The 115,343-nt window shown below is 36.4% G+C and carries 111 protein-coding genes, 1 tRNA gene and 1 pseudogene (2 of these 113 only partly in view); 69 read left to right on the top strand and 44 right to left on the bottom strand.

Annotated features, from left to right (window positions below):
- A protein-coding gene (locus tag RICGR_RS07015) for an ATP synthase subunit I (RefSeq protein ID WP_006035416.1) crosses the window boundary here: on the bottom strand, positions 1 to 289 show its 5' portion. The gene continues 119 nt to the left of window position 1, outside the view; the window shows 289 of its 408 coding nt (coding positions 1–289); it begins with the start codon at positions 287 to 289; its stop codon lies beyond the left edge, outside the window.
- A 229-nt stretch (positions 290 to 518) separates the two neighbouring features.
- On the opposite strand from RICGR_RS07015, the gene RICGR_RS07010 reads away from it, so the two are divergent.
- Both RICGR_RS07010 and RICGR_RS07005 read left to right on the top strand, forming a co-directional pair.
- Entirely contained in the window at positions 519 to 1,562 is a 1,044-nt protein-coding gene (locus RICGR_RS07010) for a class I fructose-bisphosphate aldolase (protein ID WP_006035869.1), read from the top strand.
- A 59-nt stretch (positions 1,563 to 1,621) separates the two neighbouring features.
- Entirely contained in the window at positions 1,622 to 2,053 is a 432-nt protein-coding gene (locus tag RICGR_RS07005) for a c-type cytochrome (protein ID WP_006035099.1), read from the top strand.
- Positions 2,054 to 2,180: 127 nt separating this feature from the next.
- On the opposite strand, the gene RICGR_RS07000 is transcribed toward RICGR_RS07005, so the two are convergent.
- From RICGR_RS07000 to hldE, 3 genes are all read right to left on the bottom strand, one after another.
- Positions 2,181 to 2,516, bottom strand: coding sequence for a ComEA family DNA-binding protein (locus RICGR_RS07000; protein ID WP_006035708.1), 336 nt, complete (start codon positions 2,514 to 2,516; stop codon positions 2,181 to 2,183).
- 73 nt (positions 2,517 to 2,589) lie between these two features.
- On the bottom strand, positions 2,590 to 3,543 hold the full coding sequence (gene rfaD / locus RICGR_RS06995; RefSeq protein ID WP_006035749.1) for an ADP-glyceromanno-heptose 6-epimerase: 954 nt from the start codon (positions 3,541 to 3,543) through the stop codon (positions 2,590 to 2,592).
- Positions 3,540 to 4,982, bottom strand: coding sequence for a bifunctional D-glycero-beta-D-manno-heptose-7-phosphate kinase/D-glycero-beta-D-manno-heptose 1-phosphate adenylyltransferase HldE (gene hldE, locus RICGR_RS06990; protein WP_006034982.1), 1,443 nt, complete (start codon positions 4,980 to 4,982; stop codon positions 3,540 to 3,542). Before hldE ends, rfaD begins: the two co-directional genes overlap by 4 nt.
- A 216-nt stretch (positions 4,983 to 5,198) precedes the next feature.
- Between hldE and recA the strand changes: the two genes are divergently transcribed.
- From recA to RICGR_RS06975, 3 genes are all read left to right on the top strand, one after another.
- Positions 5,199 to 6,254 carry a recombinase RecA gene (gene recA, locus RICGR_RS06985; protein WP_006035589.1) on the top strand — a complete coding sequence of 352 codons (1,056 nt, stop codon included), beginning with the start codon at positions 5,199 to 5,201 and terminating at the stop codon, positions 6,252 to 6,254.
- Positions 6,255 to 6,262: 8 nt separating this feature from the next.
- Positions 6,263 to 6,718, top strand: coding sequence for a regulatory protein RecX (locus RICGR_RS06980; protein WP_006034818.1), 456 nt, complete (start codon positions 6,263 to 6,265; stop codon positions 6,716 to 6,718).
- A gap of 62 nt (positions 6,719 to 6,780) precedes the next feature.
- The gene (locus RICGR_RS06975) at positions 6,781 to 8,796 is read left to right on the top strand and encodes a M3 family metallopeptidase (protein WP_006034748.1); all 2,016 of its coding nucleotides are present in this window, start codon (positions 6,781 to 6,783) and stop codon (positions 8,794 to 8,796) included.
- A gap of 1 nt (position 8,797) precedes the next feature.
- Here RICGR_RS06975 and RICGR_RS06970 read toward each other — a convergent pair whose 3' ends face one another.
- From RICGR_RS06970 to cfa, 4 genes are all read right to left on the bottom strand, one after another.
- On the bottom strand, positions 8,798 to 10,141 hold the full coding sequence (locus RICGR_RS06970) for an FAD-binding oxidoreductase (RefSeq protein WP_006035355.1): 1,344 nt from the start codon (positions 10,139 to 10,141) through the stop codon (positions 8,798 to 8,800).
- 5 nt (positions 10,142 to 10,146) lie between these two features.
- A complete protein-coding gene (ptsP, locus tag RICGR_RS06965) occupies positions 10,147 to 12,420 on the bottom strand; it encodes a phosphoenolpyruvate--protein phosphotransferase (RefSeq protein WP_006036000.1) in 2,274 nt (757 codons plus the stop codon).
- Positions 12,421 to 12,530: 110 nt separating this feature from the next.
- Positions 12,531 to 13,070 carry an RNA pyrophosphohydrolase gene (locus RICGR_RS06960; RefSeq protein WP_006035228.1) on the bottom strand — a complete coding sequence of 180 codons (540 nt, stop codon included), beginning with the start codon at positions 13,068 to 13,070 and terminating at the stop codon, positions 12,531 to 12,533.
- Between the two features lie 118 nt (positions 13,071 to 13,188).
- Entirely contained in the window at positions 13,189 to 14,334 is a 1,146-nt protein-coding gene (cfa, locus tag RICGR_RS06955; protein ID WP_006035106.1) for a cyclopropane fatty acyl phospholipid synthase, read from the bottom strand.
- 89 nt (positions 14,335 to 14,423) lie between these two features.
- On the opposite strand from cfa, the gene RICGR_RS06950 reads away from it, so the two are divergent.
- The 5 genes from RICGR_RS06950 (at position 14,424) to RICGR_RS06930 (ending at position 19,900) form a co-directional block, all read left to right on the top strand.
- On the top strand, positions 14,424 to 15,986 hold the full coding sequence (locus tag RICGR_RS06950) for a bifunctional aminoglycoside phosphotransferase/ATP-binding protein (RefSeq protein ID WP_006035542.1): 1,563 nt from the start codon (positions 14,424 to 14,426) through the stop codon (positions 15,984 to 15,986).
- Between the two features lie 60 nt (positions 15,987 to 16,046).
- Positions 16,047 to 16,316, top strand: a complete 270-nt coding sequence (locus RICGR_RS06945) for an accessory factor UbiK family protein (protein ID WP_006034727.1) — start codon at positions 16,047 to 16,049, stop codon at positions 16,314 to 16,316.
- Between the two features lie 52 nt (positions 16,317 to 16,368).
- Positions 16,369 to 17,865, top strand: coding sequence for a YifB family Mg chelatase-like AAA ATPase (locus RICGR_RS06940; RefSeq protein WP_006035481.1), 1,497 nt, complete (start codon positions 16,369 to 16,371; stop codon positions 17,863 to 17,865).
- 103 nt (positions 17,866 to 17,968) lie between these two features.
- Positions 17,969 to 18,847 carry a Kdo hydroxylase KdoO gene (locus tag RICGR_RS06935; RefSeq protein ID WP_006035148.1) on the top strand — a complete coding sequence of 293 codons (879 nt, stop codon included), beginning with the start codon at positions 17,969 to 17,971 and terminating at the stop codon, positions 18,845 to 18,847.
- 69 nt (positions 18,848 to 18,916) lie between these two features.
- Complete coding sequence (locus RICGR_RS06930; RefSeq protein ID WP_006034966.1) at positions 18,917 to 19,900, top strand: biotin--[acetyl-CoA-carboxylase] ligase; 984 nt, start codon at positions 18,917 to 18,919, stop codon at positions 19,898 to 19,900.
- Positions 19,901 to 20,054: 154 nt separating this feature from the next.
- On the opposite strand, the gene RICGR_RS06925 is transcribed toward RICGR_RS06930, so the two are convergent.
- Together RICGR_RS06925 and RICGR_RS06920 are read right to left on the bottom strand one after the other, a co-directional pair.
- Positions 20,055 to 20,354, bottom strand: a complete 300-nt coding sequence (locus tag RICGR_RS06925) for a HigA family addiction module antitoxin (RefSeq protein ID WP_006035418.1) — start codon at positions 20,352 to 20,354, stop codon at positions 20,055 to 20,057.
- Positions 20,355 to 20,365: 11 nt separating this feature from the next.
- Complete coding sequence (locus RICGR_RS06920; RefSeq protein ID WP_240992249.1) at positions 20,366 to 20,518, bottom strand: type II toxin-antitoxin system RelE/ParE family toxin; 153 nt, start codon at positions 20,516 to 20,518, stop codon at positions 20,366 to 20,368.
- Positions 20,519 to 20,780: 262 nt separating this feature from the next.
- Here RICGR_RS06920 and relB point away from each other — a divergent pair, with 262 nt between their 5' ends.
- The 3 genes from relB to trhO all read left to right on the top strand — a co-directional run bounded on the left by relB (position 20,781) and on the right by trhO (position 21,931).
- A complete protein-coding gene (gene relB, locus RICGR_RS06915; RefSeq protein ID WP_050764044.1) occupies positions 20,781 to 21,047 on the top strand; it encodes a type II toxin-antitoxin system RelB family antitoxin in 267 nt (88 codons plus the stop codon).
- Between the two features lie 35 nt (positions 21,048 to 21,082).
- Positions 21,083 to 21,158, top strand: a tRNA-Thr gene (locus RICGR_RS06910).
- Between the two features lie 41 nt (positions 21,159 to 21,199).
- The gene (gene trhO, locus RICGR_RS06905; protein ID WP_006034789.1) at positions 21,200 to 21,931 is read left to right on the top strand and encodes an oxygen-dependent tRNA uridine(34) hydroxylase TrhO; all 732 of its coding nucleotides are present in this window, start codon (positions 21,200 to 21,202) and stop codon (positions 21,929 to 21,931) included.
- 37 nt (positions 21,932 to 21,968) lie between these two features.
- Here the strand turns inward: trhO and RICGR_RS06900 are convergent, their stop codons facing one another.
- The 4 genes from RICGR_RS06900 to dnaA are packed head-to-tail and all read right to left on the bottom strand — an operon-like array spanning position 21,969 to position 25,917.
- On the bottom strand, positions 21,969 to 22,292 hold the full coding sequence (locus RICGR_RS06900) for a DMT family transporter (RefSeq protein ID WP_006035928.1): 324 nt from the start codon (positions 22,290 to 22,292) through the stop codon (positions 21,969 to 21,971).
- 12 nt (positions 22,293 to 22,304) lie between these two features.
- Entirely contained in the window at positions 22,305 to 23,396 is a 1,092-nt protein-coding gene (gene recF / locus RICGR_RS06895) for a DNA replication/repair protein RecF (RefSeq protein WP_006035324.1), read from the bottom strand.
- A 6-nt stretch (positions 23,397 to 23,402) separates the two neighbouring features.
- Positions 23,403 to 24,515 carry a DNA polymerase III subunit beta gene (gene dnaN / locus RICGR_RS06890; RefSeq protein ID WP_006035780.1) on the bottom strand — a complete coding sequence of 371 codons (1,113 nt, stop codon included), beginning with the start codon at positions 24,513 to 24,515 and terminating at the stop codon, positions 23,403 to 23,405.
- Positions 24,516 to 24,522: 7 nt separating this feature from the next.
- Positions 24,523 to 25,917 carry a chromosomal replication initiator protein DnaA gene (dnaA, locus tag RICGR_RS06885; RefSeq protein WP_006035164.1) on the bottom strand — a complete coding sequence of 465 codons (1,395 nt, stop codon included), beginning with the start codon at positions 25,915 to 25,917 and terminating at the stop codon, positions 24,523 to 24,525.
- A gap of 671 nt (positions 25,918 to 26,588) precedes the next feature.
- Between dnaA and rpmH the strand changes: the two genes are divergently transcribed.
- Genes rpmH through mnmE form a run of 5 tightly spaced genes read left to right on the top strand, consistent with a single transcriptional unit; the run spans position 26,589 to position 30,352 of the window.
- Positions 26,589 to 26,723: a 50S ribosomal protein L34 gene (rpmH, locus tag RICGR_RS06880; protein ID WP_006035043.1), complete on the top strand. Its 135-nt coding sequence runs from the start codon at positions 26,589 to 26,591 to the stop codon at positions 26,721 to 26,723.
- Positions 26,724 to 26,736: 13 nt separating this feature from the next.
- Positions 26,737 to 27,099, top strand: a complete 363-nt coding sequence (rnpA, locus tag RICGR_RS06875) for a ribonuclease P protein component (RefSeq protein ID WP_006035015.1) — start codon at positions 26,737 to 26,739, stop codon at positions 27,097 to 27,099.
- Positions 27,063 to 27,329 (top strand): membrane protein insertion efficiency factor YidD, encoded by a 267-nt coding sequence (yidD, locus tag RICGR_RS07745; RefSeq protein ID WP_071661312.1) that lies wholly within the window; start codon positions 27,063 to 27,065, stop codon positions 27,327 to 27,329. Before rnpA ends, yidD begins: the two co-directional genes overlap by 37 nt.
- Before the next feature lie 5 nt (positions 27,330 to 27,334).
- Entirely contained in the window at positions 27,335 to 28,951 is a 1,617-nt protein-coding gene (gene yidC, locus RICGR_RS06870; protein ID WP_006035841.1) for a membrane protein insertase YidC, read from the top strand.
- Between the two features lie 12 nt (positions 28,952 to 28,963).
- A complete protein-coding gene (gene mnmE / locus RICGR_RS06865; protein ID WP_006035175.1) occupies positions 28,964 to 30,352 on the top strand; it encodes a tRNA uridine-5-carboxymethylaminomethyl(34) synthesis GTPase MnmE in 1,389 nt (462 codons plus the stop codon).
- Between the two features lie 11 nt (positions 30,353 to 30,363).
- On the opposite strand, the gene waaF is transcribed toward mnmE, so the two are convergent.
- Both waaF and RICGR_RS06855 read right to left on the bottom strand, forming a co-directional pair.
- Positions 30,364 to 31,395: a lipopolysaccharide heptosyltransferase II gene (gene waaF / locus RICGR_RS06860; RefSeq protein ID WP_006035954.1), complete on the bottom strand. Its 1,032-nt coding sequence runs from the start codon at positions 31,393 to 31,395 to the stop codon at positions 30,364 to 30,366.
- Positions 31,396 to 31,459: 64 nt separating this feature from the next.
- The gene (locus RICGR_RS06855) at positions 31,460 to 31,654 is read right to left on the bottom strand and encodes a zinc-finger domain-containing protein (protein ID WP_006034707.1); all 195 of its coding nucleotides are present in this window, start codon (positions 31,652 to 31,654) and stop codon (positions 31,460 to 31,462) included.
- 232 nt (positions 31,655 to 31,886) lie between these two features.
- Here RICGR_RS06855 and RICGR_RS06850 point away from each other — a divergent pair, with 232 nt between their 5' ends.
- From RICGR_RS06850 to RICGR_RS06810, 10 genes are all read left to right on the top strand, one after another.
- Entirely contained in the window at positions 31,887 to 33,143 is a 1,257-nt protein-coding gene (locus tag RICGR_RS06850) for a conjugal transfer nickase/helicase domain-containing protein (RefSeq protein WP_240992248.1), read from the top strand.
- Between the two features lie 10 nt (positions 33,144 to 33,153).
- Positions 33,154 to 33,957, top strand: a complete 804-nt coding sequence (locus tag RICGR_RS06845; RefSeq protein WP_006034676.1) for a symmetrical bis(5'-nucleosyl)-tetraphosphatase — start codon at positions 33,154 to 33,156, stop codon at positions 33,955 to 33,957.
- A 320-nt stretch (positions 33,958 to 34,277) separates the two neighbouring features.
- A complete protein-coding gene (locus tag RICGR_RS06840; protein ID WP_006035471.1) occupies positions 34,278 to 35,465 on the top strand; it encodes a type III PLP-dependent enzyme in 1,188 nt (395 codons plus the stop codon).
- Between the two features lie 24 nt (positions 35,466 to 35,489).
- Positions 35,490 to 36,536 carry a 1,9-bis(guanidino)-5-aza-nonane synthase gene (locus tag RICGR_RS06835; protein WP_006034796.1) on the top strand — a complete coding sequence of 349 codons (1,047 nt, stop codon included), beginning with the start codon at positions 35,490 to 35,492 and terminating at the stop codon, positions 36,534 to 36,536.
- A 14-nt stretch (positions 36,537 to 36,550) separates the two neighbouring features.
- Positions 36,551 to 37,444 carry an agmatinase gene (speB, locus tag RICGR_RS06830; protein ID WP_006035377.1) on the top strand — a complete coding sequence of 298 codons (894 nt, stop codon included), beginning with the start codon at positions 36,551 to 36,553 and terminating at the stop codon, positions 37,442 to 37,444.
- A gap of 30 nt (positions 37,445 to 37,474) precedes the next feature.
- Positions 37,475 to 39,403 carry an inverse autotransporter beta-barrel domain-containing protein gene (locus RICGR_RS06825; RefSeq protein ID WP_006035333.1) on the top strand — a complete coding sequence of 643 codons (1,929 nt, stop codon included), beginning with the start codon at positions 37,475 to 37,477 and terminating at the stop codon, positions 39,401 to 39,403.
- 258 nt (positions 39,404 to 39,661) lie between these two features.
- Complete coding sequence (locus tag RICGR_RS07995) at positions 39,662 to 39,856, top strand: hypothetical protein (RefSeq protein WP_240992247.1); 195 nt, start codon at positions 39,662 to 39,664, stop codon at positions 39,854 to 39,856.
- Positions 39,857 to 39,926: 70 nt separating this feature from the next.
- Positions 39,927 to 40,070 carry a hypothetical protein gene (locus RICGR_RS07990; protein ID WP_006034717.1) on the top strand — a complete coding sequence of 48 codons (144 nt, stop codon included), beginning with the start codon at positions 39,927 to 39,929 and terminating at the stop codon, positions 40,068 to 40,070.
- A 5-nt stretch (positions 40,071 to 40,075) separates the two neighbouring features.
- Positions 40,076 to 40,489: a type II toxin-antitoxin system death-on-curing family toxin gene (locus tag RICGR_RS06815; RefSeq protein WP_240992246.1), complete on the top strand. Its 414-nt coding sequence runs from the start codon at positions 40,076 to 40,078 to the stop codon at positions 40,487 to 40,489.
- Positions 40,490 to 40,735: 246 nt separating this feature from the next.
- Entirely contained in the window at positions 40,736 to 42,556 is a 1,821-nt protein-coding gene (locus tag RICGR_RS06810) for an inverse autotransporter beta-barrel domain-containing protein (protein ID WP_006034877.1), read from the top strand.
- Between the two features lie 9 nt (positions 42,557 to 42,565).
- On the opposite strand, the gene RICGR_RS06805 is transcribed toward RICGR_RS06810, so the two are convergent.
- From RICGR_RS06805 to lipB, 3 genes are all read right to left on the bottom strand, one after another.
- Positions 42,566 to 44,563 (bottom strand): bifunctional DedA family/phosphatase PAP2 family protein, encoded by a 1,998-nt coding sequence (locus RICGR_RS06805; RefSeq protein WP_006035864.1) that lies wholly within the window; start codon positions 44,561 to 44,563, stop codon positions 42,566 to 42,568.
- Complete coding sequence (gene lipA / locus RICGR_RS06800; RefSeq protein WP_420806108.1) at positions 44,563 to 45,507, bottom strand: lipoyl synthase; 945 nt, start codon at positions 45,505 to 45,507, stop codon at positions 44,563 to 44,565. Before lipA ends, RICGR_RS06805 begins: the two co-directional genes overlap by 1 nt.
- 125 nt (positions 45,508 to 45,632) lie before the next feature.
- Positions 45,633 to 46,256 carry a lipoyl(octanoyl) transferase LipB gene (lipB, locus tag RICGR_RS06795; protein WP_006035980.1) on the bottom strand — a complete coding sequence of 208 codons (624 nt, stop codon included), beginning with the start codon at positions 46,254 to 46,256 and terminating at the stop codon, positions 45,633 to 45,635.
- A 143-nt stretch (positions 46,257 to 46,399) separates the two neighbouring features.
- Here lipB and RICGR_RS06790 point away from each other — a divergent pair, with 143 nt between their 5' ends.
- The 8 genes from RICGR_RS06790 to RICGR_RS06755 all read left to right on the top strand — a co-directional run bounded on the left by RICGR_RS06790 (position 46,400) and on the right by RICGR_RS06755 (position 51,586).
- Positions 46,400 to 46,711: a putative hemolysin gene (locus tag RICGR_RS06790; protein WP_006035362.1), complete on the top strand. Its 312-nt coding sequence runs from the start codon at positions 46,400 to 46,402 to the stop codon at positions 46,709 to 46,711.
- Positions 46,708 to 47,430 carry a uracil-DNA glycosylase gene (locus RICGR_RS06785; protein ID WP_006035371.1) on the top strand — a complete coding sequence of 241 codons (723 nt, stop codon included), beginning with the start codon at positions 46,708 to 46,710 and terminating at the stop codon, positions 47,428 to 47,430. Before RICGR_RS06790 ends, RICGR_RS06785 begins: the two co-directional genes overlap by 4 nt.
- The gene (locus RICGR_RS07570; RefSeq protein ID WP_006034781.1) at positions 47,382 to 47,969 is read left to right on the top strand and encodes a GspH/FimT family pseudopilin; all 588 of its coding nucleotides are present in this window, start codon (positions 47,382 to 47,384) and stop codon (positions 47,967 to 47,969) included. The genes RICGR_RS06785 and RICGR_RS07570 overlap by 49 nt, the downstream gene beginning before the upstream one ends.
- A gap of 134 nt (positions 47,970 to 48,103) precedes the next feature.
- The gene (locus tag RICGR_RS06775) at positions 48,104 to 48,424 is read left to right on the top strand and encodes a hypothetical protein (protein ID WP_006035939.1); all 321 of its coding nucleotides are present in this window, start codon (positions 48,104 to 48,106) and stop codon (positions 48,422 to 48,424) included.
- Between the two features lies 1 nt (position 48,425).
- The gene (gene surE / locus RICGR_RS06770; protein WP_006035016.1) at positions 48,426 to 49,190 is read left to right on the top strand and encodes a 5'/3'-nucleotidase SurE; all 765 of its coding nucleotides are present in this window, start codon (positions 48,426 to 48,428) and stop codon (positions 49,188 to 49,190) included.
- 52 nt (positions 49,191 to 49,242) lie between these two features.
- Complete coding sequence (locus RICGR_RS06765; RefSeq protein WP_040615687.1) at positions 49,243 to 49,827, top strand: YqaA family protein; 585 nt, start codon at positions 49,243 to 49,245, stop codon at positions 49,825 to 49,827.
- 218 nt (positions 49,828 to 50,045) lie between these two features.
- The gene (rpoS, locus tag RICGR_RS06760) at positions 50,046 to 51,038 is read left to right on the top strand and encodes an RNA polymerase sigma factor RpoS (protein WP_006035564.1); all 993 of its coding nucleotides are present in this window, start codon (positions 50,046 to 50,048) and stop codon (positions 51,036 to 51,038) included.
- A 20-nt stretch (positions 51,039 to 51,058) separates the two neighbouring features.
- The gene (locus RICGR_RS06755) at positions 51,059 to 51,586 is read left to right on the top strand and encodes a 7-cyano-7-deazaguanine/7-aminomethyl-7-deazaguanine transporter (RefSeq protein WP_006036005.1); all 528 of its coding nucleotides are present in this window, start codon (positions 51,059 to 51,061) and stop codon (positions 51,584 to 51,586) included.
- Here RICGR_RS06755 and bioA read toward each other — a convergent pair.
- Positions 51,583 to 52,929, bottom strand: a complete 1,347-nt coding sequence (gene bioA, locus RICGR_RS06750) for an adenosylmethionine--8-amino-7-oxononanoate transaminase (protein WP_006035075.1) — start codon at positions 52,927 to 52,929, stop codon at positions 51,583 to 51,585. The two genes, RICGR_RS06755 and bioA, sit on opposite strands and share 4 nt — an antisense overlap.
- Positions 52,930 to 53,125: 196 nt before the next feature.
- Here bioA and RICGR_RS06745 point away from each other — a divergent pair, with 196 nt between their 5' ends.
- From RICGR_RS06745 to RICGR_RS06680, 14 genes are all read left to right on the top strand, one after another.
- A complete protein-coding gene (locus tag RICGR_RS06745) occupies positions 53,126 to 54,049 on the top strand; it encodes a UbiA family prenyltransferase (RefSeq protein WP_006035214.1) in 924 nt (307 codons plus the stop codon).
- 73 nt (positions 54,050 to 54,122) lie between these two features.
- Positions 54,123 to 55,103, top strand: a complete 981-nt coding sequence (bioB, locus tag RICGR_RS06740; protein WP_006035379.1) for a biotin synthase BioB — start codon at positions 54,123 to 54,125, stop codon at positions 55,101 to 55,103.
- Positions 55,094 to 56,254 (top strand): aminotransferase class I/II-fold pyridoxal phosphate-dependent enzyme, encoded by a 1,161-nt coding sequence (locus RICGR_RS06735; RefSeq protein ID WP_006035018.1) that lies wholly within the window; start codon positions 55,094 to 55,096, stop codon positions 56,252 to 56,254. The genes bioB and RICGR_RS06735 overlap by 10 nt, the downstream gene beginning before the upstream one ends.
- Entirely contained in the window at positions 56,251 to 57,120 is an 870-nt protein-coding gene (bioC, locus tag RICGR_RS06730) for a malonyl-ACP O-methyltransferase BioC (RefSeq protein ID WP_006034883.1), read from the top strand. The genes RICGR_RS06735 and bioC overlap by 4 nt, the downstream gene beginning before the upstream one ends.
- Before the next feature lie 47 nt (positions 57,121 to 57,167).
- Positions 57,168 to 57,842: a dethiobiotin synthase gene (bioD, locus tag RICGR_RS06725; protein ID WP_006035676.1), complete on the top strand. Its 675-nt coding sequence runs from the start codon at positions 57,168 to 57,170 to the stop codon at positions 57,840 to 57,842.
- The gene (gene lolA / locus RICGR_RS06720) at positions 57,839 to 58,462 is read left to right on the top strand and encodes an outer membrane lipoprotein periplasmic chaperone LolA (protein WP_006035776.1); all 624 of its coding nucleotides are present in this window, start codon (positions 57,839 to 57,841) and stop codon (positions 58,460 to 58,462) included. Before bioD ends, lolA begins: the two co-directional genes overlap by 4 nt.
- Before the next feature lie 192 nt (positions 58,463 to 58,654).
- Positions 58,655 to 59,578, top strand: coding sequence for an Rpn family recombination-promoting nuclease/putative transposase (locus RICGR_RS06715; protein ID WP_006035685.1), 924 nt, complete (start codon positions 58,655 to 58,657; stop codon positions 59,576 to 59,578).
- A gap of 286 nt (positions 59,579 to 59,864) precedes the next feature.
- Positions 59,865 to 60,761 carry a cation diffusion facilitator family transporter gene (locus tag RICGR_RS06710; protein ID WP_006034841.1) on the top strand — a complete coding sequence of 299 codons (897 nt, stop codon included), beginning with the start codon at positions 59,865 to 59,867 and terminating at the stop codon, positions 60,759 to 60,761.
- A 40-nt stretch (positions 60,762 to 60,801) separates the two neighbouring features.
- Positions 60,802 to 61,590: a sulfite exporter TauE/SafE family protein gene (locus RICGR_RS06705; RefSeq protein WP_006035494.1), complete on the top strand. Its 789-nt coding sequence runs from the start codon at positions 60,802 to 60,804 to the stop codon at positions 61,588 to 61,590.
- Between the two features lie 9 nt (positions 61,591 to 61,599).
- Positions 61,600 to 62,415 (top strand): glutamate racemase, encoded by an 816-nt coding sequence (gene murI / locus RICGR_RS06700; RefSeq protein ID WP_006035463.1) that lies wholly within the window; start codon positions 61,600 to 61,602, stop codon positions 62,413 to 62,415.
- 79 nt (positions 62,416 to 62,494) lie between these two features.
- Complete coding sequence (locus RICGR_RS06695) at positions 62,495 to 63,169, top strand: Bax inhibitor-1/YccA family protein (protein WP_006034677.1); 675 nt, start codon at positions 62,495 to 62,497, stop codon at positions 63,167 to 63,169.
- A 235-nt stretch (positions 63,170 to 63,404) separates the two neighbouring features.
- On the top strand, positions 63,405 to 63,740 hold the full coding sequence (locus tag RICGR_RS06690) for a TusE/DsrC/DsvC family sulfur relay protein (protein ID WP_006035737.1): 336 nt from the start codon (positions 63,405 to 63,407) through the stop codon (positions 63,738 to 63,740).
- 54 nt (positions 63,741 to 63,794) lie between these two features.
- Positions 63,795 to 65,927: a hypothetical protein gene (locus RICGR_RS06685; protein WP_006035134.1), complete on the top strand. Its 2,133-nt coding sequence runs from the start codon at positions 63,795 to 63,797 to the stop codon at positions 65,925 to 65,927.
- A gap of 61 nt (positions 65,928 to 65,988) precedes the next feature.
- Positions 65,989 to 68,001, top strand: coding sequence for a hypothetical protein (locus tag RICGR_RS06680; protein WP_006035763.1), 2,013 nt, complete (start codon positions 65,989 to 65,991; stop codon positions 67,999 to 68,001).
- A gap of 85 nt (positions 68,002 to 68,086) precedes the next feature.
- Here RICGR_RS06680 and RICGR_RS06675 read toward each other — a convergent pair whose 3' ends face one another.
- Entirely contained in the window at positions 68,087 to 68,644 is a 558-nt protein-coding gene (locus RICGR_RS06675; protein WP_006035605.1) for a thioredoxin family protein, read from the bottom strand.
- A 63-nt stretch (positions 68,645 to 68,707) separates the two neighbouring features.
- On the opposite strand from RICGR_RS06675, the gene RICGR_RS06670 reads away from it, so the two are divergent.
- The 6 genes from RICGR_RS06670 (at position 68,708) to ahcY (ending at position 76,665) form a co-directional block, all read left to right on the top strand.
- Positions 68,708 to 69,292, top strand: a complete 585-nt coding sequence (locus tag RICGR_RS06670; RefSeq protein WP_006035445.1) for a thymidine kinase — start codon at positions 68,708 to 68,710, stop codon at positions 69,290 to 69,292.
- A gap of 141 nt (positions 69,293 to 69,433) precedes the next feature.
- A complete protein-coding gene (locus RICGR_RS06665; RefSeq protein ID WP_006035339.1) occupies positions 69,434 to 71,161 on the top strand; it encodes a hypothetical protein in 1,728 nt (575 codons plus the stop codon).
- A 154-nt stretch (positions 71,162 to 71,315) separates the two neighbouring features.
- Positions 71,316 to 72,629, top strand: coding sequence for an MFS transporter (locus RICGR_RS06660; RefSeq protein ID WP_006035942.1), 1,314 nt, complete (start codon positions 71,316 to 71,318; stop codon positions 72,627 to 72,629).
- Positions 72,623 to 73,906, top strand: a complete 1,284-nt coding sequence (locus RICGR_RS06655; RefSeq protein ID WP_006035211.1) for an MFS transporter — start codon at positions 72,623 to 72,625, stop codon at positions 73,904 to 73,906. The genes RICGR_RS06660 and RICGR_RS06655 overlap by 7 nt, the downstream gene beginning before the upstream one ends.
- A gap of 132 nt (positions 73,907 to 74,038) precedes the next feature.
- Positions 74,039 to 75,223: a methionine adenosyltransferase gene (metK, locus tag RICGR_RS06650; RefSeq protein ID WP_006034974.1), complete on the top strand. Its 1,185-nt coding sequence runs from the start codon at positions 74,039 to 74,041 to the stop codon at positions 75,221 to 75,223.
- A 125-nt stretch (positions 75,224 to 75,348) separates the two neighbouring features.
- Positions 75,349 to 76,665: an adenosylhomocysteinase gene (gene ahcY, locus RICGR_RS06645; RefSeq protein ID WP_006035585.1), complete on the top strand. Its 1,317-nt coding sequence runs from the start codon at positions 75,349 to 75,351 to the stop codon at positions 76,663 to 76,665.
- Here ahcY and rpiA read toward each other — a convergent pair whose 3' ends face one another.
- Together rpiA and RICGR_RS06635 are read right to left on the bottom strand one after the other, a co-directional pair.
- Entirely contained in the window at positions 76,666 to 77,334 is a 669-nt protein-coding gene (gene rpiA / locus RICGR_RS06640) for a ribose-5-phosphate isomerase RpiA (RefSeq protein ID WP_006035511.1), read from the bottom strand.
- Positions 77,335 to 77,435: 101 nt separating this feature from the next.
- Positions 77,436 to 77,645 (bottom strand): hypothetical protein, encoded by a 210-nt coding sequence (locus tag RICGR_RS06635; protein ID WP_006034710.1) that lies wholly within the window; start codon positions 77,643 to 77,645, stop codon positions 77,436 to 77,438.
- A 543-nt stretch (positions 77,646 to 78,188) separates the two neighbouring features.
- Here RICGR_RS06635 and RICGR_RS06630 point away from each other — a divergent pair.
- The 6 genes and pseudogenes from RICGR_RS06630 to RICGR_RS06605 all read left to right on the top strand — a co-directional run bounded on the left by RICGR_RS06630 (position 78,189) and on the right by RICGR_RS06605 (position 84,956).
- Complete coding sequence (locus RICGR_RS06630; protein ID WP_006035089.1) at positions 78,189 to 79,874, top strand: hypothetical protein; 1,686 nt, start codon at positions 78,189 to 78,191, stop codon at positions 79,872 to 79,874.
- A gap of 64 nt (positions 79,875 to 79,938) precedes the next feature.
- A complete protein-coding gene (locus RICGR_RS06625) occupies positions 79,939 to 81,129 on the top strand; it encodes a sensor histidine kinase (RefSeq protein ID WP_006035927.1) in 1,191 nt (396 codons plus the stop codon).
- A 57-nt stretch (positions 81,130 to 81,186) separates the two neighbouring features.
- Positions 81,187 to 82,407: an IS256 family transposase gene (locus RICGR_RS06620; protein WP_006034785.1), complete on the top strand. Its 1,221-nt coding sequence runs from the start codon at positions 81,187 to 81,189 to the stop codon at positions 82,405 to 82,407.
- A 69-nt stretch (positions 82,408 to 82,476) separates the two neighbouring features.
- Positions 82,477 to 83,265: a TauD/TfdA family dioxygenase gene (locus RICGR_RS06615; protein ID WP_006035107.1), complete on the top strand. Its 789-nt coding sequence runs from the start codon at positions 82,477 to 82,479 to the stop codon at positions 83,263 to 83,265.
- A 106-nt stretch (positions 83,266 to 83,371) separates the two neighbouring features.
- Positions 83,372 to 83,626: pseudogene (locus RICGR_RS07740) on the top strand (transposase); the annotation flags it as partial.
- Positions 83,627 to 83,702: 76 nt separating this feature from the next.
- The gene (locus RICGR_RS06605) at positions 83,703 to 84,956 is read left to right on the top strand and encodes a hypothetical protein (protein WP_040615672.1); all 1,254 of its coding nucleotides are present in this window, start codon (positions 83,703 to 83,705) and stop codon (positions 84,954 to 84,956) included.
- Between the two features lie 323 nt (positions 84,957 to 85,279).
- Here the strand turns inward: RICGR_RS06605 and RICGR_RS07565 are convergent, their stop codons facing one another.
- Together RICGR_RS07565 and RICGR_RS06595 are read right to left on the bottom strand one after the other, a co-directional pair.
- Positions 85,280 to 85,672: a type IV pilin protein gene (locus RICGR_RS07565; protein ID WP_006035672.1), complete on the bottom strand. Its 393-nt coding sequence runs from the start codon at positions 85,670 to 85,672 to the stop codon at positions 85,280 to 85,282.
- Positions 85,673 to 85,764: 92 nt separating this feature from the next.
- On the bottom strand, positions 85,765 to 86,724 hold the full coding sequence (locus RICGR_RS06595) for a S49 family peptidase (protein WP_006034901.1): 960 nt from the start codon (positions 86,722 to 86,724) through the stop codon (positions 85,765 to 85,767).
- A gap of 243 nt (positions 86,725 to 86,967) precedes the next feature.
- Here RICGR_RS06595 and clpB point away from each other — a divergent pair, with 243 nt between their 5' ends.
- Positions 86,968 to 89,574: an ATP-dependent chaperone ClpB gene (gene clpB / locus RICGR_RS06590; protein WP_006034805.1), complete on the top strand. Its 2,607-nt coding sequence runs from the start codon at positions 86,968 to 86,970 to the stop codon at positions 89,572 to 89,574.
- 19 nt (positions 89,575 to 89,593) lie between these two features.
- Here the strand turns inward: clpB and purB are convergent, their stop codons facing one another.
- From purB to yihA, 10 genes are all read right to left on the bottom strand, one after another.
- Positions 89,594 to 90,964 (bottom strand): adenylosuccinate lyase, encoded by a 1,371-nt coding sequence (gene purB, locus RICGR_RS06585; protein ID WP_006035407.1) that lies wholly within the window; start codon positions 90,962 to 90,964, stop codon positions 89,594 to 89,596.
- A 20-nt stretch (positions 90,965 to 90,984) separates the two neighbouring features.
- Complete coding sequence (hpf, locus tag RICGR_RS06580; RefSeq protein ID WP_006034658.1) at positions 90,985 to 91,320, bottom strand: ribosome hibernation-promoting factor, HPF/YfiA family; 336 nt, start codon at positions 91,318 to 91,320, stop codon at positions 90,985 to 90,987.
- A gap of 210 nt (positions 91,321 to 91,530) precedes the next feature.
- A complete protein-coding gene (lptB, locus tag RICGR_RS06575) occupies positions 91,531 to 92,256 on the bottom strand; it encodes an LPS export ABC transporter ATP-binding protein (RefSeq protein WP_006035684.1) in 726 nt (241 codons plus the stop codon).
- The gene (gene lptA, locus RICGR_RS06570; protein ID WP_006034684.1) at positions 92,249 to 92,770 is read right to left on the bottom strand and encodes a lipopolysaccharide transport periplasmic protein LptA; all 522 of its coding nucleotides are present in this window, start codon (positions 92,768 to 92,770) and stop codon (positions 92,249 to 92,251) included. The genes lptB and lptA overlap by 8 nt, the downstream gene beginning before the upstream one ends.
- A gap of 9 nt (positions 92,771 to 92,779) precedes the next feature.
- Positions 92,780 to 93,346, bottom strand: coding sequence for an LPS export ABC transporter periplasmic protein LptC (gene lptC / locus RICGR_RS06565; protein ID WP_006035415.1), 567 nt, complete (start codon positions 93,344 to 93,346; stop codon positions 92,780 to 92,782).
- Positions 93,347 to 93,479: 133 nt separating this feature from the next.
- Positions 93,480 to 94,451 carry a KpsF/GutQ family sugar-phosphate isomerase gene (locus tag RICGR_RS06560; protein WP_006034793.1) on the bottom strand — a complete coding sequence of 324 codons (972 nt, stop codon included), beginning with the start codon at positions 94,449 to 94,451 and terminating at the stop codon, positions 93,480 to 93,482.
- A 63-nt stretch (positions 94,452 to 94,514) separates the two neighbouring features.
- Positions 94,515 to 95,828, bottom strand: a complete 1,314-nt coding sequence (locus RICGR_RS06555; RefSeq protein ID WP_006035240.1) for an ABC transporter ATP-binding protein — start codon at positions 95,826 to 95,828, stop codon at positions 94,515 to 94,517.
- Positions 95,829 to 95,841: 13 nt separating this feature from the next.
- Positions 95,842 to 97,575: an ABC transporter permease gene (locus tag RICGR_RS06550; RefSeq protein WP_006036008.1), complete on the bottom strand. Its 1,734-nt coding sequence runs from the start codon at positions 97,573 to 97,575 to the stop codon at positions 95,842 to 95,844.
- A 222-nt stretch (positions 97,576 to 97,797) separates the two neighbouring features.
- Entirely contained in the window at positions 97,798 to 99,807 is a 2,010-nt protein-coding gene (locus RICGR_RS06545) for an OPT family oligopeptide transporter (RefSeq protein ID WP_006035081.1), read from the bottom strand.
- 108 nt (positions 99,808 to 99,915) lie between these two features.
- Entirely contained in the window at positions 99,916 to 100,515 is a 600-nt protein-coding gene (gene yihA / locus RICGR_RS06540) for a ribosome biogenesis GTP-binding protein YihA/YsxC (protein WP_006035543.1), read from the bottom strand.
- A 147-nt stretch (positions 100,516 to 100,662) separates the two neighbouring features.
- Here yihA and RICGR_RS06535 point away from each other — a divergent pair, with 147 nt between their 5' ends.
- Positions 100,663 to 101,286, top strand: a complete 624-nt coding sequence (locus RICGR_RS06535; RefSeq protein ID WP_006034735.1) for a c-type cytochrome — start codon at positions 100,663 to 100,665, stop codon at positions 101,284 to 101,286.
- A 43-nt stretch (positions 101,287 to 101,329) separates the two neighbouring features.
- On the opposite strand, the gene RICGR_RS06530 is transcribed toward RICGR_RS06535, so the two are convergent.
- The 9 genes from RICGR_RS06530 to RICGR_RS06490 all read right to left on the bottom strand — a co-directional run bounded on the left by RICGR_RS06530 (position 101,330) and on the right by RICGR_RS06490 (position 109,335).
- A complete protein-coding gene (locus RICGR_RS06530) occupies positions 101,330 to 103,075 on the bottom strand; it encodes a tetratricopeptide repeat protein (RefSeq protein WP_006035875.1) in 1,746 nt (581 codons plus the stop codon).
- Positions 103,068 to 103,559, bottom strand: a complete 492-nt coding sequence (locus RICGR_RS06525) for a SixA phosphatase family protein (protein WP_006035112.1) — start codon at positions 103,557 to 103,559, stop codon at positions 103,068 to 103,070. Before RICGR_RS06525 ends, RICGR_RS06530 begins: the two co-directional genes overlap by 8 nt.
- Before the next feature lie 41 nt (positions 103,560 to 103,600).
- On the bottom strand, positions 103,601 to 103,918 hold the full coding sequence (gene hspQ / locus RICGR_RS06520) for a heat shock protein HspQ (protein WP_006035534.1): 318 nt from the start codon (positions 103,916 to 103,918) through the stop codon (positions 103,601 to 103,603).
- Positions 103,919 to 103,928: 10 nt separating this feature from the next.
- Entirely contained in the window at positions 103,929 to 104,714 is a 786-nt protein-coding gene (gene xth, locus RICGR_RS06515) for an exodeoxyribonuclease III (RefSeq protein WP_006035255.1), read from the bottom strand.
- Positions 104,711 to 105,835, bottom strand: coding sequence for a cation diffusion facilitator family transporter (locus RICGR_RS06510; RefSeq protein ID WP_006034811.1), 1,125 nt, complete (start codon positions 105,833 to 105,835; stop codon positions 104,711 to 104,713). Before RICGR_RS06510 ends, xth begins: the two co-directional genes overlap by 4 nt.
- Before the next feature lie 207 nt (positions 105,836 to 106,042).
- Entirely contained in the window at positions 106,043 to 106,327 is a 285-nt protein-coding gene (locus RICGR_RS06505; protein WP_006035619.1) for a hypothetical protein, read from the bottom strand.
- Positions 106,328 to 106,392: 65 nt separating this feature from the next.
- Complete coding sequence (locus tag RICGR_RS06500; protein ID WP_006034860.1) at positions 106,393 to 107,547, bottom strand: trans-sulfuration enzyme family protein; 1,155 nt, start codon at positions 107,545 to 107,547, stop codon at positions 106,393 to 106,395.
- Entirely contained in the window at positions 107,544 to 108,737 is a 1,194-nt protein-coding gene (locus RICGR_RS06495) for an aspartate aminotransferase family protein (protein WP_006035830.1), read from the bottom strand. The genes RICGR_RS06500 and RICGR_RS06495 overlap by 4 nt, the downstream gene beginning before the upstream one ends.
- Before the next feature lie 10 nt (positions 108,738 to 108,747).
- Entirely contained in the window at positions 108,748 to 109,335 is a 588-nt protein-coding gene (locus tag RICGR_RS06490; protein ID WP_006034904.1) for a superoxide dismutase, read from the bottom strand.
- Between the two features lie 125 nt (positions 109,336 to 109,460).
- Here RICGR_RS06490 and grxD point away from each other — a divergent pair, with 125 nt between their 5' ends.
- From grxD to RICGR_RS06465, 5 genes are all read left to right on the top strand, one after another.
- The gene (gene grxD / locus RICGR_RS06485; protein ID WP_081441711.1) at positions 109,461 to 109,787 is read left to right on the top strand and encodes a Grx4 family monothiol glutaredoxin; all 327 of its coding nucleotides are present in this window, start codon (positions 109,461 to 109,463) and stop codon (positions 109,785 to 109,787) included.
- 592 nt (positions 109,788 to 110,379) lie between these two features.
- Positions 110,380 to 111,807, top strand: a complete 1,428-nt coding sequence (locus tag RICGR_RS06480) for an LbtU family siderophore porin (protein WP_240992244.1) — start codon at positions 110,380 to 110,382, stop codon at positions 111,805 to 111,807.
- 253 nt (positions 111,808 to 112,060) lie between these two features.
- Positions 112,061 to 113,482: an LbtU family siderophore porin gene (locus RICGR_RS06475; RefSeq protein ID WP_006034694.1), complete on the top strand. Its 1,422-nt coding sequence runs from the start codon at positions 112,061 to 112,063 to the stop codon at positions 113,480 to 113,482.
- A gap of 173 nt (positions 113,483 to 113,655) precedes the next feature.
- Positions 113,656 to 114,375: a TerC family protein gene (locus RICGR_RS06470; RefSeq protein ID WP_006034858.1), complete on the top strand. Its 720-nt coding sequence runs from the start codon at positions 113,656 to 113,658 to the stop codon at positions 114,373 to 114,375.
- A 121-nt stretch (positions 114,376 to 114,496) separates the two neighbouring features.
- Positions 114,497 to 115,343 carry the 5' portion of an LbtU family siderophore porin gene (locus RICGR_RS06465; RefSeq protein WP_006035924.1) on the top strand. Its footprint extends 665 nt past the window's final position, so 847 of the gene's 1,512 nt are visible here — the first part of the coding sequence; it begins with the start codon at positions 114,497 to 114,499; the stop codon falls past the right edge of the window.

The following is a 115,343-nucleotide window of genomic DNA, read 5'->3' as shown; positions in this document are numbered from 1 at the left end:
AAACTCCACTGAATAACAATTTCGTTAATTCTTCTCGATAAAAAATACTGAGAAGTCTTTTCCCTGAGACCTGCCCTATATGGCGCATTATTTTAACCAAAAAATAAACGTTAGGAAATAACCATAAGACAATACCCAACGCAAGCGACTTAATAATACCAATCTGTCCGTTTTGAAATACTCCCGATAAACCCACTGCGAGCCCCAATAATCCACAAAATGTTATGAGGCCCGCCTGACACATTTTTTGAATGTATTTAGGCAATAAGACAACCCTGCTTAATGTCATCTTAAGTCACCCACTTTATTTGAAATGTCGGACAGTATAATAATCACAACCCGTTTATGCAATGCTCATGCGATGAATTTTATTTCTTCGTTCTATCCTCTCATTTTTCAATTTATCGATGGAAAACTTTACTAGAAATTATTTTAATTGTTCTATATAGTATTAAGTTTTACAAAATTATAGTGATTCAAACTTGGCTTCACCTCAAAATATAAGGAGCAACTCATTTATGGCCACTCATGAGCTTGAAGGAACAATTCAACGATTAACGATACACGGGAAAGGAATTCTAGCAGCAGATGAAAGTCAAGCGACTATTGCCAAACGGTTTTCCCCTTTACATATAGAATCAACTGCAGAAAACCGTCGTCATTATCGTGAACTCCTTTTTACGACACCTGGCATTGAAGCCTTTATCAGCGGTGTTATTCTTCACGAAGAAACGTTAGGGCAAAAAACGAAGGATGGGTTATTATTCTCGGATTATTTAGACAATGAAGGGATTGTTCCTGGAATAAAAGTAGATAAAGGGCTTATTTCTTTAAATACTGAAGAAAAAATGACTCAAGGTCTCGATGGTCTCGCTGAACGTCTTCTCACTTATAAAAATCTCGGTGCTTGTTTTGCCAAATGGAGAGCTGTTTTTTCCATATCAAATACTTTGCCTTCCTCTTTAGCCATCACTGCGAATACCCAAGCCCTCGCGCGCTATGCATCGATTTGTCAACACAATGGCGTTGTACCCATTGTAGAACCCGAATTATTAATAGAGGGTGATCACAGTTTATCTCGATGTGCTGAAGCAACAGAAACTGTTCTTTATTCTGTCTTTGAAGAACTTCATAAACACCATATCTTGCTGGAATGTATGTTATTAAAGCCCAGTATGGTCATCGCTGGAAATCAATATACGCCCCAGCCCCATATTGCTGAAGTTGCAGCAGCTACTTTAAAGATATTACGTCGAACAGTTCCTGCAGCCGTACCAAGCATTAATTTTCTTTCGGGAGGGCAGTCACCTGAAGCAGCAACCGCTCATTTAAATACGATGAATAAACTACAACCCTCACGTCATCCTTGGCGCTTAAGTTTTTCTTACGCCCGCGCTTTACAAGAACCCGCATTAAAAATTTGGAATGGCAAAGCACATAATATCAAAGCGGCCCAGCGTGCTTTTTACAAACGTGCAAAACTTAATGCTGCAGCTTGCAAAGGTCACTATCAGTCAAGTATGGAAAAAGAAGAAAAAGAAGTAGAAACAAATTTTGTTTAACGCTTTGTAAATTATTTATAAGAGAGATCACGATAATGTTTATGTAAATTAAAAAGAACGTGTTTATTTTAAAAATTAAAAAAGTTTCAACTATCGTTTTTTTTATTTTATTTTTTGGTTTTATGCGGTCTGGTTACGCCGATTCATTTGATAGTTCCTTAATAGCACTTGAAGATCGCATTGCGCCTATTGGAAAATTAAAAATAGCGCCTTCAAAAGTCAACCAATCCACTTTAAAAGTTATTAATAATAACCGTTCGGGTAAAATTATATTTGAAAATAAATGCATCTTATGCCATAAAAATGGAATAGGGGGTGCACCTCGTTTGGGCAATCATTTAGATTGGGCACCACGGATTAAAAAAAAATTTTCACTTTTGTTAAAACATGCAATGATAGGCTATCGAGCGATGCCGCCTAAAGGAGCCTGTTTAGAGTGCTCCATAACCGATTTAGAAAAAGCTATCCATTACATGTTAGATCAGTTATAAAGAATTATAAATTCATTGTACCTGAAAAAATTTTTTATTTTTTCAAGTACAATGAATAGCGTTTAAATAATTAAGTAATAATCTTTCTATTTGTTATTTATATTTTTATAGTTCATCTGAAAGCGCATTAAACAGTTATTTTTTCACGATTTAAATCGACTATCCGTTTGCTTATTTCTTTGATTTTAATTAAATCATCAATGGATTTAAAAGGCCCGTGTACGTCACGATAAGCAATAATTGCTTTCGCTCGTTTAATCCCAATTCCCTTTAATTCGTCAACTAAAGTGGCTTCATCAACGGTATTAATATTAATGCGCGCTGAGACTGACTCAGCCGTTTTGGTTGGGGAAGAAGCTAACGTTGTATTATTATGCGAAATAAACGGATGAGTAACGGCTAATGTTTGAGTCGCTACCATCAAGAACAGAAAAATAGTAGCGAATAAAGAAGAAGTACTCATAAACAAAACTCCTTTTTAAAATTTTTTTATCGGAATTTATATTGTATGGATAAAAAATAAATGTTTCAATGAATTAATTGGTAATATTTTTATGGATAATTGAAAGATAATCTTTCACTCCGCACGTAATATTACGAAAAACACCTTGGTAACCTGCATTACGCAACTTTGAAAGGTCCGCCTGTGTAAAATTTTGATAACTGCTTTTTAAATGTTCTGGGAATGGAATATAATGGATCTTTCCGTAACCATAAAAATCAATAACTGACTGAGCCAGTGTATTAAAACTTTCACTATTTCCAGTTCCCACATTATAAATTCCGCTTTTTTTAGATTTTAAAAACCAAAGATTAATCGCGACAACGTCATCAACATAGATAAAATCTCTCCGTTGTTCACCATTCGCATATCCATCTGTTCCTTCGAATAATTTTATAATGCCCGTATTTTTAAGTTGCTTATCTGCATGTAATACCATACTCGCCATGGCGCCTTTATGGTTTTCATTAGGGCCATAAACATTAAAATAGCGTAAACCGACCACTTGGCTTTTTATCTCACTTAAACTATTTCTTACATAGTGATCAAATAAATACTTAGAATACGCATAAACATTAATCGGTTTTTCATAAACTAATTCTTCTTTAAAAATACTCCCTAAACCATACACCGATGCACTTGAAGCATAAATGAATGGAATTTTCCACCTTAAACAATAATGCAATAAATGTTTAGAATAGTCGTAGTTATTATTCATCATATAACGCCCATTCCATTCAGTAGTCACTGAACAAGCACCTTGATGGAAAATAGCTTTTAATTTAGGAAAAAGCGTATTCTGTTTAATTTTATCTAAAAATTCACTCTGATCTAAATAATCGGTAATCGAACAATTTGCAATATTTCTAAATTTCGTACCCTCTGTTAGATCGTCAACGACGATAATCGGCATATCAGGATAATTAATATTAACCTGTTTCACTAAATTGCTTCCAATAAAACCTGCTCCGCCTGTAATAATAATCATAAAGATTCTCTTTCTTGTTCTTGAATTCTAGAAATCATAGCACTTGTGGAACATCCTTTAACAAAATCAATTAACTTAATTTGACCTCCGTACGCGTGTACTGTTTTCGCTTCAGGAAGATCATTCACTTGATAGTCATTTCCCTTAACCCAAATATCCGGTAATATTCGCTGAATAAGCCGCTCAGGGGTTATGTCACTCAATGCCACTACCCAATCGACTGCGCTTAATCCTGCTAATACAGCCATTCGATGCGCTAATTTATTGATGGGTCTCCCCGAACCTTTTAAGCTCGTTATGGAATTATCATCATTAACCGCAACGATTAACCGATCACCTAAACCTTTTGCCTGCTCTAAATAGGCAACATGACCTGCATGTAAAATATCGAAACAACCCCCTGTCATCACTATTTTTTCATTATTCGCTTTTGCATCTGCAACATTTATTTTAAGCGCCTCTTCAGTCACAATACCGCGACGGAATGCGCTTTGTTGAGTTTGCATGGCTCGTCTGAGCTCAGCTCGACTCACCGTAGCAGCGCCAAGCTTCCCCACAACAATACTCGCTGCAATATTAGCAAGCTGCGCTGAACAAACTAAATCCCTTTGTACAGCAAAAGTGAGCGCTAAACAGGCTATTGCTGTATCACCTGCCCCCGTAACATCGTAGACTTGCTTCGCAAAAGCTTGTAAAGAAAGCTCAGGTTGATTTTCTTGTATTAATATCATACCCGCTTCACCACGAGTCACGAGTAACCCTTTGAAATTATATTTTTTTAAAAGCTGTTTACCTTTCGTTAATAAGGCATGCTCGTTTTCACATTTTCCAGCAACGGACTCAAATTCTCGCAGATTGGGTGTTAATACCGTAGCACCGTAATAAGCCATAAAATCCTTACGTTTAGGATCAACAAATACGGGCTTATTGGCTTTTTGTGCGCATTGAATAAAATGCTGAATCTCTGTCAAACAGCCTTTTGCATAATCAGAAATGATAACAACATCACAATGAGTTATTCTTTGCTCAAATAATTGCTTTAAATAATCATCATCAACGGGATATAATGCCTCTTCAAAATCGAGCCGTATCAATTGCTGATGTAAACTGAGTATACGCAGTTTAGTTACCGTACGTGACTTTGGCAGCTTGCACAAATAACAATTGACACCTGCTTGACTTAATTTTTTCTCGAGTAGAATACCTTCCTCGTCATCACCACAAAAACTAAGTAAATCAACCTTTGCACCTAATGCAGCTATATTAAGCGCGACATTTCCTGCGCCGCCTGGACGTTCATCACAATTTTTTACATGCACAATAGGTACCGGCGCCTCTGGGGAAATTCGAGACGTATCACCAGACCAATAACGATCCAACATGACATCGCCGATGACTAAAACGCGGATTAATTCAAATGAAGGGATTTGTAGTTTCATTAAACCTCTTACAATATCTTCTTTTCACATTCAAGCCGCTATAATCCTTTTAATAAAGCGTCGTCAAATAGAGTATTTGACATTAATTGTCAAAATTTTAAACAAAATTTGTTTCTTTTCAATAAATCGCTATAAAGCATATAGAGACGACCGCTTATTTTATGCGATAATGTTTACTCGAGTCTATTTTTACATGCTAAAAAGGTATCCTGCGCTATGAGTGATGCAACTAATTCACGAGAAAAAGCCCTTAAAATGGCATTAAGTCAGATTAAAAAGCAGCATGGTGAAGGTGCTGTTATGCGCTTGGGTGATTCAAGTCGGGTTTCTGTCGATGTAATCTCCACCGGATCTTTAGGACTCGATATTGCTTTAGGAATAGGAGGGCTACCACGCGGGCGTATCGTTGAAATCTATGGTCCTGAATCTTCGGGGAAAACAACACTGACCTTACAAACCATTGCGGAATGCCAAAAAATGGGGGGGGTCGCCGCATTCGTTGATGCTGAACATGCACTTGATGCGAATTATGCCGAAAAATTAGGCGTAAAAAAAGATGATCTTCTTGTTTCTCAGCCGGATACCGGAGAACAGGCATTAGAAATTGTTGATATGTTAGTTCGTTCTAATGCAATTGACATTATTGTCGTTGACTCGGTTGCCGCACTTACTCCGCGGGCTGAAATTGAAGGAGAGATGGGCGATTCGCACATGGGTTTGCAAGCGCGTTTAATGTCACAAGCGTTACGTAAACTTGCAGGAAATATTAAACGCTCCAATACGCTCGTTATTTTTATTAATCAAATTCGTATGAAAATTGGCGTTATGTTTGGTAACCCTGAAACAACAACAGGTGGAAATGCATTAAAATTTTATGCGTCAGTACGTCTTGATATACGTCGTACGGGTTCAATCAAAAAAAGTGACGAAGTCATCGGGAATGAAACACGAGTCAAAGTCGTTAAAAATAAAGTGGCTCCCCCCTTCAAACAAGCTGAATTTGAAATTCTTTATAATCAAGGTATCTGTCACAGAGGAGAAATCGTTGATCTGGGTGTCGCGCAAGGGTTAATTGATAAAGCCGGCGCATGGTATAGCTATCAAGGGGAACGGATTGGTCAAGGTAAGGACAATGTAAAGCAGTTTTTACGCGATCGCATTGAACTTTGTCAACAAATAGAAACAGAAATCCGAAAAAATTTATTGGGTAACTCCACTAAAGAGAGTCGACGTGAAACGCCAGAATTGGAAACTGAAATCATTGAACCTTAAACTTAAATATGTTAAGTGAAAAGAATGCTTCAGAAATTGACAAAAACATTTACCACATTGCCTTGCGTTATCTCGCGCAAAAAGAACATTCTCGTTGTACACTTCGAAAAAAACTGATACAAAAGGGGTTTTTGCAACAATCAATAAATGTTGTTTTGGATAATTTAAGTCAACAAAAACTTTTAGATGACGTTCGTTTTTGTGAAAGTTTTATTCAAAAGCGCATAAGGCAAGGGTATGGGCCTCTACGCATCATTGCTGAATGTCATCAATATGGTATAGCTGATACTATTATTTTAGATCAACTTCCTCAGGATGAAACGTTTTGGGTTGCGATTATACAAAAAATTCTGAAAAAAAAATCTAAATCTAATGATTTTCTTAAATCGCCGTTACGTCAAATACGTTATCTTCAACATCGCGGTTTTAAGCTGGATCAGATAAAAGTTTCACAAAAAATTTAGCTATTGTAACTTGCTTCCTTTGTAATTTTTCTTAAAAATAACTGCAAAACCTAGGATATTACATGATAAATACATTGCCTCAATTTAATGAAATTAATCCGAAAACGATTGTCAGAGAACTGGATGCGCTACTTGCAAAAAACAAATCAGAATTAACCCAATTATTAGCTGAAATCATTCCTCTGGATTGGAGTTTTATTCAGAAATTAGATGATTTGGATGATCGAATCCAACATTTTTGGTCTCCCATTAATCATTTACACGCCGTTAGACAAACACCCGAATTAAGAGTTGCTTATAATGAGTGCCTTCCAAAATTAAGTGTCTATCATTCAGAACTAAGTCAAAATCAGGCGATTTATCAGGCGATTAAAACGTTAGCCAATAGTGATTATCAATTCAATTATGCACAAGAAAAATGTCTACATAATGCGTTACGCGATTTTCATCTCGGTGGCGTTGATTTACCCGAAGACAAACAAAAAAGATATGAAGACATTGAAACGCAATTATTGCAACTCTCAAATCAATTTGAAGAAAATTTACTGGACGCTACGGCTGAATGGTCAACCTGTATTAAAAATAAATCGGAACTAAAAGGAGTCCCTGCTTATGTGATCACCAACGCAGAAAAAGCAGCAAAAGATAAAAATCTCATAGGTTATCTCATTACACTGGATTCTCCTTCTTATTTTCCATTACTCACGTACGCGGATAATCGTAGTTTACGAGAATTAATCTATAAGGCACATATTACCCGCGCATCAGAGCTGGGTAATCCCACCCTCGATAATAGTAAAATAATTTTCAATATCCTTAAATTACGCCATGAATTAAGCCAATTATTAGGCTTCAAAAATTATGCTCAAAAAAGTTTAGCCGCGAATAAAATGGCAAAAAATCCTGAAGAAGTTCTCGAGTTTCTAGAAAATCTACTGGCTTATTCACAACCCAAAGCGAAAAAAGAATGGGAAGCACTTTCTACTTTTGCCAAATACCGCGATCAAATTGATAACTTAGAAGCATGGGATATTTTGTATTATCGCGAAAAATTACAAGAAAAAAAATTTGGTATTTGCGACGATACCCTACGCTGTTATTTTCCTATAGATAAAGTACTTTCCGGTCTTTTTAACCTCATTGAACGTTTATGGGGCATGCAAATCAAAGAAGTGAAAGATATTGAGGTGTGGGATCCCAGTGTTCGTTTTTTTACGATTACTGATAAGCAACATCAATTACGAGGCCAATTTTATTTAGATCTCTATGCAAGGCCGGGGAAACGTGAAGGCGCATGGATGGATGACTATCAATCACGACGTTATTTAAGTAATGGTTCTATTCAGACTCCTATTGCTTTTCTAACCTGTAATTTTTCTGCCTCTACCGATTCTACCGCGTCCTTATTAACCCACGAAGAAGTATTAACCTTATTTCATGAATTTGGTCATGGTCTACAGCATCTTTTAACGTTAATTGATTACCCCGCTGTTTCAGGCATTAATGGAGTTGCTTGGGATGCCGTCGAATTGCCCAGTCAATTTTTAGAATATTTCGCTTGGGAAAAATCAATTTTAAATTTAATAAGTCGTCATTATAAAACAAATAGACGCTTACCCAGCACATTAATTAAAAAAATGCGCGCAGCTAAAAATTTTCAATCGGGTTTGCAATTATTAAGACAGATTGAATTATCCTTATTTGATTTTCGATTGCATGTAGAATTTGATCCCGAAAAAGGTTATGAACAAATTCAAGAATTATTGGATTCGATACGTCAACGTATTGATATTATACCCATCGCTCCATTTAATCGATTTCAACATGGCTTTTCACATATTTTTTCGGGCGGCTATGCGGCTGGGTATTATAGTTATCTTTGGTCAGAAGTTTTAGCGTGTGATGTTTTTTCTAAATTTCAAAAAGATGGAATTTTTAATGCGGAAACTGGAAACGCTTTTCTACAGAGTATTTTAGAACAAGGTGGTGCCATGGATGCAATCGAGTTATTTAAAAAATTTCGTGGCCGCGCGCCAAAAATACATGCTTTCTTAAAAAGTTTAGATTTAATGGATTAGTCTAGAAACCCAAATTTAAACGCCTTGATAAACTTGAACTCATTTTATCCTGTGGATCCCAATGCCGTTTAACCGTTAACCATTCGGGATATCTTTTATACATCGCTCGAAAGGCTTCGGGGTTTAAACGTGCATCTTTTGCTAAATAAATCCTCCCACCAGTCTGAATAACTATTTCGTCCAATTTATTTAAGCATTCAAATAATTGATCTCCCCTTATAGGAATATCAAGCGCTAAAGTAAATCCTGGTAATGGGAATGACAATGGCGCTAAATTTTCCTGGCCAAAATATTTTAATACGGCAAGATAAATAGGTTGCTTATTCCTCTGCAAAATTTCCAAAATTTCATGAATTGCAACGTAAGAAAATTTTGTGGGTATTACACATTGATATTGAATAAACCCTCTTTTACCATATAGACGGGGCCAGTTTTTTAAACGATCCAATGGAAAAAAATAATCGTGATAGGCTTGTAAAAAAAATTGGTTTTTTTTAGCTAAATGGTAATACGCCTTATTAAACCATTGAACGAATCGAGGATGTAAAACAGAATACGAAAATAAAGACGGACAATTCAATCGGGCATACTTTGAAGTTAAAAAAGGTTTTTTTTGCTGCGCATCAGAAAGTTCTGATAACGTTGCATGCTTCGCTTTTATGAGAAGACCATGAAAAAATGGTTTGTTTAACATGTCTAACCAAGCGACGTTATAATCAAATTCGTTTTCCCCCTGTCCTAACTTCTCTATTATTTGCTTTAAACGAGAGATGGCTTGAACCTGTACCTTCATATAAGCGGTTTCAATTCGTTTTAATTGTAACGTCGCTTCGCCAATAATTCCTGTTAAACCCATACCACCAATCGTCGCCCAAAATAATTCAGGCATTACTTGAGGAGAGCAATTTATCTTTTTTCCACTCGCAGTAATCAGTTGTAAATGAAGGATATGCTGGCCTAAAGAACCTGCATCCTTATGATTTTTTCCATGTATATCCGTTGCAATACATCCCCCTAAAGTCACTTCTGCTGTTCCGGGTATGACCGGTAAAAACCAACCCTGCTTAACACTCCATTTTAATATTTTTTCTAACGTTATTCCCGCCTCAACAGAAAGTATTCCCTGATGCGTATCAAATTTCAGAAGACGATCCAGACGATGGGTTAAAATGATCTCTCCGTGTGCATTTAAAGCAGCATCGCCATAACTCGCACCTAAACCACGCGCTATTGACGTTAATTGGCCCGGTTTCAATTCGGCATAACGCTCAGGACGTGATACTTTCCCCGGCCGCTCTATAGGATATCCATTAAAACTCGATTGATATTTTTTACACCAACTCATGAAGGCTATCCAGTAACAGGCATTAAACAATCTACATTAAACTGTGGTACGGCTTCACTTAAATATTTTCTTATATCCGCCGCATTATCCATCGCTAAAATGTGTATTAATGTATTCTTCGCTTGACTTAAACTCGTTTGTCGAATCACTGATTTTATTCGAGGAATAGAAAAAGAATTCATACTCAACGCATCAAACCCCATTGCTAAAAGTAAAGGTACGGCTAAAGGGTCACTGGCCATTTCGCCACAAATACTAATAGGCTTTTTTGCAAGATGCGCAGCTTCTACAATGTGTACTAACGCCTTTAAAACAGCCGGTTGAAATGGATCATATAAATTAGCGACGCGCGGATTGTTCCTATCCACTGCTAACATATATTGCGTTAGATCATTACTCCCTACGGATAAAAATTCAACGCGTTCTGCTAATCCTCTGACTTGATAAATTGCTGACGGTACTTCTATCATAATTCCAATAGGCGGTTTGCACGCTTGTGAATCTTCACTCACCACTTTTTCGTACGCTTGATCAATTAAACGCAAAGCATGATCGGCTTCTGCAATGCAACTCACCATGGGTAACATGATACGCAAATTATTAAATTCTAAATTAGCACGTAGCATGGCACGAATTTGTATTAAAAATATTTCCGGATGATCCAATGTCACACGAATACCACGCCATCCTAAAAATGGATTATCTTCCTTAATAGGGAAATAAGGTAAAGCTTTATCCCCGCCGATATCGAGTGTTCGCATAACCACAGGACGAGGCGAAAATGCAGCTAATAATTGACGATACAAACCGTATTGTTCATCCTCAGCAGGAAAACAATCACGAATAAGAAAAGGCACCTCTGTGCGATAAAGTCCTATACCTTCTGCGCCGGCTGTTAAGGAAAGGCTTGCATCAGCCATTAAACCCGTATTAACCCAAAGTGCTATATTATAACCATCCAATGTTTGAGCAGGTAACTCGCGTAATGCCTCTAAACTATTCGTAATTTCACTTTGCTGTCGCATCAAGGTTGTAAAGCTTTTTTTAACGCGTTCTGAAGGTGCAATAATAATGCGTCCTTGAGAACCATCTACAATCAATGTTTGCGCTTCAAGTTGATTTACCGGTAAATTTTCCACGCCAGTGACTGCAGGAATACCTAATGAACGTGCTAAAATGGAGAAATGAGAATGGCTTGATCCTTTTACAGAAACAATACCTATTAATCGACCCTCTGGCACTTCTGCTAAAGCAGAAGGGCTTACTTCTTCACCAATCAAAATTGTATTTTCAGGGTAACGCGGTGGTCTAAACGGATTATTCTGCAAATGCATTAATATTCGACGACCTAAATCCCTTAAATCCGAAGCCCTTTCGCGTAAATAATCATCATCAACTTTCTCAAATTGCTGCACATGTTTGTTAATCACTAATTGTAAAGCAGCCTGTGCCCACTGATGGGTCGTTTTAATAGTCGTTATGACCTCTTTTTCTAAACTCGCTTTATTTAAAATCGCTAAATAAACATCAAATAATGCTTGTTCCTCTTCGGGTAAAACAACCATCATATGTTTTTTTAAACGATGAATATCATCTCGCGCAGCTTTAAACGCCTTCTTTAATTGGATTATTTCTGCAGACAGGTTATCTACTTTTTTACAAGGAACCGCTTCTAAATCAGCAAACGGAAAAACAACAACAGCTTCACCGATAGCAATACCAGGGGCGCTTGCAATTCCTTGAAAAAAAATATCCTGTTGTAATTTTTTTTTATTTTCTTTAAATAACGAAAGTATTTCTCCTGTTGCTTCAGCGTGTGCTAATACCCCTCCTAACTGAGCCGCCATAGTCACCAAAAAAGCTTCTTCGGTTTCATCGAAACAACGCTGCTCCTCTTGCTGGGCGACCAATACACCCAATAAAGCACGATTATGAATAATCGGTACACCTAGAAAAGCCTTATAACGTTCTTCACCGACATCCGTAATATATAAAAAATCAGGATGTTCAGGTGCATTTTCAATGTTAATGAGTTCCCTCGTTTGCCCAACTAAACCGACTAAACCCTGATTAAAATTAAAACGTATTTTTCTTATACAATGAGGGTTTAAACCTTCTGTTGCGAGTAAAACATAATTTTTTTCATCATCAAGAATAAAAACAGTGCACGATTGGATATTCAGCGCTTCACGAATACGTCTTACTAATATTCGTAATGCTTTTTCAAAACCCTGGACTGAGCTTATTTCTTGAACAATACGACGAAGCATTTTCAACATAGCAAACACCTAACTCATTCGTATTTGGCATCTATCATTACGGTTTTAAATAAAAGATCTAACCATTCTCAAGTCCGTAAGCATGCTCAAATAAGTTTATATTTATTTGACTATTCGACTTTTTCTACCAACGTTAAGTTGCTACACAATTTACTAACTCGTCTTGATTGTATAGCTTCAGAGGGAAGTAATATCGCTAATTCTTCTAGCGCGCGCCGGTAAACATGTCTCTTAAATGTAATGACTTGTTTAATAGGATACCAATAATGCGTCCAACGCCAACGATCAAACTCGGGTGAACTGGTCTTATCAAAACAAATTTTTTCTGGATTACCTCTCAAACAAAGTAAAAACCACTTTTGCTTTTGTCCAATACATAATGGCTGTATATGTGAACGTCTCAAATGAGAAGGTAACCAATAATATAACCAATTCCTAGTTTCCCCGAGTAGTTCAACATCTGAATCCTCTAATCCTAATTCTTCATAAAGTTCTCTAAATAATGCCTGTTCAGGTGTTTCATTCAGTTGAAGCCCCCCCTGCGGAAATTGCCAGGCATGTTGACCAATGCGTCTCGCCCAAAGAACTTTTCCTTCCCTATTCGCCACAATAATACCAACGCCTATTCGAAAACCTTCCTCATCAATCACACGATTCTCCACATAATTTAGGCTTACATTGTTTCATAAAACAATTAGAGGGTAAACCATTATAACTTCATTTTTTAAATTAATTCAGAGAAAAATTCAGCTTAAAAACAGTTAAAATTCAGCGAATAGATTGATAACCGTTGACGAGACCCCCTTTAGAAAAAATAATTTGCCATAGCTGAAGATCGCGGGCTCTAAAAGCACCGGCGCACGCTAATAAGTAATATTTCCACATTCGATAGAAAGACGCGTCATCGTAATCTTTTTTCAAGAAAAACCAAGCCTTATCAAAATTTTCAAACCAAGCCATCAGCGTTTTATCGTAATCAGCGCCAAAATTATGCCAATCTTCCATAATAAACAAACCCTCACTTGCTTTCCCTATTTGACGAATAGAAGGCAAAATTCCATTAGGAAAGATATATTTATGTATCCATGGATTAGGATAATATTTAGAGGTATTACTTCCGATAGTATGTAATAAAAATAATCCCGAGTCTTTTAAACAACGATGAACTATTTTCATATAGGTTTTATGATTTTTTGGTCCTACATGCTCAAACATCCCTATAGAACAAATGCGATCAAATAGGCCTGTAATATCTCGATAGTCTTTAAAAAAAATTTTAATAGGCCAGCCTTGACAACACTTTTTTGCGTAATGATATTGTTCTTTGGATACCGTTAATCCGAGAACTGAACACCCATAATTTTCTGCTACATAGCGTGCAAAACCTCCCCATCCACATCCTATATCCAATATTTTCATCCCTGGTTTTAGTTTTAGCTTTTCACAAACCAATGCCAATTTTGCACGTTGAGCGTCATCTAAATTATTACTTTTTTTCCAATAGGCGCAGCTATAAATTAAATCTTTATCCAACATCGCTTGGTATAGTGAATTCCCTTTATCGTAATGATGTTCACCGACTTCAAACGCACGTGACTTGGCTTGCAAGTTAAAACAAGATAAAAAAATGGTTCGAATTTTCTCTTTTAAAAAATAATAAATAAAATATTTATTTTTTTTTATATTTTCCGGTAATTTTGTATGTAATAAATAAAAAAAGAACTCATCCAGCTTTTCACAATCCCACCATCCCTCTACATACGATTCTCCCAACGCTAAAATAGGATTTTTTAAGAGTCGTTTATAAAATTTTTCGTTATGAATTTGGATATCTCTTGGATTTTTTCCATTCATCTTAATTTTTGCTTCCGCTAATAATTGCTGGACTAATTTTTTAGCATCAAGTAATCTCATAGAATATCCCTTTTCCTTCTTTACTTATTACCACTTACAACTCAGAATAGGTTACGCTATAGTGTAACGGGTTAATATTGTTTTTAGTTATGTTTAATTCTTCTTCAATTAAAAAACTTCTCTCTCATCGAGCCTTTAATCACCCAACTCCGCAACTTGGACTTATTGAAACCCATGTTTCTTGGATTATATTGACAGGAAAATATGCCTATAAAATAAAAAAATCGGTCGATTTTGGTTTTTTAGATTTTTCAACGTTAGAAAAACGTAAATATTTTTGCGAAGAAGAATTGCGGTTAGGTCAATTGTTTGCACCTGAAATTTACCTCGCTGTCGTCCCTATTACTGGAACCATGAAACAGCCTCAAATGAATGGAAGTACAGGACCCATTTTAGAATATGCTATCAAGATGTGCGAATTTCCTCAAAAAAGTTTACTCAGCGCGCTTCTTAAAAAAGGGAAATTAAATACCACACTGATTGATCAATTAGGCCAATTAATCGCAGATTTTCATAAAAAAACACCGATTGCACCTAAAAAATCTCGCTTTGGTCTTCCCAATGAAGTCCATGCTCCAACACAGCAAAATTTTGAACAAATTCTCCCTTTGCTTAAAAAATCGAATGATATAGAACAAATAAAAAGGATACAAAAATGGGCTAATAAGCAATTTAAGATACATCAAAAAATGTTTGAAATGCGTAAAAAACAAGGCTTTATTCGTGATTGTCATGGTGACTTACATCTTGCTAATATCATTCTTTATCATGGAAAACTTATTCTTTTTGATCGCTTAGAGTTTAATAAAGATTTGAGATGGACAGACGTGATTGCTGATCTTGCCTTTTTAGTAATGGATTTATCAGGAAAAAAAAAAACAAAACATGCGAATCAACTCATCAATACCTATCTCCAATTCACGGGAGATTATGAAGGACTTTGTATATTGGCTTATTATCTTTCTTATCGTGCAGTCGTTCGTGCCAAAATTGCTTTATTTCGATTAAATCAGAAAAATTTAACGAGTAATGAGAAACGTGATATTCTTTGTGATTATTACAATTTCATAAATTTAGCAGAATCCTATACCCAGCCTCACAAACCCTGTTTAATTATTATGCATGGGCTTGTGGGTTCAGGAAAGTCAACTCTCGCAAAAAAAATAGCGATGAACTATGGTGGCATACAAATAAGTTCTGACATTATCCGAAAAGAATTATTTAATCTATCACTTTACGAAAATTCCTTCTCTCCCCCTTTTAAAGGGATTTACACTTCAGAAGCCACCGAAAAAACTTACGCTAAACTTCTTGATTTGGCTGAAATAGTGATTAATGCTGGATTTATTACATTAATTGATGCTACCTTTCTTCTCCATCGTCAACGTGACTTATTCTATAAATTAGCTAAACGATTAAGCGTGCCATTTTATATTTTTCATTGCCAAATAGCCGATTCCAAAATAAATCAACAACTTAAAAATCGTAGTCGGCAAAAAAATTCTATTTCGGAAGCAAATTTGTCTATTTTAACGTTACAAAAAGAGATCATCGAACCTTTGTCAACATCAGAACAAAAACACACATTGATGATCGATAAAAAATTAAGCGGATTTAAAATGAACGTAGATAAAATTTTTTCTTCACATTAAGGTTGCCATGCACTTTTGGAGTATTTCGGTTAAAATAAGCATTTGATGAGGAATGTTGATATGTTTGATACAAAATTTATTGAAGATACTGTAAAGCGATTAACAGAAAGTTTACCTCCCGGGTTAAACAAATTTAAAAAAGAGTTAGAAAAAAATTTTCGTGCCATTTTGCAAAGTGTATTTTCAAAACTTGAATTAGTGACTCGTGAAGAATTTGATGTACAAAAAAAAGTTTTACTAAAAACACGTCATAAAATAAATGCATTAGAAAAACAAATAATTTATTTAGAAAATCATTTAATTAAGCCTAAAAATAAAAAAATAAAATAAATCCATACTGGGTTTTAAATAACGAATAATAAAAAATTAGAAGGAGCTAATCATGACATTTGCGAGTGTACAAACGCGAGCAAACATTGGAATTCAAGCAGTTCCTGTGAGTGTCGAAACGCATATATCCAACGGTCTATCCAGTTTATCGATTGTTGGACTTCCTGAAACGACCGTTAAAGGTTCTCGTGGTCGTGTACGAAGCGCTATCATTAACGCGCAATTTGAATTCCCTGCACGACGCATAACGATCAATCTGGCTCCTGCTGATCTCCCAAAACAAGGGGGTCGTTTCGATTTACCCATCGCGTTAAGTATTTTAGCGGCATCTCAACAAATACCCATTCATTCACTTGAATCGTATGAATTTATCGGCGAATTGGGGTTATCCGGTGAACTTCGGCCTGTTTCAGGGATACTCCCTTTTGCTTTAGCTGCACAAAAAGCAAATCATTCGATTATCATTCCCTCAGAAAACGCACAAGAAGCAAGCCTTAATAAAAAGGCTAACATTTTACCGGCTAAAAATATTTTACAAATTTGCGCACATTTACATGGACAAGCCACTTTATCAAATTACCATGGAACGTATCTTCAAGATGAATCTCGAAATTTACCTGACCTATCGGAGGTACATGGGCAAGTGCATGCAAAACGTGCTTTAGAAATTTGCGCAGCCGGAAGACACAGTCTATTAATGATAGGCCCTCCGGGTAGTGGGAAAACAATGCTTGCTTCCCGATTGATAAGCTTACTTCCTTTGTTAAGTGACGAAGCAGCACTAGAACGTGCGGCAATATATTCTATTTGTGGGCAATCTATAGCGTTAAACGCCTGGAAATTTCCCCCTTTTCGCAAACCACATCACACGGCTTCAAGCATCGCGTTAGTCGGTGGTGGAAATCCACCTCGCCCGGGGGAGATATCACTCGCCCATCATGGCATTTTATTTTTAGATGAATTACCTGAATTTAATCGACAAGCATTAGAAGCGCTTCGCGAACCGTTAGAGTCAGGAAATATAACGATTTCGCGAGCAGCACGACAAACAGAATTTCCAGCAAATTTTCAGTTAATTGCAGCAATGAATCCCTGCCCCTGTGGTTATTTTGGTAGTTTAACCCAAACGTGTGTATGTACAACACAACAAGTCCAACAATATCGCAAAAAATTATCGGGCCCATTTTTAGATCGCATTGATATGTGTATTGAAGTGAATCCTTTATCAAAAAGTTATTTGTATCAATTAAACCAAGAAGAAAATAGCCTTACTATTCGAAAAAGAGTTAAACAAGCGCAAATTAAACAACTCAAAAATTTTGGAAAACTTAACCATAATTTAAATGGAAATAATTTAAAAATTGCTTGCAAATTGTCAAAAAAAGAACATAAAATATTAGAACATGCGTTAGAAAAATTCCAACTTTCAACACGTGCTTATTATCGAATTCTACGTATTGCACGAACTATTGCTGATTTAACAGAATCTCAACAAATTAAAATATCGCATTTAATGGAAGCTTTGAATTATCGGATTATAAAAAAATAAAGCGGTTTAAAATTCGCGATCTAATCATTTTAACACTAAACTGATCCAAGAAAAAAACTGAAACGCTATAGAATAAAATATTTTTTAGACGGATTTATCAAAAATGGATACATTCTCTATTTGCACTGTTTATGATTGGAATAAAAAATTTAAAAAACAAGAGCAAGAAACCGCAATTTCTGATCTTGAATCTGGTAAAATTATTGTTTGTCCACAACTTTCATTTAACATCCACGCTTATGAAAAAACACTTTTTATTCCTTATTTGATAAACAAAAAAACGAAAAACATCGGCTTTCATTCAAAAAATAATTGCTTAAAAGGAATAAAAACCAATCGGCGTCATCGTCTCCAATTAAAAGCGTTGCTCGCTCATTTTTCTAAACGGGCTCACTATTTCATGAATGCATTATTTTCACGATATGCACATTCACTGACTTTAGGCCATACTCATTTCCATCCGATACAAATAAAAAATCGGACGATTTCCGTTCGCCGCGATGATAGGCTATTCCATATCGACGCTTTTGCTTCAAATCCCAATCAAGGATGCCGCATTATTCGCCTATTTTGTAATATAAATCCGTATGGTGAACGACACATTTGGCGTATCGGTGAAAACTTTGAAGCAATTGCTCAACGTTTTTTACCAAAAATTAGGAAACCCTTTCCAGGTAGTGCTCAATTTCTACATTGGTTAGGTATTACAAAAAGTATCCGCACTGATTACGATCATATTATGTTAAAAATTCATGATACGATGAAGCTCGATACCATTTATCAAAAAAAAGTCAATTATAAAGAACTCCGTTTTCCACCCGACACGACTTGGATTGCTTCAACCGATCAAGTATCACACGCGGTTATTTCAGGACAATATTTATTAGAACAAACTTTTTATTTACCTATAAAGGCTATGGCAAATCCGCAGAGAGCGCCGCTTCACATTTTAGAGAAACTAGTCGGACGTCATTTAATTTAATAATTTTATAAAAAATGATAAATTAGCCCAGATTATTGAAAAATCTAATAATGCATAAGAGAATTTAAAATGTCTTTTTTAAAGTCGATATTAACTTTGTTGGCAGACGGTAACTTTCATTCTGATAAGGAAATCAGCCAATGTTTAGGTATTTCTTGTAAACGAGTCCCTCAGGTATTAAAAAATAGTCTAGACCCTTCCATAAATTTAGACCGTTTAAATGATAAATTTTTTCGAATTATAGGTGGATTAGAACTACTGAATACGTCCTCTATCACGAATGAATTAGGTACGCTGAATCAATTACTTTCTCACGTAAAAATACTGATGTCTATTGATTCTACGAATAATTATTTACTCAACAAACGAATCATCACGAAAGGGAATTATGCTGTATTTGCCGAACAACAAACCGCCGCTCGTGGACAATTTCAACGTCCGTGGTATTCCGTTTTTGGGAAAAATATTGCTTTATCACTTCTATGGTCCTTTTCAAATTTACAGAAGCAATTAGAAGGACTCACTTTAATTGTCGGAATTGCTGTAGTTAACGCGCTGGAAGAATATGGATTAAAAAAAATACAACTCAAATGGCCGAATGACATTATTTATGAGGGAAAAAAATTAGCAGGCATTTTAATTGAGTCGCGATTAATAAATACGAAACGACAGAAAGTGGTTATTGGTATTGGCTTAAATCTTTACAACCCATCCACTTTTTTTCCTATTAATGAACAACTCGTTACCAGTATCTTTTCAATCAGTAGATTACCGCCAAAACGTAACGTACTGGCTATGCTCATTTTAAAAAATTTGCTTCAAACACTTAAACTTTATGAAGTGAAAGGTTTAAATTATTTTATGAGCGAATGGCAACGACTTGACGGTTTTATGGACAAATTACTTTTGATACAAAATAAAAATGATCGTGTTGAAGGTATCGGAAAAGGAATAAATAGCCGTGGTCAACTCTGCGTACAAGTTAAAAATACATTACATTATTTTAATAACGGAGAAATTAGCGTAAAATTAAGCAACCTTCTAAATTGCTAATTTAACTTAAACCGTTTACAATTCTGAACTTTAATAGTTCTCACGTCTTGTTATCCTTATTGTGATTGAGTAGGAAGTTTATCTCACACGTCTAAAACGGTAATAATTAATCGATATTTTGAATAAGTGTATTATTTTTTATATATTTTACTAATCAAGCAGCTCTACGAGTTAAATTTAATGGTTTAACTTTACGATGTTTTTTTAGGCTATGCCATAAGTCCCAACTTGATTGTAAATTTAACCAAAACTCCGGTTCAGTTTGAAAAGCTTCTGCAAGTGTTAAGGCTGAATCAGCAGTAATTCCTCTGTGCTTATTAATAATTTCATTGAGACGCGTGTAAGTCCATCCTATATGGTCGCTAAAGGATTTTTGGCTCAACCCTAAAGGTTCTAAAAATTCCTTTAAAAGCATTTCGCCTGGGTGAGTGGGCTCTCTGTTTGTAGGTAACATAAAAAATTCTCCTAGTGGTAATCTATAATGTCTACTTCTTCTGCATTACCATTATTCCATTTAAATATAATTCTCCATTGTTTATTGATTCTTATGCTCCAAAATTCTTCCAGATTTCCACGTAATTTTTCTAAATGATTACTTGGAGGTATGGCTAGGGCCACATAATGCCCTATTAAATAGTGAGAAGAAAAAAATAACTACTCTTCTAGAATCAGTAAATCCTGATCGGATAGACCCGTTATTTCTTTGATAAGTGGAGGATTAATTCGTTTAGCCAGCATCTTCTTAGCAATCTTTAACTTCTTCTCTTCGGCCCTGTTCTAGGCCTTTTTTTAAGCCTTTTTGTTCTAATTGCTGTGCTAGAGTCATAATTTTCGCTTAATATGTTATACTTGTATTACAATATAAATATTTAGGTGCTTTATGACAATAGCAGTTCGTTTACCAAAAGAATTAGAAATTAAGCTAGATCAAATGGCCACTATAACTCATCGCTCCAAAAGCTATTATATCAGAAAAGCTTTAGAGAATTTTTTTGAAGATAGAGAAGACTATTTGATAGCAGCCGCTCGACTAGAAGAAAAAAATGATCGAATACCTTACAAAAAGATGAGAAAAGACCTTGGCTTGGACGGGTACAAAATTGGTACATCCGGCATGAATAGTTCAAAGACTAAATTGCTAATTTAACTTAAACCGTTTACAATTTGGCACTTCTATTCATCGCTGGAATAGCTCAGCTGGTAGAGCAACTGATTTGTAATCAGTAGGTCCCGGGTTCGACTCCTGGTTCCAGCACCAGAGATGGCCTATTTACTATCAAAAATATCTAAAATGATACTATGTTATCTATTATCAATATCGCTGCTTATCGTTTTGTGAGATTACCTAAACATCTATTAACTCAACTGCAGACTTCTTTTAAATTAAAAGTAACGGAATTGGATTTAAAAGGAACCCTATTATTAAGTGAAGAAGGAATTAATTTATTTATCTCCGGTAAACAGGACGCTATTACCTCTTTTCAAAACTTTCTAAATACGTACCCCTATTTTATCAATTTAGAGATCAAAAAAAGTTTTTCTAATTTTCAACCGTTTAAAAAAATGTTAGTTAAGTTAAAAAAAGAAATCATATCGTTTGGTATTGATCGTATTCAACCTGATTTATTGACTGCTCCTTACGTTACACCTGAAAAACTTAACCTTTGGTTAGAAAAAAAATCAGATTTAGTCCTTCTGGATACACGAAATTCTTTTGAAGTTAAAATGGGTAGTTTTAAAAACGCTTTAGACTTGAACCTTAAAAAGTTTAGAGATTTTCCTAATGCAATTAAAAAATTACCTAAAAAACTAAAAAAATTACCCATTGTTACTTTTTGTACCGGAGGGATTCGTTGTGAAAAAGCTGCAGCGTATCTTTTAGAAGAAGCCTTTACTGAAGTCTACCAGTTAAAAGGAGGGATATTAAATTATTTTGAAAAATGCGGAAAAAATCACTTTGAAGGATCTTGCTTTGTGTTCGACGACCGAGAAAGCTTAACTTCAAGTCTAGAAGTTTCTAATCCAACGTAAATTTAGTTTAGAAGTTCCACGTGAAACCTACATTCCATTATCGACTTGAAACCAGCTTTAACCCAAATATTGAACTAACCAATAAAATCAAGAAAAATAATCTTAAACAGGTTAATGGATCTTTAAAATAAAATATCCCTACTAACGCTGTTCCGAAAGCACCCACTCCTGTCCATACTGCATAGGCTGTCCCTAATGGTATTTGCTCAATCGCTTTATTTAAGCAAAACAAGCTTAAGGTTGCAAATAATAAAAAACCCAGCGTATATTTGAGCTGTGTAAATCCTTCAGATAGCTTCATACAGGTTGTAAAACCGACCTCAAATAAACCAGCTATTATTAAAATCAACCAAGGATTCATATGACTTACTCATTATATTAAATTCTTTTCTATAACCTGACCATCATCCACGTGAAATATTTTACCTAGCCTATGGGTTTCTACGCTTTTTATCAACGTTTTTTCTATTGTCGTAATAAAAACTTGCGCTTCCAACGTATTAAGTAGCTGCATAAGTGCATTTTGCTTTGTAGGATCAAGTTCTGAAAATAAATCATCAAATAGGTAAATACACGATTTTTGCGCTATTTTTTTTAATAATAGGCCTTGTGCCAACTGTAATGCACAGATCAATAATTTTTGCTCGCCGCGTGATAAGATTTCATGAACAGAAATTCCATTTAAGCTCAGTAATAAATCTGCTCTATGCGGTCCAAACTGTGTATATAATAATTTGTAATCTCTCTCCAGTGAACCGCTTAAAATTGAAGCTAAATTTAATTTTTTATCCCACCCCTGGTAAAAAACAAGATTTAAGCCTTGTAAATTAACTAATTTATTGATTAACTCTATGATTAAAGGAACTAATTGATGTAAATAGTTTTCTCGAAATGACGTTATTTCATCGGCAGCCTCTATTAATGCTAAATCCCATATTTTTATTTGATTCCACGGCACTTGTCGTTGCAGCGCAGCATTACGCTGTTTTAATATGTGCTGATATCGCTGCCATATCTGAAAAAATTGCGGTTCCACGTGAAACACACCCCAATCAATAAATCCTCTGCGCGCACGAGGACCTCCGCTTAATAAAAGATAACTATTGGGGTTTATAAACTGTAATGGCAATAATTTGGCCAATTCGCTCACTGGATTTGTATTATTATCAATCTTTATTTTGGTTTTACCTTGTCGTATTTTTTCTAAACCGATTGTTTTCATCGTTGTGGAACTGGTCCCTAAGAGAACTGAAAATAAATTGAAACGCTCAGCGTCATATTGAATCGCGCGACTAGCCAATCGACTTCGAAATGATCGACCTAGGCTTAAAAAATAAATGGCCTCAAGTAGACTCGATTTGCCACTACCATTTTTCCCATAAATAAAATTAAAATGCGGAGAAAACTCAAGATCTAATTCGGCAAGATTTCGGAAATAATTTGTTTTTAACCGAAATAAATGCATAAAACATTATATACGCATAGGCATAATAACGTAGAGACCAGCATCTTTTTCTTTAGATTCAAGCCTTACACTGGCTTCCGCAGATGTTAATGTAATCTTAACAGGCCCAGCCGGTAAACTGTTTAATACATCGATAAGATAATTAATATTAAAAGCGATGCTGATGTCTTTTCCATGATAAGCGATGTCTAAATAATCTTCGGCATCTTCTTGTTCAAGGTTGTTGGCAAAAATACGTAAAAGATTTCTTCTTAACTCGAGGCAAACGCTTTTATGCTTATCATTTGATAAAACGCTTACGCGTAACAAAGAGGCTTTGAATAAGTCACGATCGATTTCAAAAATTTTATCTCCACTTTTCGGAATAACGCGATCATAATCAGGGAACGTGCCATCAATCAGTTTAGAAGTAAATGTATAATCCTGCATCGCTACCTTTAACTGATTTTTAGTTAAAAATATGGTTAAACTATCATTTTCTTCATCGCTTAATAAGCGTGAAAGTTCATAAATAGCCTTCCTAGGAACTATAATTTGGTTATTATCAACCGTTATATTGGCTTCTTTTACATTTAGTGCTAAACGATGACCGTCCGTTGCAACCGCCCGCAAACTTCCTCGATCTAATTCCCATAGCATTCCGTTTAAAAAATAACGTACATCTTGATGTGCCATTGCAAAATTGGTAGATTCTATCAAAGAACGTAACCCTTTGGGTGATAAAACAAATTTTGCCTGCTCTGGATGATTATCTAACGCTTCACTTATTGGAAAATCTGTCGCAGGCAACGTCGATAAATTAAATCGACAACGGCCGGATTGCAGATATAACTTATCACCTTTTTGCTGGAATTTTAATTCACTCTCTTCAGGTAAACTTCGACAAATATCCATTAGCTTTCTCGCAGGAGCAGTCGTTGTTCCTGATTGACCTGGTTTTTCTAACGTGATACGACCCGCTAACTCCACTTCCATATCGGTTCCTAACAACGACAAATTTCTATCATTCAACCGTATTAATAGATTAGAAAGTATAGGTAACGTTTGGCGGCGCTCGATCACGGCGGTTACTAATTGTAAAGGTTTCAATAAAATTTCACGATTAATTGTAAATTGCATTTTTTCCTCAACTCGATAAAGTACGCAACAAATTTATAAAATCTTCCGCAACCCCAGTATTTGTTTTTTTTAATTCTTGTATTTTTCGAAAAGCATGTAACACAGTTGTATGGTCGCGTCCACCAAAAGCGCGGCCTAATTCCGGTAAACTATGATTAGTCAATTCTTTTGCCAATGCCATTGCAATTTGGCGCGCACGTGCTAAAGAAGATGTACGTCGTTTAGAAAGTAAATCAGAAACCTTAATTTTATAATATTCAGCAACCGTTTTAATAATATTATCTACCGTAACTAATTTATCTTGTAAAGCAAGCACATCTTTTATTGCCTCGCGCACTAATTCGAGTGTGATTTGTAGTCCTGTAAATTGCGCATAGGCAACAACCCTTTTTAATACGCCTTCAAGCTCTCTCACATTGGAATGAATTCGTTTAGCAATAAAAAAAGCGACTTCCTGAGGTAAACTTATTTTGGTTTGCTCAGCTTTACTAATTAAAATAGCAACCCGAGTTTCCAGATCCGGGGGTTCAATGGCAATAGTCAATCCCCAACCGAGACGTGATTTTAATCGCTCCTCTACACCCGACATTTCTTTTGGATATCGATCACAGGTTAATACGATTTGTTGTTGACTTTCCAATAATGTATTAAAGGTATGAAAAAACTCCTCTTGAGAACGATCTTTCCCTGCAAAAAATTGAATATCGTCAATTAATAGTGCGTCTAATGAACGATAATACGTTTTAAAATCATTAATTGTATTGGTTTGCAACGCTTTTATCATATCCGCAACAAAACGTTCCGAATGGAGATATAACACCTTTGCATGTGGATTCTTAAGTAAAATAGCGTTACCAATGGCGTGCATTAAATGTGTTTTTCCTAATCCAACTCCTCCGTAAAGTAATAACGGGTTATAGGCTTCCCCTGGATTTTCTGCCACTTGAACGGATGCTGCTCGCGCTAATTGATTCGATTTACCTTCAACAAAATTAATAAATGTAAAATTTGAATTGATATGCGTTGACGAAGTTTTTACTACTCTCGATTTTCCTTTTATACCTTGAGCATTTCTAAGTATGGGTGATATTTGAGAGGTTTGATTATCACGACTACCCACTCGAAGTATAACCTCAGGAGGTGCTTCATCTAATTGAGTCAAAATTTGATTAATATGAACTAAAAATCTCTCATTAACACAATGCAACACAAATTGATTAGGCGCCCATAAAACAAGTTGATCTTCTTTTTGTTCTGCCTGCAACGGTCGTATCCACGTATTAAAATCTTGGAGTGAGATATAATCTTGAAGTCGATCCAAACATTTTTGCCAAACAAACGTTGCTAAAGCAGTTGTCACAATAATTCCTCTATTATCTAAAATAAACCGACCTAAGTTCATATCACAATTTTTATAGCTTATCTAGCCTAAGGACATTTAAAAAAAACTGGATATTTTGTAAATCATATGAAACAAATTTTTGTAAGCAACAAAATATGAGAACAGTTTATAAATAATTATCTATAAAAAATGATTCATTAGGTAACAAGCGGGTCAATTATATACCCAATCTCATCTAAAATCTGTTAATAATAACGAATAAACGTGTGCATATAACTGTTAAAAAAAAATATAAATGAGCTTGCCCTTAAAACAAGGTTGCTTCGTGCACATCTAATCCCAACTTATCCCCAATTAACCTTTTTGTTAATCGCATGAAAAATATAATAAAAATTGTGTTTAGAACAGAAATAGCCGTACGTTATCATCACTCCTATTTATCTAAAATAAATTATAATTATGATAGAAGCATAGTGATCTAATGAGACCTAAAGAATCTAAAATGAGCATTCGTAGACATAATCGAATTGAAAGAGGAATAATCGTACTTTTTCTATAAACAGTAAAAAAAAACAATAAAACACGCATCAATACAATCTAATCTATTTAAATCGCATGATTTTAAAGGCCAGAGAAGCGTTTTTCTGGAATTATAATTGACAATTTAAATAGGCTACCCTAAGATACGTCCTTCTTTAATGAGATAACAGGCTCTTAGAGGCATTGTAACTATGAAAAGAACATATCAACCCAGTAATCTAAAACGAAAAAGAACCCACGGATTTAGGGCACGCATGGCCACAAAAAAGGGTCGTTTAATCATTAAACGACGACGTGCGAAAGGTCGTTTTCGCTTAACAGCTTAAATTTTTATCTCATTTGATAAAAATTAGTCAAAAATTCATTAAATCATCCCGTATTCAACGGGCAGAGGATTTCCGAAAGACATTTCAACAAGGAGAAAAACAAAAACGGGGTGGATTAGTTGTTTATGTGAAACCTAATGATTTGGGCTTCGCAAGGGTGGGGTTAGTCATTTCAAAAAAGATAGTTCCAAACGCTATTAATAGAAATCGACTCAAACGTCTTATACGTGAGAGTTTTAGACTTAATCAGCAACGGCTGCCTGATGTGGATATTATCGTCGTCGTTACGCGTCGATCTTTATATAATAATCAAGTTTTTTTGTGTGATTTAGATAAACAATGGTCAAGCTTAGCAATTTCTTACAACAGAGCCTGATCTTTTTAGTACAGGTTTACAGTTATTTTATCAGCCCTGTAATTGGTAGCTGTTGTCGATTTCATCCAACTTGTTCAAAATATACGCAGATTGCGATTGTTCGTTATGGTGTTTGTAAAGGCATGTATCTCAGTATATGCCGGTTATTATGTTGCCATCCTTGGCATCCCGGTGGGTATGATCCTGTCCCACCATTTTCAGTTTCTAAACTACCCAAAAAAATGAGTTAATTGATATGGAACTAGCCCGCGTTTTTTTATTAGGTGCTTTGTTTTTAGTAGCATTTATGTTATGGAATGCATGGCAAAATGAATATCCGTCTCATCATCAAGAAATAGGTTCTGCGAATGTTATAACAGAACAGCCGGATAACAAAATAAACTTACCGGCCATGAAAACAATTCCCGTTGAAAATAGAAACAAAAATCGTTTTATTCATGTTAAAACGGATGTGCTTGATGTTTGGATAGATACTGTAGGGGGAAATATTGTCAAAGCAAATCTTTTACACTATCCACAGTATCCCAATCAACCCCGTTCAACCCCGTTTCAATTATTAAATAATGATAACGCTCATTATTACGTCGCGCAAAATGGATTGATTTCAACGGAGAAAAAGCAGGTATTCCACTATCAGAGTAATAAAAACAACTATACATTGAATCCAGAGGAATCCGTATTAAAAGTTTCTTTAGTTTGTAATACGTGCGGAAAAATAAAAGTTCAAAAACAATTTACCTTTAAAAGAAATGATTATTTAATCCCTGTGCGTTATCAGATATCGAATGTCGCGCCTTCTATTTTTGAAGGTCGTTTTTATGTTCAATTTCAACAACGGAAAATTGATAAAGCCCATAGCTTATTTAATATTAGTTCATATACAGGTGGAGCAATTTCGACACAAAATAAACCTTACCAAAAAATTAGCTTCGATAAAATGAAACAGGGAACTCTGTCGTTGGCCACTCAAGACGGTTGGGTAGCCATGTTGCAACATTATTTTTTAAGTGCTTGGATACCTCCAGCAGGTCAGGAATTTCACTTTTATAGCTACGCAAAGGACGATATTTATACGCTGGGTATGTTAGGAGCGCCTTTTCAAATTCAGCCCGGAATGGAATTTGTCAGTGAAAGTAAGCTTTATCTAGGTCCTGAAAGTATGGATCGCTTAAAAGCAGTAGCGCCTCATTTAGATTTGACAGTGGATTATGGCATTTTATGGTTCATCTCCATGGCCCTTTTTTCGCTACTAAAATTTATTCACCATTATGTCGGGAATTGGGGATGGTCAATCGTTATTGTAACGGTATTAATAAAATTAGCTTTTTATCATTTATCGGCTAAAAGTTATCGATCAATGGCGAGTATGCGTAGCTTACAACCTCGCCTACAGGCTTTAAGGGAGCGTTATGGTGATGATAAACAAAAATTAACACAAGCCACCATGGCGCTATATAAGACCGAGAAAGTGAATCCTTTGGGAGGGTGTTTGCCCATATTAGTACAAATTCCAGTATTTATTGCACTTTATTGGATGTTATTAGAAAGTGTGGAATTAAGACAGGCGCCCTTCATCCTTTGGATTCATGATCTGTCCGCTAAAGATCCGTACTATATCTTACCTGTTTTAATGGGGATTACGATGTTTGTCCAACAACGTCTGAACCCACCACCACCAGACCCTACACAAGCCAAGGTAATGCAGTTTTTACCTATTTTTTTTACAGCATTATTTTTGAACTTTCCTTCTGGTTTAGTCCTCTATTGGATTGTAAATAATACGCTTTCCATTTTACAACAGTGGTTTATTATGCGACGATTAAGCGTCGAGTTATCTAAAAAAAAACAGTGATCGTATGTAGACGTGAATGATATTGAAGTAACCACTAAAGCCAATGAAACGATTGTAGCGCTGGCTACCCCACAAGGTAGAGGCGGAATTGCTGTAATTCGTATTTCAGGCTCAACGATTAAACGTATTGCTAATCAATTATTGCGACGGGCACCTAGAAAAAGATATGCAGAATATTGTTCCTTTTTAGCAAAAGATGGATCGCTTATCGACCAAGGTCTCGCTTTATATTTCCCCGCTCCACATTCTTTTACCGGTGAAGATGTTCTTGAGTTGCAATGTCATGGAGGACCTATTGTTGTCGATTGTTTGCTAAAACGCGTCCTACAGTTGGGAGCTCGATTGGCTAGACCCGGAGAATTTACAGAACGTGCGTTTTTAAATGCGAAACTTGATCTGGTACAAGCTGAAGCGATTGCTGATTTAATTAATGCTGAATCAGAGCAAGCCGCACGTGCTGCAATGCGCTCATTGCAAGGTGATTTTTCATTACGGATTAACCAGATCCGAGATTCTATAATCGAATTGAGGATGTGGTTAGAAGCATCAATAGACTTTTCAGACGAAAACATCGATTGTTTAAAAGATGGAGACGTTTTAACACGGTTAAATTCAATTTTAACGGATATACAAAATATTAAAAATTTAGCCAAACAAGGTACTCTATTGCAAGAAGGAATCAATTTAGCGATCGTGGGTCCTCCCAACGCAGGAAAATCAAGTTTATTAAATAGATTGAGTTTAAAAGAAGCTTCAATAGTCACTTCTTTTGCCGGCACGACGCGTGACGTCATTCGGGAAAAAATTCAAATTGAAGGCTTATTAATTCATATTGTTGATACTGCAGGATTAAGAATAACGATAGATGAAATCGAAAAAGAAGGGATAAAAAGAACATTGGCTGAAATAGCGAAAGCAAACTTAATTCTATGGGTGGTTGATCACAACACAACACGTCATGAGGATTTAATATTCTGGAAAGAACAAGAATTGTTTCTTAAAAATATTTTTCTTGATAACCGTATCCTTATCATCAGAAATAAAATTGATCTGAGTCAAGAAAATGCACGTATAGAAAAAGAATTAAATTTTAACGTTATTAAATTGTCTGCAAAAACAGGAGAAGGTTTTTCGTTGCTTTATAACTATTTAAAAAACTATGCGGGCTATACGAATTCCTCTGAAAGTAATTTTAGCGCAAGGCGTCGACATTTAGACGCTTTATCGCATACACAAATGACTTTAAATAAAGCATTAAAAAAAATAAAAGAAAACACTTTTTCTGAATTAATTGCTGAGGATTTAGCGATGGCACAAAATTTTTTAGGTGAAATTACTGGCCATTTTACAACACATGATTTATTAGGGAAAATTTTTTCAAATTTTTGTATTGGTAAATAAAGATAAATAATTCAATTTTTTGTTAAATCATCAATGGTCTTTAAAACCATTTGTGGTGTTAATTGTTTTAAACAGTTTAAATGGGTGAAGGGACATTTTCTTTTGAAGCACGGACTGCAATGAAGATTTAAATAAACTATTTTAGCCTTTTCTGATAAAGGGGGTGTGAATTTTGGGTTCGTTGAACCATAGATTGCAATTAAGGGTCTATCTAAAGCTGCAGCAATATGCATCAGTCCAGAATCGTTACTAATCACCAAAGTCGCAAACGATAAAAGAGCGATTGCTTCCATTAAAGACGTTTTTCCAATGAGATTGATGCAGGCATTTTTAGTTAACTTTTGTATTTCGATCCCTATCGGGGTATCAGCAGCAGCACCCAGTAATACAATGGATCCGTCGTTGGATTTTTTACTGTTTATAATATCTGCAAAATAGTTTGTAGGCCAACGTTTTGCTGGCCCATACGCCGCACCAGGACAAACGATCAGATAAGGCTTGTTTGTCATCGAAGATAATTTTTTGTCTTTTAAATGTTTATGTTCAGAAGGAATGGTTAGATGTGGCTTAAAATTGAACCAATCAACCTTATTTTTAATGAAGGATTGAGCATCCCCTAATGCTACAAAACGTTGAACCATCATCGGATACATTTTTTTATTTAAAACGCGCCAATCATTGAGTAATTTAACGCGCATTTCACCGAGCCAACCTGTTCTTACAGGAATATGAGCGGCGAGAGGAATAATGGCAGATTTCCAAGAATTGGGAAGAATAATGGCTTGATCGTATTTTTTTTCTCGCAGTTCCTTCCCGAGTTGCCAACGTTTTATGAATTGAAATTGAGCATGCCCTAAAGGCATGACAAAGAAGTGATTCATTTCTGGCATGCAAGAATAAAGTTCTTGGCTCCAATCGGGCGCTAATACATCGATTATTGTCTTTGAGTTGCGATATTTTAGATATTTAAAGAGAGACTGGGCGAGGATAATATCGCCTATCCATGCGGGACTAATAATTAGAATTTTTTTAGAGCGGTTCATAAAAAGTTCTCAGTAATTTTAATCCCCTGTCGCTAAAAAAATCGATGAATTCCGGAAAAACGAGTTAGTCTTCATCTTTTAAAAGATATTCAGTTCCGCAATAAGGACACGTTATAGAGCCCGTTTTTCCAAGTGGTAAATAAACCCGAGGATGGGAATCCCACAACGTGCTTCTTTTTAATGGGCATGAGAGAGGGAGGTTTTGACGCTTGATTTCATAGTAATTTTTCGTTTGACTGCGTTTTAAGGGTAATGTCATAAAAAACCTCTACGTTTACGTTCATTTTGTCAGCTTCATGATAAACTGCATATAAATTTTTCTAAATAGAAAATAGGGAATGGCTGAGTTTATAAAACATTCATTCAAATTAGGTATTTTTAACTACGCTATAATTTAGTTTATTCATAATTTTATATCAACTGATCGTTCAGTTCTATGATTAAATCGTCTTTATTATGCGATACAAAACGATGGGTATTGAAAAATGGTTATGTTCAAAGGGTTAAATTCCGCATTTAAAAAAGTCAATCACGCTAAAAAAATAAAAACCGATCTAAATCGTATTCAATCAGCGGATGATTTATTAAATAAAAAAAATACCTTAGAAAGGGTAGAAACAATAAAATCATTCATTCCGTCTTCGAATCAATTTAAAAATTTATATTTACCGGTGATAAAAAAATTTTCCGAATTTGTCCAGGAGATTCCTTTAATGCAACCTGGATTTTTTAATCATAAAATTAATTTTTTAGAAAGAGGTTTGGAACGAAGTGCGCGATCACTTTCGTTATGCTTAAATTATTTTTTTTCGGAAAAAAATAATTTAATGGGACTATCTTGTCGTGATGATTTATCACTTTATGCGACATTTACTGCCGCATTATTTTTAGATGTCGGTCAATTAGTGGTTGAATATAATACGGTGCTTTGTAATAAAAAATCCTACCCACTAAAAAACTGGAGTCCTTTTACTGGATCCATGCTTGGGCTGGGCTATTATTATAAAACCGATTTTATAAAAGAAAATTATAACAATCTCCAGCCATTGATCACACCCATTTTAGCACGACAGATTTTGGAGTGTGCCTATCCTCGTTCGTTAGAAACAGAAGGTTTTCATTGGATTGCAAGCGATTTAAAAATATTAGAAATGTGGTTACATTTATTATCAGGAAACGAAGAGCGAATTCCGATGACATCGTTTATGTCGATGGTTCCACGCGCAGAAATAGAACTCATTGAACATTCGAGATTAAGCGCGCAAATTGAGACAACGGAGCCAAGCGGTGAAGCTTTTTTACAATGGCTGCGTAAAGAAATTGCAGATGAAAAAATTTTAATTAATGAAAAAGAAGCTAAAATAAACATAGTGGATGGAAAAATATTGATATCTACGGAGCTTTTTCAGGAGTTTGCGACGATAAATCCAAATTACAAACATCCAGAAATGATAGAAAAACAATTTATCGATGTCGCTAAACTTTATCAAATTTCTATTAGCGAACTCGATCAACGCTATAGAGCATTGGGTGGTTTGTCAGGAATGGGCGATTTAAGTAAACGATACCGAACGGTGGGTGGAATATCGACTGCAATTGAAAATCAAAAAAAACCTTTCCCGCGCGTTTTACAAGGCGATATTCGTTTAATTTCTCTTATTACATCCTGTCATTCACTACAGAAAATGATCAATATCAATTCCTTTCAGGATATTACAAAAAAATTTACTTCACCTCATTTAACGTGACAATTACATTATGCCAACTTACGCGATTGGAGATATTCAAGGTTGTTTTGATTCTTTACTACGATTGTTAGATAAAATTAATTTTGACGCGTATCAGGATACGTTATGGTTTACAGGTGATCTCGTCAATCGGGGACCTCAATCATTAGAAGTGCTCCGGTTCGTAAAAAAATTAAAAAATACGCATATTGTATTAGGTAATCATGATTTACACCTTTTATCGATAGTCTATCGCGGTTTACAGCGCGATCCTGAAAACAGCTTACAGGCCGTTTTAAATGCACCCGATAAAGATGAATTATGCACGTGGTTACGGAACCAACCACTTTTATACCATGATGCTCACTCCGGTTATACGTTGGTTCATGCAGGATTGCCCCCTCAATGGGATCTTCAGAAGGCAATGGCTTGCGCGCATGAAGTTGAGGCTGTATTACGGGGAGAGAATTATACGGAGTTTTTTAAAAATATGCGGGGTAATGCGCCTTGCCAATGGCGGGATAATCTGACCGGTTGGGGGCGATTAAGGTACATTACAAATTGTTTGACCCGTTTAAGATTTTGTGATATTAAGGGAAATTTAGAGCTGACGGCTAAAGGAGTTCATGCTATTTCGAGCGATTATTTTCCTTGGTTTAAGGTACCTCATCGACGTAGCCAATCATTAGCTATTTTGTTTGGGCATTGGGCAGCCTTGCAGGGTCAAACGGATGAACCCAACGTATACGCGTTAGATACCGGTTGTGTATGGGGTCACTGCTTAACTGCAATGCGCCTAGAAGATAAGGTCCGAATGAGTGTTGATTGTGCGTAGCGTTGTAGGCACTGAATTGAGTCTGAGTAATGTCAATTGCGAATGGTTCTTACTTCTTATAAATAGAGTAGTTTAAAATTAAATATCCCTTATTTAATTCATAAGGTAAAGTATCATGCCGTTAGATAACAATAGTATTGTTAAAATAACCTATAAATAAAAGGTTGGTTTTAGATGAAATTTTTCCTTATGACGATTACTCAACTATCTGTTTTCATCCGGGTGTCGGATTATAAAAACAATACCTCTTTGAAATTTTTTAAAGCACTTATTTGCTTTTAACTGAAAAGTATTTTTGAAGATAAAGAGGTATGTGAAAAATGAATTTACAAACCATTGCGTCCGTTGTGGATAGCCAACCACCGCAGCCCGTTTTCGTTTTTAGACCAAACATCATGGAATGTGCGATTAATTATTTTCGCACGCGATTTCAGGGTCGAATTTTATATGCGGTTAAAACGAATCCCGAAAGACAAGTCATTCATCTTTTACATCATCAAGGTATTCATGATTTTGACGTCGCTTCATACGAAGAAATTCGTATGATTAAATCAATCTTGCCGGATGCGGGACTCTATTTTATGCATCCAGTGAAATCTTCTTTTGCCATTCAAGAGGCTTATTTTAATTATGGCGTGAGACATTTTGCATTAGATAGTTTGGATGAACTTAAAAAAATTGTTCGTTATACGAATAATGCAAAGGATTTATGTTTGCATTTACGTTTAGCAATTCCCAATACATTTGCTGAGTTTAATTTATCTGCAAAATTTGGTATTCATTTAGATGAAGCACCTGAATTATTAAAAAAAGTCAGAAAAGTTGCTTACAAGCTGGGTATTACCTTTCATGTCGGATCACAATGTATGCATCCTGATGCGTATCGAATTGCAATACGATTAGCCAATAAATTGATTGGCCAGTCAAAAATTGCAATAGAATATTTTGATGTGGGGGGAGGATTTCCGTCGATATATCCTGGAATGACGCCCCCACCACTGGAGATTTATTTTAATGTGATTCACGAAGAATTTAAAGAAATTAGTAAAAAATTTCCTACTATAGAATTACTGTGTGAGCCGGGTCGTTGTTTAGTCGCAGAAAGTACGTCCGTTATCGTACGCGTAGAATCAAGAAAAAAGAACCAGTTGTATATTAATGATGGAACCTACGGTAGTCTTTTCGATGCGGGAATTCCTCATTTTATTTTTCCGGTGCGTTTAATAAAAAAATCATATCGAAAAAATAAAGACCTCATCCCCTATAGTTTTTACGGCCCAACGTGTGATTGTTTGGATTATATGCAAGGACCTTTTTATTTACCGAGTGATATTAAAGAAGGAAACTATATTGAAATTGGTCAAGTAGGCGCTTATGGTAGAACGCTTTCAACAGGATTTAATGGTTTTAAGCATGAAGAAGGCGTTATTGCTGTTTCAGATAAGCCTATCATGAGCATGTTTTCTGCACTTAATTTGGAAAAAAAACAAGAATTGGCAACAAAATAATACTTTATTGATGAGGAAAAACTCATGGAAACACCTGTTTGTAAAAATTCATTGAAAGAAAAATTATTGAATAAATGTGTTGAGCATATTGATATTACACAATTTGATGCACGTCCGATTATTGATTCAATGGCGGCGATGTCATTCACTTCACGTGATTTGGCACGGGCAACACGCATTTTTAATGCCATGCTTCAAGATGATCAGTGTAGCATTATTTTGTCCATTGCAGGCTCCACTTCAGCAGGCGGCTGCATGAAATTATATGCTGATTTAATTCACTATAATATGGTTGATGCGATAGTAGCTACAGGCGCAAGCATTGTTGATATGGATTTTTTTGAAGCCTTAGGTTTTCGGCATTATCAAGGAAGTTCATCGATTGATGATGGAAAATTACGCGATTTACAGATCGATCGTATTTATGACACGTATATTGACGAAGAACAACTACAACAGTGTGATCACGTTATTTTCGAAATAGCCAATACGCTTGAACCGAAAGCCTATAGTTCGCGAGAATTTATTCAGGCGATGGGGAGTTATTTATCGCGCGGACAGGCTAAAAAACAAGATTCTTTAGTGCAGTTAGCTTATGAACATCATGTTCCTATTTTTTGTCCTGCGTTTACAGACTCTTCTGCGGGCTTCGGTTTAGTGCTACACCAGGTAAAAAATCCAAATCAACATATAACCATCGATGCGATACGTGATTTTCGTGAACTCACGGACATCAAAATTAAAGCGGGTACTACGGGTTTGCTGATGATAGGTGGCGGCGTGCCAAAAAATTTTGTTCAGGATACCGTCGTGTGTGCTGAAATTCTTGGAAAACCAGTAGATATGCATAAATATGCAATTCAAGTGACGGTCGCAGATGTACGAGATGGAGCGTGTTCAAGCTCTACGTTAAAGGAAGCGTGTTCCTGGGGTAAAGTGGACAGAGCCTATGAACAAATGGTATATGCGGAAGCGAGTTCAGTTTTGCCACTTTTAGCAAGTGATGCATATCATCGCGGTTATTGGAAAAGGCGTAGTCGACGAAATTTTTCTAAATTATTGAATCAATAAAAAGGTTTATCCATATGCATTGCATAGAACCCAAAAAAGCCTTTTTAGGCTTAGCGCAAGAAGATGCCGTTGATTATGAAAAGGCGAAAGCCGTGATCATCCCGTTTGGTCTAGAAAATTCGGTTACGTATGGTAAAGGGACGGCTAAAGGACCGGCTGCCATTATTCGCGCCTCTTATGAAGTTGAATTGTTTGATGAACAATTATGGTGTGAACCTTTTCGTCAAATTGGCATTGTTACATTAAACGAACCTAAAATTGATGCTGAAATGCCGAAGGCTTTACAACAATTAGAAACGATTGTTGAAAAAGTATTAAAGGATAAAAAATTTCCATTTGTTTTGGGCGGAGAACACGCAATTACGATAGGTGCCATTCGTCCTTATTTAAAAAAATATAATGATCTGATCTTACTGCATTTTGATGCCCATGCTGATTTACGCGATGGTTACCAAGGACAACATTATTCCCATGCTTCCGCGATAAGACGTTGTTTAGATCATGACTCATTGAATGTTGTTTCCGTGGGAATTCGTAATGTTTCAAGAGAAGAAATTCCTTTCATTGAAGAAAACCGTGATAGAATTCATCTATATTGGGGAAAAGATAAAAAAAAATGGGATATCAACACGATCGTCTCCCATTTAAAAAACCGGCCTATTTATTTAACATTTGATGTTGACGCATTTGATTCCAGTGTGATGCCAGCTACAGGAACTCCTGAACCCGGTGGTTTATTTTGGGAAGACGCACTCGAAATTATTACGGCAGCAAGTCAAGTAGGACGGATAGTTGGAGCAGATATCAATGAGCTCGCGCCGATTCCTCAATTACCTAGTTGTGATTTTTTAGTTGCAAAGCTAGTCTATAAAATTCTTTCTTTATTCGCTCTCGACGAGCGGTTATAATCTTAATGTCGTTAACGCAAAGGAGTTGCAATGAGCCGAAAAAGACAAGGATGGTTATTCAGTAGCCTTTTAGTTGCTGGGCTCAGTGGGTTGATGAACCCGGCTTATGGGGCTTTTCCATTACCCCCTCGTCTATCTGGTCTCGTGCTTGCCAGTGATTATACGGTCGGACAAGCAGACGCGATGTTCCCCTTATCGGGTGATATGAGTCGTAATCTTTATGTGGATCCAGCGTTGTCTTATGGCACCGATAATCAAAACCAATTCGATGTAGGTTTAGGTTATCGTTGGATCACGAATCAAGCAGCGATTGTGGGCGGTTATTTTTTTGGTGGTTACAGTCGTGTTGATAATAATGCCCGCTTGTGGATTGCCAACCCAGGAATCGAAGCCTTCGGCTCCCGTTGGGACGCCCATCTCAATGCTTATATCCCGATGGGTGATCGGCATTATACAGCGGGCACAGAAATAGTTCATTTTTTTACCGGTCACTCTGAATTTGGTCGTGTATTTTTAATGCATCAATATGCAGGTAGTGGTGCGGACATCAAGGCCGGTTATCAATTGTTTCCACATTCTTCGTTGAAGGGATATCTCGGCAGCTATTATTTTTCCCCTGCAGAAACCAACAATGTGTGGGGAGGCGCGGCCGGTTTAGAATATTGGTTAACGCAAGGCGTAAAACTGATAGGCAGTTATTCGTATGATAACCTCCATCACAGTACCTATGCCTTTGGTATTGGTTTGGAATGGGGAGGGTTGAGAGCCCATCGTGCCGACCCAGAACTTGAAGAACGGCTCACCGACCCGGTTGAGCGCCATGTAGCGGAATTGGGCCGTGGTTCGACCATTCCGACGCGCTTAAAAGCAAAACCGTTGATAACAGGAGATCAACCGACTGGAGTTATTATTCTCTTAGGAAATAATATTGCATTTTTTAGTGAAGCTGGTGGGCCTAACAATGGTGGAGTGGGTTTAAGTTTGGCTAATTGCACATTTGAGAACCCGTGTGGACCCACCGACTTTTCACAAGCCAGTGTTAATACTTTAGGGGAGTTGCTACCTCTACCTAATACGCGATTCTATTTCAATGGCGGTAATTATACCAGCAACGGCCAATCAATAAGCCTTGTTCCTGGCCAAAGTTTACAAGGACGAACAGTAGATTATAGTCAATTGGCAACCGGTTCAGCACGATCGACGCTTTTCATCCCTAGTCTTACGTTCCAAGGTAACAATACCTTAGAAAACATGATAGTGGGAGGAAGTATTGAACAGGGTAATAATAGTCTAGAAAACCTAACGTTAGTAGGTGGCTTTATTAATGAAGTGCATGTTCGTGTACAGGGGAATAATAACGTGATTAAGGGTAGCCAAATTGGTCTGCCAGGTGATATTGTCGTTGGAGATGGGGTTAGTGTATTTAATGAAAGTGATAACAACCTACTTATTGATAGTAGCAGTTTGTTGATAGAAAAAAACAATTTAGGTAGCGTATTCGGTTTTTATGGAAGCGTTTTTACCAATACAACAATACAAAATAGCAAAATAAAAGTACTAACAACTCCAGTATTATTTCCTCCTGAAACTGTATTCCCTCTCGGAGCATATGCTGACGAGGGGGCAATACTTACGCTTAACAATGTATACCTTCAAGTCGTATCGTCAATAGTAGATATAAGAGAAACAAAACATCCAGGAGCTTCGGCTGGACTAGGCACGGCAGGAGGTACGATTAATGCAACAAATACGAACATTTTTCTCTCAGGGGCTGGAGAGGAAACTGAGGGAATACTAACAGCAAACTTCGACGTTCCTTCTTCAATCAAACTTGTGGGAGGTACTATAAACGTAATTGGGCCCAACCCCCATATTTTCGGTTTTCATGGTAAATCCCCAACTTCTTTAGCCACTACAGGGGTTAAGTGTTTAATCAATGGTGCTAACGTGCTCTGTTAATAACGATGAAAACTAAAGCAAAATAGAATTAAGAAAACAAGTCTAATTCTTATTGGATAAACAATACATTGGCCTGTAAAGGAGCGTACCTCACATTTTTTACGGCGTATGATTTAAGATCCTGTTGTAATAGCGTACTCGCTGGAACAAGGTTTTGCAAAGTAGGCTGTTTTTTTATGGGTTGAAATTGTAAGCGCCAGGTTTGATGATAATGGACCAAACCGAACCAGAGAGGAACGCCGTTACTGAGCCGTTGATGTGAATCCCAAAGATTTAAAACGATCAAATGATGGGTTGCAAGCGGACGGTTCTGGATCAACCATTACAATGACTGGCGGTGCAATACAAGTAGGGCGAGGGGACGAAATTTCAGCATCGAATGATGGGGGTTCGGTTATGTTCCAAGGCGGGACAATGTGTACCATCGATGGCATAGGCGTATCCTGTTCATAACAATGCGAAGTTAAATAAAAAGGGCTTTCTAACCTTATGTTGATAAAAAAATTGAGTTGGAGGAGATTGGATGATGAAAAAGAATAAAATTTTGAATGAAAAAAAACAAGTAACATTTAAAATGGTTTACGCTTCAAAAGCTGAAGTCGATAGAGCGACAAAAAAATGCTTAAAAAAATATCCAGATGTGTTTAAAGAATTAGCTAAGCGTTAATGGATATGCGTAAAATAAAAATGCTAACCATTGAAGAGGTCATTAAAATTCACGATGATATACTTAATAACTCAGGAGGTCTAGCGGGTCTTTCACTTTACAAATCCTTAGAAGCCGCCTTAAACCGCGCAGAAAATTACTCGTTTTATGAAGAGGTTAACGATCTATTTGAAATAGCATCTATATATTGTATTGCGATAGCGCAAGGTCATTTATTTAATGATGGAAATAAACGTACGGCTTTTTCTGTAATGTATAATTTTTTAGAAATAAATGGCTATGAACTTGAAGCAAAATCAAAAATCATAGTAGATGTTATGTTGAAAGTTGCTGAAAAAAAATTAACTAAAAAAGAGCTTTCAAAATGGATAAAAGAAAATGTCTTAACGAAGATAATTAGAAAACAAATAATTCAATGAGAGTGAGATAAACCTCTCGTATTAGATCACATAAGAAGACAAAGTGACCATTAAATTTTACCCCCATACTTGACTTTAGAAATTTTTTAGCTAATTTAAATCAAGGATTTTCTAACTATCTATTGACCTAATTAAAAAGCATGTGATTTTTTAGTTACGAAATTGGTCTATAAAATTTTTTATTTAAATATTCTCGGTTTAATTTTTTAAGGCAAAATAAGTGCATACTAACGCAAAGGAGTTGCAATGAGCCGAAAAAGACAAGGATGGTTATTCAGTAGCCTTTTAGTTGCTGGGCTCAGTGGGTTGATGAACCCGGCTTATGGGGCTTTTCCATTACCCCCTCGTCTATCTGGTCTCGTGCTTGCCAGTGATTATACGGTCGGACAAGCAGACGCGATGTTCCCCTTATCGGGTGATATGAGTCGTAATCTTTATGTGGATCCAGCGTTGTCTTATGGCACCGATAATCAAAACCAATTCGATGTAGGTTTAGGTTATCGTTGGATCACGAATCAAGCAGCGATTGTGGGCGGTTATTTTTTTGGTGGTTACAGTCGTGTTGATAATAATGCCCGCTTGTGGATTGCCAACCCAGGAATCGAAGCCTTCGGCTCCCGTTGGGACGCCCATCTCAATGCTTATATCCCGATGGGTGATCGGCATTATACAGCGGGCACAGAAATAGTTCATTTTTTTACCGGTCACTCTGAATTTGGTCGTGTATTTTTAATGCATCAATATGCAGGTAGTGGTGCGGACATCAAGGCCGGTTATCAATTGTTTCCACATTCTTCGTTGAAGGGATATCTCGGCAGCTATTATTTTTCCCCTGCAGAAACCAACAATGTGTGGGGAGGCGCGGCCGGTTTAGAATATTGGTTAACGCAAGGCGTAAAACTGATAGGCAGTTATTCGTATGATAACCTCCATCACAGTACCTATGCCTTTGGTATTGGTTTGGAATGGGGAGGGTTGAGAGCCCATCGTGCCGACCCAGAACTTGAAGAACGGCTCACCGACCCGGTTGAGCGCCATGTAGCGGAATTGGGCCGTGGTTCGACCATTCCGACGCGCTTAAAAGCAAAACCGTTATTGGTGCCGAGGGGCGGGATGTTGGTAATAGATGATATTCCCTTAAGAAGTAATATTGCTTTTTTCAGTCAAACGGGTCAGCCAAATGATGCAAATGTGGTAAATTTAACTTTAGGGAGCTGTACATTTGAAAATCCGTGCGGGCCTGCAGATTTTACACAAGCTAATGTCACAACCTTAAATGACTTAATTCCTAATACACAATTTTATTTCAATGGAGGGACTTATACCACCGCCAGTAGTGTAAATCTTTTTCCTGGTCAAAGTGTACAGTCACGAACCGCTGATTATAGTCAACTAGCAACTGATCCTGCACGTTCGACACTTATCCTCCCTACAATTTCCCTTCAGGGTAATAATACCTTAGAAAATATTATTTTGTTATCAAATCAACCAACAGATTCAAGTGTTATTGTGACGGGTGGTAATAATATTATCCGAGGAAGTGATATTGGTAATTCTTCAGGACCTGGATTAAACAGAGTTGCCGTGTTTGATTTAGGAGCAACAAACACATTGATTGATAACTCCGTTCTTAATGCCTTGAGAGTAGGCGTTACAGGGCGAGGTAGTTCAAATTTGGTGATACAAAACAGTGAAATAAATGTAGCTAACAATGAATTTAATAGCATTGATGGTGTTAGATTTGAAAATACGAGCGGTTCGATTGTAAACACAGATATCTTTTTAGAAAATGATTCCGCTGCTGGCGGCTCTTCAAATGGGGTTTTTGCTAATGGGGGCAGTATAGTTGATATAACTAATTCTTTAATTTCAGTAAACAATATTCCCTCGGCAAGTGCAATCGGAATACAAACAAACGGTGCTGGAACAGCTGTTACAATGACTGGAAGAGAAATAGTTTTAAATTCGGGAGGCAGTAATGCAATCACATTTAGATCTGATGGAAGTACCGTCACTTTTGATGGAGTAATATGTAGTATCAATGGCGGTAGTGTAGTCTGCTCATAACAAATATAGCTAATTTTGAATAAACAATACATTGGCCTGTAAAGGAGTGTAACTCACATTTTTTACGGCGTATGATTTAAGATCCTGTTGTAATAGCGTACTCGCTGGAACAAGGTTTTGCAAAGTAGGCTGTTTTTTTATGGGTTGAAATTGTAAGCGCCAGGTTTGATGATAATGGACCAAACCGAACCAGAGAGGAACGCCGTTACTGAGCCGTTGATGTGAATCCCAAAGATTTAAAACGATCAAATGATGGGTTGCTGGAATATATTTTGTCATCGTTAATACGGGCGCTCGGCCCGCATTAGAAGAAACAAACAAAGGAGTATTCGGATCCTGAGTATGCAAGCTTAATCGGTAAAGTGTGGTGACAAGGTTTGTTTTGGGTAGCCGATGCCAGCCTTTTTTTTCTAAATGATGTTGAATATCTGAAAGTTTTCCTACCCATTGAATATTGAGCGCTTCAATTTTTTGGCCGAAATAACCGAGCCGATAAAGAGGTGTTTGAGATCCCGCATGATTCCACCATTCCTTTAAATCAATGGTTTGATTGGGAAAGCGGAGTTGAGAATTAGAAAGTAATTTTTTATAACCGTCGTTTAGATGTGCACCCCACACGAATAATAACGTTAGAATCCCGATTACGGCTATCTTACCGGAAGAAATTGTTGTGAATTGAATTTTTCTACGATACGAAAAGGTGAGACCTGCAAGAATACTGATTCCGAGTAAAGCGCCGCCCACCACATCACTAAACCAATGCGCAGTTAAATAAATGCGTGAAAAGAGGACTAAAAATATAATGGCGCTCGTTAATCCATAAATTAGCACGCGCTGTGGTTTTGGTTTTTCTATCCCAATAATCACTGCAAAAAAGCCTAAAAGAGCAATGCTGCTGACGGTATGACCGCTCGGAAAAGAAGGACCTGCCGGTATCTGGATTAAACCATCGGGACGCGTGATGTGAAGCATCTGTTTAAACAGATCACCTAAACCATAACTGAGTAATCCTGCTAAGCCCCAATGCACGCTTAACCAAAAATTCCTTTTTATTAAAAAAAAGGCCAACAGTACTATCCAAAATACAGTCAGCACTTTTGGGCTCAATTCTGCCATCGCCACAAAAAACGCATCGACATTGTCTTGACGTAAACTACGCATGAAGTGATAAATAGGTTCGTTTAAATCCGTTGCGAAACCATGGTGGAAAACACTTAAGGCAACGACTAAAAATCCTAAAGCGGAAAACACACAGGTTAACGCAAGGGCTAATTGCTCATGGGAATGAGGATGTCGCGTGTCCGTCAGAAGTGAAGCAATTGTTTTGAGCCGTGGGTGATGACGCGTGAAACGCCAAAGCTGTGCAACCTGTTTATCAAGTAAACGACTCAACCCGGCGTAACAGGCTTTTAAGAAGGCATACACAAGCCAAAAGAATAATAAAAGTAATACAACAAAGATAATTAATTTAGTTGCAATTTCGGGTGGTAATTGCTGAGAGGCTTGGCCTAAAAGGATGCCGGGCAGCATATAAAGAGGAGCCCAGGCGATAGCAGAAATACTATCCGCTACTAAAAATTGACCCCAAGGCATGCGCACCATCCCCGCAATAAACGGTAAAATAGCGCGAATAGGACCAATAAAACGACCAAAAAAAATACTTTTCCCACCCTGTTTATTAAAAAAAGCTTCTCCTTTCGATAGAAGTTGTGGATAACGGCGGAATAACCAAAAATCTTTTGTGTGCAGATGGTAATGCTGACCGATCCAAAAACTCAGTGCATCACCTGTGATAGCACCCGCAATGGCCCATAAAACAATGGAGGTAAAGGGTAAAACGCCTATTCCGATTAAGGTGCCAATCGCTGTCATGAAAACAGTCCCGGGGACTAAAAAACCGATGAGGAGCAGACATTCGAGAAAGGAAATAAAATAGGTCATTAAACCGGCTAAATACGGATGAATTTGGAGCCAATCGAAAAAAGGTTTGAGATCAGGAAGCGTCATTAGGCGACGTTCTCCCCCGCAGCTTGTTTATCCGCGTGATAGGAAGAGCGGACCAAGGGTCCGCTGGCTACACGAATAAATCCCATGTCTTTCGCTAAACGACCCAGGTCATTGAATTCTTGTGGAGAAACGTAACGCGCAACCGGAAAATGATGAGGGCTCGGGGCAAGATATTGACCAATAGTTATCATATCAACGTGATGTCGACGAAGATCGTGCAGGACGTTTTCAACTTCATCCCGTGTTTCTCCCAACCCGAGCATGAGACCCGATTTAGTCGGAATCCCTGGAAAGCGTTGTTTAAATTCCAGCAAGAGTTGGAGTGACCATTGATAATCAGAACCGGGACGGACTTGTTTATATAAGCGAGGTATCGTTTCGATGTTATGATTAAAAACATCCGGTAATTCAGGTGCTATGGCCTGTAAAGCAAGCTCCATCCGGCCTCGAAAGTCAGGGACAAGTACTTCTATAGTGAGTGCTGGACACTGTTTCCGTAATGCCTGTAAGCAGGCCGTAAAGTGACCGGCTCCGCCATCACGCAGATCATCGCGGTCGACCGACGTAATGACGACATAACGAAGCCCCATTTGCTGGACCGTATTGGCTAAATTAAAGGGTTCATCTGGATCCAGTGGATCCGGTCGGCCGTGGCCGACATCGCAAAAGGTACAGCGCCGTGTGCATTTATCGCCCATAATCATAAACGTCGCGGTACCCTGGCTAAAACATTCACTTAAATTAGGGCAAGCCGCTTCTTCACAAACGGTATGAAGACGATTTTTCCGAATCATGGTTTTAAGTTGGTCTATGCCGTTTGTGAGCGGTAATTTAATGCGAATCCAATCCGGTTTACGTAAAGGAGGGGCCGATTTAATTTTTATGGGGATGCGAGCCATTTTTTCGGCGCCGCGTTGTTTTTGTGTCGGATCCAGTCGTTTTATTTCCATAGCGTTTAAAAAGGTGTCATAAAAAAAGCAATGTTAACATAGTGTGAAAAGACGTAAGCTATCCAATTTATTTTTTTAGATGATTTTGTCAAGTCAGTGATTGTCGAAGCGTCGGTATTTTAGTTTAAATTCAAAATTTCGTGTTGAAATTGCGTGCTAAAGTCCTGCGCGACTTGATTCAAATCATGAGGGCCCCCTAAATCAGCAAGCTGAGTGATTTCAAGCTGACGCATACCACACGGATTAATCCCTTTAAAAGGTTTTAGATCCATGGACACATTGAAAGCTAATCCATGATAACAGCAACCCCGCCGAATCCGTAAGCCTATGGATGCTATTTTTGCGGTGTTCACATAAACGCCCGGCGCTTCTTTTTTTGCCTCGGCTTTAATGCCATAAGTGGCTAACAAATGGATTAATGTGTTTTCTAAGAAAGTAACTAATTCACGGACACCCAGATGAAGTCGACGAAGATTCAAAAGCGGATACACGACCAATTGACCCGGTCCGTGATAGGTCACTTGTCCGCCACGATCCGTTCTTTCAACGGGAATGTTTCCGGGATTAAGGATGTGTTCCCGTTTTCCTGCTTGCCCTAACGTATAAACGGAATTGTGTTCAATGAGCCAAACTTCATCGGGCGTTTCTGGCGTACGTTTATCAGTAAACGTTCGCATCGCATGGGCAATCGTTTGATAGTCAGCTTGTTGAAGTTTTTTTATGATAAGTTTTGCGTGCGTCATCGTGTGAAGTATACGGGATCACAACGCATTGTTGAACGGATAAAAAAGTAAAAAAACGTTGCATGCACTGTACGATTATGCTCTAAATCAACTTAAATTTCTGATAAACTATTTACTTATTCTCATATAAATTAGGATGTATTATGAAAAAGAGTTTAATTGCATGGCTTATCGTTCCTTTATGTTTAATCCAATCCCCAGCTTTTTCAATGCCGAATCCCGCTTCTGTGTATTGCGAGAATCATGGCGGACGATCAGAATTGGGGATACTGTCCAGTAGGGGGATTTGTGTATTTCGTGATAAAAGTTATTGTGGAGAATGGAGTTATTTGAGAGGGGTTTGTAAACGAAGCCAATTCTATCTCCCTGAAAAAAGAAGGGGAACCCACTACTGTTTTGCACAATTACCCAATAAAAATTTGATTATTTATTTGTGTAAAGCAGAGAAAAAATGATCGATAAACAAAAGAGACATTATTTAAAAAAAATGAAAATTCCGCTTTGGATCTCACGAGAGTGCGCGTCTTGCGGTTCTGAAGCACGCGTTAAGGATGAGGATATGTCTGAAAAACCAATGACTCGTCAGCAAAAAATTTCCACAATGAATTGGCAGGAATTAAAATTAGCCGTTAATCACTGCAAAGCGTGTGATCTTTATAAAACGCGAAGTAATCCTGTTTTTGGTGTAGGAAATCCTCATGCCGATTTATTGGTGGTGGGTGAAGCGCCGGGTGCACACGAAGATAAACAAGGGGAACCTTTTGTGGGACGAGGGGGACAATTATTAACAAATATGTTGTCTTCGATTGGTTTTAAGCGTGAAGACTATTATATTGCTAATATTTTAAAATCGCGCCCACCGAATAATCGGGATCCCTCTCTGGAAGAAGTCAGCGCATGCACCCCTTATTTATTGAGACAAATCAATTTAATTAAACCCAAGTTAATTTTAGCGGTAGGACGAATTGCGGCGCATTATTTACTATCAACAGAGTCCACGATGGCTCGTTTACGAGGGAATTTGTTTTATTTTGGAGAGAGAAAAATTCCTTTGCTAGTCACGTATCATCCGGCTTACTTACTTCGTTCTCCGCGTGAAAAGCGTAAAGCTTGGCAGGATATGCGATGCGTAAAAAAACAACTCGATGGGGAAGTGATCGAACAAGCGGTATAAGTCGCGGTGATAAAAATTATTTATCTCAATGGGGTTTTAGTTTCATCGAGATATTATTTACGTTGGTTATCAGTAGTATTTTATTAGGACTCGCTTTTCCGATTTTTAATTCTTTAATCGTAGGGTTGCGTTTATTTATTTTAACGGAACGAATGAATTCCACATTGGATTACGCACAAAATGAGGCCATTAGACGACAGAATGTGATTACATTATGTAAAAGTAAAGATGGCCAAACTTGCTCCGGTACGTGGAGAGAGGGCTGGATAGTCTTTGTTAACCATTCAACAACATCGTTTCAAAATAAGGAATTATTACATGTTTATCCAGCATTATCAGGAAATGAGTTTTTAGAATGGCATGGGTTTCGATCGGATGATTATTTGCAACTGTATCCGGATGGTTCTATGAGTCAAAATGGGAGTTTTATTGTGTGTATTCATTCATTATCCAAAAAAATGGTCTGGCTTATTCAGATTAGTCAGACAGGAAGAAAAAGAATAGATAAAGAAAACGCTCAAGAGAGGGATTGCAATTAAAAAAAGGCCATCATTTTTAATATAAGCTTAAAATTATAAATAATCCCCATTTCTTTTTTCTTGCAATCCATTAAAAAAATTCGTATCTTCCGTTAAGAATGACCCATTTGAATTTTGGACACGTATAAAATGCTATGAAAAAAATTGTTTCATCGGTTTTACTTTTATTTTCAAGGAATGCCTTTAGCTTAATTCCAGGTTCGCTGGGTGATTTATCGGATAAATTATTGTTACCGATGTCCCTATTAACCCATGCGCTTTATAATATGAGTTTAGTGATTGGAATAGCTTTACTCTTTGGTTCGCTTATCCAATATAAAAATTATCGAGATAATCCTTCTCAGGTTCCCTTGAGTCGGCCTATAACGTTGTTGGTCTTTGGCGTAGTGTTGGTTGTATTGCCGCTATTGACCAAATTTTCTGAAAGTGCGCTTTTAGTTTCAAGAGTGATTTAACATGAAGGTTCTCATCAGCAATGACGATGGTGTACATGCACCGGGTCTATCTATTTTAGCGAAGGCTTTAAGCCAAATTGCAGAAGTGACTGTCGTTGCTCCGGATAGGGATCGCAGCGGGGCCAGTAATTCGCTGACTTTGCAGCAACCGTTACGATTAAGATATTTAGATAAAGGGATGATTAGTGTTCAAGGAACACCGACCGATTGCGTTCATCTTGCGTTAACGGGCTTACTGACTGACGATAAATTGCCGGATATGGTTGTATCAGGGATTAATGCCGGCGCTAATTTAGGCGAAGATGTTTTTTATTCCGGGACTGTGGCGGCTGCGATGGAAGGTCGTTTTTTAGGGTTACCCGCGATTGCGTTTTCAATCACTGGAAACGAACCGATGTATTATTCTACAGCAGCAGAGGTTGCAAAAAGACTGGTCACTCTTTTGCATGAAAAACCGATTCCATCTAAAACTATTTTGAATGTAAATATTCCTGACGTTGCATTTGACGATTTAAAAGGGTATGAAGTGACGCGTTTAGGGACACGACATAACGCAGATAGAATGCGTCCGAGTAAAGATCCAAGAGGACATACTATTTATTGGATAGGAAGTTCGGGAAAAGAAAATGATGCGGGAAAAGGCACCGATTTTTATGCACTGAGTCAACAGCAAGTAAGTATTACACCGTTACAGCTCGATTTAACGCATCATACTGTGCGAAGTCAAATTGAAAATTGGATTGCGAATAGGGACGCTAAGCTTTAAATTGTTTTTTTGTAAAACTTTATCGGTATTTTTAGTTGAAAAGGTTCAAGCCATGAAGTATTTTTCAAAGCGTTATGACAAAATGCTTGCATTGGCTCAGCATAAATGTGCCCCTTATTATCTATTCATTTTAAGTTTTGCCGAGTCTTCATTTTTTCCTATCCCACCCGATGTTATGTTAGCGCCCATGTCTTTAGCTAAACCTGAATATGCGTGGCGATATGCGTTTTTGACGACCGTTGCTTCCGTTTTGGGAGGATTGTTGGGTTATTGGATAGGAAATATCGCATTTGATTGGATACATCCCTATATTTTACAATTTGGATATGAAAAATTTTATCAACAAATTGAACAAGGATTTAACCACTGGAATTTTTGGATACTTTTTTTGGTAGGGTTTACACCGATTCCTTATAAGTTATTTACGATAGCGGCCGGGGCCTTGCATGTTGCATTATTACCCTTTATCTTGGGGTCATGGGTGGGTCGTGGTGGTCGGTTTTTTATCGTTGCTTTTTTAATGCGTTGTGGCGGCACTCATCTTGATAAATTATTACGGGGTTATATTGGCCGGTTCGTGGGGTGTGTATTATTACTGGCAGTTGTTATTTTCGCTTTTCTTAAACGATGGAGTTAGGGAAGGAACCAATCGTATAAACGTTTTCTATTTAATTTCATAATTAAAAATAACCTATTCGATGCTCAACGGGATTGTTTGGCAGTTGTACTTATATCGTCGATAAAAAAATTTTCAATTCATTCTGATTCTAATATATAGACGCTTAATTACACTAAAAATAGCGCGTAACACATTGCTTAAATATCTCAATTAATTAACTTAGGGAGAGTTCATCTATGGGAAAAAAAGGGAATGCATTTAAAAAGAAAGGAAGTAGAAAACAGAAAAATCATCCAGTATCTGAATGCGTTTTTGAAAATAAAGAAAAAATTTTAGCGCATCGTGAACTAAATGAAAATGAAATCTCAACACCTCACAAATATGTGAGACGTGATGAGACATTAGGTGCTACGCAGTTGTATTTAAATGAAATAGGTTTTTCTCCTTTATTATCCGCTGAAGAAGAAGTTTATTACGCACGACTCATTGCAAAAGGGGATCAAGATGCTCGAAAACGAATGATAGAAAGTAATTTACGTTTAGTTGTAAAAATAGCCAGACATTATAATAATCGTGGATTACAATTTTTGGATTTGATAGAAGAAGGTAATTTAGGTTTAATGCATGCCGTAGAAAAATTCGATCCGGAAAGAGGCTTTCGTTTTTCGACGTATGCAACGTGGTGGGTGCGCCAAGCCATTGAACGGGCCATTATGAACCAAGCACGAACGGTTCGTTTACCGATCCATGTGGTGAAAGAGCTTAATGTTTATTTACAAGCCGCAAGAGAATTGACTCAAAAATTGGATCATAAACCCACTTCAGATGAAATTGCTAAATGGCTTGATAGACCTTTTGAAGAAGTGGAACGAATGCTCGGATTGAATGAGCATATTACGTCTGTTGATGCACCTGCGAGCAGCGAGGCAGATAAACCTTTGCTTGAAACCTTGTCCGATAATCGCGAAAATGATCCTGAACATATTTTAGAAGGTGAAAATTTGCGTAAACGTTTAGAGGGCTGGCTTAAACAATTATCCACGAATCAACGAGAAGTGATTGCCCGGCGCTATGGTTTATTAGGTTGTGATCGCATGACCCTTGAAGAAGTGGGTGAAGTGATTGGTTTAACACGAGAGCGCGTTCGCCAAATTCAGGTGGAAGGCTTGAAAACATTACGAAAAATAATGGAAAAACAAGGATTTTTTTCCAATTTACTCTACGATTAATTTTTAAAAAACGAAGAAATATGAAAGGTTTATTGAATTACAAATATAATGTGGCTTACGTTAGTTTAATCGTCCTTGTGAATACATTATTTGCGTATGTTCCGTTAATGCAAGTGATGAACACCGAAATTTCTCCAATGGATTGGACGGTGGGAATCGTTTATGTGTTAAGAGATTTTGCTCAGCGGGAAATAGAACATAAAGTTATTTTGACCATGTTTGTGGGTAGTTTAATCAGCTACTTTTTAGCCAGTAAGACTTTAGCAATTGCGAGTATGAGTGCGTTTTTAATTGCGGAGTTGATGGATTGGTCGGTGTATACGTTTACGAAACGCGCTTTGTCACAACGTATACTGTGGTCTGCGACCTTAAGTGCGCCTATCGATAGCAGCGTATTTTTGTGGATTGTTCATCAATTAAATGGGCTTGCTGTCATGATTTTATCACTGGCTAAAATTATAGGGGTATTCATTGTTTGGTATGCCTGGCGAAATCGAGAAAGACGTCGTTTAACTCATCTAACAATGGTTGCCATTAATCAGCGTTAATTTTTAATTTTAAGATCTATTTTTTTATTAAATACTCGTTTTATAGAAAGTGTAGTAATGTCCCTTAATTCCTCAAGGGTCGATAGGGTTATATTCAAAGGAGGAAGCCAGTAGATTGTGTTTCCTAAAGGGCGAAGCCATGCGCCTAAATCTAAGGCATGCTGGAAAATTCGATAGCCTATGCGTTGGTTTTTTTCATTTTCTTTTAATGCTAAATCGGCAGCGACGATGGCGCCAATGCCCCGGATATTCACTAAACGATGAGTTTTTTGATTCACTTCTTCCATGAATTTCCTTAAAATAATTTCTTTTTCATTGACCTGTTTTATTATTTTTTCATCTTCTAAGATAGCGAAGCATTCTAAAGCGATAGCAGCGGCTAACGCATTGCCGCTGAATGTGTGAGAATGCAAAAAACTTTTTCCAGTATTGTAATCATCGTAAAATAAATTATAAATTCTATCGTGTGTGAGTACGACACTCATCGGCAACCAACCGGAGGTGAGTCCTTTGCTTAAACAGATAAAATCAGGTTTTATTTTTGCATATTCACAGGCTAAAATTCGACCGGTTCTACCGAGTCCTGTCATTATTTCGTCGGCAATTAAATAAATACCGTGTGCTTTGGTCCATTTTCTTAACCGATAAAGAAAATCTTGACTGTAGATTTTCATGCCCCCAGCCCCCTGGACTATCGGCTCGACAATAATAGCCGCTAAATTTTTGGCTTGTTTTTCAAGCTGTTCCTCAATAGATGGCCAGACACTTGAACAATCGCGCCAGAGTGGATCAGTCGTAGAATGGACATAAGGGAGGTTTTGTATAAATTTTGGTTGTATTAAATGGGCTTCATAAGCGCTACGATAAAGACCAAGATCACTGAGGCCTAATGCCATAAACGTTTCACCATGGTAGCCATTTTGTAATGCTGTAAATTGAATACGTTGAGTTTGACCGCATAATCGTTGCGCATGTAGACTCATTTTTAGCGCAATTTCAACCGCTGAAGAACCTTCGTTGGCATAAAATACTTTGTTTAAACCTTGGCAAATTTGGCTTAATTTTTCAGACAGTTGGATGATAATCTCATACGTAGAATTGGCAAATATGACATGCTCGAAGTCATCACATTGCGCTTTAAGTGCTGATTTTAAGCGGGGATGGTTATGACCTAATGACTTACACCACCAACTTGAGATAGCGTCTATTATTTTCCTACCCTCTTTAAGCTCTATATAAGAACCATAGGCTTTTTTGATTATTAAAGGCGGGAACGTTTCATAATCCTTCATTTGAGAGCACGGATGCCAAATACATTGTAAGTCGCGATTGATTAGATTCATAAAATAGGGTAAAAAAGAAACAGTTAATCACAAAAATGGCTAAAAATGTACGTTTTAATTCATATGCATTGGAAATGGAAAGGCATTCATCGATTAAAACGCGTTAATCCATTGGGGCGAGAGCCAATTTTTATTTATCCATGAAGTGTAAAAATCTATTTTTATTGGGATACATTCTATTTAAAAAACAAAAATTTTGAGCAAAAAAATTAATAGTAAAAAAAACAGTAAAATAAGCGCCTGCTTCAAAGCGATAAGACCCTATCATGCCATAAAAAATGGTTTATTATTTATTCCTCTTCTGGTAGGGCATCAATATTTTAATACGATTGCGATAGGAAATGTATTTTTAGGGAGTATCGTTTTTTGTTTGTTTGCTTCGAGTGCTTATTTAATCAATGATCTAGCTGATTTAAAAACGGATCAGCAGGATATAAAAAAACAAAAAAGACCTTTTGCTTCCGGTACATTACCACTTAACGTAGGCTATATTTTTTCACCTTTATTCGCTTTAATCGCATTGAGTTTTTCAATTTTTTTACCTTATCGTTTTTTAATGACTGCTTTAAGTTATTATAGTTTGACATTAATCTATACTTTTTTTATTAAAAAAATAAAATGGATAGATGCTTTTTTATTGGCGAGTTTATATTCATTACGTGTATTTGCAGGGATGACGTTGATTAAAAATGGATTTTCATGGTGGCTGATTTTTTTTGTTTTATCTTTATTTTTCAGTTTAGCGTTACTGAAGCGTTATGCAGAGCTTGCTCTTTTAGGACTAAAAAATAAATTTTCAATACCAGGACGTGCTTACCAATTAAACGATAAAACCCGTTTGGCTGTGTTGGGACGGAGTAGCGGAATTTTATCCATTTTGATTTTTATTTTTTATATTTATTCACCAAAAGCACAGTTTTTTTATTCGAGTCCATTATTATTATGGTTCATTTGTCCTTGTCTTTTTATGTGGCTTCATCATATGTGGCAATTAGCACGAGAAGGAAAAATAGATGATGATCCCGTTGTGATTACAGTAAAGGATCGTTTGAGTTGGATTTTTTTAATCGTCATTGTATTCATGACCGTATTAGCCACGGGGTTTCATTTCCCTCATTAAGGGCGTTTAGGGAAAAGTTGACAATAATGGCTATTCACTTTATGTTGGCAATTTTATGATGTAAGAAATTATTATGTCGAATTTTGTAATCCGCCATGATTGGACCTCTGATCAAATTCGTATTCTTTTCCAGTCTCCTTTCAACGATTTAATTTATCAAGCACAGACCATTCACCGTCAATCTTTTCAGTCTAACGCAATCCAGGTGAGTAGCTTACTGAATATTAAAACCGGTTTATGCCCCGAGGATTGCGCCTATTGTCCCCAGAGCGGACATTATAATACCGGCTTGAAAAAAGAGCCTTTAATGTCGCTAGAAGAAGTAAAAAAGGCCGCAAAAAAAGCAAAAGAAAAAGGAGTAGGTCGATTTTGTATTGCCGCTGCATGGCGTAGTCCCCCTAAAAAAGCGTTTATGAATATTCTCGAAATGATCGTCGCAATCAAAGCCCTTGACTTAGAGGCTTGCGCTACATTAGGTATGTTAAATAAAGAACAAGCAAAGCAATTATCTGAGGTTGGTTTAGATTATTATAATCACAATTTAGATACCTCTCCCGAATATTATGAGACCATTATTTCAACACGAACCTATCAAGAACGTTTAGAAACGTTATCACGCGTTCGAGAGGCAGGGATAAAGGTCTGTTGTGGAGGAATTTTGGGCATGGGGGAAACACAAGATGATCGCGTGGGTCTTCTCCAACAATTGGCTAATTTACCGGAGCAACCTAAAAGTGTGACATTAAATAAATTAATTCCTATTCCCGGAACCCCGTTAGCCCACAAATCGCCTATTGACACGATTGAATTTATACGCGTCATTGCTGTTGCGCGTATTATGTTACCACGTAGTATGATTCGTTTATCGGCAGGTCGGGATAGCTTAAGTGAAGAAGCACAAACATTATGTTTTTTCGCAGGGGCGAATTCTCTCCATTATGGTGAAAAATTATTAACGACAGAAAATGTTTCTCCTCAGCAGGATATTACATTATTAAAAAAATTAGGTTTAGAACCGGTTTTGTTTGATACCCAATTGCAAACATGTCTTTGATTTTCCAGAAATTATTATCACAACATAAAGAAAAAGGTTTATTGAGAGAACGTCAAGTTTTACAAAGACAACACGGAATGCAGCGGTGTTATCAACAGAAATACGTTAGTTTTTTTTCTTCGAATGATTATTTAGGTTTAGCTCAACATTCCGCGGTAATAAAAGCGTTTAAACAAGCTGTCGATGATTTTGGGGTCGGTAGCGGTTCATCTTATCTTCTTGGCGCCTATAATCGATTCCATCAGGAACTCGAATTGGCGTTAGCTGAATTTCTTAATTTTCCTAAAGTGCTTGTATTTTCTACAGGGTATATGGCTAATTTAGGTTTATTAGGCGGCTTATTACAGCGAGGAACCGCATTATTTGCAGACAAATTAAGCCACGCTTCTTTACTGGATGGAGCAAAATTAAGTGATGCCCTATTGAAACGTTATAAGCATAATAATCTGGCTAGCTTAAAAAAACACCTCACACAGTCTTCTGCTCCATACAAATTTATTATGACCGATGGTGTATTTAGCATGGATGGGGATATTGCTCCCCTACCCGCTTTAATTGAAATAGCCCAACATTTTTCATCCCTCTTGCTCGTTGATGATGCCCATGGTATAGGGGTATTAGGGGAAAACGGCGCAGGGACGTGTGAACACTTTGGCTGTAAACCCGATATTTTATCCGGAGGGTTTGGTAAAGCATTTGGATGTTTTGGTGGATTTGTAGCCTCGAACGCAGCCATTATAGAGAATCTGATTCAATTTGCACGACCTTATATGTATACCACAGCGTTACCCGCCGCTTTCGTGAAGGCGGCCTATACGAGCTTATTGTTATTGCAAAAAGAAACGTGGCGGAGAGAAAAATTGTGGGATTTAATTCATACGTTTAAACAAGTGGCAAAACAATTAGAATTGCCATTATTACCGTCTAATACCCCCATACAACCGATTTTAGTGAAAGATACGAAACAAACCATGGCGCTATCTGCCTATTTATTGCAAAAAGGCTTTTTAGTTCACGCAATCCGCCCCCCCACGGTTGCTGAAAAGACGTCTCGTTTACGAATTAATTTGAGTATATTACACTCTAAAAGTGAAATTAATCGGCTGTTAAAACAAATAGCGCTGGGATTAAAAATGATAAAAAATAAATGATAAACACGTTAGATGAGATCCAAATCGCTTGTCGTTTTAATAAAGCGGCAAAAACGTATGATGAAGTCGCTATACTACAACAACGGGTAGGAGAAGCGTTGCTCGATCGTTTGAGAGGAATTCGTTTACAGCCACAAACCGTATTAGATTTAGGTTGCGGGACAGGCTATTTCACAGCACTTTTAAAGAAATTATATCCTACGGCTAAAATAATAGGCCTTGATAAATCGAATGGGATGTTAAAACAAGCTCAAATTAAAGAAAAAAAATATCAATGGTCTGATACGCATTGGATTAATGGAACGGCTGAATATTTACCTTTTAATGATCATCGTTTTGAATTGGTCTATTCTAATTTGATGTTGCATTGGAGCTACGATTTAAAGAGGAGTTTGAATGAAATTCGTCGCATACTCAAACCGGGAGGATTATTGCTTTTTTCGATGGTCGGGCCTGATACATTAAAAGAATTAAGAGATTGTTGGAAAACTATTGATCATTACACGCATGTGCATTTATTTTTAGATATGCACGATCTAGGCGATCATTTATTACAAGCTTCTTTTTTAGATTCTGTGGTCGATCTTGAATATTTTACTTTATTGTATTCAGAAGTTTTAGATTTATTAAAAGAATTAAAAAAACTAGGCGTACAAAATCTTAGTCATGATCGTCGACGTAGCCTGACTTCAAAAGGAAGTTTAAACAAATTATTAGATGCCTACGAAGCTTTCCGGAACTCAACGGGGAAATTGCCAGCCACTTGGGAAATTATTTACGGTCATGCGTGGTCAATTGAAAAAAAACCGAAGCAGAATAGTCTTCATGAGATTAAGATTCCTTTGAAAAGCATTATTCGTGGTTAAGCGTGTTTGAACATCATTTTTCTAGTTTTTTAATGTTATAAAAATATATGAAAGGTTTTTTCATTGTAGGAACCGATACGAATAGTGGCAAAACCACAATCGCTTTAAATTTATTATCTTTTTTGAAAACGCGTGGTTATTCGACGGTGGGTTTAAAACCCGTTTCGAGTGGCGCAAAATGGACAACGGATGGACTGCGAAATGCGGATGCGGTAGCGCTCCAAACCGCAGCAACACATTCGCTTTCGTATAGCCAAGTGAACCCTTTTTGTTTTAGATTGGCAACGGCTCCCCCTATTGCTGTTGTTCAGTCGGCGCTTCAACCGACCGTTTCTCGTATTGCAGGAGAAATTGGGCCTTTATTAAACCTAAAAAAAGATTATTACATTATAGAAGGTTTTGGAGGAGCGGCAGTCCCTTTAAATAGAAAAGAAACGATGCTCGATTTGTTGCAAGTATTCGATTTACCTGTCATTCTTGTTGTGGGTCTTCGTTTAGGTTGTTTAAATCACGCACTCTTGACTTATGAAGTGTTAAAAAAAAGAAATATTTCGATTGTCGCTTGTATAGCGAATCAAATTGATCCAAAAATGCAATTTTACGAAGAGAATGGGTTATATTTAAGCCGATCGATGAAAATACCTTTTTTTAGTTTGGTTCCTTATCAGGAAAAAAAAATTGATATAGACATTGACTGGTCGCGTTTGATCAATACCGTATGAACTTTTTTAATCCATTAAAAGTATTCTTTATAATCGTTTTACTTTGTTTTGGCGTCGAACGCGCGTTAGCCGATGAACCGCTGAGTCAGTTATTAAATAACATACAAACCTACCGCGCTCATTTTACCCAAACCGTATTCGATCCACGAGGTCAGATTTTGCAGACAGCGAATGGAGAGATGACCTTACAGCGACCCGGCCATTTTCGTTGGGAAATTTATCAACCTACAAAACAGTTATTAATCGCAGATGGCCAGCATATTTGGTTTTATGATATTAATTTACAGCAAATAACTGTTCAAAAACAAACAAAAGCTGATCCTGATTCTCCTCAAGCTTTGCTCAGTGAATCTTCTAAAAATTTATCGCAACGCTTTATTATCCAGCCTTTAAAAACTATCCAAGGATTTACATTATTTCCCAAAAATAAAAATGCATTATTTCAAAACATTACGTTAATTTTTAAAAATAACCTATTATATGAAATGCACTTAATCGATAAATTGGATCAACAGACCGTGATAAATTTTTCTCACATTGAACTCAATCCCATCCTACCTAAACAAACATTTCGTTTTGTTATACCCAAAGACAAAAATATCGAGATTGTAAAAGATTAAGTTTACGCCTCATAATCGGTTAGTTCCTGAAAAAACATCCTGAAGTTAAGTCAATTAAGTGAACAAGAGCGGCTTGATTGCATAATACATATAAAGAAGAAATGTCTTATTCAAGATATAGATTAACTATTATCATTTATGATATATTTCGATAAACTTCTTTGAACTACATTATAATAAGGATAACAAGAAATGGCCATGACCATTCATCAAGCGCACGATAAGTTGTTTAAATATTCACTCTCTAAAAAAACCATAGCGATTAGCTTTCTTAAATCAAGGCTATCTTCTGAAATTTATAAATTAATCAATATAGAAACGCTGCAATTAACGGATAAAAGTTTCGTCTTGCCTGAATTCCGTGAAATTCATTCGGATATTGTTTATCAATGCCAAATCAATGAAAAAAAGGGATACATTTTTTTTATTCTTGAACATGAATCGACAGCCCATGTCGAATTAATGGCTTTTAGGCAATTACAATATACGATTTCAGCGATGGACCAATATTGTAGACAAGGAAACAAGAAATTACCCATTGTTCTTCCCATTTGTGTTTATCATGGTATTAAATCACCTTATCCCCATTCTCAGGATGTCTATGATAATTTTGAAAATTTACAAATAGCGAGACAAATTGTATTTAAACCTTTTACATTAATAGATTTGACTGTTTTATCAGATGAGGAACTTGCTAAAGACGGTCCAGCATACCTGATGGAAATGCTGCTTAAACATAGTCGAGCTAAAAATTTTTTATCTATCCTTCATCGAAGAATAGAATTTATCCAAAGTCTTTTAAACCGATTTGGAAAAGAATATCGTTGGTTTGTGGTAAAATATATGATAAACGAAACGCAGGATGAGTCACCCAATGCGGTTGAGCAGCTTGTCCAAACGTTGAGTACTGCCTTCCCAGAGGAAAAAAACACGATGATGACATTTGCACAACAATTAAGGCAAGAAGGTCTAGAACAGGGTCTAGAACAGGGTCGGTATGAAGAAGCAATAGCCATTGCTAAAAATTTGCTAGGTGATGGTATGTCCTTCAAAGCCGTCCAAAGATTAACAGGCTTATCTGAAAAAGAAGTGATGAACTTAGTGAATAAACACTAACCTGTTGTCAAAATAATGAGAAGAAAATAATCTTGTTATGTTCTATCCTTGAGTCGCTTGTGTCCGAACGTTGAGTACTGCCTTCCCGGAGGAAAAAAAACACGATGATGACATTTGCACAACAATTAAGATAAGAAAGCTTAACCGGCTATCAAGAGATTTGAATACACGTAAGAATTTAATTAGAGCAGAAAATGTTTTCCTTGACTATTATTAAATCAGTAAGTGGCCTTAATCGTCTGAACAAGGATGATTGATCTCGTTTTCCAACATTATCATTAATGTTATGTCACATAATCATCAGCATCACATACTTCGCTTAAATGTGAGTTTTGCGCTTGCTGTCTTATTAAATTTTGGTTTTGTATTCACTGAAGTTGTCTATGGATTTATTGCACATTCAGTCAGTTTACTATCCGATGCAGTACATAATTTTGCGGATGTTTTAGGTTTATTGATGTCCTGGGGAGCGAGCGTTTTAATTAAAAGACGGGCGACGCAGCGTTATAGTTATGGCTATAAAAAATTAACAATTTTGGCGGCTTTAGCCAACGCTTTACTGCTGGTATTAACTTCCGCATTAATTATTTATGAATCAGTAAATAGGCTTTATAATCCTAAAGAAATAAATGAAATGATCATTATGATCGTGGCTTTTATTGGAATGGTGCTTAATGGAAGTACGGCGTTGTTATTTTTAAGAGAAAATTGTTCTGATCTAAATATTAAAAGTGCTTTTTTACATTTAACTTATGATGCACTTATTGCTTTAGGTGTTGTATTAGCAGGTGCTGTTATTTATTTTACGAAGTGGTTATGGATAGATCCTATAGTAGGATTACTGATTGTTGGTATTATTACGTGGGGTAGTTGGAATTTGTTACGGCGTTCAGTAGAATTAATCTTAGGAGCAGTTCCTTATGGGGTAGACTCAAAGGAGATATATACTTATTTAAAGAATTTACCCGGAGTTCAAGAGGTTCATGATTTACATATTTGGGGGCTAAGTACGCAAGAAACAGCATTAACTGCACATTTAATAATGCCCGAAACTAATTTATCGGATGAAGAATATTTCAAAATTAATCAAGTTTTAGCTGAAAAATTTCATATTCAACACGTTACTTTGCAAGTTGAGCAAGGTCAAAAAGATTTTCCTTGTTCGCAGTCTTTAATTTGTTAAGCTTTACTTCGCAAAAATAGCGCTCTATTTTTTGGATTAAATGTTTTTATTATATATAACGATAGGCTTATTAGCCGGGTTTTTAGCCGGGCTATTGGGTATTGGGGGAGGTACCCTATTAGTTCCTGGATTGCTTGCCATTTTTTCACATACCGATATTCCTCAATCGTTGCAAATGCATATGGCAACGAGCACAGCCTTAACCTCTATTATTTTTACTGCGTTGATTGCGGTTTACCATCAGCAACGCAGTTTTTCTATTAATTGGTATTTGTTTAGGCAATTAGTTCCAGGCATGACCGTCGGGATAATAACAGGTGCCTTACTCGCATTATTATTATCAACAAAAACGTTAAAGCTGCTATTTAGTTTGTTTCTCTTTTCAGTCGCATTCAAATTATATTTTCATCGAAGTCCTCGTATAAAAAAGGAAATAATTGTATTAACTCCTTTTAAAAAGGGATATATAGGTTTTTTTATAGGAATTATTTCTGGGATGTTGGGTTTGGGTGGGGGAGCAATTGCAGTCCCTGTCTTTTTACGCTTAGGATTGTCAACACATGCCGCTATTGCAACCTCTTCAGCGTGTGTATTGTTATTGGCAATTTTAGGCGCAATCACGTTTACATTAACCGGCTGGCATGCCAGTAATCTTCCCGTAGGTAGCCTCGGATTTGTATATTGGCCAGCCGTAGTAGGAATATCTATAGGGAGTGTGCTATTTGTGCCGATAGGGACTAAATTAGGGAAGCGCGTTGCAGGGAATATTTTGCGAAGGTTTTTTGCTTTATTTCTTTTTGTATTAGGTATAACGTTATTAATCTATTAAAGTATTTTTATGTCTTCTCATTCACAACCTATTGGCATATTTGATAGTGGTATGGGCGGTTTAACGGTTGCTCACGCGGTTACTAAGCTATTACCGAATGAATCAATTATCTATTTTGGCGATACAGCCCATGCTCCATGGGGTGATAAGTCTGCAGCCGCTATTCAGGCTTACTCCATTAAGATTTGCGATATGTTGATTAAACAAAATTGTAAGCTTATTTTGATAGCGTGTAATTCGGCATCGGCTGTTGCCTATGAATTAGTTAAAGAATATTTAGGCCATAAGCGGATGGTTGTGGATGTGATCGATCCGATGATTGACCATTTAGCGAGGTATTATGTTGATAAAACAATTGGTCTGATTGGAACTAAACAGACTATTAATTCTAATATCTATAAAAAAAAATTGGATGAATTAGGCATTAACATTCAATTAAATACACTGGCTACACCGTTACTTGTACCATTAATAGAGGAAGGTTTTATGGATCAAACAATAATGAGTGACGCGATTAAAACCTATCTAAAAGAATCATCGCTTCGTAATCTTGATGCGTTGGTTTTAGGATGTACGCACTACCCGTTAATTAAGCAGCAAATTAAGCGTTTTTATGGTGATTCTACCACTATTGTTGATTCAACAGATATCGTTGCAGAAGCGGTTAAAAGCAGGCTAAAAGAGCGAAAACTTCTTGCCGTCTCAACGAACGGAGGACCTAAAAAAAGATTTTATGTCTCGGATTACACACCTGCGTTTTCTGCCCTCGCCTCCCTTTTTTTTAAGACACCGATTAGCCTGGAAAGATACCCTTTATGGGAGTAATAATGATTTACTTGGCTCATCTTTAAGCTTAAAATAGCTTATGATAGAATTAGTAAATTTTTAGATTATCGAGGGGCATATGGCTTCAAGTAAAATATTATTAAATCCTAGCTTAGAATCTGTTTTAGCGACCAATACCGTCTTACGGAATACCTACATTCTTTTAGGGTTAACACTGATTTTCAGCGCATTTACAGCGGGGTTGGCATTGATTACAAATGCGCCACCACTCAATCCATTGATTACACTGATTGGATATTTCGGCTTATTATTTTTAACTAACTTCACGCGGAATAGTTCTTGGGGTTTGTTATCCGTGTTTAGTTTAACTGGATTTATGGGATATACATTGGGACCTATTTTGAATCATTATATCCACGGATTTACCAATGGACATGAATTAATTATGATGTCATTGGGTGCAACGGGCCTTATCTTTTTCGCGTTGTCTGCTTATGCGTTAACCACCAAGAAAGATTTTAGTTTCATGGCAAGTTTTCTGATGGTGGGAATGATTGTGGCTTTTCTAGCCAGTATAGGTGCACTTTTCTTCCATATTCCTGCATTGATGCTGACCCTGTCTGCGGTATTTATATTACTGTCATCGGGTATAATTTTGCTACAAACCAGCCAAATTATCCATGGGGGAGAAACGAATTACATTATGGCAACAGTGACACTTTATGTATCACTTTATAACATCTTTTTAAGTTTATTAAATTTACTAGGGGCGTTTAGTGGGAATCGAGATTAGCATAAAAGAAGGTTACTATAAATTTGGGCGATAAATAAGTTTTATAGCTGTTTTTTATGTTTGATCATTTCTTCCGAGATTAGCTGGATGTTTGTTCTTTAGTTCGATCAAGAATGTTTCTCAATTCTATCCATTAAGGAGTTTAATTAAGTAAAAAACCTGCTTAAAAAATAGCGTTTAGTTTTATTTTAACAATATGTGTTGTCGTATTTCATGGGTTGGTAGCAGGTGATAAATGAATAATTTAATGATCAATGGCGAGAAAATCTTAACGGATCAATTTGGATATCTTGTTCACCCAGCGGATTGGCATGAAAAAATAGCAACAAAAATAGCCAAAGATGAAGCGTTAATACTTATCGACGATCATTGGCATGTCATTTATTTTTTACGTAATTTTTATCAGCAATACCATAAAATACCTCCTATCAGGATTTTAGTGAATCAATTAGCTATTCAACTAGGATCTGGAAAAGGGAACAGTATTTATCTCAATAACCTATTTCCCAAAGGAATATTGAAGCAAGCCAGTAAATTAGCTGGATTGCCGAGGCCCGCGCGTTGTATGTAGGTTTTCTCTCAACAAAGAAAAAAATTTTAAAAATTAATAGTTTCAGGAAAAATTATGAATGAAGAAGAATTTCAAAATATTATTAAAACTTCAGTAGAAGATGAAAAATTACAACATTATTTATTAAATTGTCTTCAATGTGAATATAAACTGAATGCATTAAGTGCTAAATTTCTTGTTGATAAGGCTTCAGAACGATTTAAAAATAAAATAAAAACGGTCCAACACATTGAAAAAGATCTACCGGATAATCTAATCACTTTATCAGATTCCTATCTTTTATTAGCGAAATTAAAAAACGTAAGATACAACCTAGTAATTTTATACGCTAATGCACTAGGAAATAAAATAACAGAAAAACAAAACGAATATAATAAAATAAAAGAGTTTGTTTTTAAACTTTTAAGCTTAAACATTAAGCTTAAATTAAAGTACTTTGAATTAGCGATACTATTATTAAATAAATCTATAACGGATCCAAACGTTAATAAAACATTAATGAGCTTATTTGATTTATTGAAATTGTTCATTAATGAGCCTGGCGTACACCCTAATAAAGAGGATTTACGCTGTGCAACCGAGTTAATAGGAGAGATTGATGAAAAGGATGCAAAAGAAATAAGAAAGAATTTTTTTGGAATAATTCGTGAATTAAATAAAAAATTACTTTTTCAGACGTTATTCAATCAACTTTTAGAAATTTTAAAGCAACAAATTGATTCACCCGTAATCCATTTTATTACTTTATTTACAAATAAATGTATTAATGACTCTCATCTTGATGTAGACGATATGAATCAAGTTATAAACTTGGTCTATCACGCATTGGAGGCTTACAATTATCAAGCGATAACCTCAAAAAAAAATATTTTTAATACACTATTTACATCAAAAACATTGAGTGATTATTTAATAGAATTTAAAAAAGATTTTAAAGAAAAAATTTTCCAATCAATGGAGAACACTTTAAATACCCAGCATCAAGAAAAAACCTATTTTATAGATGATATTTTACAAGATGATTTTAAGTGCTACTTTCCAGAATGTATTGACAATGAAAAGATATTTACTAAGCTTTACGAAGCTAATCGTGACTGTACTAAAGAAAAAGAATCAAAAAAAAATGTTATTCAAACATATAATAATGATTTAAATTTTTATTTTAAGTTACTCACCAAAAAAACAAGTAAGGTTAATTTGATTAAGTCAACTGCAAAATTGCTCGCCTCTCATGTCGAAAAAAAATTAAACGAGTTTACAGAAATAAATTCAGCACAACCTTCACAACTTATTCAAAAAAATTTTAAATCTTTCCCAAAAAAAGAAAACAAGAAAGTGATTCAAAATGATTTGAAGCATTTATTGATACCCACGAAAAAAGAATTACTGACTATTCGAAACGAATTGGAAAAGTGGAACTCATTTTTTCAAAAAAATACGATACATGATGATCGTTGCGATAGCCCGCCTCTACAATTGCCGAGTCAACAAATCGATGTCAATCACGTTATTAATTTAATAAAGAAGTTTAATAGTTCTATTAATGATAGATTTAATGTATTGATTCAACAGCTTGCTGCTGAATTAGAAAGAATGCAGCATGCTATTGAAAAGAAAAAACCATGGTTTGTCGCCGGAATCGGAAAATCTACTTTTTTTTATAAATTAATTTATTGTGGCTGTTTGAGTTTTGATTTTACGTTGAAGAAAATACAAGCTCAATTAGAGAGTACTTCGAGTTTTAATGTGATTAAAAATTTTATTTTAACCCACAATTTTTGGGAATTGTTAAGCTATGGCATTATTCGTTGGCCTTGGTTAGATAAAGTTAACGTTGCGAATACGTGGGCAGAACAATGTGCTTTATATGGCGATAATCGTCTGATTGAAGACTCAAAACGTTATTTAAATATAAATAGCGATAAAGAAAAAATGCTAAACCAAATAATAATGATTTCGAATAAACTTTATCTTCAAAATAAGGTTAATGAAATTTTAAAATGTTTTAAACACGATCTAAATAGAAATTTACATCAATTAAAAATTTCAGAACAGCAGATTGATTATTTGTCAAACAAAGAGCCGGGATCAACTTCTGTTAACCATACAGACTTTTTTGAAATAAATAGGAGTTGCGGTAGCGAAAACAAAATTAATAATAGGCAAGGAGTAATAGGTAGGAGGTAGGTATTTATTGTAGTGAATTGATAGAAAGAAATGCCTAATGATACAAAGAGTTGGGAATTTAATGCTAAATAAATCTGAAACATCATCAAAAAATAATGTTCAACTGGTTGCGAAAATTGAAAAGCAAAGATTGACAACAATGAGCATGATAGGAAGCGATTCTTCCGAAAAAGAAATGAAAATTTTACAGTGGCTTCGTCGAAAGTCTCACCCTTCACATGACGGCCCTATGATAGCCTTTGTTATAAATACTATCCACAATTATTTTAGAGCAAAAACAAACGGTATTAATGATCAAAAAATAGAAAATTTAATAGAAAGTTGCTTCTGTCATCTTATAACCCATATTGATTGTTTACCTGAAGAGAAAATATTTAAAATTCTTTCTTATTTAAAACAAGCGAATACAGGGGATCTTAGCGTAAGAACAGAATTAAAAGAATTTAATCGATTAGCGGTTTTTACTACGACCAATCATTTTTTTTCGGTAAACACATTAACAACACTGATAAGGTTATTTAAAAAATCGAAATTCATGTTAAATACCTTATTGAAAGACCAACCCAGTTTTTTAATAGATACATTAGCGCGAAAGACCACACCATTAGTTTTTGATTCAAAAAAATTGTTTTCTTATCCCGAAAGCCTTTTATATGCTAGAGAAATTAAACATATTCCGACAAGAAAAAAACTTTCTCAAAAAAAAATAAGGACAAGGGTCATTCGGTGTGATGAGGATGGCATTGGCTATGATCACGATTCATCCTATTTGTTTTTTAAGGAAGCAGAACGATTAAACCAAATTTACGGTGACGAAGTATTTTTTTCGAGACGTAAAGAAAAGCCAATTAGGATGATAGAAGAGAAATGTTTATTAGAAAACCGAATAGCGGAAAAAGAACGTGAAGTTTTTGGATCGGAAAAAAATGTATCTTTTATCGAGGAAAAACTAAGTGAATGGCGACATTCTAAGGGAATGCAATCATTGAGTGTCCAATTATGTGATTTTGAAAGAATAGCAAAAAAAGAGATTTTTTTAATTGATTTTCTGGAAGCAATGAATTACGAAAATTTTAAAGCGCTTATTTTGTATGCTGAAAATATTATTTTTTCAATTCAGAAAATAAAGAAAACATTGAAAAAAATTGATCTTTTTTCTCAGCGCTTGGGAATTTCTTTAACGTATATTTACGCTTTAGATGATTCTTATGAACGGATGAAAAAAGAATTTAATAGGGATAAAATAATTAACTATTTAGAATGTTTTTTAAGTTTATTTAAACAAGGCTCACTACCTGTTAATAATAAGTATCGTTTATTTGATTTACAAAATATAAAGAAAATAAAAATATTTCAAGAGCCTCGTTTTTTAAATGCATTTATTGTAGATAATAGTCTGAAAAAGATTTTAGAACGGCATTTCGAAATTTTAAATGAATTTTTTATTCATAATGACGACACTGTTGTATACCCAAAAAAATATTTAAAAAATAAAAGTAATTATTTCAAAAATGTCTTAAATTTTTTATCAGGTCAATATTATTTTTTCAATGCATATCATAAGCATTTTTTTGTAAAAAAATTTCTTTTCAATGCTTACCAATGTGTTGATTTAAAGCGAATCGAAAATGAGATTTTTAAACTAAAATGGTGGCATTTTATAGTAGCGGGTATGAATCCTTATCCCGTTTTTAAACGAGGATTTAGAGAACGTTTAGCGAAAAAATTATTTTTGAACTTAATTGAGGAAGAATTTCGACGCATCGAAAAAACGCCGCATATTCACGTTCTAGATGCTTTGTTTTCTATTCAAGTACGACTTAAATCTTCAAAAATAGAGATGGAAAATACATCGATGAGTTTACGTTTGCTTGATCTTCCCCAATCGCGTCAAGAAATAATCGATAGATTAAACAGTCATGAAAACGTAAAAGAACTCTTAGGTGAGATTTCTCTTTTATCCGATAATGCACAAAGGTGTGTCAATGAATTGGCAAAAGCATTGGAAACTGGCCAGTATGAACATGAAAATGAAAAAAACTGCTCTATTTCGATTGGTCGAATCAATGTTTAAAAAATAAAACAAACAGCAAATTTTCCGTATCAAACGACGATGCGACTTTTTCTTTAGTTTACAAAAGGGTCAACTAAATTTCGACTTATTTCCATTTAATATTGCAACCCATGCTCGGTAATTGGTGTGGATTAACCAGTTTTTCTTTGAGTATGTTTTCTAAAGCTGAACGAATGTCTTTACCGGTTACTGGAATTTTATTGCTAGGTCTAGAGTCATCGAATTGACCTCGATAGACGCATAAGAGATTCTTATCGAAAATAAAAAAATCAGGAGTACAGGTGGCGTGATACGCTTTGGCTATTGATTGAGTTTCATCATAAAGATAGGGGAAACTGAAGTTTAATAGTTTGCCCAGTTGTGTCATTTTATGAGGCGCGTCTTCTGGATAATTTAGGGCATCATTCGCACTGATGGCTATAAATGAAATGCCCTTCGCTTGATAGTCTTTCGCTAAACGAATAATCTCCTGAATAACATGCTTTACAAAAGGACAATGGTTACATATAAACATAATGACGGTGGCTTTCGAATCACGCACATGATCGAATAAATGATAGGGCTTGCTCGTCAGTGTATCTTGTAGTGTAAAATCAGGTGCTTTGGTCCCTAATGGGAGCATGCGAGAAGGGGTGAGTGTCATAAAAATATTCCTCTTTAATGGTTAAGCGTTTTCATAATTTAACTAATTTTGATATTTTTGACTATGGCTAAGCTTTATTTTTATTATTCAGCGATGAATGCGGGCAAAAGTACAACATTGCTTCAGGCCAGTTACAATTATAAAGAACGTGGTATGGAAACCTTACTGTTTGCTCCCGCCATCGATAATCGTTCTCAATCGGGTCGTATATGCTCACGAATTGGCTTAAGCGCAGAAGCGAATTTGTTTACACCAAAAGACGATTTATTAAAAAAAATGGACGCTTATTTAACTCAAAAACAGAAAATAATCAAATGCGTTTTAATCGATGAAGCGCAATTTTTAACAAAAAATCAAGTATTACAATTAACGGTTATCGTTGATCGTTTTAATATCCCTGTTTTATGTTATGGTTTGCGGAGTGATTTTCGGGCGGAACCTTTTGAAGGAAGTTTGTATTTATTAATATGGGCTGATGAAATCATTGAAATAAAAACAGTCTGTCATTGTGGCCGTAAAGCGACGATGAATATACGATTTGATGCACGCCATCGTAAGTTAACAGAGGGTAAACAAATCGAAATAGGCGGTAATGAGCGTTATGTGGCAGTTTGCAGAAAGCATTTTAAATTGGCGGATAAAATTTAATTTTAGGGAATAGTCTAAAAATGCATCTTTATTGAGAGATAGCCGCCACCTTTTTTATTAATATTTTCTTAATCTTACCGGCTTAGAATTGATTTTTGTATTTTTCCAGATGGGAATTGTTTTTATTCAAAAATAAATTTTATGCCTACTCATAGAGTATCCAATTATTCAAAGAAATACATTGAAAAACTTTACGTCTCAGGTTTAACGGAGCAATTCGCTTTTGTCAAAAAGGCTCAAAGTAAAGAAATGATTAATAATGAGGCGCTACGTGACGCAATTATTTCGAATGTAAAAAAAAACAAGTTTGATAGAACTCTATTTAATATGGAAATAGAATTATTAAATATATTTAAATTATTTTGTTTTATTCAGGCGTGGGCTGATTTGGAAGAAAATTGGATTAATGATGCCGATAATGAATATAAAAAAAAACGTCAACAACTAAAATTTAAAAAAAATATAAATAAATCGATTAGAAGATTAATCCATTTAGGATTATTTAAATTAGTCTATGAAAAATTGTGGCAATTTAAAGAAATTGCGGCCAACAGTGCTGAAAATACTGAAGAAATTGCGTTGATCAACTTTTTTTTAGAATCACTCGAGTATGCGCATACTGAAGTTAATGCAAAGAAGAAATTTAAAAAAGAAACTTTAATAGGGTATATTAAAGAATTTTTAAAGTATAAAAAATTTAATTTGCCGTATGAAACGATTGAAAATACCTTTTTAGAGGCTACTCAATTAATTGCTTCTTATGTACGATGGCCTGATAAGTTTTTTTATGGATGCGGTTTAATGATTGGGTTACTGGCATCGTTCGCGTGCGGATTGAGTACCGGCGGTGCTATTTTTATATTATTAACGAGTTTTAGCGGGCCACTGGGAATGGTCATTCCTTTAAGTTTGTTGATTTTTTTAGCAGGAACCAAAGCTAATTTTCAACTTTTTTCACAGCATGTTCCGCAGTTTTTTCAAAATCTTTGGAATGGCAACAGGACTGAATTTATCGATCAACACGGTCATCGTCTTCAATTATCGATGAGTAAAAAATGTTTACTTCTACCGGCTGGATTTTTTTCTTTATCGGTCGGCATTGCAGCGGCAGCCATTACGTATCTGGAAGGTTCAAAAATGTTAGCCCTTATTTGTTCCACCTTGGCCGTAACATGCCCCCATGTGACTGTCATTTTATTAGGTCTATTAGCAAGTGCGTTGCTCGTTGGTTTAAGTATCGTGATGTTTAGAACATTTACTGAGATATTGAAATCAGAGCTTTCGTGGCAAATAATTAAGCAAAACATGATGGAAAAATGGCAAAATCTTAAGTGGCGGCACAGTTTCAATTATGCTTTAAAAATAGTGGTTATGGGGGCTGCTTTTTTTGGTTTAATTTATTTAGATTTTACCGGTACAGCGACTTTAGCAGGGTTATTAGGTTGGGTTGCTGCGGATGCGATAACCTTAGCGGCAATCATCGGCGATCTACCGTTTACGTTAAATACCGCGCTGGCATGGTGTAATAGTTTATTGAAAAGTAATGTTAGCCTTCATTTTACGAAAGACATCCCGTATTATTTGACAAAATTCGTGGAGTTTTTTGCATTAATAATCAATGCGTTAGGCAATGCTGCGCTGGTTTTTACAGACTCTCGTCTTTCTCGTATTGCGAGTGTTGCCTGTTTTATGAATTCCTATGCGAGTAATCGTATAAAAGATGAAGAGAGCGACTTCATTTCTGCGAGAGTAAACGCAACGAAACAAGTTTTAAAGGGTTTAAGTTGCACTTTTTTCAGACGATCGTCGTTGGCTTCTTTAGATGTTCAAATATCAGACAGTTCAACGTTAAGGACGCATTCTTCCTGAACAGTGAACAATACGGTGACACTCATTGTAAAACTTCATCGGGATGGTTTGACTTGGACATTGGAGCGGTCTTGTTATACACTACGCCTCCCAAATAGGCTATAAAAATAAAAGACTAAAAATTCGTGAAGTTAATTCTATTTGAGGCACGTTCATGGTGATAACCCCGTCTAAGCGAATGAATGATCGCAGTTTTTGTACGCTCGAACCTTGGCTGGTTTGTTTGTCCGCCGCACTCTTTTTCTTTTATGAATTCATTCAGCTGGGTATGTTTAACTCGATTAGTCAGGAGTTAATGCGTGATTTTTCAATCAATGCGAGCCAATTGGGGTTTTTGTCTGCCACTTATTTTTATGCAGATGTTATTTTTTTATTGTTTGCGGGCGTTCTTGTCGATCGATTTTCAATTCGTAGAATTATACTCACCGCCATGGTGATGGTCGTTTTATCGACGATTCTGTTTGCTTTTAGTGCTTCTTTTAAAGTCGCAGCATTGAGCCATTTTATAGCAGGGATAGGTAATGCTTTTTGCTTTTTAAGTTGTATTAAATTAGCAACACGTTGGTTTTCTTCGCAAAGATTAGCACTGATCATTGGTATTATTATAACGATTGCAATGTCCGGAGGAATAGTGGCGCAAACGCCTTTTGCATTAGTCGTGCATGCATTAGGCTGGCGAAATGCAGTTCTGATCAACGCAGGATTAGGTCTTTTAATTACGTTATTAATTTATCTTTTTGTTCGTGATTATCCCATGACGTATCCATCTCAAAAAATAATAGAAAGTGCTATTAAGCCTATTCCGGTGATGGAAAGTATGCGTTTATCGTTGCAAAATAAACAGAATATTTTAGCTGGATTGTATACGTGTCTTTTAAATTTACCCATTATTTTACTGGGCGCGTTGTGGGGAACGTTGTATTTAACGCAAGTGCATCATTTGGAAAAAACGCAAGCCTCTTTAGTTTCAACCATGATTTTTTTAGGAACTATTATTGGCTCACCTTTCGTCGGTTGGTTTTCTGATTTTATTGCGAGGCGACGATTGCTGATGATTATAGGCGCGTTATTTTCCTTGCTTATTTTAACCGCTATTTTATTGATATCCACGTTGCATTTTTATACGTTACTTGTTTTGTTTTTACTGTTAGGGTTTTTTACGAGTACACAAATTATTAGTTATCCCTTAATTGCAGAAAGTAATCCGAGACATTTAACGGGTCTTGCGACCAGCCTGGCTTCGATTCTGATTATGGGAGGTGGGGCCGTTTTTCAACCCTTATTTGGGTGGTTGATTGATTTAAATTGGAATCAAACTATTTTACACGGAGTTCCGTATTATTCGCGTAGTAATTTTTTATATGGAATGTCTATAATCCCTCTCGGTTTTAGTGTGAGTTTGATCGTAGCGTTTTGTTTGCGTGAAACCTATTGCCAACCATTTATCCATGAGAAAAATTTATGCTGACTTCGGCCTATAGCAGGCGTGCGTTAGAACAGGATAAAAAATTAGCATGGATCGTTTGTTTTTCAGCGGCTTTATTTTTTTTCTATGAATTTATTCAAATGAATATGTTTAATGCGATCAGTGCTGATTTGATGCGCGCTTTTTCGCTGAATGCAACAGGATTAGGCAAACTTTCTGCTTATTATTTTTATGCTAATTTATTATTTTTACCCGTTGCGGGTGCTTTGTTAGATCGATTTTCAACCCGTAAAATTATTCTTTTTTCTTTATTTCTTTGTATCATTGGTATCGCTGCTTTTGCAATGACCCATTCATTTTTTTTAGCCGCTCTATTTCGTTTTATGAGCGGCATTGGTAGCGCGTTCTGTTTTTTAAGCAGCATTCGATTGGCCTCGCGTTGGTTTCCAGCAAAAAATATGGCGTTGGTCAGTGGCTTAATTGTCACGATGGCTATGTTGGGAGGTATGGTTGCTCAAACACCTTTAACGTTATTAGTTGAATTCGTAGGGTGGCGCTATGCGTTACTTTTTGATGCCAGTTTAGGGGTTGTTATTTTCTTAATAATTTTGAGCGTCGTTCGAGATTATCCAGAAAATTTAAAACAAGAACAAAAAAAAATGCATCAAGAACTTTCTCGTATGGGTCTTTTAAAAAGTTGGCGATTGGCTTATTTCAATCCACAAAATAGCTTATGTGGTCTTTATGTGGCGTTGTTAAATTTACCGATGGTTCTTTTAGGTTCTATTTGGGGAGGGTTGTTTTTACAGCAAGCGAACCATTTTTCTGCAACAGAAGCATCATTTGCACCCAGTTTACTTTTCGTAGGAACCATTATAGGTGGACCTGTTGTGGGTTGGGTTTCTGACAGGTTTCAGAAACGTATCCCACTGATGATGTTAGGCGTCATTATTTCTTTCGTCTTAATGATTACAATTATCGATGTGCCAATGGCGTCTATAACAAACATTGCGCTATTATTTTTTGCATTAGGTTTTTTTACGAGTACTCAAGTTTTGAGTTATCCTTTAGTTGCAGCGAGTAATCCGAAAAGTATAACCGCCACTTCTGTGAGCGTTGTGTCTTTTATGGCCATCAGCGGTTATGCCGTGTTCCAACCTTTATTTGGTTGGTTAATGGATGCTAACTTTCAAGGAATGCTATTCAATCAAATCAGAGTGTATTCTCCGAGTGATTATCATCGTGCCTTGCTCATCATCCCTATTGGATTTTCTCTTGCGTTTATGGCGACATTTTTAATGCAAGAACCCACGTCGTAACGTGTAAAATGCTCTAAAATAATGCAATTACGTTTTAAATTGGCTATTTTAAAAAAGATTCGATAGTATATACTTTTTTAAATTTAACATCGTTAAATTCTTATTTCTTTTTTTAAAGTTTGAGAATAAAAAATGGATAATTATACTACCTTTACTTCAGAATCAGTGTCAGAAGGTCATCCGGATAAGGTGGCTGATCAAATTTCTGATGCGGTCTTAGATGCAATTTTACGTCAGGATATGAACGCTAGAGTGGCCTGTGAAGCGATCGTTAAAACAGGCATGGTTTTGGTGGCTGGAGAGATTACGACAACCGCTTGGGTTGACGTAGAACAAATTGTTCGAGAAACCGTTAAAGAAATTGGGTACAACAGTTCGTCGATGGGGTTTGACTGGGAATCTTGTGCAGTGATGACGGCTATTGGTAAACAATCTCCCGATATTGCCCAGGGAGTTGATAAACTGGATAAACTTGATCAAGGTGCGGGTGACCAGGGTTTAATGTTTGGTTATGCCAGTAATGAAACCGAAGTATTTATGCCCGCAGCGATTACTTATGCGCATCGATTAATGGAACGTCAAGCAAAACTACGTAAAAATAATAGTTTAAATTGGTTGCGTCCTGATGCAAAGAGCCAGGTTACTTTACGTTATCAAAATGGAAAGCCTACTGAGGTTGAAGCCATTGTTCTTTCGACTCAACATGATCCTGATATTGCCTATGATGACCTAAAAGAAGCGGTTATGGAGGAAATTATTAAGCCGATTTTCCCCCCCGCCTGGTTAACACAAACCACAAAATATTATATTAACCCCACCGGTCGTTTTGTTATTGGAGGGCCTTTAAGCGATACCGGTTTAACCGGGCGTAAAATTATTGTCGATACGTATGGGGGTATGGCCCGTCACGGCGGAGGTTGTTTTTCCGGAAAAGATCCGAGCAAAGTTGATCGCTCAGCGGCTTATGCGGCCCGTTATGTGGCAAAAAATATTGTTGCGGCAGGATTAGCGGATCGATGTGAGATTCAAATTTCGTATGCGATTGGTGTTGCCGAACCGACTGCTATCAACATCAATACATTTGGTACCGCTAAATTATCTGATCGACGAATTATTGAGCTTATTCAACAACATTTTGATTTAAGACCTTTTGGTTTAATTGAAATGTTGAATTTATTAAAACCCATTTATAAACGTACTGCAGCGTATGGGCATTTTGGTCGCGAAAACGAAGATTTTCCTTGGGAAAAAATCGATAAGAAAGAAATATTACGCGCGGATTTATTAGCGCATGAAAGTAAATTAACGGAGTTTTAGTTTTTTCTTCATTTAATTTGCCCTCTTCGACAAGAGGACTGCTGATTTCTATTGTATCGGCGCGTTTATAGTATTTTAATGATGCGATGCTCGCTCAATTTTTTAGTATTTAAAGGTATTCCTTTATGATTGAAGAAAAGTTAAAAATTAACATCACTGACTATAAAGTTGCAGATTTAAGTTTAGCGGATTGGGGGCGACGAGAAATAACGATTGCCGAGAAAGAAATGCCTGGTTTAATGGCTTTGCGGAAAAAATATGGTTCTGAAAAACCCCTGAAAGGGGCCCGGATTGCGGGCTGTTTACATATGACGATACAGACGGCTGTTTTAATTGAAACCTTACTTGATTTAGGTGCTGAAGTACGTTGGTCATCCTGCAATATTTTTTCCACGCAAGACCATGCTGCTGCGGCTATGGCCGCTAAGAACGTACCCGTTTTTGCTTGGAAAGGAGAAACAGAAGAAGAATTTTGGTGGTGTATTGAACAAACATTAGCGGGACCGGATGATTGGACGCCCAATTTATTATTAGATGATGGTGGCGATCTAACTTTATTACTTCATGAAAAGCATCCTACACGACTACAGGCGATTAAAGGAGTATCAGAAGAAACAACGACCGGTGTGCATAGACTCTATCAAATGCAAAAAGAAAAAACACTCCGTATTCCCGCTATTAATGTGAACGATTCGGTGACAAAATCTAAATTTGACAATCTTTATGGTTGTAGAGAGTCATTGATTGATGCCTTAAAGCGAGCCACTGACGTGATGATTGCAGGGAAAATTGCTATTGTGTGTGGCTATGGGGATGTTGGAAAAGGATGTGCACAAAGTCTTCGAGCGTATGGGGCAACGGTTTGGATTACTGAAATTGATCCTATTTGTGCATTACAAGCAGTCATGGAAGGTTATCGCGTCGTTACGATGGATGAAGTCGTTGCATTAGGCGATATATTCGTTACGGCAACGGGGAATAAAGACGTCATTACTTTAAATCATATGCAACAAATGAAAGATTTGGCTATCGTTTGCAATATTGGTCACTTTGATTCAGAGATAGATGTGGCTGGGCTACGCCAATTTAATTGGTTAAATATCAAGCCACAGGTGGATCAGATCAATTTTCCCGACCAAAAACGTTTATTATTACTAGCAGAAGGTCGTTTAGTTAATTTAGGTTGTGCAACAGGCCATTCCAGTTTTGTCATGTCTAATTCTTTTACTAATCAAGTTTTAGCACAAATTGAATTATGGCAATATAATGAACGGTACCAAAAAGGACAAGTTTATAGGTTACCGAAGATACTTGATGAACAAGTGGCGCGTTTACATTTAGAAAAAGTAGGTGCTAAATTAACCCAATTAACCCCTGATCAGGCGCAATACATTGGCGTAAAACGCCAAGGGCCTTATAAATCGGATTATTACCGTTATTAATTAACTTTCAATGATTTTGATGCCGTTTTTATTGGCTATAAGTAGTTTATTTGCAGGACGCTGGGCGAATAATCCATTACTGACTACGCCTGGAATATTATTGAGTAAACGTTCAAGTTTAATAGGGTCAGTAAAATCCCAATGCTGAGTATCCAATATAATATTTCCATTGTCAGTAATAAATTTATCTCTAAGAAAAGGAAATCCTCCCAATTTTACTATCTCTCTCGCAACGTAACTACGCGCCATTGGAATCACTTCAAGCGGTAAACCTTTTTGACCAAGCATTCCGACATACTTACTTTCATCAATAATACACATAAAATTCTGGCTTGCGGAAGCAATAATTTTTTCTCGCGTTAATGCCCCTCCTCCTCCTTTAATAAGTTGCAAATGAGGATTGACTTCATCAGCACTATCAATATACAGCATTAATTCTCCGGCACTATTTAGATCTAAAACAGGAATATGAAGTTCTTTTAATCGTTTTTCAGTTTCTAAGGAAGCTGGAACGACGCCTTCGATTTTATGTCGAATAGCGGCTAATGCGGTAATCAGATGATTGATGGTGCTACCACTGCCTAGACCTAAAATGGATCCGGGGCTAATGTACGCTAATGTAGTTTCTGCTAGTTTTTTTTTTAAACGTTCAAGATTTTGTATTTCCATTAAAATCCCCTGAGATAAAATTTTAAAAGTTTACGTTGATACGCTTGAGTGAAATTATTATATAACTTATTTAAAATAAATGTTTTTTAATCAATAGAGGGTTATTTCAAATTATGATTTTCTGAATTTACAATATATTTTATTATAGCCGCATCTTCTTGTGAAAACCCATTCATCAGTGTTGGAATGGTAAATATTTGATAAGCGGAACGTATAAAATACAAGCCTTGATCGAGAATATTAATTAACATCATATTATCTCGATATTGCGCGACGATTTGATAACGTATTGGTTGGGGTAGCGCTAACATAAATGTATCTCCATAAAAAATTGTTAAAATCCTTATTGCTTCTATGAAGAAAATATTTGTCTCTCGGGTTATTGAATTTTAAATTAAGTTGAACCGCTAAAAAGTGACAAAATACTATCTTTTTTTAACTATACTATGCGCGTATTATTTAATTCAATATGCAAAAAACTTTAAATTTAGCAAGAAAATCATGTTTTTTACCTACTTGGTAACTTATTTTACAGAGAAGCCTTAAGAAATTATCATCCATGGACATAATCGGATAAATCCTGAGAAGTCATTTTTACCCAATAGCAGAATGATTAGAAGTTTTCACCTTTAATAGTTCTCACGCGCAAAAGCAATTCTTCTGTTTTAATCGCTTTCTTTAATGAAAATTGTTAATATACATGAGCTTAAAATATTGACATTTTACTGGAAAAGATAAACAATTTTATTTTACTACTTCACATCATTTCATTTTTTATAGATTTAGAAATAAAAAATGTATATTTGAAGTACTTTTGACTTTTTATATTTCATCTTTACGATAATAAGAATTTTATGCTTTCAACCTATGCAAGATCTCGAGTACCGCTTTTTAATAGTTCGTCCTTTTTAAAAAATAATAAAGCCTTTCTAAGCCAGTTTCAGTGTTTTCTGGAACCCAAAATTGATAATCAAGCACAACGCTTTAAACAACATCATTTAATACAGTCTTGGATTAGACATAATCGAAAAAAAAATCATCAGACCTTAGCTTATATGATGCCACCCATGATTGAATTTGTTATGGGCTTCGAGGATTTTAATCAGTATTATCTTCGTTACCCTTGTAATACGCAAACACCAAATTCTCTTGAAGAAGTAATCAATGCACATACCTATGAAGATGCCACCCATTCGCGGTTATTTTTGAAAGATTGGGATACTTTAGGAGTAGATACTTTACTGAGTTGGAAATACAGTGATTATATGCATTCCATCATGACAACATGGGATGCGACAATGAAAAAACAGGGACTAAAATTATATCGTTTGGCTTATTACCATCCATATCCATTTGAACGATTTGCTTTGATGGAGACAATTGAGACCGCTGGAAAAACCTTTTTTTCTGCTACGGTAAATTTAGCTGAAGATCTTTCATTGCGATCAGGGAAAACTTATCCTTATTTTGGTAAATATCATTTAGACTTAGAAAATGGCCATCTTCAGAACGAAGCAGTTTTCTTCCAGTCAAAAGAAGATGAAACATTAATTTTAGAAAAAAAAGAGCTTTCCAATAGATATAAAAAAAATGTAGATGATTTTGTTTGTCAGGAAATCATTGCTTCTTTAGTAAAAGAAGTGGGAGATATTTTCTTCGATACCTTTACAGTATGGCATGACAGCGCTATAAAATTTTCAAAAAATTCTGATTTTTATACTGATCTTTTCCAAAAGGAAACTAAAAATTACTTCTTGAATAGAAGTAACCTAAAGAAGAAGTACAATCACGATCATTGGATGACATTCTATTCAAAATCGATGTTCAGTTTTTTACAAAATGATATATTTCAATATGGGTTTTCCTCTATAGAAAACCATGTTATTTATAGAAAATTATCAAATGCGAGAGAAATAATCCCTAAAATTTTTGCTCGATTTGCGCTCATTGATTTTTTAGGTGCAGCTTTTGTTTGTCGCTTTAATGAATGGTCAGTAATAGACTGCCCAAAGGGAAATTTTCTCAAAGAACTTTCGATGGCCATGAGTGGGGTCGGTGATGCTTTAATTCACGATTGGAAGGTGCTTGGTTTAGATAGTATGGAAGCAAATTTAGAAATTTCGCAGATTTTGTCGTTTAAATTTTTTGATCAACAAAGCAATCTACATCGTCAGCACTTTTCGGAGTGGTTTAAAGACTTACTCTGCTATCCCGATCCATTGATTCAAAGCTTCGTTCTTTATGCGACGGTGGTTATCTATCAAACTTTCTTAAAATCTTTTTCTCCCTTATTAGGTTCAGAATTAAATTCTTCATCGTTAACTTTATTAAATGACCGTTGGTTTCAAGATTTTCATCGTTGCTTTCAAAAAGAAATGATTTTTTGGGAAACCCAATTATCGACCCAGCAAAAAAAAATTATTTTTCAGCAGATATTAAACTTATTAAAACGGTTTATTCTTCAATTAGATCAAATTGATTTTAATTTAGAACAAAAAGATAGTGTTGGAGTTTCCATCCCAACATTGAAGATTACATAGTTTATTTATTATTTAAGCTATCCTTCAACGATGAGTTACTTTGAAATAATCAGAGAGAATTTTTATGAGCCTGCTAACGTTAGAGAGTATTAAATCTTTTTTAATCCAGTTTGCTGAGCAGAGCGAACAAGTATATTGGCTTGGCGATCCAGAGTTTACTTATCTTGCCTACGTTAGCCCAGCTTATGAAGAAATTTGGGGTCGATCCCGAGAAGCGCTTTATAAAGATCCGAGTATTTGGATTAGCCATTTATATCCAGCAGACCAAAAAATTCATCCTATTCTTAAAATGAAACAAAAGGTAGTTGAGGATGGATTAAAAGCCCGATTTAGAGAAAATTATCGTATTATTCGATCTGACGGAGAAATGCGATGGATTATCGATCGTGGTTTCCCTGTATCAGATGAAATGGGGAAAATAATTGCTATTACAGGAGTGGCTGTTGATGTCACCAAAGAAAAACAACAAGAAGAAGTACTAAAAAAAGCCAAAAAACAAGTAGAAGTGGCCAACCAAGCTAAAACTGAATTTCTAGAAAACATGCGTCACGATATACGAACACCATTGTCTGGCATTATAGGGTGTGCTGAGTTGCTGCAATCAAAAACTAACGATCTGACTATTTCTGAGTATGCGAACGATCTTGTTAAATCCAGCCATGCCTTACTGGATTTCCATAATAATGTCTTAGAAGGGATTCAAGTCGCTACGGGTGAAATTCCATTCGTTAAAAAGAAATTTGATTTACGTCAACCATTGGAAGAAATCATCAACCTTAATAAATCCTTGGCCGCAGAAAAGCAACTCATTTTACAGTTTCACTATGATGAGCGCATTCCTCAATACGTAATGGGTGACCCCGTACGCGTACAGCGTATTCTATTAGAGCTGCTCTCCAATGCATTAACCTTTACTAAAAAAGGACAGGTTACTGTCAATATTGCACTCAAGAAAAAAGAATCAAGAGAAGTCATCGTCGAACTGAGTGTAAGTGATACCGGTATGGGTATACCTAAAGATAAGCAAGAGGAGATCTTTATTCGGTTCAAGCGTTTAACGCCTTCCTACAAAGGGATTTACAAAGGCTTAGGTCTAGGATTAACCACTGTCAAACAATTCGTTGATGACCTGGATGGTGAGATTTACGTTGAAAGTGAATTGGATCACGGTGCTACGTTTACGTGTTTCATTCCTTTTCAAGAACCTTTCGTGATGGGCGAAACCACGATAGAAGAAATACCGTTGCCGGATTAGGGAGTATTCAATTAACTGTGTCAACGCTAAACTAAATCAACAATTTTAGGAGTTGACATGAAACAAGCCATACTCAGTAAAGAATTTGAAGCTGAAGCGATAGCACGGCTAAAATCAGGAGAATCGTTAACAGGAAAAGATGGAATATTAACGCCGTTAATAAAACAAATTATCGAAGCATCGTTAGAGGGGGAAATAGACGCTCATTTATCAGAATCTAAAGCAACGGATATCTCAAATCGACGCAATGGAAAAACCAGTAAGTTATTAAAAACGGGGACAGAAAGTTTTGAGCTAGAAACACCCCGAGACCGTTTAGGAACGTTTGAACCACAAATGGTTAAGAAACGTCAAACGGTTTTAAACGAGTCCTTAGATAACAAAATACTGTCATTGTATGCACTTGGGATGAGCTATGAGGCGATCCAAGAACATCTGGCGGATATGTATGGTCTTGAGGTTTCAGCCGCTAAAATTAGCTTGATAAGCGATAAATTAATGCCGGTTATAACGGAATGGCGAAATAGACCGTTAGAATCTGTGTATCCCATCGTATTTCTCGATGCCATGCATTTTAAGGTGCGTATTGAAGGAAAAGTCAGTAGTCGTGCTTTTTATTCGGTTTTGGGTGTTAACAATCAGGGTCGTAAAGAAATTTTAGGGCTGTATCTTTCTGAAAATGAAGGTTCTCGTTTCTGGCTACACGTTTTAAATGATTTGTGCGCTCGCGGAGTTGAGGATATTCTCATTGCTAGCATTGACGGATTAAAGGGTTTTCCTGAAGCCATTGCTGAGGTTTTCCCCCAGACAGAAATTCAGCTTTGTGTGATTCATCAAATCCGTAACTCATTAAAGTACGTGACCAGCAAAGATCAAAAATCCTTTATGGCTGATTTAAAATTGGTTTATCGTGCGAGCTCCAAGGATTTAGCCGAGCATCGCCTATTGGAGCTTGATGAAAAATGGGGTAAAAAATACCCTGCTGTGATTAAGTCTTGGCAAACTCAATGGGAGCGTTTGTCTCAGTATTTTAAGTACCCAGAAGAGCTACGACGTATTGTTTACACAACGAATATAGTGGAGGGGTTTCATCGGCAAGTGCGTAAATATACCAAAAATAAAGGCGCTTTTACTAGTGAAAATGCCTTACTTAAATTAATTTACTGTGCCTGTCAAAAAATACTAGAAAAGTGGTACCAGCCCCTGCATAATTGGGCCTTAATTGCCTCTCAACTACAGATATTTTTTGATGGCAGATTAAATTTACAGTTACGATAAAATTATTAATGACACAGTTTTGTGAACACTCTCAAATAAAGTTTAAGTTTTATTTTAAAAAATTATTTTATGAATGAATTACGGTCATCTAAACATAATCTGGAAAGAATTTTTAACAGATGTCCTAAACTAGAACTTCCTCTTCCTTGTTATTTTCAAATAAAAAATTCTATAAGTATTTCTTATGAAAATTGTGCAGATCTACTAGATAAATATGGTATCTGTATTTTTTCTTTAAATTACCGAGATAATAGTTTTACTTTCAAACAACTTATTCAAAGTTTAGGTATTTTGCACACTCATAATGAAAAAGATAGTTTTATATGGAATATTAAGATATCGAGAGAAAATAAAAAACAATTGCCTAGATCACATAAAGATTATGAATTTCACTTTCATACTGATTGTTCCTATGAAGAAAATGTACCTGATTATTTTGCACTATATGTATTACATGCAGATCAAAAAATGGGAGGTAACAATTTAATTGTTGATAGTAAAATATTACTTAATTCTTTATCTAAAGAAACTCTCAAAGTATTACAAAATTTTCCTGTAACAATAAAGGTGCCGCACGAGTTTTTTAAGGGAAAAAGTTGTATACAAGCATGTATTATTGATGCTAATTGTAATATACGATTTCGCCGTGAAATTATTGATTTAGATAGCCTCACTTTTAAACAATTAAAGGCAATAGAAGAATTAGAAAATTTAATTTATTTTCCACAATATAGCCGGAAACTTACATTGAAAAATGATCAAATACTTATACTAAATAATAAAAGATTTCTGCATGCAAGAACCCATGTAAAAGATTCGAGGAGGCACTTGCAACGTATTCGTTTTTTTCGTGGCTAATTATTAGTAAGTGAAATTAGAATTTTTTATTAAAAGAAAGTGAGTCTGTAAACCATTTTGTGTAGTGCTTCATGGCGCACTACACAATTTTATTTACAGACTCACGTCATGGGAAAATGTCATTCCATTTTTTGGCTATCCCACTGAAATTCGTAAGGTGATTTATACTACCAATGCGATAGAATCACTGAATATGACTTTACGGAAATTTATAAAAAATAAACGGATTTTTCCCTCAGATGAAGCGGCATTTAAACAAATTTATTTGGCGATGCAAATTATTGCTAAAAAATGGACTATGCCTATCCGCGATTGGAAGCCTGCTTTGGCTCGCTTTACTATCGAATTTGGTGACAGAATAGGCACCATAGCTAATTTACACAAATGTTCTTGCAGACTCAAGAAAGTATATATCTATGTTATCTATAAATCATTTTATGCCTAATCCTTTAATAAATTGTTGTCATCTTCAAAGAGACAAACATACTTTAATAAAGAATTTGAATAAACTTTATACTCCTATATGTTTTGATTCCTTAAATATCAATCCTTATCCGTTATTATTTGATAAACAATTATTTTCTCAATTAAAGGATTGTCATTCATTACTTATAGAAGTAATACCAAAAATAGTAAGTAATTTTTTTATAGATCCCTCTCTACAGCAGATTATTGCATTAGATGATAAAACACTTGATTTATTACACTCATTAGAAGATAAGCCGTATGAAATAGGGTTTATTCGTCCTGATTTTGTTTTAGATAAGAACTATCAAATTAAAATATGTGAAATAAATGCTAGATTTCCTTTGAATGCATTTGTTCTTTCTCAATGCTTATCAGATGAAATATTCAAAAAATTTGAAATTGAGCTTTCTTTTCTAAATGTAAATAAAATAAAAAATTTGGACATCTTCGAGAATTTTTTTGATTTTAAACATTCTATTCATATTATTTTTAATAAAGAAAAAAGTTTAGATATTTTCTTATTAAAAACTGTAGGAAAAAAAATATTTTCAAATTTAAAAGTTGAATTGATATCTTCACCTAAATTTTTATTTAAAAATAAAAAAAAATGTGTTCAGATGATACTTAATTTACATCAACAGGAATTACTTAAATTAAAACCAAGTTTACTTAACGAAATAATCCAACAAACTCATTTTAATGATATAAGAACGATATTCATAGTACACGACAAACGTTTTTTATCCATATTGTCAAATAGAACAATTATGTCTAATTACATTTCTCTTGAAAAATATAATAGATTAACGAGCTATATTATCCCCACTTATATTTTAAATAATGATATTATACATAATATTAAATCTAGTATGAAAAACTGGGTTTTAAAAAAGAATACGGCGGGTAAAGGCGAAGGTATGATTATCGGTAAAGAGGATCACTCTACCAAAATGCATGACATACTAAGTAATAAAAGACTTGAATATATTGCCCAACCATTTGTTAATCAACCATTTTTTCGGTTTCTAAGTGATTCATCGCCAATTACAAATAATATTTTCAACAAAAACTACTATAATTTGTACCTGGTTGGCACAATACTTAGTTTTAATAATATTTTTTTAGGACCAGGTCTTTTAAGAGGTTCTTCTAAATCAATTATAAATATCGCACAAGGTGATACTACTATTTTTATACCATTTTCTTTAAATTACAATAATTGAATATTACATTTTTTTGTTAATCTGGATGAGATATATTCACAGAAAATATAATAGCAGTTCAAGAGTTTCAATCATAAAACACTTATTTTTTATCATTTGAAATTTTCTGAAAATTCTAACTCAAATGCGATGAGGGGTTAAATTAGTTGTATTTTAATGGTAAAATGCGTTAATTAAATAACAAATTATTTTTACTAAGGTAAAGATTATTTTTTAACCTAAAAATAATAGCCAGCATTGGCCTTAATTCCCAAGGATTTCTAGTAAAATATAGCAGCTAAACGCACATTCGTAGTAAATGAGTAAATGAAATGTGCGGAAATTTAAGCTGACCAGCATTGACTTGAGCCACTGCCTTTATTGGTTTTTTCACCTAATTGATTCAGCATAAAAAGATAGCATTCTGGATCAGTAAATTGTGCTTTGGCGGATAGTTGATACGTATTAGAGGTACTTTTTAAAGTGAGTTGATAAAATTTTTTTTCAGTCATGTTCTTTAAATGGAGTTTGCTAAAACTGGCTTTTTCATAACTATTATTATTTTCAAGATAGTAAATTTCCATATGTTGAGCAAGATTAATTAAGGCAATTTTTGCTTCGCTACGACGCGTTTTTTTTACCAAATGTCTGTAAATAGGGGTGGAGAAAGTCGTTAAGATGCCGATTATCACTAAGACGATCAGTAATTCAAATAAAGTAAATCCAGCAGTATTCACGCTATAAACTCCTTATTATGCTTTATTATAAAAATAAACATAATAAAAGAGTTTATACAAGTTATTTATCAAAAACGGATTGTATTTTTTTGTTAACGAAATCCATGAGGTAAAATGCCCAGATTCGTACTGAGTTGTTGTGCAAACGCCGCGCCAATACGATCAGAAAGTTGTTGTAGAAGGCCGGGTTTAACCGTGTAATCGACAATGTTTTTATTTTTAATTAATTCACGGGATAAACTATTTAAATCTCCAAAACCGTCGATTAACCCTAAAGGTAATGCCTCCTCGCCGGTCCAGGCTAATCCTGAAAATAATTCAGGATTATTTTTTAAACGATTTCCGCGGCCTTGTTTAACCGCATGAATGAATTGCTGATGAACATTGGCAAGCATACGTTCGGCAATCCGTTTTTCATCTAATTTTTCTGGTGAAAATGGATCTAAAAAACCTTTATGATCGCCAGCGGTTAATAAACGACGTTCGACGCCGACTTTTTTCATCGTCTCTACAAAACCAAATCCATCCATTAAAACACCAATTGATCCGACGAGACTTGAGGGATTCGCATAAATACGATCACTTGCAGAGGCGATGTAATAAGCCGCCGATGCACACAGATCATCACAGACCGCATAGAGCTTGGTTTTGGGATATTGATGACGTAAATAACGGATTTCATGATAGATCTGTGCGGCTTGCACTGGACTTCCACCGGGACTATTAATGCGAAGAATAACGGTACGGGTATTTTTGTCCTCAAAGGCATTTTGTAGACCTTCTATAACATTGTCCGCATTAGCCGCTGAGTTATCGTTAATGATCCCTTTGATATCAACAAGTCCAATGTGTGCTTTGGCTTTAGAAGTCGTTGGAAGGTTAGGCGTTGATGGCCATAAAATAAGCAAAAAGCTTAAAAAAATCAAAAAAAGTAAAAATTTAAAAAAAATGTTCCATCGTCTTTTACGTCGTTGTTCTTTTAAGGCCTCAAAAAGTAATTTTTCCAGGGTTTTACGTTGCCACGTTGGATCACTTAATAATTCTTCTGCCATATAAACCCCTGCTGAAACGTTAAATAGGTAAATTCGCTTAGTTTACCTCTTTTTTATGACAGGGGACATATTGATCTAAAAATGAATCATTGACTTTCTATTCATCGACTTGTGCAGTGGTATTGGGTATTGATGTTCTATTAGAATGATCTGAAATTTTTCCAGAGTTGACTTGATTTTTCCGAATTAGACTAAACTATTGAGAAGACAGTCATCCAATTGAATGATCATTCGAGGGGTAATATGAGTCTTAATAAATTAACAAGTCAATTTCAGAATGCGTTGGCCGAATCGCAATCAATCGCAATAGGGCATGATAACGCGTTTATTGAACCTATTCATTTGATGTCTGCTTTATTACGACAAGAAAAGGGTACGGTGAGGCCTCTATTAAGTAAAGCGAACGTTAATTTAAATCAATTAACGAAAAGTGTAGATGAAGCAATCGCACACTTGCCGAGCGTAGAAACTTCAACACCAGGTGAAATTTATCCTTCTAAAGATTTTACTCGTTTATTGAATATAACCGATAAATTTGCACAACAAAGACAGGATGAGTATCTATCCAGTGAATTATTTGTATTGGCCGCAGTGGGGGATAAAAGTATTTTAGGTGAGTTATTAAGGAAAGCAGGTGCTGATAAAACAATGATTGAACAAGCAATAAAGGATATACGAGGTGGCGAGACCGTGAATGATCCTGAAGCGGAAGGTCGTCGAGGGGCTTTAGAAAAATATACCATTGATTTGACAACACAAGCGTCACAAGGAAAATTAGATCCGGTGATTGGTCGAGATGATGTGATACGTCGAACCATTCAAGTGTTACAACGACGAACCAAAAATAATCCGGTTCTTATTGGTGAACCTGGAGTGGGTAAAACGGCTGTCGTGGAAGGGCTTGCTCAACGTATTGTTAATCACGAAGTTCCAGAAGGATTAAGAAATAAACGTTTACTGGCTTTAGATATCGGTTCATTGATTGCGGGGGCTAAGTATCGTGGTGAATTTGAAGAGCGATTAAAAGCGGTATTAAATGAACTTGCAAAGCAAGAAGGGCAAATTATTTTATTTATTGATGAGTTGCATACCATGGTGGGGGCAGGGAAAGCGGAAGGGGCTATGGATGCGGGGAATATGCTAAAACCTGCTTTAGCAAGAGGTCAATTACACTGTATTGGTGCAACGACATTAAATGAATACCGAAACTATATTGAAAAGGATGCTGCATTAGAACGTCGTTTTCAAAAAATTCTGGTTGATGAGCCGAATGTTGAAGATACGATCGCTATTTTACGGGGTTTAAAGCAACGTTATGAAATTCATCATGGCGTCGAAATTATGGATTCTGCTATTGTTGCGGCCGCAACGTTATCGCATCGTTATATTTCAGATAGAAATTTACCGGACAAAGCCATTGATCTGATTGATGAAGCGGCGAGTCGGATTCGAATTGAAATTGATTCTAAACCCGAAAAATTAGATCGATTAGATAGGCGATTAATTCAGTTAAAAATTGAACGAGAAGCACTCAAAAAAGAAACCGATGAATCCTCCAAAATCAGATTGAAAAATTTAGACAATGAGATTACTGAACTTTCAAAAAAATATGCCGATCTGAATGAGATTTGGAAAGCTGAAAAGGCAACCTTACAAGGCGAGCAAAAAATTAAAAGTGAACTGGAAAAGGCTCAATTTGAGTTAGAAAAAGCACGCCGTTCGGGCGATTTGAATCGAATGTCTGAACTCCAATATGGCCATATTCCTGCTTTAGAAAAAAAATTAGTGGCCGCTCAAAAAATAGAAAAAAAAGAACAACCCGCTTTAATACGCAATAAGGTAAGCGAGAAAGAAATTGCAGAAATTGTTTCACAATGGACCGGTATCCCTGTTGCGAAGATGCTCGAGGGTGAACGAGAAAAATTATTACAGATGGAAGACGCACTCCATAAACGGGTGGTGGGTCAAGATGAAGCGATTTCTGTGGTAGCCAATGCCATTCGGCGGTCTCGCGCAGGACTTTCTGATCCGAATCGTCCCATCGGATCATTTATTTTTTCAGGACCTACGGGTGTGGGTAAAACTGAAGTGTGCAAAGCTTTAGCAGGATTTTTATTTGATTCCGATGAGGCGATGGTGCGTTTAGACATGTCCGAATTTATGGAAAAACATTCGGTCGCACGGTTAATTGGTGCTCCTCCAGGCTATGTGGGTTACGAAGAAGGCGGCTATCTTACTGAAGCAGTGCGTCGAAAGCCTTATTCTGTGGTGCTTTTGGATGAAATTGAAAAAGCACATGCGGATGTATTCAATATTTTATTACAAGTATTAGAAGATGGTCGGTTAACCGATAGTCATGGACGTACCGTCGACTTTCGAAATACAGTGATTGTTATGACATCGAATTTAGGATCGCAAATTATTCAAGAATTTACTTCAAAGCAGGACTATGCCGCTTTAAAAAGTACATTAATGGATATCATTGCGCAACATTTTCGACCTGAATTTATTAATCGCGTTGATGAAGTGGTTGTATTTCATGCCTTAAATGAAACACAAATTCATTCGATTACAAAAATTCAATTACAACGCCTCCGTCAACGTCTTGGTGAACGAGACTTACACTTAGAAGTGAGCGAAGCTGCCATAAACCATATTGCTAAAATGGGTTACGATCCTGTTTATGGCGCACGACCTTTAAAACGGACGATTCAGCAAGAATTGGAAAACCCCATTGCCAAGGAAATGCTTGAAGAAAAATTTCTGCCGGGGGACAAAATTTTTGTGGATTATAGTGACGATAAAATAAAATTAACCGCAAAAAAACAACGTCAAAAAATGAGGAAATAAAAAATAAACAACGATAAAACTATCCAATGGATTGCGCCAATTCTGTTGCATAACCTAAATAATTGGTCGGAGATAATTGGAGTAGTCTTTTTTTAGCATGATTGGGTATTTTTAAATCGTTAATAAATTGGTGAAGCATTTTTTGATCAACCTTTTTTCCTTGGGTTAATTGTTTTAATTGCTCATAAGGCAGGTTAGCGGAATAACGTCTTAAAACGGTTTGTATGGCTTCGGCCAGTATTTCCCAATGCTGATTCAGATCTTCCAAAAGTTTTGTGTCATCAACGGAAATTTTTTTTAAACCACATAATAAACTGTTATAGCCGATTAGCGTGTATGCGAACGCTGATCCTAGATTGCGAAGTAATGTTGAATCTCTTAAATCTCGCTGCCAGCGGGAAATAGGCAAGGTTCTGGAAAAATGTTGATAAAGACTATTTGCTAAACTGAGATTTCCTTCTGCATTTTCAAAATCGATAGGATTAATTTTATGAGGCATTGTCGAAGAACCTATTTCACCAGGTTCGGTGTTTTGCTTGAAATAACCGAGAGAAATATAACCCCAACAATCAGCGGCTAAATTTATGAATATGTTATTGATTCGTTTTAAATTGTCGCAGTATTCCGCAATCGTGTCATGTGGTTCAATCTGGGTGGTATATGCGTTCCAATCTAGATTTAAACGGGTTACGAATTTTTTGCTGAGTGCAGGCCAGTTAATATCAGGGTAAGCAATTCGATGTGCATTATAATTACCAATCGCACCATTAAATTTACCGCGTAGTTTAATAGCCATCAATAATTTTTTTTGTTCGATTAAACGATTCGCAAAATTGGCCAATTCTTTACCCATGGTGGTCGGTACAGCCGGTTGACCATGTGTGCGGCTAAGCATGGGGTGTGATGCATAGCGATGTGCATATTTTTTTAAACACGTAATCAGTTTTTGAATAGCGGGTAATAAATGTTGAGTACGTACTTCCTTGAGCATTAAGGCATAAGACAGGTTATTGATATCCTCTGAGGTACACGCAAAATGTACAAACTCGCGAATAGGTTTTAATGAAGGGATTTTAGTTAATTTTTCCTTTAAAAAATATTCGACGGCTTTAATATCATGCCGCGTCGTTTTTTCTAACGTTTTAATTTTTTCAGCATCTTTCAAACTAAATTTTTCAATGATAGCCTCTAATTGTTGTTGGCTTTTTAAGGAAAACTTTGGAATTTCCTTGATATGAGGTTCATGAGCCAATGTTTGTAGCCAACGTATTTCAATCAATACTCTAAAATAAAATAAACCATACTCACTGCATAAACAACGCAAACTATCGGTTTTATCAGAATAACGTCCATCAATTGGGGAAATCGCAGTTAAAGAATTAAGTTGCACAAAGGCCTCGATAAATTTATTTACAGTTCTTCGGATCCCTCTGGATCATATTTTTCGGATCGATCATGTCGTTTTTCTTTACTTTTTAATTTATGTTTATTGATTTGCTGCTCTATTTTATCAATTAATTCATCAATAGCCGTGTAAAGATTTTCATTTTTAGCACGGGCATAAAATTCATTACCATGGGTATGCATTAACGCTTTAGCGACTTGATCTAGATGTTCAAGACTTAAAGTAATATGTAATGTTGAGGTTTTATGCGTTATACGTTCCAGTCGTTTAAATTTATCTAAAATATATTGTTTTAAAGCATCGGTCACTTTAATGCCATCGTCTGTAATCGTAATTTGCATAAGGCCCTCTTTATAATTAATTGTTTTAAATAATGTTCTAAAAAATGCCCACCCGATTATACCTTAGATTAGGCTCTCCTGTGGAGAGGGTGAGCGTTATCGATCCATTTTAAATCGATTGCGTGTTATGAAAAATGAGCGTCAAAATGAGTTGGTTTGTAAAAACTGATTAAAAATTAAACCAATTTTGCCTTGTATTTATTATTAAGGTTATAGATCAAATTCATGTCCTAAATAAATTTCTCTGACCCGTTGATTCTTCAATACTTCCTGTGGTGTGCCTACATAGATTGTTTTTCCCTCATTCACGATATAAGCCCGTTTGCAAATCGCGAGTGTTTCTCTGACATTATGGTCGGTAATCAAAACGCCTATACCCCGTTGGCTTAAGTGAATAATCATGCGTTTAATATCAACAACAGAAATCGGATCGATTCCTGCAAAAGGTTCGTCTAATAGCATAAATTTGGGTTCCATCGCCAAAGCGCGCGCTATTTCGACACGCCGGCGTTCACCGCCGGATAAACGAATGCCTAGCGTGTCACGGATAGGTGTAATATGAAACTCGCGAAGTAAATTTTCAAGGTGTTGTTTGCGTTGTTCTTTTGATAAATCATGACGTAATTGAAGAATAGCAAGAATATTATCAGCCACGGTTAATTTGCGAAATATCGAAGGTTCTTGTGGTAAATAACCAATCCCTGCTTTAGCGCGAGCATGCATCGGCAAATGCGTAATGTTCTGATTATTGAGTAAAATTTTTCCTTGTGTGCAGGTCACTAAACCGACAATTAAATAAAAGCTTGTGGTTTTTCCTGCGCCATTGGGGCCGAGTAAACCAATCACTTCTCCGGTTTCTAATTCAAGCGAAACATTTTCGACAACAATACGTGAATGATACCGTTTCGTTAAATGGATAGCGTTTAATTTATTCATGATTCAAGGGTGCTATTGTAATTTGAGTGTGTCCTTTTGGTGATAAAGGAGAACCGATCGTTTTCGTTTTAAAATCGTAATTAATTTGATACCCTTTAAAATGATTTTTTCCTTGTACCATTTCAGCATTTCCTATGGCTTCTAAGTACTCTTTTTTTGGATAATAATAAATCGTTTTTCCGGTAGCGATTAATTGAGGACGATGAGGAAATATAAACGCTTGATATCGCGCTGGATTTCCTATGGCGATTATCTTATTAATTTGGCCATTTTGATCGAAATAACTGGTCGCATAATCTGCAGTGAGGACGGCTGAACCTTGGGTCAGTTTAATATGTCCTCGATAAATGCCTTGTTTCGTTTTATTATTATAGGTCACACTATCCGATTCAAAATAAGCAAGATCATTGGAGTGTGCGCAAGCAACAGTCGACAGGCAAAACACGATCGATAGATTGACGAACAATAAATAAGCTTTCTTTATTTTAAATATTTTTTGTTCAAGTGCATTCAAGAGTAAACCTCATTTACTTTTTTCGGGCATGAATTGACTCTTTACCTGAGATAAAAGTCGAATTGTTTTGGTATTGAAATTAGCATGGAGTCCTACCGCATGGATGACTTGGTTCATCCGCGTGATGCGAACCGGTGCGGACGTATCCGCTATTTTTTCCTTAATATGGATATCTAAAGTAGACGTTTTCAAAGTCGAAATAATTTTATTGTTTGAATTTTTTTGCTCGAGTGTAACATTATTCCACAGGTGTAGACGATCATTCTCTTTTAACCTTCCATACCGGGCTGAAAGTTGCCAAGACGCTTTATTTTTTAAATAGAAAGTAAAAAGAGGTGCTGTCAGTAAAATAGTATTGTTTGAAGGATAATGGAGTGAAAAAGGAGCACTTAATTGATCACCAAGAATACCTGCTTTATCGATATGATACATAACAACCTGAGTGGCGTAACTATCGGGTTGGTGCGTTAAATTGGACGTGTTAACAGGCCGCGTTAACTGTAATCTTATATAGTATAAACCGAATAAGATAGATAAAATAAGAATAAGGTTAATGAGTACTGTTTTAGAAAACATATTTTTGACATAGGTTAATAAACGATTTTATGTTCAATATATTCACAGTAATGGGGTTTTTGTCAAGTTGCCGACAAAAAACAGGAAGTTGCGTTATAAATGGTAAATTGAACAATAAAAAAATTTTGGAAAATTAAGTGATTTTTCGGCTGAGAATGTCATGAATATGCACGACGCCAAGGGGCTTTTTTTCCTTATCTGCGATAATTAATGTTGTAATTTTGCTTGTTTCCATGAGGTGTAAGGCTTCCGTTGCGAGCTTGTCTTTATTAATCGTTTTACAATGAGCCGTCATGACGTGATCCACTAAAGTGGTCTGTAGATTTAAACCTTGGTCGATGGCACGTCTCAGATCACCATCTGTAAAAATTCCAAGTAAGCGCTGATTTTCATCCGTAATAATGGTCATACCCAGTCTTTTTTGTGATATTTCAAATAAAGTTTGAATTAAAGGGGTTCCCGACCTTACATTAGGCAGCGCAGGACCCGTATGCATAATATCGGCTACTTTTAATAGTAGACGACGTCCTAAATGGCCTCTTGGATGGACTTTCGCAAAGTCATTACTGCTAAAACCTCGTCGATTAAGCAATGCGATAGCGATGGCATCACCCATGACTAAAGTTGCTGTGCTGCTTGAGGTAGGTGCTAATCCTAGGGAACAGGCTTCTTGTTCTATAGGGATATGAAGCGTAACAGTGGCTTGCTGTGCGAGCGTAGAATTTGGATTTCCTGTCATGAGTATAAAAGGAATATTAAGAAATTTGAGTGTAGGAAGGATGCTGATAAGCTCGTCTGTTTCACCCGAATGAGAAATGGCAAGAACGACATCTTTAGAATTGATCATACCCAGATCACCATGATTAGCTTCTGCGGCATGAATAAAAAAAGCAGGACTTCCGGTGCTCGCTAAAGTCGCTGCAATTTTATTGCCAATATGTCCCGATTTCCCAATTCCAATGACAACAATATGACCTTGGCAATTTAAAAATAATTCACAGGCCCGTTCGAATTTCGAATCAAGTTGTGGTAACAAATTCAAAATGGCGTTCGCTTCTATTTCTATAACGTTGCGCGCTGAATCAGAAAATTTTTTAGTATTCATTCATTTTTAATCCTAAAATTAGACGAGGAATAGTGAGTGAATCAATTAATATGGTAATGCAGTTTAATTTGGATTTTCTAAACTGAGCATACCCGTGTCGTTTGTATACGCGAATAATTCTGCATAACGACCCCAATCTATCACGGTGCGAAGGACGCGCTCAGCTTCTTTTTCACTTAAATAATCTTCTAATTCATTCAGAAAACGTTCTTTTGAAGCGCGTTGACCTGTTGTTCGTCTTTCTTCTAGAACTTGTCGTATGTGTTTTGCTAAAGGAACATACCGTAATAAATGAGCGGCAAAGATTTTTTTTCGTTCTAAAATATCGGCATTTGCAAATAATTTTCCAGCTTCTGTTAAAATTAACTCTCCATTGTTCACATGCGCAAAACCTAAAATATCCAACACTTCAGTTAATGGGAATAAGTCATCCACATCTAAGTGCAAGGTTTCAGTCAGTTCAGGTAGACTGACATGACCTTCATATTCAGTTTGATCTAAAGTCTCAAGTAAACCGGTTAATTCAGAAATATCTGCATCCGGAAGGCGATAACCGATGTCGGTAATTCGAGGTAACTGTTCTTTAAGCAGAAATTTCTTACGTTCATCCATTTGACGCGTAATCAACGCATAGATTTGATCCACATATTTTCGAAACTCTGCACTTTGCTCCGTACGGGGATAGTTTAAATCGATGCTCAATTCTGATCGAATGCTTCCCGGATCGCTATCAAATACAATAACACGATTAGCAAGTAAAACCGCTTCTTCAATGTTGTGTGTGACAAATAAAATGCCACGCGTACCGGTTTGTTTTGCTTCCCATAAATCAAGTAGATCACTTTTAAGGTTATCAGCGGTCAGTACATCTAAGGCTGAGAACGGTTCATCCATCAGCAGTACATCCGGATTAACGACAAGCGCACGTGCAAACCCTACCCGTTGACGCATTCCGCCCGATAATTCTTTTGGATACGCGGATTCAAATCCATCCAGACCAATGATGTCAAGCGCCTTTAACGAACGTGTTCTACGTTCATCACGAGGAATGCGTAATGCTTCGAGACCTAACTCTACATTTTCTAACACGGTTAACCAAGGCAACAGCGCGAAGTTTTGAAAAACCATCGCCATGCCGTGCACAGGCCCATTAACCACCTTTTCTCGATAAGTTACTGTGCCACTGCTCGGGTGCGAAAGACCAGAAATGATACGTAATAAAGTGGATTTTCCCGAACCTGATTTTCCTAATAGCGCGACAATTTCACCTTCAAAGAGTTGAAAATTGACTTTATCCAGCACCAACAATTCTTGCTGTTCAGCTTTTTTAAAGGATTTGCTGATATCTTTTACAGTGAAAATGGGTTTTTTATTCATGCGATTTCTTTTCTTAATCTAACCGATAACGGGACTGAGATAAATTGTAGAGTGGGCGCCAAACTAAATGATTCATCACTAACACAAAAAGACTCATCATCGCCATCCCCAGGGCTATACGCGGGAAATCTCCAGCATCCGCTGACTTTGCAATATAAGCACCAAGCCCAGTAGAGACCAGTGTGATAGAACCCCAGTTAATGATTTCAGTTAAAATGGTCAAATTCCACCCCCCCCCAATTGCAGTAATGGTTCCGGTAATCCAATGGGGAAAAATTCCAGGTAAAATAAGTCGACGCCACCATTGCCACCCTTTAACGCCAAAGTTGCTGCTGACTTCTTTTAAATCTTCTGGTAAAGCAGCGGTACCTGCGATAACGTTAAATAAAATATACCACTGTGTGCCTAATAATAATAAGGGGGTTGACCAGATTTCGAAATTTAAGTGGTATTTTAAAATTAAAATAACGACAATAGGAAATAAAACATTCGCTGGAAATGCTGCAAAAAATTGCGCAATCGGTTGTATCCATTCTGCAATACGGCGATTTAATCCTATAAAAACCCCGATGGGAATCCAAATAATACTCGCTATTAAAATAATGGAAATAATCCTCAATGCGGTAATACAACCTAGAAAAAATACATGAATTAATTCGTGTAGTGAGAGATTTTTTAAAATAAATTGCAATAATAACCAAAGCGAGAGGCTGACGAATACGAAGGTCATGCTATACCAAATAAAGTCAATGAATTTGTTAGAACCTGATTTTTTAGCCGAGACTTCTTTTTTAGTTTTGAAAAAGGAAATATTGACGATCGTATCCCCTAATTTTCCAAAAAAGCGGCCTAGATATTTTAAAATATACGTTTGCTGTAACAATGAGGTGAGCCACGAGCGAGAAACATATTCTTGGCTGACCTGTTCGAATGTGAATTTTTTTGACCAATTGAGCAAGGGTCGAAAGAGAAGTTGATCATACAGTAAAATGACAACGAACATGGTCAGAATAGTATAAATGACACCGGAGATACTGGCCCTATTAATCGCAAGTCCTAGGTAAGAACCGATGCCGGGTAATATAATCGTTTGATTATTAACAGAAATACTTTCAGATGCAATTAAAAAAATCCAACTGGCCGACATTGACATCATGATATTCCATAAAAGACCAGGCATACTGAAAGGAACATCAAGTCGCCAAAAACGCTGCCAGGAGGATAAATGAAATATATCCGCGGCTTCCTTTAACTCAGTGGGCACAGAACGTAAGCTTTGATAAAAACTAAGCGTAATATTCCATACTTGAGCGGTAAAAACTGCGAAAATAGCTGCAGCTTCTGGACCTAAACGACTTCCCTGAAATAAAGTAATAAAACCTACGATGGTAATTGATAATAAACCGATAACCGGTACGGATTGTAAAATATCGATACAAGGGATGATAATACGAGCCGCGCGTTTATTTTTTGCCGCTAAAGTTCCCACTGTAAAGGTAAATAATAAAGAAAACGCCATGGCTGTAAATAAACGTAATACCGTAAATAAAGCATATTTAGGTAATTGGAGAGGATCTAAAGTTAATGCGAAAGGTTGACCAACGTGATAGGGTGAAGTTATTTGCTTGCCTGCCCAAACAAATGCAGCAAGCATCCCGAGTACCATAATAAGGGCAACGAAGTCCCAAGCATTCGGAAGAATTTTAAAAGAGCTTCTAAAAGAAAACCGATTGTAGATTGTTGACATGCCGACCTCCCATTTGGGGAAGGTAGATATTTACCCCCATGGACTATAATTTTTGCATTGGAGACGACGCTTATTCACGATTGCAAGCGTGTTCGAAGGTATTGATCCGGCGCCACTCATTTTGTTATTAGACTAAAACTAATGCGTTAAATAATTACAAACCAGGGGGTATATATTTACCCTCTGAATTTAGCGGGAGCCTAGTCTGATTTTTTTATATTGTCAACGTGTAAAGTGACTTGATTTATTTTTGCAAGCGGTCTGATAAATTAATCCCAAAATACTGAGTGTAGAGAGTATGCCTAACAGACTTGCTAACAGTGTTAAATGTTTCGGCATGAGACGTAACACATCGGTAGATTCTGTTAAAGTAAAGGGAATTGCTAAAATGACACCCATTAAGCAAGCACCAGCGACTATTCCACAAGCGAGCGTAAGACCGCGTTGCCGTGCAATTTTTTTAGATTCTGAGGTTTGTTGAGCGCGATGATGAGTCAATGTTCGTTCTACAACGTAGGAAGCAAGCCCTCCCAAAATTAATCCAGATGAAGTATCAAGAGGGAGATAAATGCCAATACCGACCGCTAATACAGGTAAGCGTAAGCCGCGTTTTTGTAATAGTCCATCGATAATAATGCAACAAAGAGCAACAACAAAGCCGATGCTAATTAAACCCCACGGTAAATTATGTTTAAACGCACCAGTAACTAAGCTTGCCATCAGTGTTGCTTGCGGCGCAGAGAGCATTTGAGCCGGATCCATTACGCGTCCGGGAGGAGAAATACCACCAATTCCGTAAGCATTAAACAATAATTCTAAGGTAGGTGCGAGGATTAAGGCAGAGATTACGACACCTAAAATTAATATCAGTTGTTGTTTCCACGGCGTTGCGCCGACAATTTGTCCGGCTTTTAGATCTTGAATGGTATCATTGGTAATCGCACAGCTACTACTGACCAATGTTCCGATAATAATGGCTAAACCTTCTCCTTCAAGTAGATGTTTAACGTCATGCGTAAAACCAGGTGCAAAATTGAAAATCGCTAAAAGGGTAAGCGATGCAAACAACAGTGCAGAAAGCGAAATCCCCGAAATGGGGCTTTGGCTACTCCCAATAAGCCCTGCAAAATAACCACATAACGAGGAAAAAAAGAAACCAGTGATTAAAATAAAAACAATACCAATAAATAGGGTTATTATTTGGATGGTGCTTGATAATCCTAATGCAGGGTGATTAATGAAGCTAAACAAAATATACGCTAATGGGACTATTAAAATCGCAAGTAGTGCTACTGTGTAATGGATGGGTATATCGCGTTCATTTTTAGGAAGCGCGGCATAACCACTTTCTTGAATAGTTTTTAGTGAAACAAAAGATGAATGGACGCCTTTTATAATGGGTTTAAAGAGTAAAACCATTGTCCATAAACCCCCGATGAGCATCGTGCCTACGCCAATGGGACGAATGCTGAATTGCCAAACATGAAGGGCTAAATTGAACGCCGATTGGTGAGGAGCCATGATGAGCGGATGTAAATAACTATAGAGAGGGATCCCGATTACCCAGCCAAGAATTACACCCACTAAGGTGCTTATTGCAACACCAATACCCACGATATAGCCCGCAGCCAGTAAGGCAGGTTCAAACCCCAATGTAAAACCAAAAATAAATTTATTATCGGCTTTAAACCATAATGGAAAATTAGTGGCTATGATCTGAAAACCCGATTGGAATAGCGATACAAAACCACCTAACAAGCCACCTTGGATAAGTTCTTTGAGATTTCCTTGAGTGTCTTGACTGAGCTTTAAAACGTGGCCTATGGCGGTGCCTTCAGGAAAGCGTAAAGAAGGATCAGCTAATAATACGCGCCTTAAAGGGATAGAAAATAGGACCCCTAAAATTCCGCCCGTTAAGGAAATGATGACTGTTTGCCAATAATCAAAGTGCTGCCAATAGTGGAGTATGATTAAGGCAGGAAGAATAAATGCAGTTCCTGCCACCAAAGCTTCCCCAGCAGATGCGCCCGTTTGAACGATATTACTTTCAAGAATCGAAGCGTTTTTAAAAAAACGTAAAATGCCCATAGAAAGGATGGCCGCAGGTATCGATGCGGAAATGGTTAAGCCGACTTTTAAGCCTAAATAAGCATTTGCAGCCGCGAGGATGACTGCAAGCAAAATAGCTAATACGATGGCGCGAAAACTTATTTCTGAGGAATGTAATGACATGAAACCCAACATTCTTTTAATTAACTATTATTTATCACATTGTACTCTAGAGGTCAAAAACAGTAAGCGATATAGAAATGCAAGATGTAGAAAATTCAAAATTCCGTCTTATTTTGAAAGCCAGTCTAAAATTTTATGACGCGCGTTTCCAAGACCTATCGATTGAATGGCTGAAAAAATTTGTAATTCACAGGTTTTATTGAGAATAGTCAATTGTTGACGGATTGATCTGAGTGTATGAATCGCTTGCGCTCGTGTTAATTTGTCGGCTTTCGTCAGAAGAATATAGGTAGGAATGTGATAATGAGATACAAACGCTAATAAGACCTCGTCTCGGTCGTTGAGCGGGTGACGGATATCCATGGTCATAATAAGACCCTTTAACGATTTCCTCATTTTAAGATAATGGGTAATCGTTTTTTCCCAGTCGATTTTTCTATTATCCGAAACCTTAGCAAAACCATAACCGGGGAGATCCACTAAACGAAGATTTTCATTCAGTTGAAAAAAATTCAATAATTGAGTACGACCGGGTGTTTTGCTAATTTTAGCGAGTCCTTTTTTTCCTGTAATGGCGTTAATTGCAGACGATTTTCCCGAATTCGAACGACCAATAAACGCAATTTCCGCACCTTTATCAGGAGGAAGTTGATCGAGTTGGGCAACACTTTTCAAAAAGAGTGTCAGTGGAAAGGCAGATGAACTCAAGTTTTGTTTTCTACTTCAATTAAAAAAGAAAAACTCCCTGGCATTTATGTTATTTTTAGAGTTTGCTAAAGCCTGCTGGGGACTATAGGCTAAATCATTGTTTTTAGCAATCTCCTTTTTTTGAAATAACATAAAAATTTTTCAATCATGTTCAATTACCAAAATTTTACAGTTTTCTTTTTATGTCTACTCACTTTTTCGTCGAGTATTGCCAAAAAAGATGAAAAAACAATGAATCAAATGATTACTGAATGTGAAGGGTGTCATGGTCAACAAGGGAATTCCACGGTGAATGAAAACTGGCCTAAATTAGCAGGACAAAATATGAATTATTTGATGAAACAGATGCATGATTTTCAATCCAATGATAAATATGCACGTAAAAATGCAATGATGAATGCATTCATGTTAGCATTATCGGAAAAAGAAAAAATCAAGATAGCGCGTTATTATGCGCGCTTGACTGGAACGATTGACACTGCACAAAATCATTTGCTGTCCTTAGGTGAATCTATTTATCGCGGTGGTGATGCCGCTAAAAAGATACCGGCTTGTTTGGCGTGTCATGGGCCTGCAGGTTTAGGAAATCCACCGGCTGGATTTCCCCGCTTAAGTGGACAACACGCACACTACATTGCCTCACAATTGAAAGCATTTCGAGCCGGTAAACGAAATAATGATCGTTATCAGATGATGCCAATGATCAGTAAAAAAATGAGTGATGCGGACATTGTTGCAGTATCCAATTATATTTCAGGCCTCTATGGTTAAGTTCGTGGTGTAAGGTGTAAGTGCCTCTTGAATCGATGCGGAGCTAGGGGTGTTTATGAAAAATAAATAAACCGGTATTAATAGGCTTATTATTTTGATGGCGTCCGATGACCTGTTTAGCAATTAATAATTTTAATTGATTTTTCTTACCGAGTTTTTTTATATAAATTTCGGCATGCTGGTAACGGCCATTTGTTTGCAAACGATAGGACGCAGTTGTTTTAGCAGCAAGTTCGACCGAAAGCGCGAGTAAGCCATTCGTTGTTAAACGCGACACTGTTTCAATAAAAAATTTTTCAAGATCGCCACAATAAACTAACGTATCGATACACAAAATCAATTCGAAATGTTCTTTTAAACCGGCTAAGCCATTTAAAATATCCTTTTCTATGAGGAGATCATAGCACCCTTTTTCTTTCGCTTGCTGAAGCATGTTCGGTGAGATATCTATCCCGACTAGTCTTTTTGAGAGATCACTAACGCATTGACCACTCAGACCTGTTCCACAACCCAAATCAAGCAACGTATATTTTTTTGGGGTTAAAAAAGGGTTTAATTGTTGGCGTAATAATTCAGGGACGTTGTAAAATAAGCTCTTTTTTACATGGTCATCGAATTGAAAGGCGTAGTTATCGAATAAATTTTTTATATAATCTAACGGTGCACAACCCGGTATCGATTTTTGAGTGAGTGCAGCGATCATATAAGAGGCGATGGTATGTTGATTAGTCAAATTTAAAATAATTTGATAATGGGTTAAAGCAGCAGCGTGATCATTTAATTTTAAATAAATAGCAGCAAGATTACTATGCGCATCTATATGCTTATTATCGCATGTTAAAATCTTTTTTAAATCATCCAGGGCTTTATTTAATTGACCGGTTAACATGAGTGCGTGCGCGCGATTAAAAAGGGCTTCTTTATCGAAAGGTTCTCGCGTTAAATATAAAGAATAATGCCAAATAGCGTCTTCAAATTGATTATTTTGTAATAATGTAGCGGCAAGATTATTGCGTGCTATTTTATGTTGCGGGTCAAGCGCGAGCGCTCTTTTAAAATAATGGATAGCGGCCGCTACGTTTTCTTTTTTTAGCATTAAAGCTGCAAAATTATTGAGTAATTCTACCGAATAAGGATCAAGGGCAAGAATTTTTTGATAGTGATAGTGAACGTTTTCTAAATTTTCTTCTTCCCAATAAAGAGCAGCCAATTGCCAATGGGCTTGAATAGAATGAGGGTGTAATTTTAATAGCTGTTTAAATTGTAGGATGGCTGCCTCTTTTTTGTGTTGAGCTAAAAAAATGAGACCTAAGTTAATATGCGCTTCCAGGTAATTCGGTTTTAATTTAATGGCCTGTTGACAATGTTGATAGGCCATTTTTAATTGATTATTTTTATAAAATAATCCGGCTAAATTGTTATGTGCTTCGGCATAGTGCGGATCGAAGAATAGTGCGGCTTGATAATGTGTTAACGCACATTTCAGTTGATTCGTATTCTTAAAACCATTGGCCAAATGAAGATGAAAACGTGCTGAATCCGGTTGGATAGCTAAAGCGCGCTGTATCCACAGAATGGCGGTTTCCCATTGTTGTAATTCAGAAGCAAGAATGCCTAAAGCATGCATTGCTTCTGCATGGGTCGGTTGAATACTTAAAATATGTTCGTACCTTTTTTTCGCATCGGTAAAATTACCCAATTTTTGTGCATTGAAAGCCCCTTGAAAAATGTCCTCGAGGGTTGAATTTTTTTCGGTAATTTCCCCTTGCAATGTCGTATTATTATTCACGGGGAGGCTCAATAAAAAAAAGAAATTTTCCTTGTTTTTCTATTATATTATCCCATCGTAGGCCATTAAAACGGAGTGAAATGACACCTGCCGTAGGGAGCATGATGGATTGTGTGGGGGGGCTTAATGTGTGAGCGAGATTGCTTATTGTGGGATTGTGACCGATTATGAATACCTGTTGAAATCGATCAGGTAAAAAAAGGGATTGTAAAAGTGCTTCACTGCTATCGCCTAAATAAAGTAAAGAATTAATTTCAATAACGGGAGATATTTTTAGATATTTACAAAGGAGTTCTGCGGTTTGTATCGCCCGTTTTGCAGGACTGCACAGTAGATAATCGGGCCAACATTTTTTTTTTTCTAATTGTTTTGAAATGGTGGAAACTTGATGAAAACCATTTGGGGTTAAAAGCCGTTCTTTATCCTGTTCAAGCGGGCGCTGTAAGTGACTTTCAGCATGTCGAATAAGCGTTAAATTTTTCATACATTCAATTTTTTATGAAGCGTGATGATGCGGTTACCCATTCAATTGCTATATCGTCGACGATGATAAACTCCATTTTTAAAGCTATCAAAAAAGTAATCTAATTCAGGGTGCTCAACCGGATCGTGTGTATCATCCTGTGTTAAATTGATTTCTGCAGCATAAGCATGGTGAACCGAACCATGGACTAAAAGATGATACCAGGGTTGATTTTTGGGGGGATTTCCCGGCGCGTTTTTGCTATACCAAGCATCATCGCCTTGAAAACCGGCATCAACATCAACCACTACACCTCGATAGCCAAATAAACTATGCTGGACAATTTCTCCAATTCCAAAACGTGCTTTTATAGGCTCCATAATTTAAATCCTAACTTATATTTTGATAAGTTGCTATGACAGGGACATGATCGGAAGGTTTTTCCCATCGTCGAATTTCTTTATCAATTTCACAATCAATGCATTGAGAAATTAAGTGAGTACTGCTTAATATATGATCAATTCGTAAACCATGATTTCGACGAAAAGCACCCGCACGGTAATCCCACCAGGTGTATTGATGGGGTTCATTATGAAATAACCGAAAACTGTCTTTTAATCCTAAAGCCACTATATCCTGTAAAGCCTTACGTTCTTGAGGGCTAACGAGTACTTTTCCTTGCCAAATTTGAGGATCATGAACATCGTTGTCTTTTGGAGCAATATTGAAATCACCTAACACAATTAAAGAAGGATGAAGACTTAATTCGTGCTGTAAATAAATTTTCAATTGTTTTAGCCACTTTAATTTATAAAGAAATTTTTCAGAGCCTAAATGTGATCCATTAGGAACATAAATATTAACGATACGTAAAGAACCTATAGTGACCACTAATATTCGTCGTTGAGTATCATCAAAATGGGGTAAACAAGTCACTTCATTTTGCATGGGGATACGACTAATAAACGCAACACCATTGTAAGTTTTTTGTCCATTATATAAAACATGATAACCGGCCCTTTTAAAGGGTTCTTCGGGAAAATGGTGATTTTGAACTTTTGTTTCTTGTAAAGCCAGTAAGTGGGGTTGATGCGTGTTTAGCCACGTTAAAACATGTGCTAAACGTATACGTAATGAATTAATATTCCAGGTTGCAATTTTAAATAATCGGTTCATTTATAATAAAAAATTTTAATCGTTGTAATGGATTTTTCGGTTTCAATCACTTTCTTTAATTTAGCTTCCAAGTCATTTTGATTGCTAAAATTGAACGGTAGTTTTAATTCAATACTAATTTCCCCTTCTAAATAATGAAAAATCGCCGTTTGAATAGCGGCTTCGGGCAATAAATCTCGCCAATAGTGTAGCAGCATTTTTTGTAAGGTAGGTCTATCCGGTAAATTATAAGAAGGGCTCGTTAATTCATCATCTTCCGTGTCGATATGAACGGTGACATCGGTGATATCAGGAAATGATGCAATTAAACGTTTTTCGACCTCCTGACCAATATAATGTCCTTCTGAAACCGTAATAAACGGATCAACTAAAACATGAACATCACAAAAAATGGATCCCGCAATTGAACGTGTTCGTAATTGATGAATGGCTTTTACACCAGAAACTTTTTTTATAAAGCGTTTAATTTTTTCCGTTTCTTCTGTGCTCAGTGCGGTATCCACTAATTCACGAATACTATACCAGCCAAAATTCCAGGCTGTTTTCAGAATCATTAAACCGACAACAATAGCGGCAACCGCATCCAATTTAGGAAAGCCTAACCATGCACCCACCACACCGAATGCAACCGCCATAGAAGAAAAAGAATCACTCCGATGATGCCATGCATTTGACATTAATAAGTTAGATTTTATTTGGATTGCAATGTGTTTTGTCCAAAAATAAATGAGTTCATTCAGTAAAATTGAACTCAGTGCTATCCATAAGACAATTTGAGAAGGGATTTCTTTAACGTGAATACGATGAATAGTCGTGACAGCGTTAACAATAATAGCCAATGCTGCAAGTGCTAAGAGGATTGCTAATAGAACGGTTGCGGCTGTTTCAATACGACCATGTCCGTAAGGGTGATTTTCATCCGCTGCTTTATTTCCAAATTTTGAAGCAATAATAACGAGCAAATCAACCATTAAATCAGATAGAGAGTGAACGCCATCTGCGAGTAAACCATGAGAATGGCCTATAATACCAAAAATTATTTTCAGCCCTGCTAATAGGAGATTTTTTAGCCCCCCCCATAAAGCAATAGCGCGGGTTTGATGATAACGAGCAATTTTCATGGACGAATGCTTCCTCAAACATCGAGTGTGTGGATTCGGGTAATTTCCGTTTAAAATCCTTTTATAAGAAATTATTACTTTAAAAGTGGTTGATTTTATTGCTTAATGCGTAAAATGCAATGAATGAATTCAACACTCATTATTAAAGAATTTTATCATTAATAGGGTAAAAAGGGTTCCTAAATAAAATTTCAATCCCGTAAAAAGTTAAAAATTAAGTTCGAAATGCACTTGTTGATTGAGTAAATGATTCCGACATCGGGTTAAATCATCCCCAATGGAATCTTCATGCGTTGCGCTTATGGACGGTCCTCGGATAGGGCTAGAACCTCTCGGCATCATACTTGAAGGAGTTTTTGCTTTTCCTGGAATGATTTTAAATCGGAAAGATTCTCCATTAAAAGCGAATGCTTGCGTATCTGTGTCTAGGTTTGAATGACAAGCGGACAGCGATAATGAAAAAAAAAGTAATGAAAATAATTTTTTGATCATACCTAAAAACTATTTAAAGGATGAACGAACGTTAATAAATTTTTTAAAATGATTATTAAAAATAGTCAACTTAATGCGCGTTCAAGATCGTTAATAAGATCATGTATCCCTTCTATTCCTACCGACAAACGGAGCAAATTTTCTTTAATGCCCAGACGATCGCGAATTTTTAATGGCAAAGCGGCGTGTGTCATTGTAGCAGGATGGCTAACGAGACTTTCTACGCAACCTAAACTTTCTGCTAACGTGAATAGACGACAACGTTCAAGAAAACGTTGTATTTCCTTAAACGTACCTTTGAGCGTAAAACTGACCATTCCTCCGAAGCCATTATGCATTTGTTTTTTAGCTAATGCATGTTGAGGATGATGAATTAATCCAGGGTAAAAGACTTTTTCGATCTGGTGATGTTGTTCTAGAAATTCAGCGATTTTTAGGGCATTTTCACAATGCTTTTGCATCCGCAACGCTAAAGTATGTAAGCCTCGGAGAGCAAGGAAACTATCAAATGGGCTTTGTATAGCCCCCATCGCATTTTGTAAATAGCTTATTTTTTCATTTAATTCAGCATTGTCACCGACGACGATTATGCCCCCTATCATGTCGGAATGCCCATTTAAATATTTCGTGGCAGAATGGACAACCAGATCACAGCCTAACGATAAAGGTTGTTGAATCCAAGGTGTCGCAAAGGTATTGTCAAGTACGGAAATTAATTGATGCTGACGAGCAATTTTTACGACATGTTCAATATCAACCAATTTTAATAAAGGATTTGTTGGTGATTCCATCCAAATGAGTTTAGTTTCAGGTTTGATGTGTTGGTTTAAGTGATTTAAATCCGTCATATCAATATATGAAAAACTTAAACTGGAGGATCGTTGTTTAATTTGATTAAATAAACGAACCGTTCCACCATATAAATCATCTGTCCCTATAATGTGGTCACCAGGATTTAAGAGCTCTAGTAACGTATTGATTGCAGCCATACCAGAAGAGAATGCAAATCCTGCGCAGCCATTTTCTAAATGGGCAATGGCCCGTTCATAGGCAAAACGAGTAGGATTTTGGGTTCTCGAATATTCGAAACCCTGATGTACACCCGGACTTTTTTGCGCGTAAGTTGAAGTGGCATAAATCGGCGTTATTAAAGCGCCTGTACTTGGATCAGGGAGCTGTCCAGCATGTATGCAGCGGGTCGAAAAATCAAGTTTTTTCATAAACGTGAGGGTAAATTATAAAACTCATCGATAGACTTCATTAAGCGGTGACAAATTTCGTCGGCCTCTTTTTTTTGAAGAATTAAGGGAGGTAAAATACGGATGGTGTGGTTGGAAACAATATTAAAAAGCAAACGGTGTTTTAATCCAATTTTAGGAATATGATGACATTCTGTATCCAATTCGACACCTATCATAAGTCCTTGTCCTTTTATTGCAACAACATGAGGATGTTGACCCAAGCAATCGTTTAATTTTCTTATCAAATAATCTCCGATTTCCGTTACGTGTGCAGAGATATTTTCTTTTTCTAAAATTTTAATAACGGTCAATGCGACGGCGCATGCTAACGGGCTACCCGCAAAAGTAGAACCATGTTTTCCACTCGGAAAAAGATTATTGGCTTTACCGCGAGAGCAATAGGCGCTAATGGGAAAACCGTTCCCTAAAGTTTTAGCGATAGTCAGTATATCAGGAAAAATGTTATAAGCCTGGTAAGCAAACCAAGGTCCGGTACGACACAGGCCCGTTTGTATTTCGTCCAATATCATCAGAAAATCATAATGATCACAATAATCTCGAATGGCTCGTAAAAAACGAGGGGTTGCAATTTTTATCCCCCCATCACCTTGAATAGGCTCTAACATAATAGCAATGATGTTTTTTTTATATTTTTTTATCGTATTTTTTAATGCAGTCTCATCATTAAATGGGATATGAATGAAACGCGTCAATAACGGTTCAAAACCGATTTGCAAACGTTCACTCCCAGATACACTGAGTGTTGCCATGGTTCTACCATGGAAAGCATTATTCATCGCAATAATGATGGGTTGCTCAATGCCTTTTTGCCGCGCATAAAGCCGCGTCATTTTGATAGCGGCCTCGTTGGATTCTGCGCCTGAATTCGCAAAAAAAACCTGATCCATTCCGGATACACGACTTAAGGCGGAGGCCAAGCGTTCTTGTTCTGGAATGTGATAAGTATTCGACGTATGGATTAATTTTGTCGCTTGATTACAAATTGTTTCAGTGATTGCAGGATGAGCATGGCCTAAGCCACAGACGGCAATACCTGATAAAGCATCTAAATAACATGCTCCTTGAGTATCGGTAAGCCAAATACCTGAACCTTTTTCAAAGGCAACAGGTAATCTATGGGGGTAAATAGGCATCAAGGCAGAGATCATTGCTGTTATCTCATTGTTTTTCAAAATTTTCAGCAACGAAGTCCCAATTGACAATATCCCAAAATTTTTCTAGATAGTGAGGACGTGCATTCCGATAGTCGATATAGTAAGCATGTTCCCAGACGTCACAGGTTAATAAACAGATTTTATCTTCGCTCAATGGGGTGAGGGCATTGCTTGTGGTTTCTATCTTTAAACCGTGGGCATCTTTTATTAGCCAGGCCCATCCTGAACCGAATTGAGCGATAGCCGCGTTAGTAAATGCTTCTTTAAATTGAGAAAAAGAGCCGAAGGATTTGCAGATACTCTCTTCTAAAGCGCCTTTTAATTTGTTTTTAGCCGCCAAAGGTGTCATACAATGCCAATAAAAAGTATGATTCCAAGTCTGTGCAGCATTATTAAAAATAGGGCCTTTGGGAGCTTTTTTTATAATATTTTCCAAAGATAATGTTTCGAATGTTGTATTGGGAATTAATTCATTCAGTTTATTGACATAAGCCTTATGGTGTTTCCCATAGTGATATTCGAGGGTTTCCTTTGAAATAATAGGTGCCAAGGCTTCTAAACTATAAGGTAACGGAGGTAATTGATGTTTCATGAAAGTTATCCTATTTTTATCGATTTGCTAAAATGGCTTATCTAAGTTTAAAATTCAGCTAAAGATAAGGCAAGCCTACAGTGCATTTAAATCGATAAAAAATTTATTGGGCGGGAAAAATGTCAATGACTCAACTCACAACATTCGAAATAATCAAGCAACAAATCGAACGGTATCCGCTGATTCTCTATATGAAAGGGACACCAGAAAAACCCTGTTGTGGGTTTTCTGCGCGCGTTGTAGACATATTAAAAGCCTGCCGTGTAAAGTTTGCACACGTCAATATACTTGAACAGAGTGATATTCGTCGTGATTTACCTCAATATTCTAATTGGCCTACTTTCCCACAGCTCTACTATAAAGGCGAGTTACTCGGGGGATGTGATATCGTGGAACAGCTTTATATCACAGGTCAGTTAGAAAAAATTATCGGAAAACTTGATTTTAATTGATTTTGCATCTATTTTCTTTCAATTAGGGATGTTTTCTTTTAAAAAATAAGATAGTATTACCCTATTATTGCTTATGAAGTCGTTGACATAAGTCATAACGTTAGGTATAAAATGCAAATAACTGTCATGTTCTTTTAGAAAGAGAGATAGTTTCAGCACGAACAACAAAAGTCTTGAATCTTCTAATAATATCGCTGAAAAATAAGTGAATAGCTATAAAAAACGGTTTTGGTAAACCGCTAAGCAAGTCTCCGTTTTTAGAGTTTGCGAAACTGTAAGTTAATAATTTACAGCGGTGCCAAACCAGGGTTGTTTAATTTTCGCCGATATTGCTTTTTAAGAGCTGGAATGGAAATTAAACAGCCTTGGTAGGAAATAACAAGGAATATAAGTAAATTTTTTAAATTATTTTTATGAACGTAGCATATTCCAACTTTTATCGGTGTGTTACGAGCGTGAAATTAAAGAAGTACTAGATTTTTGTAAGACTAATTTTTTGTTTGAGTCTGTAACACATTTGTTGATAAGATAAAGCAAAAAATCTAGCTTTCAAACAATCTAATGTTGAGTTAACAACCTATTAAGGAGATGGATGAGTATGAAACTCAAAGCGATTGTTGCTTCCCTCGTAACATTAGGGCTTAGCGGGCCCGTATTGGCAATGCAGCCGTATGTGATGGATACATCCTATCAAATGGATTTGATGCGCTATCAAGTCAATAAAATTGATATGATTCTGGATCGAAATCAACCCGGTGGTTTTGATCAACCGTGTGGTTGGACGTGCCGCATTAACGTGAGCGGATGGATAAATACTGATGTTTATTTGGGTAATAAGCCACCTGTTTTTTGGACATTTAATCCAGCATATAATCCATTTTTACCGATAAACCCAGATTCGGTACCGCCTAACACATTAACGATTCCGACGTCGGGTCGTGCGAGCGATTTATTATTAAATAATGCCAATTTCTTTGTTGATGCACGCGTTAATAATTGGGTAACGGCCAATATGTCTGTCGTGTATAGTTCTTTATCAAGCATTCCAGGCTCAACGGGCCCTTATCAAATCGCTAATTCGTTCTTTGTTTATCATCCATTGAACCGAACAGCAATAGATACAGCGTATGCGACAATAGGCAATTTTATGGCTTCTCCTATTTATTTTAGAGTGGGTAAGGAATATATTCCGTTTGGTGCTTATGATCCTTATGGGTTTGTAACACAAGAAAATCCAACACAGTTATTTACTGAGATTACGGCAACCGCTGCTCAATTAGGGTTTGTTGCAATGAACGGATTATATGGTTCGTTATATACGTTTGCAGGGAATCCTAAGATTTCTGATGGAGGCTCGACACGCCGTATACAAAATGGCGGTGTTGATTTAGGTTGGGGATACAGCCGATGTCACAGCAAATTTAATATTAACGCCGGTTATATTGCAAATATAGCGGATTCGAACTTCTTATCTTCCTATTATATGAATTCATTAATTGAAGGTACGACGGTTCCGGGATTGCCTGATAAAAAAGTTCCTGCATGGAATGTGAACGCAGATGTTACATTCGGACCGTTTGATGCCAATGGCCATTTTGTTCGGACAACAAGTAGTTTAGCGAACCCTTTCTTTTTAAGTGGAAATTCTTCGCCGGGATTTCAAGTGTTAGAGAATCCACCCGCAGAATTAGGCAAACCTACTGTATGGGGTTTGGAAGCGGGATTAACGTTCCCAGTCGCAGCCCATCAATCGCGGTTTGCAATTGGGTATCAAAAAACAACGCATTTAGCAACATTCTTGCCGGAACAGCGCATTTACGCAGATTACATGGTCAATTTAGCGAAATGGTTTGATTTGGGAATAGCGGTATTCCAGGACAGGGATTATGATGAAGGTGAAGGAGTTATAACAACAGATAGCACCACAGGTATACCGCCGGCGGGAACGGTTATCCGTCAGGGAGCAACCAATAATAAATCAACAGTGGGTCAATTACGTGCAAGTATTAAATTTGCTTAAAAGCGACATTACCATTAATAAATAAAGTATTAAGCCCGCGTTAGCGGGCTTTTTACAAGTTTAATAAAAGTATAGTTATTCTGTTGAGATGCTGATTAACTGCTGTTAAGATAGAGTGATTAGAATTGCTTTTCTGTGTAAATTTAATGGGCAAGTCTAGCGAAAAAGTTTTTAGCGAATTTAAAAGATTTCTTTCTTAGATTTAGCAAAAAAATGATATGGAATTATTAATTCTACAAGGAGATAGTTTAGGATGAAACTCAAAGCGATTGTTGCTTCCCTCGTAACATTAGGGCTTAGCGGGCCCGTATTGGCAATGCAGCCGTATGTGATGGATACATCCTATCAAATGGATTTGATGCGCTATCAAGTCAATAAAATTGATATGATTCTGGATCGAAATCAACCCGGTGGTTTTGATCAACCGTGTGGTTGGACGTGCCGCATTAACGTGAGCGGATGGATAAATACTGATGTTTATTTGGGTAATAAGCCACCTGTTTTTTGGACATTTAATCCAGCATATAATCCATTTTTACCGATAAACCCAGATTCGGTACCGCCTAACACATTAACGATTCCGACGTCGGGTCGTGCGAGCGATTTATTATTAAATAATGCCAATTTCTTTGTTGATGCACGCGTTAATAATTGGGTAACGGCCAATATGTCTGTCGTGTATAGTTCTTTATCAAGCATTCCAGGCTCAACGGGCCCTTATCAAATCGCTAATTCGTTCTTTGTTTATCATCCATTGAACCGAACAGCAATAGATACAGCGTATGCGACAATAGGCAATTTTATGGCTTCTCCTATTTATTTTAGAGTGGGTAAGGAATATATTCCGTTTGGTGCTTATGATCCTTATGGGTTTGTAACACAAGAAAATCCAACACAGTTATTTACTGAGATTACGGCAACCGCTGCTCAATTAGGGTTTGTTGCAATGAACGGATTATATGGTTCGTTATATACGTTTGCAGGGAATCCTAAGATTTCTGATGGAGGCTCGACACGCCGTATACAAAATGGCGGTGTTGATTTAGGTTGGGGATACAGCCGATGTCACAGCAAATTTAATATTAACGCCGGTTATATTGCAAATATAGCGGATTCGAACTTCTTATCTTCCTATTATATGAATTCATTAATTGAAGGTACGACGGTTCCGGGATTGCCTGATAAAAAAGTTCCTGCATGGAATGTGAACGCAGATGTTACATTCGGACCGTTTGATGCCAATGGCCATTTTGTTCGGACAACAAGTAGTTTAGCGAACCCTTTCTTTTTAAGTGGAAATTCTTCGCCGGGATTTCAAGTGTTAGAGAATCCACCCGCAGAATTAGGCAAACCTACTGTATGGGGTTTGGAAGCGGGATTAACGTTCCCAGTCGCAGCCCATCAATCGCGGTTTGCAATTGGGTATCAAAAAACAACGCATTTAGCAACATTCTTGCCGGAACAGCGCATTTACGCAGATTACATGGTCAATTTAGCGAAATGGTTTGATTTGGGAATAGCGGTATTCCAGGACAGGGATTATGATGAAGGTGAAGGAGTTATAACAACAGATAGCACCACAGGTATACCGCCGGCGGGAACGGTTATCCGTCAGGGAGCAACCAATAATAAATCAACAGTGGGTCAATTACGTGCAAGTATTAAATTTGCTTAAAAGCGACATTACCATTAATAAATAAAGTATTAAGCCCGCGTTAGCGGGCTTTTTTAACAAATAAAGTAAAATTAGAGACCGTAGATTTTTTAAACGACTGTTCTATTCTTTAAATAAACTAATAGCATCCGTTGTACCGAGTAGGGTACGCTTTAAGACTTTAAAAAGTTGCTATGATAGACCTCATTTTTTCTTTTGAAGCTTGGTTTAGTTTACTGACCTTAACGGCATTAGAAATCATTTTAGGAATTGATAATCTTATTTTTATCTCTATTGTAACGAACGGACTTCCCCACGCACAGCAACGTTTAGCCCGTCGGCTTGGTTTATTACTTGCCTGTTTAACACGTTTGCTTTTGTTGATTACGTTAGCGTGGATGACGCAATTTACACAACCTCTTTTTAGTTTATTAGGTCATCGTTTTTCAGTGAGGGATTTAATACTTATTTTAGGTGGGTTGTTTTTATTAGGAAAAGGAACAACTGAACTTCACTTTAACGTTACAGCCACAGAAAAAAAAAGTAGCACCCGCCGCCGCTATTCGCGGTTTTTAATGGTTATTATCCAGATTATGTTGCTCGATATAATATTTTCATTAGATAGCGTCATTACAGCAATAGGGATGGCTCAAGAGTTTGTAATTATGGCACTTGCTATTATTATCAGTATTGCATTAATGATAAGCGTGAGTGAACCAATCAATCATTTTATTAATAATTATCCAAATTTAAAAATTCTTGGTTTAAGTTTTTTATTACTCATTGGTTTAGTTTTAGTGGCAGATGGTTTTGGGCTACATGTGCCTCGTGCGTACCTTTATTTTGCTATTGCGTTCTCAGTATTTGTGGAATGGCTCAATATCCTTGCCAGTCGGTGGAGACGGAAAAAATGAATAGGAAGTGGTAAAAGCCAGAAACTAATTTTTACTGCAATCACTCTACTGTAAAACTTGCGTTTATTCGTTTTTTTTGATACATAGGGGCTCCGCTTATTTTAAATAATAAGGTATCCTTATGTTCGCTAACCCCTATAAATTTATCGCACTTATAGTCGGCGGGTTTTTAATTTTTCAAGGAAACATGACCTTAGCGGATGAAACAACTCAATCCGATGAAATAAGAAGATTAGCCTATAAAAATCAAGTTTTAGAGTCTAAGTTACAGCGTGTGGAGAATCAAATCGCTACGTTGCGAAGGCAGTCGAATCCCAATATGCAATCCTTTAATGAAGTTGTAGCGCACCAAAAATTGGTTACTTCCTTGCACCCTTTTTTTATTATCGGGACACCGGTTATCAGTTCACCTTTTATAGGGATTAACTCCGCATATAACGCTTCTGATTTAGTGGTTAATCAACCTTATGTGAATGAAGATCTCAATTTATTACAGCAACGAAAACAAATTTTTAATTATCTCGCACAAATAAAACACGTGCCCCCAGACACGCCTGTTGTTAATCTGAGCGGAAAAGTAGAATCACAACTGTATCATACTCAGCATCATGGCAATTTTCAGAATAATTCGATGACCGATATCGATTTAACGGGTATTGAATTAGACACCGAAATTTTGGTAAATAGTTGGATGACAGGGCTTATTGCTTTTGTTTACGATAATACACTTCCTACAGATATGTCGCCAAGACGAATTGATAATTCTCGCGTGCTTTTAGAGCGAGGGTTTTTAACTATAGGGAATCTGACTCAATTTCCTTTGTATGTGACGATGGGGCAGTTTTACGTGACATTTGGTCAATATTCATCTTCAATGATTAGTGATCCCTTTACCAAAATTTTGGGTAGAACAAAAGCCAGAGCGCTCGCTTTAGGGTTATCAAAACAATTGAATGATGAAAATAATT

Origin of the sequence: Rickettsiella grylli, assembly GCF_000168295.1 — a bacterium.
GTDB classification, from domain to species: domain Bacteria; phylum Pseudomonadota; class Gammaproteobacteria; order Diplorickettsiales; family Diplorickettsiaceae; genus Aquirickettsiella; species Aquirickettsiella grylli.
The sequence above is the reverse complement of the archived record's forward strand: the minus strand, read 5'-3'. Positions and strand labels throughout refer to the sequence as shown.

Excerpts from the sequence above, each read along its gene's own strand:
- RICGR_RS07570 (WP_006034781.1), top strand. The coding sequence starts at position 47,382 with ATGCGTAAAAAAACAACTCGATGGGGAAGTGATCGAACAAGCGGTATA.
- RICGR_RS06490 (WP_006034904.1), bottom strand. The coding sequence starts at position 109,335 with ATGAAACATCAATTACCTCCGTTACCTTATAGTTTAGAAGCCTTGGCA.
- RICGR_RS06835 (WP_006034796.1), top strand. The coding sequence starts at position 35,490 with ATGGAAACACCTGTTTGTAAAAATTCATTGAAAGAAAAATTATTGAAT.
- RICGR_RS06545 (WP_006035081.1), bottom strand. The coding sequence starts at position 99,807 with ATGTCATTACATTCCTCAGAAATAAGTTTTCGCGCCATCGTATTAGCT.
- hpf (WP_006034658.1), bottom strand. The coding sequence starts at position 91,320 with ATGCAAATTACGATTACAGACGATGGCATTAAAGTGACCGATGCTTTA.
- RICGR_RS06825 (WP_006035333.1), top strand. The coding sequence starts at position 37,475 with ATGAGCCGAAAAAGACAAGGATGGTTATTCAGTAGCCTTTTAGTTGCT.
- RICGR_RS06930 (WP_006034966.1), top strand. The coding sequence starts at position 18,917 with ATGTCTTTTTTAAAGTCGATATTAACTTTGTTGGCAGACGGTAACTTT.
- RICGR_RS06685 (WP_006035134.1), top strand. The coding sequence starts at position 63,795 with ATGAATGAAGAAGAATTTCAAAATATTATTAAAACTTCAGTAGAAGAT.
- RICGR_RS06945 (WP_006034727.1), top strand. The coding sequence starts at position 16,047 with ATGTTTGATACAAAATTTATTGAAGATACTGTAAAGCGATTAACAGAA.
- RICGR_RS06850 (WP_240992248.1), top strand. The coding sequence starts at position 31,887 with ATGTTCAAAGGGTTAAATTCCGCATTTAAAAAAGTCAATCACGCTAAA.
- RICGR_RS06555 (WP_006035240.1), bottom strand. The coding sequence starts at position 95,828 with ATGAATAAAAAACCCATTTTCACTGTAAAAGATATCAGCAAATCCTTT.
- RICGR_RS06940 (WP_006035481.1), top strand. The coding sequence starts at position 16,369 with ATGACATTTGCGAGTGTACAAACGCGAGCAAACATTGGAATTCAAGCA.
- relB (WP_050764044.1), top strand. The coding sequence starts at position 20,781 with ATGACAATAGCAGTTCGTTTACCAAAAGAATTAGAAATTAAGCTAGAT.
- RICGR_RS06620 (WP_006034785.1), top strand. The coding sequence starts at position 81,187 with ATGAAACAAGCCATACTCAGTAAAGAATTTGAAGCTGAAGCGATAGCA.
- RICGR_RS07990 (WP_006034717.1), top strand. The coding sequence starts at position 39,927 with ATGATGAAAAAGAATAAAATTTTGAATGAAAAAAAACAAGTAACATTT.
- murI (WP_006035463.1), top strand. The coding sequence starts at position 61,600 with ATGTCTTCTCATTCACAACCTATTGGCATATTTGATAGTGGTATGGGC.
- RICGR_RS06535 (WP_006034735.1), top strand. The coding sequence starts at position 100,663 with ATGTTCAATTACCAAAATTTTACAGTTTTCTTTTTATGTCTACTCACT.
- yidC (WP_006035841.1), top strand. The coding sequence starts at position 27,335 with ATGGAACTAGCCCGCGTTTTTTTATTAGGTGCTTTGTTTTTAGTAGCA.
- lptC (WP_006035415.1), bottom strand. The coding sequence starts at position 93,346 with ATGTTTTCTAAAACAGTACTCATTAACCTTATTCTTATTTTATCTATC.
- grxD (WP_081441711.1), top strand. The coding sequence starts at position 109,461 with ATGACTCAACTCACAACATTCGAAATAATCAAGCAACAAATCGAACGG.
- hspQ (WP_006035534.1), bottom strand. The coding sequence starts at position 103,918 with ATGGAGCCTATAAAAGCACGTTTTGGAATTGGAGAAATTGTCCAGCAT.
- RICGR_RS06970 (WP_006035355.1), bottom strand. The coding sequence starts at position 10,141 with ATGAGTTGGTGTAAAAAATATCAATCGAGTTTTAATGGATATCCTATA.
- RICGR_RS06510 (WP_006034811.1), bottom strand. The coding sequence starts at position 105,835 with ATGAAAATTGCTCGTTATCATCAAACCCGCGCTATTGCTTTATGGGGG.
- RICGR_RS06550 (WP_006036008.1), bottom strand. The coding sequence starts at position 97,575 with ATGTCAACAATCTACAATCGGTTTTCTTTTAGAAGCTCTTTTAAAATT.
- cfa (WP_006035106.1), bottom strand. The coding sequence starts at position 14,334 with ATGAGATTACTTGATGCTAAAAAATTAGTCCAGCAATTATTAGCGGAA.
- hldE (WP_006034982.1), bottom strand. The coding sequence starts at position 4,982 with ATGAAACTACAAATCCCTTCATTTGAATTAATCCGCGTTTTAGTCATC.
- bioC (WP_006034883.1), top strand. The coding sequence starts at position 56,251 with ATGATAAACACGTTAGATGAGATCCAAATCGCTTGTCGTTTTAATAAA.
- RICGR_RS06630 (WP_006035089.1), top strand. The coding sequence starts at position 78,189 with ATGCTTTCAACCTATGCAAGATCTCGAGTACCGCTTTTTAATAGTTCG.
- RICGR_RS06655 (WP_006035211.1), top strand. The coding sequence starts at position 72,623 with ATGCTGACTTCGGCCTATAGCAGGCGTGCGTTAGAACAGGATAAAAAA.
- yidD (WP_071661312.1), top strand. The coding sequence starts at position 27,063 with ATGGTCAAGCTTAGCAATTTCTTACAACAGAGCCTGATCTTTTTAGTA.
- RICGR_RS06670 (WP_006035445.1), top strand. The coding sequence starts at position 68,708 with ATGGCTAAGCTTTATTTTTATTATTCAGCGATGAATGCGGGCAAAAGT.
- RICGR_RS06785 (WP_006035371.1), top strand. The coding sequence starts at position 46,708 with ATGATCGATAAACAAAAGAGACATTATTTAAAAAAAATGAAAATTCCG.
- trhO (WP_006034789.1), top strand. The coding sequence starts at position 21,200 with ATGTTATCTATTATCAATATCGCTGCTTATCGTTTTGTGAGATTACCT.
- ahcY (WP_006035585.1), top strand. The coding sequence starts at position 75,349 with ATGATTGAAGAAAAGTTAAAAATTAACATCACTGACTATAAAGTTGCA.
- RICGR_RS06855 (WP_006034707.1), bottom strand. The coding sequence starts at position 31,654 with ATGACATTACCCTTAAAACGCAGTCAAACGAAAAATTACTATGAAATC.
- RICGR_RS06680 (WP_006035763.1), top strand. The coding sequence starts at position 65,989 with ATGCTAAATAAATCTGAAACATCATCAAAAAATAATGTTCAACTGGTT.
- bioD (WP_006035676.1), top strand. The coding sequence starts at position 57,168 with ATGAAAGGTTTTTTCATTGTAGGAACCGATACGAATAGTGGCAAAACC.
- RICGR_RS06625 (WP_006035927.1), top strand. The coding sequence starts at position 79,939 with ATGAGCCTGCTAACGTTAGAGAGTATTAAATCTTTTTTAATCCAGTTT.
- dnaA (WP_006035164.1), bottom strand. The coding sequence starts at position 25,917 with ATGAACTTAGGTCGGTTTATTTTAGATAATAGAGGAATTATTGTGACA.
- RICGR_RS06605 (WP_040615672.1), top strand. The coding sequence starts at position 83,703 with ATGCCTAATCCTTTAATAAATTGTTGTCATCTTCAAAGAGACAAACAT.
- RICGR_RS06845 (WP_006034676.1), top strand. The coding sequence starts at position 33,154 with ATGCCAACTTACGCGATTGGAGATATTCAAGGTTGTTTTGATTCTTTA.
- lipB (WP_006035980.1), bottom strand. The coding sequence starts at position 46,256 with ATGACGCACGCAAAACTTATCATAAAAAAACTTCAACAAGCTGACTAT.
- RICGR_RS06900 (WP_006035928.1), bottom strand. The coding sequence starts at position 22,292 with ATGAATCCTTGGTTGATTTTAATAATAGCTGGTTTATTTGAGGTCGGT.
- metK (WP_006034974.1), top strand. The coding sequence starts at position 74,039 with ATGGATAATTATACTACCTTTACTTCAGAATCAGTGTCAGAAGGTCAT.
- RICGR_RS06935 (WP_006035148.1), top strand. The coding sequence starts at position 17,969 with ATGGATACATTCTCTATTTGCACTGTTTATGATTGGAATAAAAAATTT.
- RICGR_RS06660 (WP_006035942.1), top strand. The coding sequence starts at position 71,316 with ATGGTGATAACCCCGTCTAAGCGAATGAATGATCGCAGTTTTTGTACG.
- surE (WP_006035016.1), top strand. The coding sequence starts at position 48,426 with ATGAAGGTTCTCATCAGCAATGACGATGGTGTACATGCACCGGGTCTA.
- RICGR_RS06495 (WP_006035830.1), bottom strand. The coding sequence starts at position 108,737 with ATGATCTCTGCCTTGATGCCTATTTACCCCCATAGATTACCTGTTGCC.
- bioA (WP_006035075.1), bottom strand. The coding sequence starts at position 52,929 with ATGAATCTAATCAATCGCGACTTACAATGTATTTGGCATCCGTGCTCT.
- waaF (WP_006035954.1), bottom strand. The coding sequence starts at position 31,395 with ATGAACCGCTCTAAAAAAATTCTAATTATTAGTCCCGCATGGATAGGC.
- ptsP (WP_006036000.1), bottom strand. The coding sequence starts at position 12,420 with ATGTTGAAAATGCTTCGTCGTATTGTTCAAGAAATAAGCTCAGTCCAG.
- RICGR_RS06790 (WP_006035362.1), top strand. The coding sequence starts at position 46,400 with ATGAAAAAGAGTTTAATTGCATGGCTTATCGTTCCTTTATGTTTAATC.
- RICGR_RS06560 (WP_006034793.1), bottom strand. The coding sequence starts at position 94,451 with ATGAATACTAAAAAATTTTCTGATTCAGCGCGCAACGTTATAGAAATA.
- RICGR_RS06775 (WP_006035939.1), top strand. The coding sequence starts at position 48,104 with ATGAAAAAAATTGTTTCATCGGTTTTACTTTTATTTTCAAGGAATGCC.
- RICGR_RS06810 (WP_006034877.1), top strand. The coding sequence starts at position 40,736 with ATGAGCCGAAAAAGACAAGGATGGTTATTCAGTAGCCTTTTAGTTGCT.
- RICGR_RS06615 (WP_006035107.1), top strand. The coding sequence starts at position 82,477 with ATGAATGAATTACGGTCATCTAAACATAATCTGGAAAGAATTTTTAAC.
- RICGR_RS06710 (WP_006034841.1), top strand. The coding sequence starts at position 59,865 with ATGTCACATAATCATCAGCATCACATACTTCGCTTAAATGTGAGTTTT.
- lptB (WP_006035684.1), bottom strand. The coding sequence starts at position 92,256 with ATGAATAAATTAAACGCTATCCATTTAACGAAACGGTATCATTCACGT.
- RICGR_RS06840 (WP_006035471.1), top strand. The coding sequence starts at position 34,278 with ATGAATTTACAAACCATTGCGTCCGTTGTGGATAGCCAACCACCGCAG.
- RICGR_RS06690 (WP_006035737.1), top strand. The coding sequence starts at position 63,405 with ATGAATAATTTAATGATCAATGGCGAGAAAATCTTAACGGATCAATTT.
- recA (WP_006035589.1), top strand. The coding sequence starts at position 5,199 with ATGAGTGATGCAACTAATTCACGAGAAAAAGCCCTTAAAATGGCATTA.
- rpoS (WP_006035564.1), top strand. The coding sequence starts at position 50,046 with ATGGGAAAAAAAGGGAATGCATTTAAAAAGAAAGGAAGTAGAAAACAG.
- RICGR_RS06500 (WP_006034860.1), bottom strand. The coding sequence starts at position 107,547 with ATGAAAAAACTTGATTTTTCGACCCGCTGCATACATGCTGGACAGCTC.
- xth (WP_006035255.1), bottom strand. The coding sequence starts at position 104,714 with ATGAACCGATTATTTAAAATTGCAACCTGGAATATTAATTCATTACGT.
- RICGR_RS06735 (WP_006035018.1), top strand. The coding sequence starts at position 55,094 with ATGTCTTTGATTTTCCAGAAATTATTATCACAACATAAAGAAAAAGGT.
- RICGR_RS07000 (WP_006035708.1), bottom strand. The coding sequence starts at position 2,516 with ATGAGTACTTCTTCTTTATTCGCTACTATTTTTCTGTTCTTGATGGTA.
- RICGR_RS06805 (WP_006035864.1), bottom strand. The coding sequence starts at position 44,563 with ATGACGCTTCCTGATCTCAAACCTTTTTTCGATTGGCTCCAAATTCAT.
- RICGR_RS07010 (WP_006035869.1), top strand. The coding sequence starts at position 519 with ATGGCCACTCATGAGCTTGAAGGAACAATTCAACGATTAACGATACAC.
- rpiA (WP_006035511.1), bottom strand. The coding sequence starts at position 77,334 with ATGGAAATACAAAATCTTGAACGTTTAAAAAAAAAACTAGCAGAAACT.
- recF (WP_006035324.1), bottom strand. The coding sequence starts at position 23,396 with ATGCATTTATTTCGGTTAAAAACAAATTATTTCCGAAATCTTGCCGAA.
- RICGR_RS06765 (WP_040615687.1), top strand. The coding sequence starts at position 49,243 with ATGAAGTATTTTTCAAAGCGTTATGACAAAATGCTTGCATTGGCTCAG.
- RICGR_RS06715 (WP_006035685.1), top strand. The coding sequence starts at position 58,655 with ATGGCCATGACCATTCATCAAGCGCACGATAAGTTGTTTAAATATTCA.
- RICGR_RS06925 (WP_006035418.1), bottom strand. The coding sequence starts at position 20,354 with ATGTTACCTACAAACAGAGAGCCCACTCACCCAGGCGAAATGCTTTTA.
- RICGR_RS06475 (WP_006034694.1), top strand. The coding sequence starts at position 112,061 with ATGAAACTCAAAGCGATTGTTGCTTCCCTCGTAACATTAGGGCTTAGC.
- RICGR_RS06755 (WP_006036005.1), top strand. The coding sequence starts at position 51,059 with ATGAAAGGTTTATTGAATTACAAATATAATGTGGCTTACGTTAGTTTA.
- RICGR_RS06480 (WP_240992244.1), top strand. The coding sequence starts at position 110,380 with ATGAGTATGAAACTCAAAGCGATTGTTGCTTCCCTCGTAACATTAGGG.
- RICGR_RS06980 (WP_006034818.1), top strand. The coding sequence starts at position 6,263 with ATGTTAAGTGAAAAGAATGCTTCAGAAATTGACAAAAACATTTACCAC.
- clpB (WP_006034805.1), top strand. The coding sequence starts at position 86,968 with ATGAGTCTTAATAAATTAACAAGTCAATTTCAGAATGCGTTGGCCGAA.
- rfaD (WP_006035749.1), bottom strand. The coding sequence starts at position 3,543 with ATGATTATTATTACAGGCGGAGCAGGTTTTATTGGAAGCAATTTAGTG.
- RICGR_RS06505 (WP_006035619.1), bottom strand. The coding sequence starts at position 106,327 with ATGATCAAAAAATTATTTTCATTACTTTTTTTTTCATTATCGCTGTCC.
- RICGR_RS06705 (WP_006035494.1), top strand. The coding sequence starts at position 60,802 with ATGTTTTTATTATATATAACGATAGGCTTATTAGCCGGGTTTTTAGCC.
- RICGR_RS06635 (WP_006034710.1), bottom strand. The coding sequence starts at position 77,645 with ATGTTAGCGCTACCCCAACCAATACGTTATCAAATCGTCGCGCAATAT.
- RICGR_RS06525 (WP_006035112.1), bottom strand. The coding sequence starts at position 103,559 with ATGAAAAATTTAACGCTTATTCGACATGCTGAAAGTCACTTACAGCGC.
- RICGR_RS06675 (WP_006035605.1), bottom strand. The coding sequence starts at position 68,644 with ATGACACTCACCCCTTCTCGCATGCTCCCATTAGGGACCAAAGCACCT.
- RICGR_RS06665 (WP_006035339.1), top strand. The coding sequence starts at position 69,434 with ATGCCTACTCATAGAGTATCCAATTATTCAAAGAAATACATTGAAAAA.
- rpmH (WP_006035043.1), top strand. The coding sequence starts at position 26,589 with ATGAAAAGAACATATCAACCCAGTAATCTAAAACGAAAAAGAACCCAC.
- RICGR_RS06975 (WP_006034748.1), top strand. The coding sequence starts at position 6,781 with ATGATAAATACATTGCCTCAATTTAATGAAATTAATCCGAAAACGATT.
- RICGR_RS06695 (WP_006034677.1), top strand. The coding sequence starts at position 62,495 with ATGGCTTCAAGTAAAATATTATTAAATCCTAGCTTAGAATCTGTTTTA.
- RICGR_RS06595 (WP_006034901.1), bottom strand. The coding sequence starts at position 86,724 with ATGGCAGAAGAATTATTAAGTGATCCAACGTGGCAACGTAAAACCCTG.
- RICGR_RS06950 (WP_006035542.1), top strand. The coding sequence starts at position 14,424 with ATGTTTAATTCTTCTTCAATTAAAAAACTTCTCTCTCATCGAGCCTTT.
- RICGR_RS06470 (WP_006034858.1), top strand. The coding sequence starts at position 113,656 with ATGATAGACCTCATTTTTTCTTTTGAAGCTTGGTTTAGTTTACTGACC.
- dnaN (WP_006035780.1), bottom strand. The coding sequence starts at position 24,515 with ATGCAATTTACAATTAATCGTGAAATTTTATTGAAACCTTTACAATTA.
- bioB (WP_006035379.1), top strand. The coding sequence starts at position 54,123 with ATGTCGAATTTTGTAATCCGCCATGATTGGACCTCTGATCAAATTCGT.
- lolA (WP_006035776.1), top strand. The coding sequence starts at position 57,839 with ATGAACTTTTTTAATCCATTAAAAGTATTCTTTATAATCGTTTTACTT.
- RICGR_RS06815 (WP_240992246.1), top strand. The coding sequence starts at position 40,076 with ATGCGTAAAATAAAAATGCTAACCATTGAAGAGGTCATTAAAATTCAC.
- speB (WP_006035377.1), top strand. The coding sequence starts at position 36,551 with ATGCATTGCATAGAACCCAAAAAAGCCTTTTTAGGCTTAGCGCAAGAA.